Origin of the sequence: Paraburkholderia sp. RL17-373-BIF-A, assembly GCF_046030175.1 — a bacterium.
Classification (GTDB): Bacteria; Pseudomonadota; Gammaproteobacteria; order Burkholderiales; family Burkholderiaceae; genus Paraburkholderia.
Map to the genome: position 1 here is coordinate 1 of NZ_JARESO010000010.1, position 112,649 is coordinate 112,649.

General features: G+C 62.4%; 106 protein-coding genes (1 of these 106 running past the window's edge). 62 read left to right on the forward strand and 44 right to left on the reverse strand.

Annotated features, from left to right (window positions below):
- Positions 1-112: 112 nt before the first annotated feature.
- Entirely contained in the window at positions 113-406 is a 294-nt protein-coding gene (locus P0D80_RS14405) for an acylphosphatase (RefSeq protein ID WP_408177571.1), read from the reverse strand.
- A 165-nt stretch (positions 407-571) separates the two neighbouring features.
- On the opposite strand from P0D80_RS14405, the gene hpnA reads away from it, so the two are divergent.
- Positions 572-1,582 (forward strand): hopanoid-associated sugar epimerase, encoded by a 1,011-nt coding sequence (hpnA, locus tag P0D80_RS14410; protein WP_408284698.1) that lies wholly within the window; start codon positions 572-574, stop codon positions 1,580-1,582.
- Between the two features lie 137 nt (positions 1,583-1,719).
- Complete coding sequence (locus tag P0D80_RS14415; protein ID WP_408177572.1) at positions 1,720-2,256, forward strand: hypothetical protein; 537 nt, start codon at positions 1,720-1,722, stop codon at positions 2,254-2,256.
- A gap of 61 nt (positions 2,257-2,317) precedes the next feature.
- On the opposite strand, the gene P0D80_RS14420 is transcribed toward P0D80_RS14415, so the two are convergent.
- Positions 2,318-3,490: a glycosyltransferase gene (locus P0D80_RS14420; protein WP_408284700.1), complete on the reverse strand. Its 1,173-nt coding sequence runs from the start codon at positions 3,488-3,490 to the stop codon at positions 2,318-2,320.
- Complete coding sequence (hpnC, locus tag P0D80_RS14425; protein ID WP_408284703.1) at positions 3,490-4,356, reverse strand: squalene synthase HpnC; 867 nt, start codon at positions 4,354-4,356, stop codon at positions 3,490-3,492. Before hpnC ends, P0D80_RS14420 begins: the two co-directional genes overlap by 1 nt.
- A 345-nt stretch (positions 4,357-4,701) precedes the next feature.
- Here hpnC and ispH point away from each other — a divergent pair, with 345 nt between their 5' ends.
- Both ispH and hpnH read left to right on the forward strand, forming a co-directional pair.
- Positions 4,702-5,646, forward strand: a complete 945-nt coding sequence (gene ispH / locus P0D80_RS14430; protein WP_408284705.1) for a 4-hydroxy-3-methylbut-2-enyl diphosphate reductase — start codon at positions 4,702-4,704, stop codon at positions 5,644-5,646.
- A gap of 10 nt (positions 5,647-5,656) precedes the next feature.
- Positions 5,657-6,811, forward strand: a complete 1,155-nt coding sequence (hpnH, locus tag P0D80_RS14435) for an adenosyl-hopene transferase HpnH (RefSeq protein ID WP_132383353.1) — start codon at positions 5,657-5,659, stop codon at positions 6,809-6,811.
- Between the two features lie 121 nt (positions 6,812-6,932).
- On the opposite strand, the gene P0D80_RS14440 is transcribed toward hpnH, so the two are convergent.
- Positions 6,933-7,538: an MlaC/ttg2D family ABC transporter substrate-binding protein gene (locus P0D80_RS14440; protein ID WP_132383355.1), complete on the reverse strand. Its 606-nt coding sequence runs from the start codon at positions 7,536-7,538 to the stop codon at positions 6,933-6,935.
- 213 nt (positions 7,539-7,751) lie between these two features.
- Here P0D80_RS14440 and hpnN point away from each other — a divergent pair, with 213 nt between their 5' ends.
- Positions 7,752-10,367 (forward strand): hopanoid transporter HpnN, encoded by a 2,616-nt coding sequence (hpnN, locus tag P0D80_RS14445; protein ID WP_408284708.1) that lies wholly within the window; start codon positions 7,752-7,754, stop codon positions 10,365-10,367.
- 2 nt (positions 10,368-10,369) lie between these two features.
- Positions 10,370-11,398 carry an MlaA family lipoprotein gene (locus tag P0D80_RS14450; protein ID WP_408284710.1) on the forward strand — a complete coding sequence of 343 codons (1,029 nt, stop codon included), beginning with the start codon at positions 10,370-10,372 and terminating at the stop codon, positions 11,396-11,398.
- Positions 11,399-11,528: 130 nt separating this feature from the next.
- Here P0D80_RS14450 and P0D80_RS14455 read toward each other — a convergent pair whose 3' ends face one another.
- From P0D80_RS14455 to P0D80_RS14490, 8 genes are all read right to left on the reverse strand, one after another.
- Positions 11,529-12,008, reverse strand: a complete 480-nt coding sequence (locus P0D80_RS14455; RefSeq protein ID WP_408284713.1) for an acyl-CoA thioesterase — start codon at positions 12,006-12,008, stop codon at positions 11,529-11,531.
- A gap of 144 nt (positions 12,009-12,152) precedes the next feature.
- Positions 12,153-12,884, reverse strand: coding sequence for a phosphorylase (locus P0D80_RS14460; RefSeq protein ID WP_408177578.1), 732 nt, complete (start codon positions 12,882-12,884; stop codon positions 12,153-12,155).
- Positions 12,885-12,887: 3 nt separating this feature from the next.
- Positions 12,888-14,918, reverse strand: coding sequence for a squalene--hopene cyclase (shc, locus tag P0D80_RS14465; RefSeq protein WP_408284717.1), 2,031 nt, complete (start codon positions 14,916-14,918; stop codon positions 12,888-12,890).
- Positions 14,915-16,183 (reverse strand): hydroxysqualene dehydroxylase HpnE, encoded by a 1,269-nt coding sequence (gene hpnE, locus P0D80_RS14470; protein WP_408284719.1) that lies wholly within the window; start codon positions 16,181-16,183, stop codon positions 14,915-14,917. The genes shc and hpnE overlap by 4 nt, the downstream gene beginning before the upstream one ends.
- Before the next feature lie 4 nt (positions 16,184-16,187).
- Positions 16,188-17,036, reverse strand: coding sequence for a presqualene diphosphate synthase HpnD (hpnD, locus tag P0D80_RS14475; RefSeq protein ID WP_132383369.1), 849 nt, complete (start codon positions 17,034-17,036; stop codon positions 16,188-16,190).
- 274 nt (positions 17,037-17,310) lie between these two features.
- Entirely contained in the window at positions 17,311-18,249 is a 939-nt protein-coding gene (locus P0D80_RS14480; protein ID WP_132383371.1) for a sensor domain-containing diguanylate cyclase, read from the reverse strand.
- Positions 18,246-18,869 carry a chemotaxis protein CheC gene (locus P0D80_RS14485; RefSeq protein WP_132383373.1) on the reverse strand — a complete coding sequence of 208 codons (624 nt, stop codon included), beginning with the start codon at positions 18,867-18,869 and terminating at the stop codon, positions 18,246-18,248. The genes P0D80_RS14480 and P0D80_RS14485 overlap by 4 nt, the downstream gene beginning before the upstream one ends.
- On the reverse strand, positions 18,862-19,230 hold the full coding sequence (locus tag P0D80_RS14490) for a response regulator (RefSeq protein WP_132383375.1): 369 nt from the start codon (positions 19,228-19,230) through the stop codon (positions 18,862-18,864). The genes P0D80_RS14485 and P0D80_RS14490 overlap by 8 nt, the downstream gene beginning before the upstream one ends.
- 713 nt (positions 19,231-19,943) lie before the next feature.
- Here P0D80_RS14490 and P0D80_RS14495 point away from each other — a divergent pair.
- A complete protein-coding gene (locus tag P0D80_RS14495; RefSeq protein WP_408284723.1) occupies positions 19,944-22,229 on the forward strand; it encodes a hybrid sensor histidine kinase/response regulator family protein in 2,286 nt (761 codons plus the stop codon).
- A 226-nt stretch (positions 22,230-22,455) separates the two neighbouring features.
- A complete protein-coding gene (locus P0D80_RS14500) occupies positions 22,456-23,460 on the forward strand; it encodes a hypothetical protein (protein ID WP_408284726.1) in 1,005 nt (334 codons plus the stop codon).
- An 86-nt stretch (positions 23,461-23,546) separates the two neighbouring features.
- Here P0D80_RS14500 and P0D80_RS14505 read toward each other — a convergent pair whose 3' ends face one another.
- On the reverse strand, positions 23,547-24,101 hold the full coding sequence (locus P0D80_RS14505; RefSeq protein ID WP_408177583.1) for an NADPH-dependent FMN reductase: 555 nt from the start codon (positions 24,099-24,101) through the stop codon (positions 23,547-23,549).
- 362 nt (positions 24,102-24,463) lie between these two features.
- Between P0D80_RS14505 and P0D80_RS14510 the strand changes: the two genes are divergently transcribed.
- Complete coding sequence (locus P0D80_RS14510; protein ID WP_408177584.1) at positions 24,464-24,670, forward strand: hypothetical protein; 207 nt, start codon at positions 24,464-24,466, stop codon at positions 24,668-24,670.
- A 164-nt stretch (positions 24,671-24,834) separates the two neighbouring features.
- Here the strand turns inward: P0D80_RS14510 and P0D80_RS14515 are convergent, their stop codons facing one another.
- The 3 genes from P0D80_RS14515 to P0D80_RS14525 form a co-directional block, all read right to left on the reverse strand.
- Positions 24,835-25,104 (reverse strand): DUF6723 family protein, encoded by a 270-nt coding sequence (locus P0D80_RS14515; RefSeq protein WP_243658573.1) that lies wholly within the window; start codon positions 25,102-25,104, stop codon positions 24,835-24,837.
- Between the two features lie 11 nt (positions 25,105-25,115).
- Entirely contained in the window at positions 25,116-25,400 is a 285-nt protein-coding gene (locus P0D80_RS14520) for a hypothetical protein (protein WP_132383386.1), read from the reverse strand.
- A gap of 573 nt (positions 25,401-25,973) precedes the next feature.
- Positions 25,974-26,105 (reverse strand): hypothetical protein, encoded by a 132-nt coding sequence (locus P0D80_RS14525; protein ID WP_279388651.1) that lies wholly within the window; start codon positions 26,103-26,105, stop codon positions 25,974-25,976.
- 446 nt (positions 26,106-26,551) lie between these two features.
- On the opposite strand from P0D80_RS14525, the gene P0D80_RS14530 reads away from it, so the two are divergent.
- Together P0D80_RS14530 and P0D80_RS14535 are read left to right on the forward strand one after the other, a co-directional pair.
- On the forward strand, positions 26,552-27,160 hold the full coding sequence (locus P0D80_RS14530; protein ID WP_408284730.1) for an RNA polymerase factor sigma-70: 609 nt from the start codon (positions 26,552-26,554) through the stop codon (positions 27,158-27,160).
- Positions 27,147-27,350 (forward strand): zf-HC2 domain-containing protein, encoded by a 204-nt coding sequence (locus P0D80_RS14535; protein WP_132383388.1) that lies wholly within the window; start codon positions 27,147-27,149, stop codon positions 27,348-27,350. The genes P0D80_RS14530 and P0D80_RS14535 overlap by 14 nt, the downstream gene beginning before the upstream one ends.
- Positions 27,351-27,405: 55 nt before the next feature.
- Here the strand turns inward: P0D80_RS14535 and P0D80_RS14540 are convergent, their stop codons facing one another.
- The gene (locus P0D80_RS14540; protein WP_408284734.1) at positions 27,406-27,696 is read right to left on the reverse strand and encodes a DUF1272 domain-containing protein; all 291 of its coding nucleotides are present in this window, start codon (positions 27,694-27,696) and stop codon (positions 27,406-27,408) included.
- A 134-nt stretch (positions 27,697-27,830) separates the two neighbouring features.
- On the reverse strand, positions 27,831-29,207 hold the full coding sequence (locus tag P0D80_RS14545; RefSeq protein WP_132383392.1) for a GntT/GntP/DsdX family permease: 1,377 nt from the start codon (positions 29,205-29,207) through the stop codon (positions 27,831-27,833).
- 229 nt (positions 29,208-29,436) lie between these two features.
- Between P0D80_RS14545 and P0D80_RS14550 the strand changes: the two genes are divergently transcribed.
- Positions 29,437-30,423 carry a sulfonate ABC transporter substrate-binding protein gene (locus tag P0D80_RS14550; RefSeq protein ID WP_408284738.1) on the forward strand — a complete coding sequence of 329 codons (987 nt, stop codon included), beginning with the start codon at positions 29,437-29,439 and terminating at the stop codon, positions 30,421-30,423.
- A 41-nt stretch (positions 30,424-30,464) separates the two neighbouring features.
- Here the strand turns inward: P0D80_RS14550 and arsC are convergent, their stop codons facing one another.
- Positions 30,465-30,824, reverse strand: a complete 360-nt coding sequence (gene arsC, locus P0D80_RS14555) for an arsenate reductase (glutaredoxin) (RefSeq protein ID WP_408177588.1) — start codon at positions 30,822-30,824, stop codon at positions 30,465-30,467.
- Between the two features lie 1,044 nt (positions 30,825-31,868).
- On the opposite strand from arsC, the gene parA reads away from it, so the two are divergent.
- Both parA and P0D80_RS14565 read left to right on the forward strand, forming a co-directional pair.
- Entirely contained in the window at positions 31,869-32,531 is a 663-nt protein-coding gene (parA, locus tag P0D80_RS14560; RefSeq protein ID WP_012428795.1) for a ParA family partition ATPase, read from the forward strand.
- Between the two features lie 25 nt (positions 32,532-32,556).
- On the forward strand, positions 32,557-33,615 hold the full coding sequence (locus tag P0D80_RS14565; protein WP_408284742.1) for a ParB/RepB/Spo0J family partition protein: 1,059 nt from the start codon (positions 32,557-32,559) through the stop codon (positions 33,613-33,615).
- A 62-nt stretch (positions 33,616-33,677) separates the two neighbouring features.
- On the opposite strand, the gene P0D80_RS14570 is transcribed toward P0D80_RS14565, so the two are convergent.
- Entirely contained in the window at positions 33,678-35,027 is a 1,350-nt protein-coding gene (locus P0D80_RS14570) for a replication initiation protein (protein ID WP_040124205.1), read from the reverse strand.
- Between the two features lie 968 nt (positions 35,028-35,995).
- Positions 35,996-36,508, reverse strand: coding sequence for a hypothetical protein (locus P0D80_RS14575; RefSeq protein WP_408177590.1), 513 nt, complete (start codon positions 36,506-36,508; stop codon positions 35,996-35,998).
- Between the two features lie 614 nt (positions 36,509-37,122).
- On the opposite strand from P0D80_RS14575, the gene P0D80_RS14580 reads away from it, so the two are divergent.
- The gene (locus P0D80_RS14580) at positions 37,123-38,328 is read left to right on the forward strand and encodes a DNA-binding protein (RefSeq protein WP_408284746.1); all 1,206 of its coding nucleotides are present in this window, start codon (positions 37,123-37,125) and stop codon (positions 38,326-38,328) included.
- 71 nt (positions 38,329-38,399) lie between these two features.
- Here the strand turns inward: P0D80_RS14580 and P0D80_RS14585 are convergent, their stop codons facing one another.
- The 3 genes from P0D80_RS14585 to P0D80_RS14595 form a co-directional block, all read right to left on the reverse strand.
- Positions 38,400-39,482: a tyrosine-type recombinase/integrase gene (locus P0D80_RS14585; protein ID WP_408284749.1), complete on the reverse strand. Its 1,083-nt coding sequence runs from the start codon at positions 39,480-39,482 to the stop codon at positions 38,400-38,402.
- Between the two features lie 62 nt (positions 39,483-39,544).
- Positions 39,545-39,943: a DUF2471 family protein gene (locus P0D80_RS14590; protein WP_132383406.1), complete on the reverse strand. Its 399-nt coding sequence runs from the start codon at positions 39,941-39,943 to the stop codon at positions 39,545-39,547.
- 105 nt (positions 39,944-40,048) lie between these two features.
- The gene (locus tag P0D80_RS14595; protein ID WP_408177594.1) at positions 40,049-40,687 is read right to left on the reverse strand and encodes a helix-turn-helix domain-containing protein; all 639 of its coding nucleotides are present in this window, start codon (positions 40,685-40,687) and stop codon (positions 40,049-40,051) included.
- Positions 40,688-40,836: 149 nt separating this feature from the next.
- On the opposite strand from P0D80_RS14595, the gene P0D80_RS14600 reads away from it, so the two are divergent.
- Both P0D80_RS14600 and tdh read left to right on the forward strand, forming a co-directional pair.
- A complete protein-coding gene (locus P0D80_RS14600) occupies positions 40,837-42,036 on the forward strand; it encodes a glycine C-acetyltransferase (protein WP_132383410.1) in 1,200 nt (399 codons plus the stop codon).
- A 13-nt stretch (positions 42,037-42,049) separates the two neighbouring features.
- Positions 42,050-43,081: an L-threonine 3-dehydrogenase gene (tdh, locus tag P0D80_RS14605; protein ID WP_132383412.1), complete on the forward strand. Its 1,032-nt coding sequence runs from the start codon at positions 42,050-42,052 to the stop codon at positions 43,079-43,081.
- 81 nt (positions 43,082-43,162) lie between these two features.
- On the opposite strand, the gene P0D80_RS14610 is transcribed toward tdh, so the two are convergent.
- The gene (locus tag P0D80_RS14610; protein WP_132383414.1) at positions 43,163-43,813 is read right to left on the reverse strand and encodes a YceI family protein; all 651 of its coding nucleotides are present in this window, start codon (positions 43,811-43,813) and stop codon (positions 43,163-43,165) included.
- Between the two features lie 108 nt (positions 43,814-43,921).
- Here P0D80_RS14610 and P0D80_RS14615 point away from each other — a divergent pair, with 108 nt between their 5' ends.
- From P0D80_RS14615 to P0D80_RS14625, 3 genes are all read left to right on the forward strand, one after another.
- Complete coding sequence (locus P0D80_RS14615) at positions 43,922-44,587, forward strand: TetR/AcrR family transcriptional regulator (protein ID WP_408177597.1); 666 nt, start codon at positions 43,922-43,924, stop codon at positions 44,585-44,587.
- A gap of 13 nt (positions 44,588-44,600) precedes the next feature.
- A complete protein-coding gene (locus tag P0D80_RS14620) occupies positions 44,601-45,080 on the forward strand; it encodes a nuclear transport factor 2 family protein (protein ID WP_132383417.1) in 480 nt (159 codons plus the stop codon).
- Between the two features lie 213 nt (positions 45,081-45,293).
- The gene (locus P0D80_RS14625) at positions 45,294-45,812 is read left to right on the forward strand and encodes a hypothetical protein (protein WP_132383419.1); all 519 of its coding nucleotides are present in this window, start codon (positions 45,294-45,296) and stop codon (positions 45,810-45,812) included.
- A 64-nt stretch (positions 45,813-45,876) separates the two neighbouring features.
- Here P0D80_RS14625 and P0D80_RS14630 read toward each other — a convergent pair whose 3' ends face one another.
- On the reverse strand, positions 45,877-46,233 hold the full coding sequence (locus P0D80_RS14630; RefSeq protein ID WP_132383420.1) for a superinfection immunity protein: 357 nt from the start codon (positions 46,231-46,233) through the stop codon (positions 45,877-45,879).
- A 43-nt stretch (positions 46,234-46,276) separates the two neighbouring features.
- Complete coding sequence (locus P0D80_RS14635; protein WP_132383422.1) at positions 46,277-46,552, reverse strand: hypothetical protein; 276 nt, start codon at positions 46,550-46,552, stop codon at positions 46,277-46,279.
- Positions 46,553-46,894: 342 nt separating this feature from the next.
- On the opposite strand from P0D80_RS14635, the gene P0D80_RS14640 reads away from it, so the two are divergent.
- The 4 genes from P0D80_RS14640 to P0D80_RS14655 all read left to right on the forward strand — a co-directional run bounded on the left by P0D80_RS14640 (position 46,895) and on the right by P0D80_RS14655 (position 48,754).
- Entirely contained in the window at positions 46,895-47,146 is a 252-nt protein-coding gene (locus tag P0D80_RS14640; RefSeq protein ID WP_132383423.1) for a hypothetical protein, read from the forward strand.
- A 553-nt stretch (positions 47,147-47,699) separates the two neighbouring features.
- The gene (locus P0D80_RS14645) at positions 47,700-47,852 is read left to right on the forward strand and encodes a hypothetical protein (protein WP_408284758.1); all 153 of its coding nucleotides are present in this window, start codon (positions 47,700-47,702) and stop codon (positions 47,850-47,852) included.
- A 63-nt stretch (positions 47,853-47,915) separates the two neighbouring features.
- On the forward strand, positions 47,916-48,062 hold the full coding sequence (locus P0D80_RS14650; RefSeq protein ID WP_408284761.1) for a hypothetical protein: 147 nt from the start codon (positions 47,916-47,918) through the stop codon (positions 48,060-48,062).
- Positions 48,059-48,754 (forward strand): DNA alkylation repair protein, encoded by a 696-nt coding sequence (locus P0D80_RS14655; RefSeq protein ID WP_408284764.1) that lies wholly within the window; start codon positions 48,059-48,061, stop codon positions 48,752-48,754. Before P0D80_RS14650 ends, P0D80_RS14655 begins: the two co-directional genes overlap by 4 nt.
- A gap of 34 nt (positions 48,755-48,788) precedes the next feature.
- Here P0D80_RS14655 and P0D80_RS14660 read toward each other — a convergent pair whose 3' ends face one another.
- A complete protein-coding gene (locus tag P0D80_RS14660; RefSeq protein ID WP_408285059.1) occupies positions 48,789-50,561 on the reverse strand; it encodes a phospholipase D-like domain-containing protein in 1,773 nt (590 codons plus the stop codon).
- Between the two features lie 280 nt (positions 50,562-50,841).
- Here P0D80_RS14660 and P0D80_RS14665 point away from each other — a divergent pair, with 280 nt between their 5' ends.
- The 6 genes from P0D80_RS14665 (at position 50,842) to P0D80_RS14690 (ending at position 57,562) form a co-directional block, all read left to right on the forward strand.
- The gene (locus P0D80_RS14665; protein WP_408284767.1) at positions 50,842-53,232 is read left to right on the forward strand and encodes a HAMP domain-containing protein; all 2,391 of its coding nucleotides are present in this window, start codon (positions 50,842-50,844) and stop codon (positions 53,230-53,232) included.
- Positions 53,233-53,277: 45 nt separating this feature from the next.
- On the forward strand, positions 53,278-54,012 hold the full coding sequence (locus P0D80_RS14670; protein ID WP_408284770.1) for a methyl-accepting chemotaxis protein: 735 nt from the start codon (positions 53,278-53,280) through the stop codon (positions 54,010-54,012).
- Complete coding sequence (locus P0D80_RS14675) at positions 54,009-54,551, forward strand: hypothetical protein (protein ID WP_408284773.1); 543 nt, start codon at positions 54,009-54,011, stop codon at positions 54,549-54,551. Before P0D80_RS14670 ends, P0D80_RS14675 begins: the two co-directional genes overlap by 4 nt.
- 37 nt (positions 54,552-54,588) lie before the next feature.
- On the forward strand, positions 54,589-55,560 hold the full coding sequence (locus tag P0D80_RS14680; RefSeq protein WP_408284776.1) for a chemotaxis protein CheX: 972 nt from the start codon (positions 54,589-54,591) through the stop codon (positions 55,558-55,560).
- A 20-nt stretch (positions 55,561-55,580) separates the two neighbouring features.
- Entirely contained in the window at positions 55,581-55,946 is a 366-nt protein-coding gene (locus P0D80_RS14685) for a response regulator (RefSeq protein ID WP_007178665.1), read from the forward strand.
- 869 nt (positions 55,947-56,815) lie between these two features.
- Positions 56,816-57,562: a winged helix-turn-helix domain-containing protein gene (locus P0D80_RS14690; protein ID WP_132383435.1), complete on the forward strand. Its 747-nt coding sequence runs from the start codon at positions 56,816-56,818 to the stop codon at positions 57,560-57,562.
- Between the two features lie 67 nt (positions 57,563-57,629).
- Here the strand turns inward: P0D80_RS14690 and P0D80_RS14695 are convergent, their stop codons facing one another.
- Together P0D80_RS14695 and P0D80_RS14700 are read right to left on the reverse strand one after the other, a co-directional pair.
- Positions 57,630-58,388 carry an SDR family oxidoreductase gene (locus P0D80_RS14695; protein WP_408284780.1) on the reverse strand — a complete coding sequence of 253 codons (759 nt, stop codon included), beginning with the start codon at positions 58,386-58,388 and terminating at the stop codon, positions 57,630-57,632.
- A 98-nt stretch (positions 58,389-58,486) separates the two neighbouring features.
- Positions 58,487-59,446: a GlxA family transcriptional regulator gene (locus P0D80_RS14700; RefSeq protein WP_408284784.1), complete on the reverse strand. Its 960-nt coding sequence runs from the start codon at positions 59,444-59,446 to the stop codon at positions 58,487-58,489.
- A gap of 104 nt (positions 59,447-59,550) precedes the next feature.
- On the opposite strand from P0D80_RS14700, the gene P0D80_RS14705 reads away from it, so the two are divergent.
- The 4 genes from P0D80_RS14705 to P0D80_RS14720 all read left to right on the forward strand — a co-directional run bounded on the left by P0D80_RS14705 (position 59,551) and on the right by P0D80_RS14720 (position 64,133).
- Complete coding sequence (locus P0D80_RS14705; protein ID WP_132383440.1) at positions 59,551-60,486, forward strand: LysR family transcriptional regulator; 936 nt, start codon at positions 59,551-59,553, stop codon at positions 60,484-60,486.
- A 111-nt stretch (positions 60,487-60,597) separates the two neighbouring features.
- Complete coding sequence (locus tag P0D80_RS14710) at positions 60,598-61,791, forward strand: CaiB/BaiF CoA transferase family protein (RefSeq protein ID WP_132383442.1); 1,194 nt, start codon at positions 60,598-60,600, stop codon at positions 61,789-61,791.
- Positions 61,788-62,741 (forward strand): hydroxymethylglutaryl-CoA lyase, encoded by a 954-nt coding sequence (locus P0D80_RS14715; RefSeq protein ID WP_408177611.1) that lies wholly within the window; start codon positions 61,788-61,790, stop codon positions 62,739-62,741. Before P0D80_RS14710 ends, P0D80_RS14715 begins: the two co-directional genes overlap by 4 nt.
- A gap of 60 nt (positions 62,742-62,801) precedes the next feature.
- Positions 62,802-64,133: an MFS transporter gene (locus P0D80_RS14720; RefSeq protein ID WP_132383445.1), complete on the forward strand. Its 1,332-nt coding sequence runs from the start codon at positions 62,802-62,804 to the stop codon at positions 64,131-64,133.
- Positions 64,134-64,154: 21 nt separating this feature from the next.
- Here P0D80_RS14720 and P0D80_RS14725 read toward each other — a convergent pair whose 3' ends face one another.
- On the reverse strand, positions 64,155-65,741 hold the full coding sequence (locus P0D80_RS14725; RefSeq protein ID WP_408284789.1) for a Na+/H+ antiporter: 1,587 nt from the start codon (positions 65,739-65,741) through the stop codon (positions 64,155-64,157).
- On the opposite strand from P0D80_RS14725, the gene P0D80_RS14730 reads away from it, so the two are divergent.
- The 7 genes from P0D80_RS14730 (at position 65,728) to P0D80_RS14760 (ending at position 70,907) form a co-directional block, all read left to right on the forward strand.
- Positions 65,728-66,117, forward strand: a complete 390-nt coding sequence (locus P0D80_RS14730) for a hypothetical protein (protein WP_408177613.1) — start codon at positions 65,728-65,730, stop codon at positions 66,115-66,117. The two genes, P0D80_RS14725 and P0D80_RS14730, sit on opposite strands and share 14 nt — an antisense overlap.
- 113 nt (positions 66,118-66,230) lie before the next feature.
- Positions 66,231-66,515, forward strand: coding sequence for a hypothetical protein (locus P0D80_RS14735; RefSeq protein WP_408177614.1), 285 nt, complete (start codon positions 66,231-66,233; stop codon positions 66,513-66,515).
- A 79-nt stretch (positions 66,516-66,594) separates the two neighbouring features.
- The gene (locus tag P0D80_RS14740; protein ID WP_408177615.1) at positions 66,595-66,867 is read left to right on the forward strand and encodes a hypothetical protein; all 273 of its coding nucleotides are present in this window, start codon (positions 66,595-66,597) and stop codon (positions 66,865-66,867) included.
- 378 nt (positions 66,868-67,245) lie between these two features.
- The gene (locus tag P0D80_RS14745) at positions 67,246-69,663 is read left to right on the forward strand and encodes a DUF6531 domain-containing protein (protein ID WP_408177616.1); all 2,418 of its coding nucleotides are present in this window, start codon (positions 67,246-67,248) and stop codon (positions 69,661-69,663) included.
- A 62-nt stretch (positions 69,664-69,725) separates the two neighbouring features.
- Positions 69,726-69,938 (forward strand): hypothetical protein, encoded by a 213-nt coding sequence (locus P0D80_RS14750; protein WP_408177617.1) that lies wholly within the window; start codon positions 69,726-69,728, stop codon positions 69,936-69,938.
- Positions 69,939-70,258: 320 nt separating this feature from the next.
- Positions 70,259-70,537: a type II toxin-antitoxin system RelE/ParE family toxin gene (locus tag P0D80_RS14755; protein WP_408177618.1), complete on the forward strand. Its 279-nt coding sequence runs from the start codon at positions 70,259-70,261 to the stop codon at positions 70,535-70,537.
- A gap of 61 nt (positions 70,538-70,598) precedes the next feature.
- Positions 70,599-70,907, forward strand: coding sequence for a HigA family addiction module antitoxin (locus P0D80_RS14760; RefSeq protein WP_408177690.1), 309 nt, complete (start codon positions 70,599-70,601; stop codon positions 70,905-70,907).
- A 901-nt stretch (positions 70,908-71,808) separates the two neighbouring features.
- Here P0D80_RS14760 and P0D80_RS14765 read toward each other — a convergent pair.
- Positions 71,809-72,534, reverse strand: coding sequence for a GntR family transcriptional regulator (locus P0D80_RS14765; protein ID WP_408284796.1), 726 nt, complete (start codon positions 72,532-72,534; stop codon positions 71,809-71,811).
- Positions 72,535-72,696: 162 nt separating this feature from the next.
- Between P0D80_RS14765 and P0D80_RS14770 the strand changes: the two genes are divergently transcribed.
- From P0D80_RS14770 to P0D80_RS14785, 4 genes are all read left to right on the forward strand, one after another.
- A complete protein-coding gene (locus P0D80_RS14770; protein WP_132383450.1) occupies positions 72,697-73,917 on the forward strand; it encodes a pyridoxal-phosphate-dependent aminotransferase family protein in 1,221 nt (406 codons plus the stop codon).
- A 172-nt stretch (positions 73,918-74,089) separates the two neighbouring features.
- The gene (locus P0D80_RS14775) at positions 74,090-75,376 is read left to right on the forward strand and encodes an MFS transporter (protein ID WP_408177621.1); all 1,287 of its coding nucleotides are present in this window, start codon (positions 74,090-74,092) and stop codon (positions 75,374-75,376) included.
- Positions 75,377-75,419: 43 nt separating this feature from the next.
- Positions 75,420-76,169: a 2-keto-4-pentenoate hydratase gene (locus P0D80_RS14780; RefSeq protein WP_408284801.1), complete on the forward strand. Its 750-nt coding sequence runs from the start codon at positions 75,420-75,422 to the stop codon at positions 76,167-76,169.
- A gap of 32 nt (positions 76,170-76,201) precedes the next feature.
- A complete protein-coding gene (locus P0D80_RS14785; RefSeq protein WP_408284804.1) occupies positions 76,202-79,222 on the forward strand; it encodes an FAD-binding and (Fe-S)-binding domain-containing protein in 3,021 nt (1,006 codons plus the stop codon).
- A 40-nt stretch (positions 79,223-79,262) separates the two neighbouring features.
- On the opposite strand, the gene P0D80_RS14790 is transcribed toward P0D80_RS14785, so the two are convergent.
- Complete coding sequence (locus tag P0D80_RS14790) at positions 79,263-80,180, reverse strand: helix-turn-helix domain-containing protein (RefSeq protein ID WP_494478661.1); 918 nt, start codon at positions 80,178-80,180, stop codon at positions 79,263-79,265.
- A gap of 158 nt (positions 80,181-80,338) precedes the next feature.
- On the opposite strand from P0D80_RS14790, the gene P0D80_RS14795 reads away from it, so the two are divergent.
- The 5 genes from P0D80_RS14795 to P0D80_RS14815 all read left to right on the forward strand — a co-directional run bounded on the left by P0D80_RS14795 (position 80,339) and on the right by P0D80_RS14815 (position 85,380).
- Positions 80,339-81,238: a DMT family transporter gene (locus P0D80_RS14795; RefSeq protein WP_408284813.1), complete on the forward strand. Its 900-nt coding sequence runs from the start codon at positions 80,339-80,341 to the stop codon at positions 81,236-81,238.
- A gap of 664 nt (positions 81,239-81,902) precedes the next feature.
- On the forward strand, positions 81,903-82,619 hold the full coding sequence (locus tag P0D80_RS14800) for an ABC transporter permease (RefSeq protein ID WP_408284816.1): 717 nt from the start codon (positions 81,903-81,905) through the stop codon (positions 82,617-82,619).
- Positions 82,616-83,512, forward strand: coding sequence for a glycine betaine ABC transporter substrate-binding protein (locus P0D80_RS14805; RefSeq protein ID WP_408177627.1), 897 nt, complete (start codon positions 82,616-82,618; stop codon positions 83,510-83,512). Before P0D80_RS14800 ends, P0D80_RS14805 begins: the two co-directional genes overlap by 4 nt.
- 15 nt (positions 83,513-83,527) lie before the next feature.
- Entirely contained in the window at positions 83,528-84,181 is a 654-nt protein-coding gene (locus tag P0D80_RS14810) for an ABC transporter permease (RefSeq protein ID WP_408177628.1), read from the forward strand.
- The gene (locus P0D80_RS14815; RefSeq protein WP_132383468.1) at positions 84,178-85,380 is read left to right on the forward strand and encodes an osmoprotectant ABC transporter ATP-binding protein OsmV; all 1,203 of its coding nucleotides are present in this window, start codon (positions 84,178-84,180) and stop codon (positions 85,378-85,380) included. The genes P0D80_RS14810 and P0D80_RS14815 overlap by 4 nt, the downstream gene beginning before the upstream one ends.
- A gap of 11 nt (positions 85,381-85,391) precedes the next feature.
- On the opposite strand, the gene P0D80_RS14820 is transcribed toward P0D80_RS14815, so the two are convergent.
- On the reverse strand, positions 85,392-86,384 hold the full coding sequence (locus tag P0D80_RS14820; protein WP_408284821.1) for a LysR family transcriptional regulator: 993 nt from the start codon (positions 86,382-86,384) through the stop codon (positions 85,392-85,394).
- Positions 86,381-87,805 (reverse strand): MFS transporter, encoded by a 1,425-nt coding sequence (locus tag P0D80_RS14825; RefSeq protein WP_408284824.1) that lies wholly within the window; start codon positions 87,803-87,805, stop codon positions 86,381-86,383. Before P0D80_RS14825 ends, P0D80_RS14820 begins: the two co-directional genes overlap by 4 nt.
- A gap of 65 nt (positions 87,806-87,870) precedes the next feature.
- Between P0D80_RS14825 and P0D80_RS14830 the strand changes: the two genes are divergently transcribed.
- The 4 genes from P0D80_RS14830 to P0D80_RS14845 all read left to right on the forward strand — a co-directional run bounded on the left by P0D80_RS14830 (position 87,871) and on the right by P0D80_RS14845 (position 92,111).
- Positions 87,871-88,557: a helix-turn-helix transcriptional regulator gene (locus P0D80_RS14830; protein ID WP_408284827.1), complete on the forward strand. Its 687-nt coding sequence runs from the start codon at positions 87,871-87,873 to the stop codon at positions 88,555-88,557.
- Positions 88,558-88,768: 211 nt separating this feature from the next.
- The gene (locus P0D80_RS14835; protein WP_408284830.1) at positions 88,769-90,952 is read left to right on the forward strand and encodes an NHL repeat-containing protein; all 2,184 of its coding nucleotides are present in this window, start codon (positions 88,769-88,771) and stop codon (positions 90,950-90,952) included.
- A gap of 110 nt (positions 90,953-91,062) precedes the next feature.
- Positions 91,063-91,320, forward strand: a complete 258-nt coding sequence (locus P0D80_RS14840; RefSeq protein ID WP_132383474.1) for a hypothetical protein — start codon at positions 91,063-91,065, stop codon at positions 91,318-91,320.
- 191 nt (positions 91,321-91,511) lie between these two features.
- Positions 91,512-92,111 carry a LysE family translocator gene (locus P0D80_RS14845; RefSeq protein WP_408177633.1) on the forward strand — a complete coding sequence of 200 codons (600 nt, stop codon included), beginning with the start codon at positions 91,512-91,514 and terminating at the stop codon, positions 92,109-92,111.
- A gap of 20 nt (positions 92,112-92,131) precedes the next feature.
- On the opposite strand, the gene P0D80_RS14850 is transcribed toward P0D80_RS14845, so the two are convergent.
- The 7 genes from P0D80_RS14850 to P0D80_RS14880 form a co-directional block, all read right to left on the reverse strand.
- Positions 92,132-93,367 (reverse strand): winged helix-turn-helix domain-containing protein, encoded by a 1,236-nt coding sequence (locus P0D80_RS14850; protein WP_408284834.1) that lies wholly within the window; start codon positions 93,365-93,367, stop codon positions 92,132-92,134.
- Between the two features lie 97 nt (positions 93,368-93,464).
- A complete protein-coding gene (locus P0D80_RS14855; RefSeq protein WP_132383480.1) occupies positions 93,465-93,743 on the reverse strand; it encodes a hypothetical protein in 279 nt (92 codons plus the stop codon).
- A gap of 141 nt (positions 93,744-93,884) precedes the next feature.
- A complete protein-coding gene (locus P0D80_RS14860) occupies positions 93,885-95,615 on the reverse strand; it encodes an FAD-dependent oxidoreductase (RefSeq protein WP_408177635.1) in 1,731 nt (576 codons plus the stop codon).
- A 90-nt stretch (positions 95,616-95,705) separates the two neighbouring features.
- On the reverse strand, positions 95,706-96,698 hold the full coding sequence (locus P0D80_RS14865; protein ID WP_408177636.1) for a DedA family protein/thiosulfate sulfurtransferase GlpE: 993 nt from the start codon (positions 96,696-96,698) through the stop codon (positions 95,706-95,708).
- 341 nt (positions 96,699-97,039) lie between these two features.
- Positions 97,040-97,291, reverse strand: coding sequence for a hypothetical protein (locus P0D80_RS14870; protein ID WP_007178686.1), 252 nt, complete (start codon positions 97,289-97,291; stop codon positions 97,040-97,042).
- Between the two features lie 319 nt (positions 97,292-97,610).
- The gene (locus P0D80_RS14875; protein WP_408177637.1) at positions 97,611-98,183 is read right to left on the reverse strand and encodes a DinB family protein; all 573 of its coding nucleotides are present in this window, start codon (positions 98,181-98,183) and stop codon (positions 97,611-97,613) included.
- A gap of 402 nt (positions 98,184-98,585) precedes the next feature.
- Positions 98,586-100,286 (reverse strand): methyl-accepting chemotaxis protein, encoded by a 1,701-nt coding sequence (locus P0D80_RS14880; protein WP_408284839.1) that lies wholly within the window; start codon positions 100,284-100,286, stop codon positions 98,586-98,588.
- Between the two features lie 299 nt (positions 100,287-100,585).
- Between P0D80_RS14880 and P0D80_RS14885 the strand changes: the two genes are divergently transcribed.
- Positions 100,586-104,107, forward strand: a complete 3,522-nt coding sequence (locus P0D80_RS14885; RefSeq protein ID WP_408284842.1) for an ATP-binding protein — start codon at positions 100,586-100,588, stop codon at positions 104,105-104,107.
- A 22-nt stretch (positions 104,108-104,129) separates the two neighbouring features.
- On the opposite strand, the gene P0D80_RS14890 is transcribed toward P0D80_RS14885, so the two are convergent.
- Together P0D80_RS14890 and P0D80_RS14895 are read right to left on the reverse strand one after the other, a co-directional pair.
- Positions 104,130-104,531, reverse strand: a complete 402-nt coding sequence (locus P0D80_RS14890; RefSeq protein ID WP_408177640.1) for a RidA family protein — start codon at positions 104,529-104,531, stop codon at positions 104,130-104,132.
- Positions 104,532-104,633: 102 nt separating this feature from the next.
- Positions 104,634-106,034: a GntP family permease gene (locus P0D80_RS14895; protein ID WP_408177641.1), complete on the reverse strand. Its 1,401-nt coding sequence runs from the start codon at positions 106,032-106,034 to the stop codon at positions 104,634-104,636.
- Between the two features lie 312 nt (positions 106,035-106,346).
- Here P0D80_RS14895 and P0D80_RS14900 point away from each other — a divergent pair, with 312 nt between their 5' ends.
- From P0D80_RS14900 to P0D80_RS14930, 7 genes are all read left to right on the forward strand, one after another.
- Positions 106,347-107,825, forward strand: a complete 1,479-nt coding sequence (locus tag P0D80_RS14900; RefSeq protein ID WP_408284847.1) for a sigma-54 interaction domain-containing protein — start codon at positions 106,347-106,349, stop codon at positions 107,823-107,825.
- Between the two features lie 86 nt (positions 107,826-107,911).
- A complete protein-coding gene (locus P0D80_RS14905; RefSeq protein WP_132383498.1) occupies positions 107,912-108,172 on the forward strand; it encodes a hypothetical protein in 261 nt (86 codons plus the stop codon).
- A 519-nt stretch (positions 108,173-108,691) separates the two neighbouring features.
- Entirely contained in the window at positions 108,692-108,895 is a 204-nt protein-coding gene (locus P0D80_RS14910; RefSeq protein ID WP_408219583.1) for a hypothetical protein, read from the forward strand.
- Positions 108,896-109,143: 248 nt separating this feature from the next.
- Positions 109,144-110,343, forward strand: a complete 1,200-nt coding sequence (locus tag P0D80_RS14915) for a serine hydrolase domain-containing protein (RefSeq protein ID WP_408177644.1) — start codon at positions 109,144-109,146, stop codon at positions 110,341-110,343.
- A gap of 135 nt (positions 110,344-110,478) precedes the next feature.
- The gene (locus tag P0D80_RS14920; protein WP_408284850.1) at positions 110,479-110,769 is read left to right on the forward strand and encodes an H-NS histone family protein; all 291 of its coding nucleotides are present in this window, start codon (positions 110,479-110,481) and stop codon (positions 110,767-110,769) included.
- Positions 110,770-111,373: 604 nt separating this feature from the next.
- Positions 111,374-111,898 carry a formaldehyde-activating enzyme gene (gene fae, locus P0D80_RS14925; RefSeq protein WP_132383506.1) on the forward strand — a complete coding sequence of 175 codons (525 nt, stop codon included), beginning with the start codon at positions 111,374-111,376 and terminating at the stop codon, positions 111,896-111,898.
- Between the two features lie 82 nt (positions 111,899-111,980).
- Positions 111,981-112,649, forward strand: partial view of an aldo/keto reductase gene (locus P0D80_RS14930; RefSeq protein WP_408284852.1) — the 5' portion only. Its footprint extends 369 nt past the window's final position; 669 of the gene's 1,038 nt are visible here — the first part of the coding sequence; the start codon lies at positions 111,981-111,983; its stop codon lies beyond the right edge, outside the window.

The window sequence follows — 112,649 nt, forward strand, 5'->3', positions numbered from 1 at the left end:
TGAGGGGGCGGCTGACTCACCCCGGCCCACCAAAACAGGGCGGCGCGCAATCGTGCATGATGGCGCGCCGCCTTTTGATTTTGCGTGTCTTGCGTGTTCTACGTGCGGCCGCTCAGTGCTGTTCGAAACGCTCGTAGCGCTTTTCGGTGGCGCGCTCTTCGCCGGTCACCTCGGTCACGCGCGCCGCCGGCGGCCCGTGACGCAGCCACGAGAGCATCCGGTCGACCTGGTTGGCCGAGCCCTGCAACATGGCTTCGACGGAACCGTCGTCGAGATTCGCCACCCATCCCTTGATACCGAGCGAGTGAGCCTGCCGCACGGTCGCGTGGCGAAAGCCGACGCCTTGCACGGTGCCGCGCACGCGCACGTAATACGTTTCGATCCGCTGGTCCAGATCCGGGGCCATGCCGTCCTCTCTTCGCAAACTTTCAAGCCGGCATTCTAGTCGTGTCGCGGCGAGCTTGCTCGGCAAAGCGCGCGTTCAACCGCGTCTCGTTGAAACGACCCGCACGACACACGGCGCGCGCGCCACGTACAATCCGTCGACTGTCATGCAGGGAATGGAAACAGAATGACCGAACAGAATCGCGATCTCGTGCTCGTCACCGGCGCTTCCGGCTTCGTCGGCTCGTCGGTGGCGCGCATCGCGCAACAGAAAGGTTTCAAGGTGCGTGTGCTGGTGCGCGCCACCAGTCCGCGTCAGAACGTCGAGTCGCTGGACGCGGAGATTGTGATCGGCGATATGCGCGACGAAGCGTCGATGCGCAACGCGCTGCGCGGCGTGCGCTATCTGCTGCACGTGGCCGCCGACTATCGCCTGTGGGCGCCGGACCCGAGCGAGATCGAGCGCTCGAACCTCGAAGGCACCGAGGCGACCATGCGCGCGGCGCTGAAGGAAGGCGTCGAGCGCATCGTCTACACGAGCAGTGTGGCCACGCTGAAAGTGACCAGTTCCGGCCAGTCGGCCGATGAAACCTCGCCGCTCAAAGCCGATCAGGCGATCGGCGTGTACAAGCGCAGCAAGGTGCTGGCCGAACGCGCGGTGGAGCGGATGGTCGCCGAAGACGGCCTGCCGGCGGTGATCGTCAATCCGTCCACGCCGATCGGACCGCGCGACGTCAAGCCGACGCCGACGGGACGCATCATCGTGGAAGCGGCGCTCGGCAAGATTCCGGCGTTCGTCGACACGGGCCTGAATCTCGTGCATGTGGACGACGTTGCGGCCGGCCATTTCCTCGCGCTCGAACGCGGCAAGATCGGCGAGCGCTATATTCTTGGCGGCGAAAATCTGCCGCTTCAACAGATGCTCGCGGATATCGCGGCGCTGACCGGCCGCAAGGCGCCGACGCTGAGCTTGCCGCGCTGGCCGCTCTACCCGCTCGCCATGGGTGCCGAAGCGGTCGCCAAGATCACGAAACGCGAACCGTTCGTCACCGTCGACGGGTTGAAAATGTCGAAGAACAAGATGTATTTCACGTCGGCGAAAGCGGAACGTGAGCTTGGCTATCGCGCCCGGCCCTATCGCCAGGGCTTGAGCGACGCGCTCGACTGGTTCCGGAAAGCGGGCTATCTGAAGCCGTAATGTCTGCGTGAATAAGCGGCTCGCACCGGGCGATCCGGTGCAGCCGCAAGCATTTTGTTACAACGTCACTGTGTTAGCGACAGGTAAAAGCCTACGCGCAGCAGTTAAAATCGTGGGTCTTACCAGAGAAACCTCGCATGAATCTTCACGAACAGCTCGGCGCACTCGAATTGGGCGTCGATCAGCTCATTCAGGCTGTCGTGGCCCCGCAGGCCGAAAACATCCCCGAGACACCCGTAGAGCACGCTGCGCCGCAAGCGCCGGCGCAGCAGGCCGCGTCCGAATCCAATGCGGAAGCAACTGAGACCGAGGCGGCCGTCGTCGAAGACGAGGCGGCGGCTCCGAAGCTTCAGCCCACGCTCGAAATCAATCGCCCCGCGCAGAACGAGATCACCATGACGATCGGCGGCCAGACGGTCGCGCTGCGCGCGGAGCAGATCGGCCAATTGATCGAAGAGTTGTCGAACGCCCGCGCGTCGATGACGCCGGAACCGCCGCCGGGCATTCCGCCGGGCTGGCGCTTCGTGTCCACGAAAAATCCGGTCATGGCGGTGCAGAAGCAGTCGAACGGCGATCGTTTGCTGGTCATGCGCCACACCGGCCACGGCTGGGTACCGTTCACGTTCTCGCCCGACATGGTGATCCAGCTCTACATGATGCTCACCAAAGGCTGATGTGAAAAAGCGGCGCCGAGAGCGCCGCTTTTCTATTCCGCTGCGATTGCTGACCGCTGCTTCAGCGTTCCTGCACCGGCGCCTGAACCCGCGCCTTCCATTGCCCGCCTTTGCCGCGCCAGTAGCGCACCGCCGACGCAAACGTCGCGCCGACATAGAACAACGCGACCAGCGGCAGAAACGGTGCCCACAGTGGTGAGCGGCGATAATAGCTCAGCATCGGCGCATAAGCGCAGCACATGGCCGCCCACGCGAGCCACGCCGGCCAGCCCGTCGGACCGAGCACCAGTGCGGCCACCGGCGGCATCAGGTAAATGATCGCCATGCCGGCCAGCGTACCCGCCAGCAGCAGCGGCGAGTAATGCAACTGCGTGAAGGCGGTACGCGCGATCATGTTCCAGATCTCACGCCAGCTATCGTACGGACGCAGTGACACGCTGCGCGCCGCCACATCCAGCCGGATCGGATGACGCCCCGTGCCGCGATGCTTGATGCGCGCGGCGAGACTGCAGTCGTCGATCAACTCGGCGCGGATCGACTCGATGCCGCCCGCTTCTTCCAGCGCGCTACGGCGCACGAGCATGCAGCCGCCCGCGGCCGCCGCCGTACGATTGCGCGGGTTGTTGACCCACGAGAACGGGTACAGCTTGGCAAAGAAGAAGACGAAGGCCGGAATCAGCGCCTTTTCCCAGAACGAATCGCAGCGCAAACGCACCATCAGCGAGACGAGATCGCGCTGTTCCGCATCCGCACGCGCGACGAGTTGTGCGACCGCGTCGGCGGGATGGCCTATGTCGGCGTCGGTCAACAGAAGGAAGTCCGCGGACAAGCCGAGCGTGCGCACGGCCTCGATACCTTGCGACTGCGCCCACACCTTGCCGGACCAGCCCGGCGGCAGTGGCTTCGCGCTCAGCACGGTCAGACGGTCCGGGCATTGCAGCTGCAACGCGGCCGCGCGAGCGGCGTCGGCGGTGCCGTCGGTGCTGTGGTCGTCGACGACGATCACATGGAATTCGCCTTCGTAGTCCTGCTCAAGCAGCGTGGTGACCGCCTCGGCGATCACATCGACTTCATTGCGGGCCGGTACCACGGCCGCCACCGCCGGCCACGTTGCGCGCGGCTCGATGGTCAGCGGCGCAGCGGGGCGCGCGCGCCAGAAACCGCCGCGCGCAAACAGCAACACACACCAGATCAGCAAGGAGAGACACGAAAGAAGAAACAGAACCACCGCCATTAAGCATTACCCTCGATTGAACGCGCTTGCACGCCGACGCGCCGCGACAGCCACATCACCACGGTGCGGGCCGCGACGACGCACCAGTCAAACGTATTGAGCACCGGCCGCTCGTGAAACACGTCGTAGCCCGCCTTCTCGATCCGTTCGAGAAAGCGCAGGCCGCCGTGAACGGCGCCACACAACTCGAGGCCCAGCCGCCCTGGAATTCGCAACGCGAGCGGCGCGCCGCGCACCAGCGTCTCACGGACGAAGGACACTTCGTGCGCCATGAGCGCCCGCCAGTCTTCGTCGGCGACACCGTTGGCGATGTGCACCTCGGTCACGTTGAAGCGCCGCATATCGGCGCGCGGCAGGTACACGCGGTCCTTTTTCCAATCGGCGGAGACGTCCAGCCAGAAGCTGATCAACTGCGACGCCGTGCAAATCGCGTCGGCGTCGGCGAGATTCTCCGGCGTGGCCGCGCCGATCAGATGCAGCATCAGATGCCCGAGCGGGTTGGCCGAGTGGCGGCAGTAGTCGAGCAGCGCGGCGCGGTCGGCGTAACGACTGGTGTCGATGTCCTGGCCGCACGCGTGGAGCAGATCGTAGAACGGCGCGAGCGGCAGTTTATACTGTGCGACCACGCCGGCGAGCTTGCCGAACAGCAGCGGATGGACCGGGGCCGCGCGCCGCTCCGCCACCGCGTCGAGGCCGGCACGGAAGTCGGCGAGACGGGCGTGCCGCTCGGTTGCGCTCCAGTCGCCTTCGTCGGCAATGTCGCCGGCGGTGCGGACAACCTGGTAGATAATGCCGATCGGCGCGCGCAGCGCCTTTGGCAGCAACACGCTCGCGACCGGAAAGTTTTCGTATTGATCGACGTCCATCCAGCGAGCCTCGAAACCCTTTTGTAAGGCGGGCGCCCACGCGCCGCAGGACTACGTAGTTTAAGGGTTCCGTCAAACCGTTGCAGCGTGCAATCATTGCCACATCCGCATTGCCGCAACCAGCCGCTCAGGGCGCCGGGCATCGATCCGCTGCTGCGGCGTCTGCCCAACACCCACCGGGCGCCGCCGAAGCAAAGCCGGCCTGATAGCGTTAGAATGCGCGTTTGGTTTTGCTGTACCGGCACGTCGCCGGGGCTCAAGACGTCAACTAATTAGATGGTCGCGGCGATAAAGTCATATTTACCGACTTCTTCGAAACCCGCGTCAGTCGGAGTTCGCCAACTTATGCGAGTCATCCTTGCTCAACCCCGCGGCTTTTGTGCGGGTGTTGTTCGCGCAATCGAGATCGTCGATCGCGCGTTACAGCAACACGGCGCACCCGTGTATGTCCGCCACGAGATTGTTCACAATCGCCACGTGGTCGACAATTTGCGCCAGAAGGGCGCGCGCTTCGTCGAGGAACTCGATGAAGTGCCGCAGGGCGCCGTGGCGATTTTCAGCGCTCATGGTGTCGCTCAAACCGTGGAGCGTGACGCGCAAGCGCGGGGTCTCGACGTGCTCGACGCGACCTGCCCGCTGGTCACCAAGGTGCACGTGCAGGGTCGCCAATACGTCAGCGCCGGCCGCACGCTGATTCTGATCGGCCACGCCGGGCATCCGGAAGTGGAAGGCACGATCGGCCAGATTCCAGGCAAGGTGCTGCTGGTGCAGAGCGAGGCCGAGGTCGCGCATCTGGACCTGCCGCTCGACACGCCGCTCGCTTATGTCACGCAGACCACGCTGTCGGTGGACGACACTCGCGGCATTATCGACGCCCTGCTGCGCCGCTTCACCGACATCGTCGGTCCGGATACGCGCGACATCTGCTACGCCACGCAGAACCGCCAGGCAGCGGTGCGCGAGTTGAGCAAACAGGTCGACGTGCTGCTGGTGGTGGGCGCAACCAATAGTTCGAACTCGAACCGGCTGCGCGAAATCGGCAGCGAAAGCGGCGTGGCGAGTTATCTCGTCGCCGACGGTTCGGAAGTGAAGCCGGAATGGTTTGCGAGCGTGCAAACGGTCGGCATCACGGCCGGTGCTTCGGCGCCGGAAGAGATGGTCAAAAACGTAATCGATGCGCTGAGCGCATTGGGGCCTGTCGATGTCACGACGATGGCGGGCCGTGAAGAAAAAGTCGAATTCAAGTTGCCATCGAAGCTGATGCAACCACTCGCTGCACGCGAAGTTTAAGGAGGACGTCTTGTCTATTCCGCTGCTACAGAAAGTCCGGGTCGGCGCATACATCATGCGTCAGCATCTGTCCGGGAACAAACGCTACCCGCTCGCCCTGATGCTGGAGCCGCTGTTCCGCTGCAATCTCGCCTGCAATGGCTGCGGCAAGATCGACTATCCGGATCCCATCTTGAATCAGCGTCTGTCGCTGGAAGAATGCCTCGGCGCTGTCGACGAATGCGGCGCGCCGGTGGTGTCGATCGCAGGCGGCGAGCCGTTGCTGCATAAGGAAATGCCGCAGATCGTGAAGGGCATCATCGCGCGCAAGAAGTTCGTGTACCTGTGCACGAACGCGCTGCTGATGGAAAAGAAGATGGACGACTACGAGCCGAATCCTTACTTCGTCTGGTCGGTTCACCTCGACGGCGATCAGCAGGCGCACGATCACTCGGTGTCGCAGGAAGGTGTGTACGACAAGGCTGTCGCCGCCATCAAGGAAGCGAAGCGCCGCGGTTTCCGCGTGAACATCAACTGCACGCTGTTCAACGACGCCGTGCCGGAACGCGTCGCCGCGTTCTTCGACACGCTGGGCCCGATGGGCGTGGACGGCATCACCGTCTCGCCGGGTTATGCGTATGAGCGCGCGCCGGATCAGCAGCACTTCCTGAACCGCGACAAGACCAAGCACCTGTTCCGCGAGATTTTCAAGCGCGGCAACAATGGCAAGAACTGGTCGTTCAGCCAGTCGGGCATGTTCCTCGACTTCCTGGCCGGCAATCAGACATACGAGTGCACGCCGTGGGGCAACCCGGCGCGTACCGTGTTCGGCTGGCAAAAGCCGTGCTATCTGGTCGGCGAAGGTTACGTGAAGACCTTCAAGGAACTGATGGAAACCACGCAGTGGGAAAAATACGGCACGGGTAACTACGAGAAGTGTGCCGACTGCATGGTGCACTGCGGCTTCGAAGCGACCGCCGTGATGGATACGGTGGCGCATCCGCTGAAGGCGCTGAAGGTCAGCCTGCGCGGTCCGAAGACGTCGGGCGCGTTCACCAAGGACATTCCTTTGGATAAGCAGCGTCCGGCCGAGTATGTCTTCTCCCGCCACGTCGAGATCAAGCTGGAAGAGATCAAGGTGTCCGGCAAGGGCAAGAAAGTGCAGACGGCGACGGCGGCACACTGAGCGGTCGATGGGGCGGTCTAGCACCGCCCCTGGTCGTGAATACAAAAAAGCGCGGTGGCCAGCAAGCCACCGCGCTTTTTTTATACCTCAGGCCTCACGCACGACGTCAGGCCATCAACCGTCACCCCGCGCTGCGCGCATTGTGAGCGGTCAAAAACTTGATCAACCCGTCGATGCCGCCTTTGGAAATCTGATCGGCAAATTGCGTCTGATACACCTGGATCAGCCAGGCGCCCATCATGTTGATGTCGTAGACCTTCCAGCCGGCGGCACCCTTGGTCATGCGATAGTCGATCGCATCATCGCCGCCGTTGCTCAACACGTGCGACTGCACGACAACGTCTTTGGCGCCGGCCGGAACGTTGACCGGCAAGAACTTGAATTTCACGTCCTGATCACGCAGTTGCGACAGCGAGGCCGCATAAGTGCGCGTGAGCAGCAGCGTAAACTGCTCGTACAGCTGCTTTTGCTGGTCGGGTGTCGCGGTAGCCCAAGCCTTGCCGACCGCGATCCGCGTGGTTCGCTGGAAGTCCGTGGCCGGCAGGAAGCGTGACTCGACCAGTTGGGTGATCTTCGCCATGTCGCCGCCGCGCGCCTGCGGGTCAGCCTTCATCGCGGCCACCGTGCCCTCGACAGCACTTTTTACAACCGCGTCGGGCGCGCTTTGCGCATATGCCGCGGTGGATACCACGGCCGCAGCCAGAAAAGCAGACAGATAACGTTTCATACGCTCGACAGAACCTGAAAGAAGTAAGCGCCGCCGGGCTTGCAAGCACGCAGCGAACGCAGGATAGACCAGTATACCGAGATTGCGTTCCCGCCCCGAAGAGCGTCTGCGGGAGCCGCACTTGCTACCGAACCGGAGACTGAGCCCTCCGGCTCTGTATACTTGTGCACTTTCGTCAAAAACAACAACCGTGATAAGGCCACGTTCGCCTACATGCTGAAGTCATCTATTGTCCGTCTTGTCGCCTATTCAGTGCGTCATCCGATGAGGATCGTCGCGCTGTCGCTCGTGCTCGCCGTTTTGAGCGGTTTCTACGTTGTCTATAACTTCAAGATCAACACGGACATCAGCCGTCTCGTCGAGACGGACAAGCAATGGTCGTCGCTCGAAAATGCCATGGACCAGGCGTTCCCGGATCGCGGTCAAACCGTGCTGGTGGTCGTCGAAGCGCGCGCGCCGGAATTCGCCGACGCCGCCGCGCAAGCCCTGACCACGGCGCTCAAGGCCGATCCGAAGGAGTTCGTAGCGGTTTCGCAGCCGGCCGGCGGTCCGTTCTTCGAACACAACGGCCTGCTGTTCCCGTCGACTGACGAAGTCATGTCGACCACCTCGCAGCTCGTCCAGTCGCGCCCGCTCGTCAACGCCCTCGCACACGATCCCAGCCTGACCGGCCTTGCCGGTACGCTGACCACGAGTCTGTTGCTGCCGCTTCAGCTTGGTCAGGTGAAGCTCGGCGACATGAGCCATCTGCTATCGCAAAGCGCGGCTACGCTCGACCGCGTGCTGGCCGGCCAGCCGGCCGCCTTCTCGTGGCGTGCGCTGGTCGACAAGAGCGCGGCCACCGAGCCGGCGCGCGCCTTCGTCATCGTGCAGCCGGTCGTGAACTACGACGCGCTGGAGCCGGGCGCGACGGCCTCGAAGTCGATCCGCGACACCGCCGCCGCACTGCACCTCGACTCGCGCTTCGGCGCCACCGTCCGTCTGACGGGCGAACAGCCGCTCGCCGACGAAGAGTTCGCGTCGGTCAAGGACGGCGCGGTGCTCAACGGCATCGGCACCTTCATCGTCGTGCTGATCATTTTGTGGCTGGCCCTGCGCTCGGGCCGCATGATCGCCGCCGTGTTCATCACGCTGTTCGTCGGACTCGCGATCACCGCGGCGCTCGGCCTGATGCTGGTCGGTGCGCTCAACATGATTTCGGTTGCCTTCATGGTGCTATTCGTCGGGCTCGGGGTCGATTTCGGCGTGCAGTTCGGCGTCAAGTATCGTGAGGAGCGCAATCGCGACAACCGTCTTTCCGCCGCGCTCATGCATACGTCGCACAGTATCGGCGTGCCGCTCACGCTCGCCGCGGTCGCCGTCGCGTTGAGCTTCTTCTCGTTCCTGCCGACGGCTTACCGCGGCGTGTCCGAGTTGGGCGAGATCGCGGGCGTCGGCATGTTCGTCGCGTACTTCACCAACATGACGCTGCTGCCGGCCCTGCTGAAGATCTTCCGGCCGCCCGGCGAAGCCGGTTCGCCAGGCTTCAAGCGGCTCGCGCCCGTCGACGATTTCCTGGACCACCATCGCAAGCCGGTGCTGATCGGCACGCTGATCGTCGTGATCGGCGCCACGCCCTTGCTCACGCATTTGCGCTTCGACTTCAACCCGCTGCATCTGAAGGATCCGCACACGGAGTCGATGGCGACGCTGCTGTCGCTGAAGGATTCGCCGGAAGCGGCGGTCAACAACGTCCATGTGCTGGCACCGTCGCTCGCCGACGCCGACCGCATGGCCGCGCGTCTGCGTACGTTGCCGGAAGTGGGCCGCGTCAATACGCTCGATACCTTCGTTCCCGCCGACCAGCAGCAAAAGCTGATGCTGATTGCGAGCGCCGCGCAGCAGCTGTTGCCCGCGCTGCAGCAACCACCCGCGCCACAAGCGACGGACGCGGTGCGCGTCGCCGCGCTCAAGCGCGCGTCGAACCAGCTCTCGCTCGCCGCCGACGATCACCCGGGCCCAGGCGCCGCCGAAGCCAAGCATCTGTCCGCCACATTGCAGAAGTTAGCCGCCGCCGATGCGGCCACGCGCGATCGCGCCGAAACCGCGATGTCCGACACGCTGCGCATTGCGCTGAAGCAGTTGGCCAACCTGCTGCAACCCACCGAGATCACCCGCGAGAATCTGCCCAAGGAAATCTCCAAAGGCTGGGTCTCGAAAGACGGCCGCGCCCTCGTCGACATCTCGCCGAAGGTGAAACCCGGCACCGATCCGAATGACGACGTCATGCTCGCGCACTTCGCCCACGCGGTGAAGAAGGCGGAGCCGGGCGCGATCGGCGGGCCGATTTCGATCCTGCATTCGGCCGACACTATCATCAAGGCGTTCCTGCAGGCCGCCGGCTACGCGCTCGTGTCGATTGCGATCCTGCTGTGGATCGCGCTGCGGCGCATCGGCGACATGCTGCGCACGCTGGTTCCGTTGCTGGTGTCGGCGCTCGTGACGCTCGAGTTGTGCGTGGTATTCGGCATGCCGCTGAACTTTGCGAATATCATCGCTTTGCCGCTAATGCTCGGCGTCGGCGTAGCGTTCAAGATCTACTTCGTGATGGCGTGGCGCCACGGTCAGACTGGCCTCCTGCAGTCGAGCCTGACGCACGCTGTGCTGTTCAGCGCGGCGACCACGGCGACGGCGTTCGGCAGCCTCTGGCTGTCGCACCATCCGGGGACGTCCAGTATGGGGCGCCTGCTGGCGCTCTCGTTGTTCTGCACACTGATCGGCGCAGTGGTGTTTCAACCCGTGTTGATGGGCAAGCCGCGCTCACGTCCCGCGAAGCAAAAAGGAATATAAGCATGAAGCTGCGTAACACCGCGCTGGCACTCGTCGCCATCGGTTTGATTTCTGGCTGCGCCACCGGCCCCGACCGTAAACCCGGCGACCCGCTCGAGCCGATGAACCGGGCCGTGTTCAATTTCAACGACGGATTGGACCGCTACGTCGCCGTTCCGGTGGCGAAGGGTTACCAGAAGGTGACGCCGCAACCGTTGCGCACCGCCGTGAGCAACTTCTTCTCGAATCTGGGCGATCTGACCAATGCCGCGAATGCGCTGCTGCAGTTGAAGATCACCGACGCGACCGAGGACTTCGTCCGTTTCGCGTTCAATTCGACCTTCGGTCTGGGTGGCCTGCTCGATTGGGCGACACCGGCCGGGCTGCCCAAGCATCATCAGGATTTCGGTCTGACGCTGGGTCACTGGGGCATTCCGTCGGGCCCGTATCTAGTCCTGCCGCTGTTCGGACCGAGCACAGTGCGTGACAGCATGGGGCTTATCGTCGACGTGAAGTTCAACCCGCTGAACTACATGGAGCCGGCGGTGCGCAATCCGCTGTACGTGCTGCAGTTCGTGAGCGTGCGCTCCGACCTGCTGGGTGCGTCGGACCTGCTGCAACAGGCTGCCTTGGACAAGTACTCGTTCGTGCGCGACGCCTACACGCAACAACGTCGTGCGCGTCTGCGCGGCACCAGCGACAACGCGGCGCCGCTGCCGAACTATGACGATCAGGGCGATTCCGGCGCCTCGTCGGCGCCCGCAGCGGGCGCGCCGGCAGCAGGCGCTCTGCCCAACTACGCGGATCCGGGCGACGCCGCGGAAGCCCCGAATGCGGCCTCTGGCGCCGCCACGGGCGCCCCGGCAGGCGTGCCCAACTACACCGATCCGGGTGAGACGCCCGCGAGCGGCGCAGCGGGCTCGACGCAGCCGGCCGCGCCGGCTGCGGCACCCAACGGCGCTTCAGGCACGGCCGCACCGACGCCGCCAGCGGCGCCTTCCGCAGCGCCGGCCGACAGCACCCAGCCGGCCTCAGCGCCGGTGACGCAATAAGTATCGGGATTCAGGCGGGGCGCCCAGAACGGGCGCCCCGTAAAGCCGAGCTAGACGCCGGCCAAGACAGGACAAGCTACAACTTCGGCGTGCAACGCGCCGCAGTCTGGGTTAGAGCCAATCAACCGGTTCAATGCAGGCTATCCACCTCGGCGCGCGGCGCAACCCGCTCTTCTTCGACCGCAACCGCGCCTTGCGACACCGGCCCCGAATCCTCGCGATACCGGGCAAACGCCTCATCCGCATAACGAATCCGCGTGCGCCCGTGAGACGCCGGCTCGCCGTTTTCGTCGAGATTGACGAACACCATCTTCTCCACGGTCAGGATGCTTTTGCGCGTGATCTTGTTGCGCACTTCACAGCGCAACGTGATCGAGGTGCGGCCGAAATGCGTGGCGGTCATGCCGAGTTCGATGATGTCGCCCTGCCGCGCCGAACTGACGAAATTGATCTCGGACATGAACTTGGTCACGACGCGCTGATTTTCGAGCTGGCAGATGGCGTAAATCGCGGCTTCTTCGTCGATCCAGCGCAGAAGGCTGCCACCGAACAGCGTGCCGTTGGGGTTCAGATCTTCGGGCTTGACCCACTTTCTGGTGTGGAAATTCATTCGGTACTCCGTGTTCGAGGCACCTGGGCCGCGCGCTTGGCAGCACGACCTAGGGTTAACACTGACATTGTACCAAATCTAAGGGTTTTCCCTAGTATTTCAATATCTGCTGATAAAAGGGACAGCGCCGTCGTGACGCGCGCTTCAGATGGTGGCCATGCGCAAGGCCCCGGCCTCGCCCATCGCACGCCGTGCCTGGACCAGCGAGAGGCGCGCCGCCCGAGCGTCGATGGCAACCTGGATCAGCGCGCCAAGTTGCGACGGCTGCCGGATCAATTCCCGCAGAATCGGCCCGAGCGCCGTGCTGCCGTCGTCGCGCAGGCTGGCGGTCGCCGCGGAAGGCAGCGTGCGCCACGCCGGATCCACGATCGCGCGGCACACGGCAAACGGAACCCCATGCGCGGCGGCCTTCGCGCCGGCAATGTGCGACTCCATATCCACCGCCAAAGCGCCGTTCGAGCGATGCAGCACGTCCTTGTCGCCCGCCGTCACCAGCGGCGCGGTGACGGCCGCCATGAGACCGCGCCGCAAACGCGCGGAGAGCGGCCCGGCCGCCAGCGCGGCCGCGAGCCTGTCGGACCATGGCCGATCGGTCTGGAGGCGCCCAAATGGCCCGTCGACGGCATCCGCAACGATCAGCGAGCCCGGCTGCAGATCCGGCGCCAAACCGCCCGCCGTGCCGAAACTGATGATGCCCGAACAGCCTCGTGCCACTGCCGCGCTCAACGCGCGCTCCAGCAGATCGGCGCGCGCCGCGTAGACGACCTCGACGCCTTCGCCACGGGCGATGCGCGCCTCGAACGCCATGCCCGTCACCACGATCACCGGCAAGGGACTGCGGCCGTCATCGGCTGACGGCGGGGTGGATAGCGGCATCCGTTACATCCCGACCGCGACGCGCGTGAGGCCGTTGCGCTTCAGATGGCGGAAGCGCGCCAGCGCCCACAACGGGAAGAACTTGCGATAGCCGTGATAACGCAGATAGAACACGCGCGGGAAGCCCGTCGCGGTGAAACGTGTTTCGTCCCACAGGCCGTGCTCGCGCTGTTCACGCTGCAAATACGCGACGCCGCGCGCGACCGCTTCGTGATTGACCTCGCCGGCCGCCATCAGGCCCATGAGAGCCCACGCGGTTTGCGAAGCCGTGCTCGGCGCGCGCTCATAGCGGCGGTAGTCGAGCTTGTAGCTCTCGCCGCCCTCGCCCCAGCCGCCGTCTTCGTTCTGGATCGACAGGAGCCACTGCGCCGCGCGCTTCATGCGCGGGTCGTCGTGCGGCATGCCGGCGGCGTTCAGCGAACACAGCGCAGTCCACGTGCCGTAGATGTAGTTCAGGCCCCAGCGGCCGTACCAGCTGCCGTCCGATTCCTGGTCCTTCAGCATGTAGTCGAACGCGCGCTGCGCCGGCTCGCTGTTCTGCGGCAGTTCGCCGAGTTGCGCGAGCATCGACAGACAGCGGCCCGAGACGTCCGCGGTTGGCGGATCGAGCAAGGCGCCGTGATCCGAGAACGGAATGTTGTTCAAGTAGTACTGCGTGTTTTCCGGCTCGAACGCGCCCCAGCCGCCGTCGCTGCTCTGCATGCCGACCACCCACTCGCGCGCTCGCGCAATCGCTTCGCGATCGACATCCGATTGCGTAATCGTCCCCGAGCGCTGCATCGCCATCACGACCACCGCCGTATCGTCGACGTCCGGGTAGTGCGCGTTGTTGTACTGGAACGCCCAACCGCCCGGCCGCACATTCGGACGGCGCGAAATCCAGTCGCCGCGCACATCGAGAATCTGCAGCGGACGCAGCCACGCGAGTCCGCGTTCGGCGGCCTGTTCGGCATGCGCCTCACCGGTTTCGAGCAGCGCGTGCGCCGCGAGCGAGGTGTCCCAGACCGGCGACAGACACGGCTGGCAATATGCTTCGTCATCCTTGATAACGAGCAGCTTTTCGATCGACTGGCGAGCAATCGCGCGATTCGGATGATCGGCCGGATAGCCGAGCACGTCGTACATCATCACCGAATTCGCCATGGCCGGGAAAATCGCGCCGAGGCCATCTTCGCCATTGAGCCGTTCATCGACGAAAGCCACCGCCTCGCGCACGGCGCGCTCGCGCGTGGCCTTCGGGAACAGGCCGTCGACGGCGCGCAGCAGCATGTCCACGCCACTGAAAAACCGGAACCAGCCGGCATGCTGATGCGGCGCCCGATCGCGCGGACCGGTGTTGACCGGCGCACCGCGGAACAGCTCGTCGATCCGCACACGGCGCGGGTTGCGCGCCACCGGCCGCTTCGCATTGAGCACGAGGAGCGGCACGATCACGGTACGCGCCCAGTACGACACCTTCGACAGATGGAACGGGAACCACATGGGCAACAGCATGATCTCGACGGGCATCATCGGCACCGCGCGCCAGGACACCACACCGAACAGCGCGAGCAGAATCCGCGTGAAGACGTTCACGGTTTCGGCGCCGCCGTTGGCGAGAATCGCCTCGCGCGCGCGGACCATATGCTCGGCGTCAGCCGGGTCGCCGATCATCTTCAGTGCGAAATACGCCTTCACGCTGGCGCTGATGTCGAGCGCGCCGTCGGTGAACAGCGGCCAGCCGCCGTCGGGCAACTGGATGCGGCGCAGATACCGCGCGATCTTCTGTTCGAGTTCCACGTTCGGCGTTTCGCCGAGGTAGTGGACCAGCAGCACGTATTCTGCGGGAATCGTCGCGTCGGCTTCGAGTTCGTAGACCCAGTGGCCGTCCGCCTTCTGCGCGGCAAGAATCGCATCGGTCGCGCGCGTGATCGCGGCGTCGAGCGATGCCGTGGGCACATCGTCCTCAACAGCCGGCGCGGACGCGCCCGGCGCTGCGTCGGCGAAATCGGACAGCACGGCGTCCAGCGGCTGGGCTTGAGATAAATCGTTCATCGGCGTTCCATCGGTTCATTCAGCAACGTATCCGCGGCCTTCTGGCCGGAGCGGATCGCGCCTTCAATCGTCGCGGGCAGGCCGGTAGCCGTCCAGTCGCCCGCGAGCATCAAGTTATTCCAGCGAGTGCGCGTGCCGGGCCGCCGCGTTTCCTGATCCGGCAGCGCGGCGAAGGTCGCACGTTTTTCCACGACGACTTGCCAGGCCGGCATCGGCGCGACCGGCAAGCTCGCCGCCTGAGCCACTTCGGCCCAGACGGTGGCCGCGAGTGCTTCATGCGGCGTGTCGAGCAACCGCTCAGCGCCGTTCACCGTCACCGACAAGCGGCCTTCGAAGGCGAACAGCCACTCGGCCGTGCCGTTGAGCAGCCCGGTGACCTGCGGCAAACCAAACGGCGGCTCGACCGCGAAATGCACGTTGACGGTCGCCGCGAAGCGCGTCGGTGCGCGCAAACCTTGCACGAGCGTTTGCGCGATTTCCGGCGATACCGCGAGAATCACGGCCTGATTCGCGTCGAGCGCGATGCTTTCGGCGGCGAAATTCAGCGCTTGCACGCGGCGGTTGTCAGCGGCAAAGACGATTCCGTCGAGGCGCGAACCCAGCCGGATCGCCGCGCCGCCGTGCTGCAACAGCCGCAGCGCCGGATCGACGAACGCGCTGCCCAGCCCGTTGCGCGCCACCAGCGGCCGGCACGCAAGGCCGCCGGCAAGCAGCGCCTCGCGCACCATGGCGCCCGTCAGTTCCGCCGACGCTTCACGCGGCTCGATGTTCAGCATGGCGTGAAACAGCGGCCGCAGCAGACGGTCCCACAACGGTCCGTTGCAGCGCATGGTCTGCGCGACGCTACGCCCGGGTTTGGCGAACAGCAGCGGCGCGAGCGCCAGATAGTCGCCTGGCCCGGTGTTCGGCACGCGCGCGTTCGGGTCGAAGATCCACCACGGCAGGCGTCCCGGCGACAGACGCACGGTCCAGCGTGCCCGCGTGGCCAGATCCACGAACGGATATTCGGGCTGGGCCGGGCCGACCAGTTCGTCGGCGGCGCCGATCGCCCGCGCGTAGTTGAGCGTCGCGGCATTGCCCGACAGCACCATGTGATTGCCGGTGTCGAGCGTCGCGCCGAGCTTGGAGTCGTAGTACGAACGGCAACGGCCGCCCGCCTGGGCAGCCGCTTCATGCAGCACGACGTGCGCGCCGCGCCGCTGCAACTGCACTGCGGCGGCCAGACCGGCAAGGCCCGCGCCGACCACATGTACGAGCTTTTGCATCAGCTCAGAAGAGCGCGTAACGCGCGACGATCCACAGCATGCGGAGCTTTGGCTTGCTGACCTTCGTGCGCGGAATGTCGAAGCCGCGCTCCAGCGTCCGTTCGAGCAGCACGCGATACACGCCCGACATGATGCGCGGCGCCCGCACCTGGTTGCGCGGCTCGCGGTCCATGATCGCGTCGGAGGCGGCGAAGTGTTCCTTGGCCCGCTCGGCGAGCGTGGCGCACACGCGCGGCAGCGACGGGTCGTCGGCGATCTGCGTGGGGCTCGTCACCGCAATGCCTTCGCGCGCCAGCAATTCGTGCGGCAGATAGCAGCGGTTGATGCCGGCGTCTTCGTCGATATCGCGCAGGATGTTGGTGAGCTGCAGCGCGCGGCCCAGATGGTGCGCGAGCAAACGGCCGGGCTCTTCCTGCATCCCGAATATCCTCACCGATAGGCGGCCCGCCGCGCTGGCGACACGGTCGCAATAGAGGTCGAGCGTCTCTTCATCGGGAGCGCAGATGTCGGCGGCGGCGTCCATCGCCATGCCGTCGATCATCGCGTGAAAATCGTCGCGTTGCAGATGAAACGTGTGAATGTGCCGCGTCAACGCGCGCAGCGAAGCGCGCGGCGCGCCGGCGTAGCACGCGTCGATATCGGCACGCCAGCGTTCGAGCGCGGCGGCGCGTTCGGCGGGCGGCAGGTCGCTGTCGGCGATATCGTCGACAGCGCGGCAGAAAGCGTAGACCTGATACATCGCGTCGCGCTGCGCCGCCGGCAGGATGCGCATTGCGAGATAGAACGAGCTGCCGGATGTGGCGGCAGCGGCGTCGATTTCTGTATCGTCCACGACAAGATTGGAAACAGCCAAGACGATCTCCGCTGGAGGCGCCCGCTGAAAGGCGTTCAAGAAGTTTTATGCCTGCCCGCAGGGCCGGCGGCACGCGCGCGGGGACACGCGCGAAACACCCGGCTGGGAGGCCGGAAACGGCGAAAAGTATATCAACGTTTGTGAGATGCCGCAGTTTCGTCCGCGGATAAGGGGCCGGAAGGAAGCCTGAAGCGGGTCAGACAGTGCGCTTCACGCCATCCACTGTGGCTTGTACGGCGCCTCTGGCGAGGCGCAACGCCGCTGTGGGGCGGCGTTAGACGAACCCGACCGAGCGGTTGCGTCCTTGCCGCTTCGCGCTATACAGCGCGGCGTCGGCTTCGTTGATGAGCACGTCATACGAAGGCACGCCGACCCGCGCCGACGCGCCGCCGACGCTCGCCGTCACCGGCACGCTCGTACCCTGCACTTCGACCGGCGTGTCGGCGATCGTGCAGCGGATCTTTTCCGCGACGCGCATCGCGTCGTCGAGCGGCGTGCAAGGCAGCAGCAACGCGAATTCCTCGCCGCCGAACCGCCCGAAGGTATCCTGCGCCCGCACCACCTCGGCGACGCGCTGCGCCATCACGCGCAGCACCGTGTCGCCGACACCGTGGCCGAACTGGTCGTTGATTTTCTTGAAGTGATCGAGATCGAACAGCAGCACCGACATATCGCCACCGTAGCGCTGCCAGCGCGTGTATTCGTCGCGCAGGCGCGCTTCGAAGAAGCGGCGGTTAGCAATGCCGGTCAGGCCGTCGCGATCGGCATATTCCTGCAGCTTCGCGACCGCCTCTTCGCGTTCGCGCTGCACGATGCTCACGTGCGTGACGTCGGAAATGGTCACGCACACGGCCACCACTTCGCGCTCGCGCATGAGCGGCATGAAGGTGCAGTCCTGCTGCATGAAATCGACGCCGCCGGTAATCGGCCGGTCGTGATCGAACTTGAAGAGATACGGGCGCTGTTCCCACGAGCTGAATGCAAAACTGCCGAGCTGAAACACGCTTTCGATCTTGCGTGCCAGCCACACGCGCGGCAGTTCGGGAAAATGCGTGAAGAGCGACTTGCCGACCACCTGGTCCGGCGTCAGTCCGCTGTGATCCTGCATGAAGCGGTTCCACATGAGCACGTTCATGTCGCGATCCAGCACAAAAATGCCGAAACCGACACGTTCGACCACCAGATCGCTCAACGAGTCCACGGGCACATTCATAGGCTCGACAGCAGCGCGTCGAGCGCGCCGTTCATGTGGCGAATCGATTCTTCGGCCATCAGCATCACGAGGTGCGCGCGGAAGCTCTGGTCCTCGAGCGCGAAATTCACTTCGACCAGCAAGGCCACTTCCCATTGCAGCACGCCGGGCTGGAAAACCTCGTCGAGCGTCATGGCTTCGCCGAGCAAACCCGGCGCGGAGAAGATCGGCGTGCGGCCGAGCTGGTCGAGAATGCACGACACGCAGGCGCCGGTCAGCACGTTGGCCACATCGAACACCAGCTCTGTCTGGCTCACCGCTTCGTAGGACGAGCGCGAGTACGGGTCGCTGACGAGCGCACACAGTTGCTCGATGCTGTCGCTGCGGCAGATCACCAGCGCCTCGCCCTTGATATCGGAGCGAAAGCCCTGGCGCACCGCGCTCACCGTGTCCTCGATCCCGGTCATCTCCCGCAGCGCCTGCGCCGCCTCGCTGACCGCCACCACCTTCACGCGCGGCACCGACAATTCGATGAACGCATCGAGCAGCCGCGCCAGACGTGTCGCGGCTTGGCCCATCGCCAGATTGGCGACCTCTTGCAGCGCGTCGCGCTGATCTTCGTTGAGGACTGGCTCAGACATACAACCCGTACTCCTTGAGGATGGGTAGTACCGCCTCGGGCGTCACAGGCTTGGCGATGAACGCCACAGCGCCGAGCGCGCGCACGCGCGACTGGGCCATCGGCTGAACATCGGCGGAGACGACGATGACGAAGGTGTTCAGATCCTCGTGCTGCAACGCTTCCAGCACCTGATAGCCGGTCATGTCCGGCATGGTCAGGTCGAGGAACATCACCGACGCTTTGCCTTCGCGATACAGAGCGAGCGCTTCGCGCCCGTTCGATGCGTAAGACACGTCGACCTCCCAGTCCGGCGGCAATGCCTTGGTGAGCACTTTGCGGGCAAGCAATGAATCATCGGCGATCACAATGGGCAAAGGCATGGGCGGGTCGGAAAGCGGAATTAGCTCATTCGCGTTAACGGCGGATCGAGGCGGATTCTTTAGCGCGAAGTCTGTCGACCAGCGTCAAAGTCGGCTGAAGCTTGCTGAAATACGGATTGCAGGCGAGCGGGGAGCGCGCGCGGCGAGGCGCGTTGGACGGAACCGGTGGGAACGCCTGAAAGCGTACGCGCACGGTGGACGACGGCTATGACCGGCATGTTCGAAGCCTACCCCGTAGATGAATCTGCGCGGCTTCGTGGATCGGGCTGGTCCCTTGCCGCGCACGTGATTCCGCGAACGCCTTCCGCCACGCGTGGTACGCATGGCCTGGCTGGGTGCCCTCGCGGCAGATGCGTCCGAACATGGCGGACGCATTTTTATCATGGCGCTGATTCTCGAAGTAAAACGGCGGAAAGGCAACTCGCCAATTTCACTTTCATTAAAGAGATTTTCCCATTAAATACTATTTTTGAAAATCTTTTGGTAGATTTGGAAGGGATTCTTTTACTTCCATCCTTTTGTGTACGTTTGCGCTTCTCGATTCGTCGCTGTTTTAAAAAGCAGACAATTGAGTCGTCAGTCGATGGGCGGTCCGACAGCCGCCCGAGGCGGTCCGTTTGCCGCGGGTAACTTCTACCGCCGCTCCGTGTCTATGCTTCTCGTATGATGCTGACTCCCGGCCTCTGTCCCGAACGACCTTCGCATTACCGACAATGACACCAGACCGGTTCGAACCGCCGCCCGCGAGCCGCCTTGCCACTCACCGGCAGGACGAGGCATTGTTCCCCGCCGTGCCGGAACAGAATTTTCAGGTGCGGCGCATCACGTTGATCGCGCTGCTGATCGCTGCGATCGTCCTGCCTTGCGTGTATGTCGCGGCCATGGCGCTCAGCGATCTGCGCACACGCGAGGCCGACGCCACCGACATGACGCTACGCACGGTGCGGATCGCGGAAGAGCACGCGCTGAAAGTGTTCGACATGAACGAGACGCTGGATGCGCGCATCGTCGATCTGACCGAGGGTCTGGACGACGACGGCATTCGCGAGCGCGAAGCCGCCATTCACGAGAAGCTGCGCGTCATGGGCGGCGGCTATCCGCAAGTGGCCGCCGTGTCGATTTTCGGGCGCGACGGCGCCTTGCTCGCCAGCAGCCGCTACCTGCCGTCGCCGGTCATCTCGGTCGGCGAGCGCGAGGATTTCACCGGCATTCGCGACGGCAAGGATCTGGAGCATGTGTCGAAAGTCATGACGGGACACGTGGCCGGCGAACAGGTGTTCAACATGGGCGTCGAACGGCCCGCCGCCGACGGCTCGTTCGCCGGCGTGGTCTCCGTTGCGCTGCGGCCGAGCTATTTCGACGCGTTCTACCGCGAACTGCTCGGCGGCAACAACAGCGGCACGCCGATGACCATGAGCCTCGTGCGCACGGACGGCTCGATCCTCGCGCACTATCCACGCACGCCGCGCGAGCCCACTGCCATGGCGCCGCAAACGCCGTTCGCCGAGGCGCTCGCGCAGGGACGGCGGGCCGGCGTGGTGCGCATGCATTCGAATGTCGACGGCGAAGATCTGATTCTCGCGTTCCGCCACGTCGGTTCGTATCCCGTCTACGTGGTGTGCGGCTATCGGGCCTCGGCGATCTGGGCGGCGTGGTACCGGCATCTCGGCGTGCTGATCCTGTCGATGTTCACGCCGTCCATCGCGCTGTGGTGCGTGATCTGGTTGTCGCTGCGCCGCCTGGGCGCCGAACAGGAGGCGTGGGAGCGCTGGCAGGCCGAAGCGTCCATGCGCCGCTCGATCGAATCGGCGTATCGCCAGTCGCGCAAGATGGAAGCGCTGGGCACGCTGGTCGGCAGCGTCGCGCACGATTTCAACAACCTGCTGATGATCCTCTCGGCCAACGTGCAGATTGCGCGGCGGCGCGGCGTGACGGGTCTGGACCGCGAGTTGTCGGCAATGGAGCGGGCGCTCAAGAACGGCCAGTCGCTCACGCGGCAATTGCTCGGCGTGGCGCGCAAACAGCCGCTGCGCAACGAGACGCTGTCGCTCGAACGCTGGCTGCCGGCCTGCCGCGAATTGCTGCGCGCCTCGCTCGGCGCGAAGGTGTCGCTGGTGATCGATATCGGCGTCGAGATCTGGCCGATGCGCGTCGACGTCGCGGAACTGGAGCTGGCGCTCATCAACGTCGCGGTGAACGCGCGCGACGCCATGCCGAACGGCGGGCGCTTCACGGTACGCGCCACCAATATCCAGTTCCGGCACGAAGACGGCTTTCCGCTGACGGGCGACTTCGTGCAACTGTCGCTCGAAGATACCGGCGTGGGCATGGCGCCCGACGTGCTCGCGCGCGCCTTCGAACCGCTGTTCACCACCAAGCCGAAAGGCATGGGCACGGGCCTCGGCTTGCCGCAGGTTTTCGCATTCTGCGAGCGTTCCGGCGGCCTCGCCGCGATCGACAGCGCGGTCGGCGCGGGCACTTCCGTGCGTCTCTATCTGCCACGCGCCACGGCTGAGCCGGAGATCGACGGACCGCCCGAAACCGGCGCCGAGGAGAACGGCGCGCCGCCGGGCTTGCGCATTCTGCTGGTCGAAGACAACGAGGAAGTGGCAGCCGGCACCGAAGCCCTGCTGCAGATGATGGGCCATCAGGTCACGTGCGTCTTCAACGCCGACACCGCGCTGCGCCTGTTCGACGACGCCCACGCGCGGCAAGCGCGCACCGGCGAACCGCTGCCGTTCGATCTGGTGCTGTCCGACATCCATATGCCCGGCACCATGAACGGCATCGATCTGGCCGAGGCGGTGCTCGCATTCAAGACCAAACTGCCGGTCATTCTCGTCACCGGCTACGCGGAAGAACTCGACCGGGCCCGCCACGTGGATGTGCGTGTGCTCTCCAAGCCTTTCGATATCGGTTTGCTGGAAGAACTCCTGCAAGCGATCCAGCACGATCTGACGCAGACGGGCGCCGACCCGGCGGCGCATCCGGCGGAGTAAGGCCCGCCTTGGCGGGCGTGGAACCAAATCTGACATTTACCGGTGGTTGTAAAAGCGCGGCGGCGGCATGCCGCGCTTTTTTGCGCCGCCGCCGCGCGCAGGTCGGCGCCGGCGGGCGCGCAGGCCCGTCGCACGGCCCGGCATGATCGTTGCGGCGTCAAAATAAGCAACGAGAGCGGCGCGTTGGCGCGTCGTCCGTCCTGCCTAAATACGTCGGGAGACAGCCATGCGACACACCGTGATTGGTTTATTCGACACCTTTGCTCAAGCGGAAGCCGCGCGCGACACGCTCGTCCAGACCGGTTTTGGACGCGAGACGATCGAATTGCAGGCGAATCCGGAACCGTCGGTCGGTTCCGCAACCGACGAAGTCGCCAGTTCGGGCGTGCTGGCAAATATCGAGCGTTTCCTGTCGAGCCTGTTTGCAAGCGGTCCACGTGCGCCGGAAACAGCGCGCTACGCCGAGGCCGTACGGCGCGGCGCGGTGCTCGTGTGCGTCAACGCGGCGAGCGAAGCCCACGCGGACCTCGCTCGCAATACCTTGACGAGATTGGGCGCGACCGATATCGGCGAACGCTCGCCCGATTGGGACGCGCCTGTGGAAGACTCCGGGCGCGAGCATTCCGTCCTCGATGAACTCGGCATCGGCGCTATGACGCCCCGTACGTCGAGCGTATCGACGCCAAGCGCGGCCGCGACTACGCGGCCTGCCACGATGGCTGATCCAGGGTACACCGTGCCGCCCGGCAGCACCGACGCCGAGCCGTTCGTGCCGCCGCCGCTCAGCGAGCGCCCGCGGACGGATCCGGTCAACGAACCGGTCACGGATCCGCTGGTCGGCGACGTAGGCCGTAGCGCGATCGCTGCGGGCTCGGTACCGGGTTCGGGCGCGATCATGCGGCCGTCCGAAGTCGTCCCCGAAGCGAGCCAGCCGACCGCCGGTTTAGGCGGCCAAATGCCGAACGAATATCTCGAGTACGAGGAAGACTTCCGCGCACACTACGACGAGCAGTACGCCTCCGAAAACGCCCGTTACGAAGACTATGTGCCGGCCTACCGCTATGGCGCGGAGATCGGTAAGGACATGCGTTATCGCGACCAGCCTTGGGACGACGTCGAACCGGAAGCACGACGTCATTGGGAAAGCACCTCGCCGGACAGCACCTGGGAGCGCTTCAAGCTGGCCGTGCGTCATGGCTGGGAGCGGGTGACGGGACATCATCACGTCTGAGCCTGAGCAATTCGTGGCGGCATGCCGTGGAGGTCACGGCAATGCCGCCGCGTTCAGTCTCGTCTGACGCGCTCGCGCCTTTCGCTTCAAGCAGCGGTCTGGTGCTTAACCCACGCGACGTAGCGGTCGACGAAAGTCTGCAGAAATTTGCGTGTACTGTCGCTCAGGATCTCGCCTTTTTCGTTGATGACCGCCGCATCGTGCTTGATGAACACCTCGGGTTGGCCGAGCGTCGGCACATCGAGATACGCCAGCACATTGCGCAGATGCTGTTGCGCCAACGCCGTGCCGGTCGCGCCAAGCGACGTGCCGATCACGGCGCCGGGTTTGCCGGCCCATGAATTGGTGCCCCACGGGCGCGAGCCCCAGTCGAGCGCGTTTTTCAGCACGCCGGGCATGGACCGGTTGTATTCGGGGGTGACGAACAGCAGGCCGTCCGCGGCTTCAATGCGCTGCTTCAAGTGCTTGCCGGCTTCGGGATAGTCGGCGTCGTAGTCCTGGCTGTAAAGCGGCAGCGAGCCGATGTCGATGAATTCGAAGGTGAAGTCGGACGGCGCCAGTGAAATCACGGCTTGCGCCAACTGCCGGTTGAACGACTCGCGGCGCAAGCTGCCGACGACGACTGCAATGTGATGGGCCATGATTCGCTTCCTTGTTGTGAGGCGCTCGAGGCGCAAAGGGTACGAACTGTCCATCATAGGCAATAGCTGCGCGGGCGGCGGCGACGGGCGGCAAAATACTGCCCCGCGACTATTGGGGCAGGTACGGCAGCGGTGCGCGGTGGATAACTCTGCATCCCACAAAGTTATCCACAGATTCACTGAATAACCTTGTGGATAACTGGTACTTTTGCCTTGTCAATCAAGCATGCTTTCGGTCTAGGACGTTTTGAGGCAAACAAGCGTTTGTTGCCTGTCCTGCTCAGCCGGAAATCCGCGCGACGGGCATGAATGACCGATGACGCGCGCCGCGTGAGCCAGTCTACTTGATGGAGGATCGAGCCATGAGTCCGAATTACGCAGGTAAATCCCACGACGAAGCAGTGGCTGCTCGCAAGAAGGAAAAGCAGCGGGCACAGGAACAGCCCGGCGGCGAGATGGCCGTCGACGGTACGGAAGCGGACGCCGTGCATAGCAGCGGCGAGTTGTCCGAACGCGGCAAGGAAGTGTGGCGCCGCGGTAGCGGCATGGATGGCGGCGGGAAGATTTAGCCGGCGGTAGCGCGGCGTGCCTGTTGGCCTGTTGTCTTGCGCCGTCGCGCAGCGCTTGGCGTTTGACGCTTCGCGGTCGCGACTTTTTTTGCCGAGCTATGAAGGCGAGGTGTCGTGCTCGGCTGCCTTATGTCACGAGTTGGTCTCGCTGCGTGTTCAGCGTGTCACTCCGGCACGGCAATGTCGCCATCTACCAATTGCCAGCCGTAGGTCTCGGCAAACAACTGGGCCGCATCGGCGTCTTCGAAAAAGGGCATGTCGGCGTGCCCCTGGAACGGGTAGATCACCCGCTCGTCGCTCAAGCGGATCACTTTCAGTGTCGGCACCGTGCCGCTAGAGGTACGGCGCGACGACGCCATCACCTGATAGTTCGCACGGCCCGTAAGTGCCGGAAGATTCGCGCCTTGCGAGCGCCTGGAAGCTTGACTTGCCATTGGCGCGCGCATCAGAGCCCAGCGATCGACTGGCCTGCAACCATGCCGTCGATGACCTGCTCCGCGTAGGTGGCTGAAGCAATGCGCGCGTCGCCGGCCGCGCCGAACGGTGAACGGCTCGGCACGCGAAACACGCGGCTGCTGGTCATCGTGTCGTCGGTGCCGCGCCGGCAGATTCGCACGGCGGCATCGAAGCCCGAATCGTAGTGGCGAACGCCATCGAGACCGCTCGGTTGGTGCGGATACACCAACGGATAGATCTCTAGACCCCGGTAACTTCTGATCGTATTGCCCATGATGCTCGTCTCCGATGAAGGCTTTCGTGGAACGTGGCGTCGTTGTCGGGCGCAATGCCGGCCGGACCGCGGCGTACCAGCGAAACGTGATGTTGATCGACGATGTGCGTACAGAGCGGCCGCTTCAATCAAGCCGGGCCGACGACATCGCAGAGATGCGTAGGAGGAAGGGACCCTGTTCGGTGCAGGGCGCTGTGATGCGAGGCGTTTGCGTCAGAGACTGCGCGCGATGTGCAGGAGAACTGCAAGCTGTTGACCCACTGTAACACGTTAGTAGGGTGAGCATTGAACGCATTTGTGTGCCGGGCGCGAGTGTTGCTTCGGAGTGCCGGGTATTGTTTTCCGCTGCTGTGATGCGCGGCGTCTCCTGGACCGAGTCTCTATGGATTTTTTTGGCCGATGGCGTTCGCCGCGTTGATTCGGGCGTGTAGCGGTGTTGCCCGGAAGATCTCATGCCAGCATCAGGCAGTCAGTCTAATTCTCTGCTTCAAAAGCAAAAGGGCGCCCACATCGGCGCCCTTCTTTTTGTCTTCGAAAGACTTTCTCGTCGACGGGTCCGTGCCCGTCAGCCGATCAGTTGCCGAAGAATACGTTGCAATACGACGCCGGGCCGTTGCACTGCGACGGAGCGGCAGCCTGGGCTGCGCCGGAAGCGGCGGCAAACAGGGCGACGGAAGCGATCAGGGCGGAAAGAATGCGTTTCATGGTGCTGCTCCTCAGCGTTTGGTTCGCGATCTGGTGCGATCGATGGACTGAAGAATATCGACTGAGGGTCCGCCGACAAACAGCGAAGTCAATAAGACTTTTTTTCAAATATTGAAATAATCCGATGAGCCGTCTGGTGCAGTTTCGGGTGCCAATTGGCGGTGGGTATTGCTTGCCCGGCGCTACGCCGCCAGCATCACTCCCGAGCGATTTCACTTTCCGCAATAATCTATTGTCATTGTCATAACGGCCTGCACGGCGCGACTAAGCTCGTCTGGTCATCGCTCATGGTCGGGCCTATGTTCAATACCGATTCGATTGCGCAGGCGCTCGCGGGAGAATGGCGCACGCGCTCAGCCACAGTGCGAGGAAAATCACCCGCTCATGAATCACTACGATCCGAGAAAAAACGCGCGGCAGGCAGGATCGCGCCAACGAGGCAGTCCATGGCGCAAGTAGGCGGCCCGGCGCTCGACGATCCCGTTTATCTGACGCAATTGCGACGCGACCTGGTGCGTTTCGCCCGTCTGCAATTGCGCGACGCCGCCGCTGCGGAAGATGCCGTTCAGGAAGCGCTCGCCGCGGCATGGACGCAAGCCGATCGATTCGCCGCACAGTCGGAACACAAGACATGGGTGTTCGGCATCCTGCGGCACAAACTCGTCGACACCCTGCGTGCCCGGCGACGCACGATCAACCTGTCGGCGCTCGAATCCGAACTCGACGGTGAAGCCTTGCTCGATCGCGAGTTGTTCAAGGACAACGGCCATTGGTCGCGCGAAACGAAGCCGCGTCCCTGGCCGACGCCGGAAACCGCGCTGCGTCAGCAGCAGTTCTGGGCCCTGTTCGAGATGTGCCTCGAACACTTGCCGGAGCACATCGGACGCGTGTTCATGATGCGCGAATTCCTCGATCTCGACACCGAGGCGATTTGCGCCGAATTGCAGATGACCGCCAATCATTGCAGCGTGCTGATCTACCGCGCGCGGCTGCGCTTGCGCACTTGCCTGAGCGAGAAGGGCCTATCCAGCGAGGATGCGAATGGGGAAATGTAAGCACATCACGCGCTTGTTGTCCGACGCGCTCGACCGTTCGTTGACGACCGGCGAATGGGTCGCGATCCGGCTGCATCTGCCGACCTGCAGCGGCTGCCGCAACTATCGCAAACAGATCCGTCTGCTGCGCGTGGCGGCGCATACGGTCAGCGGAATCGCGACGCCGGGCGCGTTGAACAGCGACGATTGAAGCGCGCTGTGCGTCGTGCTTGGATGGCACGGCATGCGTGGGCGCGCCGCTTGGTCTAGCGCTCGCCGGGCGGCGTGTTCTGGTAGCGCTCGAAGAAACGCGCATGCGACGCTTCGTCGATCGAAACGGGATGCGGTGTGGCGCCGGCCGGATGTTTCTCGAGCTGCGCGCGCGTGCGAACCGGCCGATGCTGGAAATTGCCGCCGCAGTTCGGACACACGTTGCGCAGCGTAGTGAGCGCACACACTTCGCAGAAGGTGCACTCGTACGCGCAGATCATAGCATCGGATGCGTTCGGCGGCAGTGACTTGCCGCATCCTTCGCAGGACGGTCTCAGTTCAAGCATGGTGGCTCCGCGTTTTCAGGGAAGCGAGCTGCGGGACCGCTGCTCGCCTGCCAGGCAGTGTAAGTGGCGTCGGCCGCCCGGAATGGACAGCCGCGCATCAATTCCTGCCAACGCAGCGAGAGCCTGGTGCGCGGTCACGTCAGCACGGTCCACAACACGAGCGTGAGCGCGAGGCCGACGACGGACACGATCGTCTGCAACACCGACCAGACCAGCACCGTCTGTTTCAGTTGCAGGCCGAAATACTCGCGGACCATCCAGAAGCCCGCATCGTTCACGTGGCAGAAAAAGACCGAACCCGCGCCGATGGCGAGCGCCATCAGCGAATTGTGCGTCGTGCTGAGACCGGCGACGACCGGCGCGACGATGCCGGCCGTCGTGGTGGTGGCAACCGTCGCCGAGCCCGTCGCCTGGCGCAGCGCGACGGCGATCAGCCACGCCAGCAGAATCAGCGGCATGTGCGCGCCGACCGCGATCTTGCCGATGGTCGAGCTGATGCCCGCCACCACGAGCGCCTGCTTGAGACCGCCGCCGGCGCCGATGGTCAGCAGCAGCGCGGCGATGGGCGGCAAGCTCTTGCGCAGAATGCCGCCGACGCGCTCGCGCGCCATGCCTCGCGACCAACCCAGCGCCACCACGGCGAACAGCACGGTGAGGCCGAGCGCGACCAGCGGCTCACCCAGGAAATTCAAGGTGTTGAACAGGAACGTTTCGGGCTGAAGCAGCAGCTTGGCGACGGTGCGCCCTAGCATCAACACGACGGGCAGCAGGATCGTGATGAGCGAGATCGCGAAACTCGGCGGCTCGCCAGTGTCTTCCTTGGCGCTGAAGAGCTTGCCCATTTCCTCCGGTTCGACCACGTGCATCCGCTTGGACAACCAGATGCCGTACAGCGGACCCGCGAGAATCACCGCGGGAATCGCGACGATCAGACCGAGACCGAGCGTGAGGCCGAGATCGGCGTGCAATGCGCTCACCGCGATCAGCGGACCCGGGTGCGGCGGCAGGAGTGCGTGCAGCGTGGTCATGCCGGCCAGCGCAGGAATCGCAATGCGCAGGATCGGCTGCTGCGAACGGCGCGCCATCACGAAGATGATCGGCACCATCATCACGAGGCCGACTTCGAAGAAGAGCGGCAAGCCGATGATCAGCGCGACGACTGCCATCATCCACGGCAGCGTGCGAGGCGTGGAGTGTTTAAGGATGGTCGAGACGAGCCGGTCGGCGGCGCCGGATTCGGCCATGAGCGCACCGAGCATGGCGCCGAGCGCAATGATGATGCCGACGTCGCCGAGCAGCGCGCCGGCGCCTTTACTGAATGCGCTGGCGACAGCCTCGAGCGGTAGGCCTGCGGCGAAACCCGCGGCGAACGTGCCGACCAGAATCGACAGGAACGGCGCGAGTTTCAGCACGCTGATGAAAACGATGATCAGTGCGAGCCCGAGCACGCACGACAGAATGAGTTGGGTGTCGTGGGATGACCACGGCGCGAGTGTTGTCGTCAGATGCACGGTGTTCCTTTTTTTGTCGAATGACGCAGCCGCGGCCGGGCGCGGATGACGAATTGTAGCGGCCGCTTCAGATTCGACGCAGTTACGCGGGCAGATTTGAAGGCCGCAGTGCTTCGTTCCGTCCGCGTGATTTGCTTATGCGAATTTATCGGTTCGTCCAGGCTTGCAGACGAATTATCGTCGGAGCCAATCGGTCCGTTTTGCGTCCGTCTTTTTTACGAGCCCTGTTATGTCACGTCATCCGCTGCTCACGCGCCGCGCGTTCATTGCCGGCGTGAGCGCAACGCTCGCTGCCGCCACGCTGCCCGTCATTTCCGCGTCCGCTTTTGCCGCCGAGGCGCACGCCAAGGAATTCCGCATCGGTTATCAGAAAGCCGCCAATACGCTCGTGTTGCTGAAGGCGCACGGTACGCTCGAAAAACGGCTCGCGCCGCTGGGCATCACCGTCAAATGGACCGAGTTTCCTGCGGGGCCGCAGTTGCTGGAAGGACTGAATGTCGGCGCCATCGACTTCGGCTATGTCGGCGAGGCGCCGCCCGTGTTCGCGCAGGCCGCTGGCGCGAACTTCGTCTACGTCGCCTATGAGGTCCCGACGCCGCATGCCGAAGGCATCCTCGTGCATCAGGATGCGCCGATCAAAACGCTGGCCGATCTGAAGGGCAAGAAAATCGCCTTCAACAAAGGCTCGGATGTTCACTGGTTTCTGGTCGCCGCGCTGCAGAAAAGCGGCGTGAAGTACAGCGAGATTCAGCCGGTCTATCTGGCGCCCGCCGATGCGCGCGCCGCCTTCGAACGCGGCGCGATCGATGCGTGGGCGATCTGGGATCCGTTCCTCGAAGCGGCGAAGCGGCAGTCGAATGCGCGCTTGCTCGCGGATGCCGACCGCATTGTGAGCCATCACCAGTTCTTCCTGAGCGCGCGACAGTTCGCGCAACAGAACGCCGATGTGCTCGCGATCACGATGGACGAAGTGGGCAAAGAAGGCGCGTGGGTGCGGGAGCATTACAGCGAGGCTGCCGCGCAACTCGCGCCGATTCAGGGGCTCGACGCCGGCGTGATCGAAGCGGGCTTGCGGCACTATGCGCACGTGTATAAACCTGTCGATGCGAATGTGCTTGCGGAACAGCAACGTATCGCTGATACCTTCAGCGAGCTGCGCATCATCCCGACGAAGATCGTTACCAAGGATGCGGCGTTGCCTGGTAGCAAGGTCTAGTCTGCAGGCGTAGCTTCGATTTGCTGGCCTTGCTACGCCATTCAGGCGAACAGTGCGGCAACGTTTTCCGGCGGGCGGCCGATTACCGCTCGCCCGTTTCGCACGACGATCGGCCGTTGCAGAAGGATAGGATGTTTCTCCAATGCTTCGTATAACTGAGAGTCGGTCAAGGGGGTGTCGGCGAGTTGCAGTTCCTTGTATTCGGCTTCGTTGTCACGAATCATCTCGCGAACTGTGCAGCCTAGTTGTGCGTTCAGTCGCTTGAGTTGTTCGACCGTGAGCGGATGCTTCAGGTATTCGACGATTTCTGTCGCTTCGTTTGCGCTGTTGTAGGTGGTGGTGATTAGCTCGCATGCGGCGCGCGATTTTGAGCAACGGGGGTTGTGGTAGATGGTGATCATGGGTTTTGGGGTGGTGTGGGTGGTTGCGGGATGCTTGTGCATGGCGCACGTTGGATGGGATTTTAGCGGGTGGGGAGATGGCGGAGCGAGGCGGTGCTGTAGAGATTTTTGAATTGGCGAGGTCGCGAGATAAGCAGGCTAGTGGATGTGGATTCGGAGAGGAAAGGCGAGACATGACCGTAATCGCGTGACGTGCGTGATGGTCACGTTCGGCTAGGCTTTCGCGTGAAGAGGTATTTTTCTGTTCGCTTCACTTCCGAGTTAATTGCGTCTGCGAAATGGTATCGGGCGCGGCAGGCCATGCTAGGTCTTTGTGGATTACCTCCCCTGCGGCGCGTGAATGCGATTTGGCGAGTTTCCGAACGCCATACGATCCATGAACTCCCGGCTAGTTCGACTTGCGGCGTAGTGGCTCGGCTAAAAGGAGCTAAGTGGTGAACGGCGCCCCCCTGTTTGTAATTGCTCAATTTCGCAGTTTATGCGCATAAACTGTCCTACCGACTTTTCGCAATAGTCGGATTTCTCATGCGGCGCAGCCTCCAATCTACGCATGCTGTGCACAAGCGTCCTCCGTGCTCGTGGGTTTAGCTGGTGCCTACGCTACTCGGCTCTCGTGTAGCTCATTGCACCGATCATCGTGTCAACGCATTGAACTGCGGGCCGGCTCTCTCTCGCAAATCACGGTTACGGCAGAGCCCGCTGCCGGGCTTTATGCGCATAAATCTTGCGGCCAGTTCCGGCGACCTATCACGGGTTCATCGGCAGCGCATGTCACGTTGCCGACAACGCTCGCGTTGATGAAGACAGCGATCCGGACACGGCGCGAGCGCAATCGAATTGGTGCCATGCAGGCCAAACCGGTCAGCCGGCACATCGCCCCAGCACCCTCTCTCAACCTCAACAGCGCCTCCATCACCGCGCCTCCATCCTTTATGCGCATAAACCTATCCGAACGGCTAATCCTTCTCGTGTTTACACAAAAACGATTGAAATACAAATTCATCCAGGTAAAATCCATTTGCGTCTAAAAAGAGGAGGTGAAGATTGGCAGCTGAAATCATCGCGGTAACTCAGCAGAAGGGCGGGGTCGGGAAGAGCACAATCGCGATGCACCTCGGCGCTGCATTTCATGAGAAAGGCAAACGCGTCCTCGTCGTAGACGCAGATGGTCAAAACACGCTGATCCACTGGGCCAGTGCATCATCAGACGGCGACACCGGTATCCCCTTTCCAGTCGTCAACCTCTCCGAAGCAGGCAGCCAGATCCATCGCGAGATCAAGAAGTTCGTGTCTGACTACGACATCATCGTCGTCGACTGCCCGCCGTCTATCACCGAGAAAGTGTCCGGCGTCGTCCTTCTCGCTGCGAGCGTCGCGGTGATCCCGACATCGTCATCGCCCGCCGACTACTGGTCGAGTATCGGACTGGTGAAGCTTGTCCAGCAGGCTCAGGTCATGAACGAAGACCTGCGTGCGGTCTTCCTGCTCAATAAGACCGAAGAGAAACGGATGCTGACGCGCGAACTGAAGCGTGCGTTGGAAGAGCTCGGGTTCCCGCTGCTCAAAACACAGATCCCGACTCGCGAGGCCTACAAGCAGGCTATGGCGTTAGGGCAAACAGTGCTTCAGATGAATGATCGCGGCGCCAAGCTGGCCGCCATCGAAGTACGGGCATGCGCGAATGAGATCGCCGCCTTGCTCCCGTGAAATTTATGCGCATAAAGGACCCTGAATGAAACCCTCCCAATTCGCCAAAGGCTTTCAAGCGCGTCCTGATTCGACCAGCAGCGAAAAGCGAACTGCGCTCGATCGCCTGAACGCTATCGACGGACTGGTCAAGAATGACCCGAAGAATAGCGAGGCGGCGGGGCGTACCCTCGCGCCCGTCATGACATCGCAGAGCGTTGCCGAAGTCGACGCTGTTGACACAGCCAATGAATCGGCGGCCTACCGCACCTGGCGCAACGAGCACGGCTACCGGCCAGGCCAGGTCATCGAGCTTGCGCTTAAGACGATCAAGCCGAGCCCGTTCAATCCGCGGCACTTCTATCTGAAGTCGTCGATTGCCGAGCTCGCTGTCAATCTGGCAAAGCAGGGGCAGCAGCAGGCGATTCACGTCATCCCGGATTACGACAATCCCGGCACCTACTACGTCAGCGATGGCGGTCGACGCGTGCGGGCCCTGAAAGAAGCGAATAAGGAAACGGTCAAGGCGATCGTCATCGATCTGCCGATCGGTATCCAGAGCTACAAGCTCGGTTACGACCTCAACGTCCAGCGCGATTCGCAGACGGTGTTCGACAACGCGGTCGTATGGAAACGCTTTCTCGACGACCGCCATTTCCAGAGTCAGAAGGAACTCGCCGAACACCTCGGGCTAGACGAGTCGACCGTTGCAGTCGCCTTGTCGATTGCCAAATTGCCTGAGGTCGTCATGCACGAGATGGTCGCGCGACCAGACCGCTTCGGCTCGAACATGGCGTATCAGGTGGGGCGTTATCACACTGCCCGCGGCGCCGATGCAACGCTGCGTCTGATCAACAAGATCCTCTCGGACGATCTGAGTACGCGGCAAGTCGCAGACATCGTCAAGGGGAGGGCGAGCGCTCAGGAAAGCACCAAACCAGCGGGCCGGCAACGCTATGCGCAACGTCTGGAAATCAAACTCGACGGTGTGTCGGTCGGCGATCTCAAATCGTACGGGGATGATCGAATCGAACTGCGTCTGAAGGGGCTCACGCGTGAAAAGCGCGACGACATCCTTCGCCAGATTGAAAAGATGTTGAAGTAAGAAAGATTGGTACAGAGATGGGGCACGCGGCAGCCAAGAGCCGCGCCCCGCTCGCTAGATGATTACGCCGCGCGCGATTGGCTAAGCGTGAAGGCTAGCAGGTCACCGTCAGTAGGCTCGCCCCAAGTCTTGCGAGCCAGCCAATCGAAGAATGCCGTTTCGACAATCTTCGAATCCAGCCCGCGGCGGCGCCAGTCGTCGCGCATGTGCGTGCCGAGTCCCGGCAATTCATCTTCTTCAAACGACTGCCGCGCGATCTCCCGCTCGGACTCACCTTGTTCGTCGTACAACTCGCGCGCTTCCTTGCGGCGATACGCCGAGTACTCGCCGAGCAGACGCGCCTTGAGGTCGTCGGCCGGCGCAGCAACCGCAGCCTTGCCGCCACCACTCGACGGCAACGCTTCGACCGGCGGCGCGTAACCTTTCTTCAATGCGTCCTTGAACAACGCGGGCGCACTGCGCACCGGCGGCAACGACGTGCTGCGCATGCGTTGCTCGGTCATCTGCAGCGCGGCGCGAATGCGATTTTCTTCGCTGTCGGCGTAGAGCGTTTGCGCTTCTTTCAGCGGGATGCCGATCTTCACCATCCGGTCGACCAGCGTACTGTCGAACACGTTCGGATGTTCGTCGAGCGCGAGCATCGGCTGCTTGCGTTCGGTCACGCGAAACTGGATCTCGGCGACCCGGCGTCCTTCCCGGTGCTCGATCAGTTCGACGAAGATGTTCGTAACGGCGTTGACCTCGGCGATGGCCGGGCGCAAGTAATCACGTTTGAAGTATTTGTACTCGCGCTTCGCTTCATCGCCCGCTTCCGTGTCCGGCGTGCCGGAGAGGATAGGGCGCCACCACTCCCACGTCTCGCGCATCGTCAGATGGCTCGGGTTGGTCAGGTAGCGCACGCAAATCTCGTACAGCGCGAGACCCGCGCTACTGCGCAACTGGCTCTGGAACTGGAGACTCAAGCGGGCATACTGAACCGGATCGAGCAGTTTCTTCTTGATCTTCGGTGCGAACGAGAATTCCACCCAGACACGGCGGGTGGTGGGGTCTTCGAGAATTTCCGCGTCGGCAATCAGCGTGGAAATACCCCATTTCCGCCCCGGCTTCTGACTGGACGTGCCGGTGCTCCATTCGACCTGCACCGACACCATGCGCCGCAAGTGCTCCTTGACGAGCGCGGTGTCGTTGGAATCAAACGCGGAGTTCGCGACGATATCGGACAGCAAGGCCCGATACGTGTCGCCGGATTCGTCCGCTTGCTGAGCCACGGCGAGGAGCACGTTGAACAGTTTGCGGGTAAGGAGCGTGATTTTGCCGCTTTTAGGCTGAATCGCGATCGCCTCGACGGCTTTGCGCAATTCGGCCGAGCTCGGGCTGACTACGTCGGTCTTCTTCGCGCGCTTCGTGGCCATGCGTCTGGTCGAGGAGGGATTTGGCGAGAGCATACCGGCTGCGGTGATACGCGTCTATAGCGTGCATCTCACCGTTGCGGGTGAAGCGAGTTTACGAGGCGCGACTCACCTCGAGCAACTCCCGAAAACCCTCACCTCAGCCGTTTCGCGCCAGGTTCGGGCCATCCTTGCAGGTCGCGGGCCTGGCAAATTCGGACCATTTCCGCGGCGGGCGCGAACCGGCGCCATCTGATCCCGAATCTTCTCACCTCAAAAAATTTCGAGAATTTTGACGGGGCGCCCGCCGACCCGGTGCACTTGCGGTCGACCAAGTCGGTGAACAAGCTTCGAGCAATATTTGGCCAGCAGGGGAGGGCTGCGCCGGCGCAAAGCGTGCCACGCTGACAAGCCAAACGGTCGAATCGACGCCACCTTAACAAGCAACGCCTCCGCATGCGTGCTCCGCTGTGCGAAGAGCGCGCCGAGCACCGCTACAAGCCTGTCGCCGGCTTTCTTGACCCGCCCTGCACGCAGCTCTGCCCCATGCATTCACGCGACGCAGCAGCCCCACGCGGGATCTCTCCGCAGGCGTCGCAAGCTTTCCAACCGTGCACCCGGCCCAGATCGGCACCGCCTGAGCTTCGTGCATTGATGCCACTGCCACTTGTGCAACCGTTATAGGCAGTGGTCGACCAAGACGTCCTGACTCGATGGGTTCGAATCAACACTCTCGAAGCCCCCGAAAAAGCTCACCTTAATGCTAGCGGCATGCTTGGAACGACGCGGCCTTCAGGCATGTTGAACTCCCAAAGCACGGAAAAACGGTCCCGAAAAACCTCACCATAGGGCTATCTGAGGGTCCCCAAACCACCTAAAAAAGAGCCCCCGAAAAACCTCACCTTTGCGAAAGCAATCGAAAATACTCAATGATTTCATAATCTTATAGATTTCAGTTTAGCCGCGTCATCTGCGAACGCTCCCGTAAAACCTCACCTCAAAGCCGATTTCGGTGAATTCCCGCATTTTTGATCGCGGCCGTCGCAGTCCTGAAAAATCTCACCTTTCGATTTCAGCGACCGTAAAACGCAAACGACTTCGGCAGCGTCAGTAGGGCTTTTCCGGGCGATGGAAGCCATTTTGGTCCTGTATTTCCTCACCTTAACGATCGCCGAGCACCCAAACGACTCCTGAAAAACCTCACCTTTGATCCAAACCAGGTGCATTTCACGGACGGCGCGTGCCACAAAACCCGACCTCCCGAATTTCCTCACCGTTGGCAGGCAGCGATCGGCCAACTCATCGCCGTCGACTTTGGATTCAGCCCGAAAAGCAGCCTCGCTCCCGAAAACTCTCACCTTAGGCACCGGAATGCACAGAAATAAGGCAAAAATGCCACCCCTTCCCCGTAAAATCTCACCTTCGGTTCGCGTTTTCTCCCGACTTGACTCACCAATGGGGTTAACGAGTTCAAAATAAGGCCGAAATTGGGCGGACGAATCCATCCCGAAAGCGCTCACCTTCGCCTTGGTCGACTCTCGAACAGACTTTCGAGCGCCGCCGGGCGATCCACATCATTCAGGTCCTGCAAAACCTCACCTTTGGTCACACCGCACTTTTGGGGTGGCTCCTGAACCCGCTCACGTTCTGTCCCGGACCCGCTCACCGAGGCCCCCGAACCTCATCACTCGACATTCCCGCAAGACCTCACCACCTCTCCCGCAAAGCTTCACCTTACCGGGCTGGAACCCTTGCCAGATAAGGCTTTGCCATGGCGTTAACGTTTTTAACATGGGTTCAAAGGTGTTTACTTTTATTACTCTCTAGTATTTCCCCGCGTGTCCTTCGGACAAAGCCTTCCAACCAAAGTAGCCATGATGAAGCGCTCGTGAAACAGTGCACGATCGCTGTAAAATCTTTAAAAGCTCTTTCTTTACAAGACCTTATTGGCTATTCTTCGTTTTGTTTCACGGAAAAAATCAGCTAGCGCAAATCCGCCGACTCACTTCTAGCAACAAAACACGCCTTTTCTCGAATCCATGTCCCAGCCCAACAAATGCGTAGCAAACAGTACGTAAATTGTTATGATTCATCCAATTCGAGCGACATCGAGGTATACATGAATCTGGATCAGGAACGGCAATCCATTCGAAACGAGCTTGAAGCTCTGCGAGCCAACGGGGCACGGCGACAAGAACTTTCGCTGCACGCATGCAAGCGACTGTTTTTTGATCTGGGAATCCGGCCCTCCATGGCCACCGTTCGTGATCTGACCCAGACCGGCAGCGCGAGCGACATTCCTAAGGACATCGACCACTTCTGGGAGCGCATCCGAAGTGTGTCGCGCGTGAAAGTTGGCACCGGCGCTATTCCGAAAGCACTCGAAGACCGTGCCGGCGAATTGCTGGGCGTACTTTTCGAAGAAGCCGTCGCTCATGCACGCACAACGCTCGACGACGAGCGCGAGGAAATTCGCGCGCAGATCACCGCCGCCGACCAGCGCGCTCGAGAAGCGGAAATTCGTCAGCAAGCATCGGAAGACGCGATCAAGCGCAGCGAATTGCGAGCGGAGGCCGCCTGGGAACGTGTTCGCGCGCTCGAAGCCGAGTTGTCGAGCACAACCACACACGGAAATGCTCACCAGGAGGGTTTACAGGCAACGGTGCGCCGACTCGATCACGAAAATGAAGCGCTTCGTCAACGGCTCGACACCGAACTCGCGACCAATGCAACGTTGCGGGACCGAATCGACGCATTGCACGTCGAATTGCGCCAAAGCACTGAACACTATGCGCAGCAGATCAAGGACGCCGTCGCCGAAGCCGAGCGGCGCGTCAAACCGATGCTGGTCGAGCTCGACTCCTTGCGCAGCATGGCGGGCACTTATCAGTCCGGGGTGCGCGACGCGAGCCGCAAAGAGTTTGAGTTTATTCAGCAAATCGCCGCGGCCAAGGCGCGCGGCGACCGGCTCGACGCTCAGCTGCGCGAGCAATCCGACGAAGTAGACGCGCTCACGAAAGAGGTCGCCGTCCTGCGCGGTCAGCAAGGTATCGATCCGGCGATCGCGAGTCTGCTCTGCTCGCTGGTCGAAGCTGGCCGGCTGACGGGTGACGAATTAAGGGCGATCGGCACTGCGGCGGATGGCCATGTCGCCCTGCCGCTGCGGTGCCCAAAATGTGAGGAAGGTGAGCCGGAACTATCGCAGGTGGATCACCGCTTTGAACTGCAATGTCCGGAGTGCGATCACTCGTCGGGTCTCGGCAAATCAAGGCTGGAGGCGGTTAGCCGGTTTCTGTCGAGCGACCCGATTGCGGCGTCGGCGTGACGCTTGACGCGGTGCAATAGCGGACAAATTGCCAAAGGTGAGGAAATTCGGGACTCGAAAGGTGAGGAGTTTCAGGACTCGGCGTCTCCCCTTTTCCTTGTCAAACGCCCGTCACGCCTAGGTGCTGGCAGCGGCGGAACGGCCGGATCCGGCACCTCTGCGGCAGGAGAATCCTGCTGATCCATCCAGTTTTGCCACGCGCGATACAGACGGTTCGCCGACACCGCCTGCACAAACCCCAGCCACTGCCCGACCAGTTCCGCCTCGACCCCGCTCTCGAACAGATCGGCCGCAAAAGTGTTGCGCAATGTTTGCGGACTGGCTCGCGACGCTCGCGACTCGGCGATCCCGGCTCCGTCGATCAAGGCGTCGACCGCGCGCAGCATGGTGGCTTTATGCATCGGACGTCCGGAAGGCGATGCGGGAAAAACCAGATTACCCGCCAATTCCGACAGACGCCGTTCGGCGAGCCACGCGTCGAGAATCGCGGCGGCGAAAGGTGCGAGCCGAGTGCGCCGCGTCAGCATCGGATTGGCCGACTCGATTGTTACCCAAGGTGATCCCACATTCACGCAACTAACCGTAAGGGAAGCAGCCTCGCCCGTTTTCAATCCGCCGCCTAAAAACACGGCGATCAAAGCGCGGTCGCGCCGCTCCCGCCAACGTTGCGCCGCAGACAAATCCGGCAACGGCGAAAACAGATGCGCGATCAATGCGGTTCGTTCGGCGTGGTTGAGGAAGCCGGTGGGCTCGTTATCGCGCGCGTTTCGCCACGCTGCTTCGCCATCCTGAGCAATGAAGCGCGCCGGATTGGTCGAAGCGGATTCGATCTCGCGCACATGATCGAGCACTCGCTCGATCAGCCGTAAATACCGTACACGTTGAGTCTTTTTGACGTCGAGTCCGGCGACGAATTCGGCAATCGTGTGAGCTTCGACCGTGACCAGACTCTTTTGACGTGCGCTCAGCCAATCGAGAAAAAGCCCCCACTGCGCCTGGTAGACTTCAGCGGAAGAACGGCGGAAATGTTGTTTGGCTAGCCATGCGTCGAACGCGATTTGCGGGTCGCGGCGCCAGTCTTCACGTTGCTGATCGAAGAGATCCGTGGACGGCGCTGGACGCGGGACCGGGTCGGTCAGGTGAGGAGGTGACATGGGTTATTCTTCCGTTAGTTGCACCCATTCTAGGTGGCAACGGATGGAAATGCAGCCCGGATTCAGTCGCCCCAAGCGCGCGCATGTTTCAAAGGGGCGTTCTCCGACGACGGCTGCGCAGCCCGCCGTGCCGCTTCTTCATAAGCACTGACCGCGAACGCGAACACCGCCGGCAGTGCCGTGGACGTGCCGAAGTCCACCGCCTCGTCCGTTTCCGGATACGGCAAATCGGACGGTCGTTGAAAAAGACCCAGCATCACCGCGTCGTGCCGGCTGGCGAAGCCCAGGTCAGCCAGCGCTTCGGCTTCGATGGCATGCAGCAAACGCCAGGTGAGCGGCACCTGTTGCACGATGTAGCGCGCAGCAATATTGCGGACGATGTGTTCGAGATCACGCGCTGCGGTTTGATAGCGCAGCGCGGCCAGAGCGTGGTCGGTCGAGTCGGTTGTCAGCTTGTTCATGATCGGCTCCAGTCGATACCCTGTACTGTACAAATATACAGTGTCGGATGCAACCTCGGGCGAAGTCCCGATTCCGCCAACAACTAGCCACGGTGCGCCGGAAGATCAGCCGTGAATCACCACCAGCAGCGCCTTCGCCTCGCCCTTGCCGGCGTTGCGGATCGCGTGCGGCTCGTCGGCGACATAACGCGCGGTGTCCGCCGCCTTGAGCCGTTTCGTCGTGCCGGCCGCCTCGATTTCGATCGATCCTTGCAGCACGGTCAGATGCTCGCGCGTGCCGGGTTCGTGCGCGTTCGACACCAGCGCCCCACTTGGCTGCAGCGTCAATTCGTACCACTCGAACTTGCCGGCCAGTTCGATTGGCCCCCACACTCGCAATTGATACTTGGCGTCGTGCCCGCTCAAAGTGGGAATCTCGTGCGGCCCGGAGACAGCGATCGCTTCCGGCGTCTTTTGTGGCGCGAAGAGCGAATCGAGGCTGACGCCGAGCGCATTGGTCAGCCGCCAGGCGACCGCAATGGTCGGATTGGCCTTGTCGCGCTCGATCTCCGAGAGCATCGATTTCGACACGCCGGCCGCACGCGACAGATCGTCGAGCGTCATGCGCCGTTCGGCGCGCAAACGCTGAATCTGTTCGCCGACGCGCGGCGGCGCCGCGACTGCCGGGACCGAAGTTGCGCCTGGGATGGGCGCCGCGTTGGCCGCGGCGCGGCGGATACCCGAACTTGCCATTTCCTGACCCATCGTTTAGAGTTGTTCGACATACCGGATTTTAGTTCGGAAAAACGAAAAAATCCGATAAAACTGACAGCCGACTATAACAGGCCGCCTCGTGGTCGCACATGCCGAACACGCTGACACGGGCGCTACCACCCTTTTCAGGAGTCTGGTTCATGCGTGACCTTTACCTCGCCCATCTGCGCGGCACCCTCGAGCAGATTCGCGCTGACGGCTTTTACAAGAACGAGCGCGTGATCGCCAGCCCGCAATCGGCCGACATTCGTCTGGCTAACGGCACGGACGTGCTGAACTTCTGCGCCAACAACTACCTCGGCCTCGCCGGCGACGCACGCCTGATCGAGGCCGCCAAGCAAGGTCTCGACAACGACGGCTTCGGCATGGCGTCCGTGCGCTTCATCTGCGGCACGCAAACCGTGCACAAGGATCTGGAACACGCGCTCGCCGCGTTTCTGCAGACCGACGATTGCATCCTCTACTCCAGCTGCTTCGATGCAAACGGCGGCCTGTTCGAAACGCTGCTCGACGAAAACGACGCGATCATCAGCGACGAACTGAACCACGCGAGCATCATCGACGGCGTGCGGCTGTCGAAGGCGAAGCGCTTTCGCTACAAGAACAACGACCTCGCCGACCTCGAAGCGAAACTGATCGAAGCGGAGGCCGCCGGCGCGCGCTTCAAACTGATCGCGACCGACGGCGTGTTCTCCATGGACGGCATCATCGCCGACCTCGCCGGCATCTGCGATCTGGCCGACCGTTACGGCGCGCTCGTGATGGTCGACGACTCGCACGCCGTGGGTTTTGTCGGCGAACACGGGCGCGGCACGCCGGAACATTGTGGCGTGCTGTCGCGCATCGACATCATCACCGGCACGCTGGGTAAGGCGCTCGGCGGCGCATCGGGCGGTTACGTGGCCGCGCGCAAGGAGATCGTGGAGTTGCTGCGTCAGCGCTCGCGTCCCTATCTGTTCTCGAACACGCTGACGCCGAGCATCGCCGCCGCTTCGCTGAAAGTACTCGAACTGCTGGCGAGCGAAGAAGGCGCGCAATTGCGCGCGCGCGTGCGCGAAAACGGCGCGCACTTCCGCAGCAAGATGAGTGCGCTCGGTTTCACGCTCGTGCCCGGCGAACATCCGATCATTCCTGTCATGCTCGGCGACGCGCAGCTCGCTTCGAAAATGGCCGATGCGCTCCTGAAGGAAGGCGTGTACGTGATCGGCTTCTCGTTCCCGGTCGTGCCGAAAGGCCGCGCACGCATTCGCACGCAGATGAGCGCCGCGCACACGCCCGAACAGATCGACCGCGCGGTGGATGCATTCGCGCGCGTCGGCCGTGAACTCGGTGTCATCTAATACGGAGGCGCACATGAAAGCATTGGCAAAACTCGAACGCGCTCCCGGCCTCACGCTCACGGACGTCAAGAAACCCGAAGTCGGCCACAACGACGTGATGATCCGCATCACGCGCACCGCGATTTGCGGCACCGATATTCACATCTGGAAGTGGGACGACTGGGCGCAAAAAACGATTCCCGTGCCGATGCATGTCGGCCACGAATACGTGGGCGAAATCGTCGAAATGGGCCAGGAAGTGCGCGGCTTTGCGATCGGCGATCGCGTGTCGGGCGAAGGACATATCACCTGTGGCTTCTGCCGCAATTGTCGCGCGGGCCGCCGGCATTTGTGCCGCAATACGGTGGGCGTCGGCGTGAATCGTGAAGGCGCGTTTGCCGAGTATCTGGTGATTCCGGCATTCAACGCATTCAAGATTCCGCCCGAGATTTCCGACGACCTCGCCGCGATTTTCGATCCGTTCGGCAACGCCACGCACACCGCGCTGTCGTTCAATCTGGTCGGCGAAGACGTGTTGATTACCGGCGCCGGACCCATCGGCATCATGGCGGTGGCGATCGCCAAACACGTGGGCGCGCGCAATGTCGTGATCACCGACGTCAACGACTATCGCCTCGAACTCGCGCGCAAGATGGGCGCGACGCGTGCGGTCAACGTCTCGCGCGAATCGCTGCGCGACGTGATGGCGGACCTGCACATGACCGAAGGTTTCGACGTCGGGCTGGAAATGTCCGGTGTGCCGAGCGCCTTCACCGGCATGCTCGAAGCGATGAACCACGGCGGCAAGATCGCGCTGCTCGGCATTCCGCCCGCGCAGACCGCGATCGACTGGACTCAGGTCATCTTCAAAGGCCTTGAAATCAAGGGCATTTACGGACGCGAGATGTTCGAGACCTGGTACAAGATGGTCGCGATGCTGCAAAGCGGCCTGGATCTCTCGCCGATCCTCACGCACCATTTCAAGGTCGACGACTATCAGGAAGCGTTCGCCACGATGCTCTCCGGCGAAAGCGGCAAGGTGATTCTCGACTGGACGGCCGCATGAGTTAACACGCGCCGACGCGCGACCACGCTTGCAGTCTCAGCGTGCAGCAAAAAAACGCTTGGACCAACGCCCGCACCGCGCTCACCCGCCTGCGGGCGTTTTAACGAACTCGGCCTGAATGCGCACATGAATATCGTCGCCGACGGCCGGATACCACGTCGCCAGGCCGAACTTCGCGCGACTGAAATGCCCCTCGGCAGAAAAACCGAGCGTGTCTTTCTTCGTGAGCGGATCGGGGGCAAAACCATTGAAGGTGACGTCGAGCGTGACCGGTTGTGTGACGCCATGAATCGTCAGATCGCCGGTCAACGTGCCGCGCGATTCGCCCGTGCGCTCAAAACGCGTGCTGACGAAGCGAATCTCCGGATAGCGCTCCACGTCGAGCATGTTGGCGCTCTTCACCATTTTGTCGAGCAAAGGCACATTCGTATCGATGCTCGCGGCGTCGATCGTCACCGACGTCGTGCTCTTGTCCAGACCGCCTTCGTTCCAGTCGAGTTCGCCCTTCTTGCGATCGAAGCGCGCCGTGAAGCGCGAATACTTGAAATGATCGATGTCGAAGGTAATGCTGCAATGATCCGGATCGATTTCGTAGCGGCCGGGCGGCACGCGTGTTTCGTTCTGGCTGACCGTATGCGTGAGCACTTGCACGGGCGTGCAGGCCACCGCCGTCAGTAGTGTTGCGCTGAGCAGGGCGCGCATGAAGGTGGCGCGGAGAGTCAGTGTACTCATGAAGTTCGTTCCCGTTGACCGATCGTGCTCAAGATAACAGTTCGCGCACCCAACCTGCAAAAACGCAAAAGACTTGACGAGGGAGAATGATCGTTCTACCCTTCGTCCATGGCTACCGAAACTCACACTGAATCAGTCGCACCCGGCAGCGCGCGCGAGCGGCTGCTGGACGCGGCTGAAGCGTTGATCTACGCCGGCGGCATTCACGCAACCGGCGTGGACGCGATCGTCAAGCAGTCCGGCGCGGCGCGCAAAAGCTTTTACACGCATTTCGAATCGAAAGATGCGCTCGTGGCCGCCGCGCTCGACCGGCGCGACGAACGCTGGATGAACTGGTTTATCGCGGGCACGCAACGGCATGGCAAGACGGCGCGCAAACGCCTGCTCGGCATGTTCGAGGTGCTGCGCGAATGGTTTGCATCGGAGGATTTTCACGGTTGCGCATTTCTGAACGCATCCGGTGAAATTGCCTCCGCGGACGACCCGATCCGGATCGTCGCGCGCCATCACAAGGAACGCCTGCTGGCGTTCGTGCAAACCGAATGTGATGCATTCGCGGCGGAGTCGGACATCGACGCCCGTCGCACGGCGCGCTTGTCGCGTCAATGGCTGATCTTGCTCGACGGCGCCATTGCCGTGGCACTGGTGAGCGGCGAGCCCGATGCCGCCCTCGACGCGCAAGCTGCAGCCCAAGTCCTGCTCGACGCGGAGTGCGCGGGCGAGCCAGGCATCCCGCCAAGCAAACGACCGCCATCCCGGCGAACCGCAACCTGACTGAGGAATTACCATGGCCGACTCGATTGAAACCCGCCCGCCGCTGCCGCCCTTCACACGCGAAACCGCAATCCAGAAAGTGCGCGCCGCGGAAGACGGCTGGAATACCCGCGACCCCGAGCGCGTGTCGCTCGCCTACACGGTGGATAGCGTGTGGCGCAACCGCGCCGAGTTCACGCATGGTCGCGCGGAGATCGTCGGCTTGTTGCGCCGCAAATGGGCGAGAGAACTCGACTACCGTTTGATCAAGGAACTGTGGGCATTTACGGATAACCGCATCGCCGTGCGCTTTGCCTATGAATGGCACGACGATTCGAACAACTGGTTCCGCTCGTACGGCAACGAGAACTGGGAATTCGACGAGCACGGACTGATGGCGCATCGTCACGCCAGCATCAACGATATGCCGATTCGCGAAGCGGACCGTCTTTACCACTGGCCGCTCGGCCGCCGCCCCGACGACCATCCCAGTCTGTCCGATCTCGGTCTCTGACCTGGCGCGGGTGAACGCGCGATGCGCGTTCACCGCTCTGCCATCGGTTCTCCGTTACTGTTATGTCTGCGCGTCCGGGCACGTGTTGTGCCCACGCGTCCGAGCGTGTCCTCAACATCGCCTGTGCGGCTTGAGGTACAGTGCGCGACGGACGGCATGCAAGCATACCCGGAACATAGATGACGCCGGCGCTCGACCGGTGGCGGAGAGGACATGCATTTTCGGCAGATCAACAAGAATATCCGACGTACCGCAGTGGCGCTCGTTGCCAGCCTCGCCGCTGCGTCGGCCGCCCATGCGGGCAATTGGTGCGAGGGCGGCGTATGGGTCGACGCCATGCTGGGTTCGTATCACATCAACCCTGATCCAAACACGCATTTCGAGCAGTTCAATCCGGGTCTCGGCGTCGAATGCTGGCTCAATAACCAATGGGCGTTGACTGCCGGTGGCTTTCGCAACTCGCTGCGCCGGCCTTCCTACTATGGCGGCGGGGTGTGGGCGCCGGAGTTCGCGCACTGGGGCATCGTGCGGATCGCGGCGATCGGCGGGATCATCTCGGGCTATAACTACGGCAACTGGGGCTTGGGCCACGACCATACGATCGGGCCGGTGGTCGCGCCGATCGTCATGGTCGAATACAAGCGTGTGGGCGCGAACTTCATCGTGATTCCGCCGATCCCTTCCGATAATCTTCCGTTCACCATTGGGTTTCAATTGAAGGTGAAGTTCTAAGCAAACTATCGATATCCAGATAGCTTGCAATCATCCGAAGGCACCGGGCAACCAGCAGCCCGAATTACATTTTCTGTCGATTACTGCTTGCAGCAATACGTGCAACTATCGGCACCAAACGAGGGTTGAACGCCGGGATCGAGCTACCACGACATTCTGCTCGAGCGACGATTGCATCAATGGTGACCCGTGCGACTGCGCGGTGTGCTCGCTTCGCGAAGTGCTTCAGGCGCCGATCGCTCACAGGATGCCGCGCCCAGATCAGCGCTGCAAACCAACCGATCACCGTCCATCCGAGCAAGACGTTCACCATGGTCACCGCAAAGGCGTCTTTGCGTTCTCTGGCGTCCGCAATCATTGCGGGCGCCAGATACAGCATCAGCGCACCCAGAACCACCGCACCTTCGATAATCTTCAACATTTCAACACCTCGCTACAGCCTCGGTACGCGCACGACTTTCAGATTAGTGACCGGAGTACAAGCGACCAAGAGACTGGTCAGGTTGACGGCTGCCGGATTCCGAAGACGACCCAACTACGCCACCGTACGAATCATTGACCGAACCGACCGCATTGCTGCGTTCGACTGCGACCGTTTGTGCGCTCTGGCCGCGCTGCGACGCCGGGGCGCCAACCGACGGGCGATACGAAGGTGCCGGACCATACCCACTGGCAAATGCGGGAGCAGCGAAAGCGGTAGTAGCTGCGACGAGCAAGGCTGCAAGAAGTTTGCTTTTCATGATGAATCTCCAATGCGATTTTTTAGAAGCACCGCGAGTCGAGTGAGACCCGCGCCGTTGACAAGTTGTACTTTAGACGGCGCCTATCTTTTTTCTATGCCAATAGCGTGAAATCACAGTTGCTGCAAACCAAACAATGAAGCGGAGTGCGGCCCATGGCGGGTTTCCGGGCATCACCGTGCTGAGAAAGGCCGATTACGAACAGCCTGCGGATGACCAAAAATTTGCGTTCAGGTCGAACCAAAGGGCGAAAACATGGATTCGCCCGCGGTGCTAGCATCGTTGACGGACAAGTTGTGACAACCGCGCAGTGCAGGCCCGACCTGCGAGTGGAGATCCGAAATGTCATCACGTATCGACAAGTCTTCGCTGGTGTTCGACAGCATCGAAAACGATGAGCACAACCGATGCGTGGACCTGTTCCTACGTTCGGACGGCACATACGGATTCGAAGAATTTCGTCGCGATGTCGAAGACGGCGGAGCCTGGACGCCGGTCCAATACTATTCGGGCGCTGTGTTTCCTTCGAAGGAGGAAGCGCTCGGCGCGGCAATCAAAGCAGTCGTCTGGCTTGCCGATAGGGTGGCTCGTTGAGGTGAGCCGTTCCAGGATGGTGAGGAATTCCAGGAGATAGCGCCGCACCGATAAATGGTGAGGAATTCCAGGAGATGACGCGCATCACGATCAACGGTGAAGCTTTCCAGGAGACAGACAGGTCAAACTTGCCGAGAGGTGAGCCGTCCCAGGAGCCGAACAGCACCTTAACCACAAACAAGAGACGCAAGGTGAGCCGTTCCAGGAGATCGCCCGGCAAAGGTGAGCGATTCCAGGAGGTGAGTCAACGCCGCGCTGAATCCGCACCTGAGATAAGGTGAGGATTTCCAGGGAGTTCTATTCGTAGCGCCAACGGTGAAGCATCGAGCGCTCAAACACCTCACCTTGAAGCGTATCGGCGTAGCGCCGATGCTGCCCATCTGCTTACATCCTCTTCCATATGCAAACAAAGCGTGAACGCGCCAGCTTGCCCGCGCAACGCTGCCGAGGTGTTCTCACATCGCGCGCGACAGCCCGACGCGATCACTTCGCTCGCCTTCAGATACGACACGCCGAGTATCGCGGAGACATGCGACGCAGCTAGTGCGCCGTCATGTTCGGCCTGCGTTGCGAGAAGCAGAGCGCGCTGCGCGTGACTCATGTCGATCTGGCCACGCTCAAAGGTGAGGGAATTCGGGAGCAGAAGTCCGAGTTCTTATCGAGCGCGTTTCCGCATGAATTTGACATCGATTTCCTGGGAAACTAGCATTCGCTCAACGCATTTTCGATGCTTCCATCGAATAAACGTCCAACCCTGCTGGAGATCACCATGCGCGCCAAGCTCGACGAAGCTAGCCGTCGCGTTGACGAAGACCGCGCGCAGTGCCCGGTGCGCGCGCTCGGTGAGGCCGGCATCGAATCGTACTTCACCGATTACCGGCGCGGCGAAGTTCACGTCGAGCGCTTTCCTCAATGACGCCCAACGCCTTCGCCAAGGAAATCAAGGCGGCGCTCGCCCCGCACGCCGACACAGACCGCGCGCTCGCCATGCGCGCCTATATGCGTCACCAGTTCGACTTCATCGGTGTGCCGACGCCGCTGCGGCGGCAAGCGGTAACGCCGGTTTTCAAGCGGCTGCCGGTGGAGAACGCCGATCTCTTGCTGGCGTGCGCCAATCGCTTATGGACGATGCCGGCGCGCGAATACCAGTACGTCGCGACAGATCTGCTGGCGCGCAACTGGAAGACGCTTGCAACCACCGACATCGCGCATTTGCTGGCCATCGCGCAGCATGCTTCGTGGTGGGATTCGATCGATCCGCTCGCGGCCGTGGTCGGCGACGTGCTGAAAGCGGCGCGAATCGGGACGCCGCAGGCGCAGGCGGTAATGGATGCCGCGCTTCAGCACGAATCGCTGTGGGTGCGACGTATCGCGATGATTCATCAACTCGGCTGGCGCGGGCATACCGACGAAGATCGCCTCTTCGGCTACGCGCGTTCGCTGGCCGCGGAAAATGACTTCTTTATCCGTAAGGCGATCGGCTGGGCGTTGCGCGACTACGCGCGGCACGCGCCCGACGTGGTGAGCGGTTTTCTATCGGCCTCGCGAGACCTTATCTCGCCGCTCACCTTGCGCGAGGCGTCGAAGCATCTTCCGCCGATTCGCTGACGCTTCGATCGCTTAACGTTCGCCCGCGTGCGGTCTAATCACCGCCGTGCGCGAGCGCAACACGCGCTTTGTCTTCCGGACTGTCCGCAACGAAATACTTCTTCGCCCACGAGCCATTCGGCGCCAGTATCAAACGCTCATGCGTGCCGTCGTTTTTTTGCCGTATTGCCAACGCACGCGCCCGATAGTGCTCGTAGAGCCGCAGAAATTCCGCGAGATACGTGCCGGCGATGCGGCGGTCGCGAATCTCCAGCAGGTTCTCGTCGTTGAAATGTTCCGAGTTGTTGCTCATATTCGCCGAGCCCGTGTAGACAATCGGATTGGCGCCCTCTGCGTCGATCACCAGGAACTTGTGGTGAATGATGACCGGCGCGTAGCTCGGCGCGTGTTCGCCTGGAAAAAGGCGCAACTCGGGTTCGAAGCCTGCCGGCACGGTTGCCGGTGAAAAATACTCCGCGTCGATCACGTCGTGCTTGTCCCGGCCGCGGTGATATAGCTCCATGTTGGCGAGCGCGGTCGTCGAGACGATCTGCCCGTTTTTCTCCGCCTCCTCTGCTGCCTCCGCCGACTTCGGGCTGATGTGGTTGACGAGGCCGAACATCATCCGGCCTTTGTCGCCAGCCGCGAAACAGGCATCGCGCAGTGGCGCGTCGGTCGGCATGAAGAGGCAGAACACCACGGAGTGCTTCGCCTTGTTGATCGCTTCGACGATCGTGTCGATCTGCAAACGCGAGTCCTTCGCTTCCGGCGAAAAACAGACCCGCACTTTCGCGCTGCCGATCTGAATCGACTCGGACCAACCCGGCGTGAGCTTCGCCGTCGCCGCAATGCTCGGATTGCCGGCGAGCGCCTTGGCGCGTTCGCTGTACAGCGTGGCCAGTTCCGGCGAATCGAACAGATGGAGCACGTTCGCCTGCTCGGTGATGCCTTCGGTGGTGAAGTTGGCCGAGCCCGTCAGTACGCGCGCCGGTGACGCCTCGCCATTGCCGTTGTCCACCACGATGAACTTGTCGTGCATGATGTGCGTCTTGTCGCGCGGCGCGAACGTGGCGACATCGGCGAGCTCGTCGACAGCGGGTTGATTCGGCGACGGTGCCGGTGGCTTGCCCTTCTGCGACACCTTGTGCGAGTCGTAAACAATGGCAAGCGATGCTTTGCCCTGCTTCTTGCCGAAAGCCTCGAAGGCAGGAATCGCCCAGAGCGGATCGGTCAGGTGGTACACCGCCGATGCCGCGCGATGCGCGTGATCGAGCGTCAGCGCGAACACTTCCTGCAAGTCGTTTGCTAGCCAGGTGCGCAGGCGCAATGCCTGTTCCGCCGAAGGCGCTGCGTTCGGCGCGAGATGCAGCGCCTTGACTTTACGCGCGAACGCCTGCGAACTGACCACGGCGCGGTTGAACCACGAGCCGATGTTCGCCTCCATATGCGCGGGCAAAGTCAGCTTGCATTCGCCTTTTTGCGCGTCGAGCAATTGCGGCGCTTCCGGCGTGCCGATCACCGGATAGACGAGATAGGTGAACGACTTTTCCCGATCCGCCTCATCGATTCGCGCATCCCACCACATGAATTTCTGAATGGGCGCCTCATTCGTCGGCGCGTCTTTCTGCGTATCCGGCACCACGCCTTTGAACGTCAACCGGTTGGGGAGCCAACTGCTGGCTTCGCGTTCATGTCCATCGGCGGCGAGAAAACCCGGCGTCCGTTTGATGGCGAAACCGAGGAAGTCTTCGCGCTTGCCGCCTTCGGGCCAATCGAAAGCGAGTAGGACGAGTGTCGGGGACAGATAGCTGCGCACGCTTACATTCATCATTTGGTTCCATGATGTCGAATGGAGCTTCAGTCTGGATGCGCAGTTTGTTGAAATGGTGACAAGACGCGAAATCAAAAAAAGGTATTGATTAACGGCGTTTTATTCGGAAACTTTAGCAATATATTTAACGCGTTGAATGCGCTCTAAAAGTCTGCGGTCATCGCTTAGTAACATGCGTGCGCAATACTCCGCAGCGCTGCAAGTCAGACCAAATTTCGCATAAAACGCGCTGCTCCCAACGAGGGCTGACGCGAAGGCCAGACCCCGGGGGGTTCACATGACTATTCGTCATCGCATCACGCTATTGGTTGTTTTGATGTTCGTCGCCTTATCGGCGATCGGCGGCTACGCCGTCTACCAGACGCGCGGCAGCGCCGCCGAGGTGCGCAAGGTCACGGAAGGCGTCGTGCCCAGCGCGCTCGCTTCCGCCGACCTCGTGTCGCAAGTCAAGGATGTGCAGCTCGCCACCATGACGCTGGTCTACGCGCCCGACGCCAACATGGTTGCCCAGGCGCAGGACGACCTGACGAAGAAGCGGGCCTCGCTGCAACAGGCGCTCGCCTTGCAAGCGAAAGATGCCGCGAGCCACGCCCAGAAGGGTCTCGTCTCGCAGGCCAACGACAGCCTCGAAAACTATTTCTCCGCGATCGCCGAGACGGCCAAAATGAAGGCCGACGGTAAGAACGAACTCGCGCAGGCGTATCTGTTCGCTAATGTCGCGCAGTATCGCGACGAACTCGAAGGGATCGTCGAGACCTTGCGCGTCGAGAAGAATCGCGAGAAAGACGAGGCGATCAGCACGCTGAACACCACGCTCTCGACCACGACCACGGCAATCGCCGTTGTCACGGGCATCGCGATCATTCTGCTGACCTCCATCGGCTCGCTGCTCTACCGTCAGATCACGCGCCCGCTCAGCCGCATGCAAGCGATGATGAGCGAGATCGCCTCGAACCAGGACTTTACGCGGCGTGTGCCGGTGGGCCGCCTGGATGAGATCGGCCATTCGATCGTCGCCTTCAACGGCATGATCGAGAAAATTCAGGAAAGCTCGGCGCAACTCAAGCAGAAAACCGCCGACATTCAGGCGATGTTGCAGAACATGCAGCAAGGCATTCTGACCGTGATCGACGGCGCGGTGATTCACACGGAGTATTCGGCGTATCTGGAAGACATCTTCGAAACGAAGGATATCGCCGGGCGCGGTTTGATGGATCTGGTGTTCGCGGATACCGATCTCGGTTCGGACGCGCTCTCGCAAGTAGATGCAGCCGCGCATGCGTGTCTTGGCGAAGACTGCATCAACTTCGTGTTCAATCAGCATCTGCTGGTCGGCGAGATTTCCAAACGCATGCCTGACGGCCGCGTGAAGATTCTCGACTTGAGCTGGTCGGCGATTACCGATGAAAACGACGTGATTGTGCGCCTGATGCTCTGCGTGCGTGACGTGACCGAATTGCGCAAGCTCGCGGCGGAAGCCAGCGAACAACGCCGCCGCCTCGACATGATCGGTGAAATTCTCGCGGTCAGCGAGGAGAAGTTCCACCACTTCATCGAAAGCTCGGCGGGCTTCATCAGCGAGAACGAGCGGATCATCCGCAAGCATTCGGAGGCGGATCACGCGGCGATTGCCGAACTGTTCCGCAACATGCACACCATCAAGGGCAATGCGCGGACCTACAACCTGCAGCATCTGACCAACGTCGTGCACGAAACCGAGCAGAGCTATCACGAGCTGCGCCAACCGGACGCGGATCGTTCGTGGGATCAGGAGCATTTGATGCGCGAACTGACGCGCGTGCGCGAAGCTATCGACAGCTACGCGAAGATCAACGAACAGAGCCTTGGCCGCAAGAACAAGAACCAGACGAATGACGCCGGCAACTCCGGCCACTACGTGATGGTTGCGAAGGAACATATCCAGCACACGCTGAGCATGCTGGACCAGACCAACGCCGGCGAACTGCATGAGCTTCAGTCGATGCGTGATGCGCTGCGCCGCACGCTGAGCGCGCTGGGCAGCGAAAGTGTGCGCGACGCGCTCTCCGGCGTGCTGGACTCGCTGCCGTCGCTCGCGAGCGAATTGGGCAAGCCCGCGCCGACCGTGCGTATCGACGACAACGGCTACCGTCTGCGTGGTCAGGTCGGCGGCACGCTGAACAACGTATTCATGCATCTGTTGCGCAATTCGATGGACCACGGCATTGAAACCGCCGAGGCGCGCAGCGCCCACGGCAAAGCGCCAGCCGGCACGATCGCTGTCGAAGTCGGCGTGGACAATGGCGCGCTGCAGATCACGCTCAGCGACGACGGCCGCGGCCTCGCGCTCGAACGCATTCGCGGCATCGCGATGGAGCGCGGCTGGATCGGCCGCGACGACACGCTGAGCGACGAAGCCATCGCCGATTTCATTTTCCGGCCAGGCTTCTCGACCGCGGAAACGGTCACGGAGTTGTCGGGCCGCGGTGTCGGTATGGACGCCGTGCGCGACTTCCTCAAGCGCGCGAACGGCAGCATCGAACTGCGCTTCACCGACGATCACAAGGGCGCGGCGTTCCGTCAGTTCCAGACGATCGTCTGTCTACCGGACAGCCTCGCCGTCGATACGCTCGGCTTGGAAGCGCGTGGCGAAGCCGGCGCACTGCAACTCGACGCGATGGCGGATTGAGCGCCGCATCGGCGTACGTCGCGACGGAATTCGAAGGGAACGGTTGTGATTCAACAGTATGTATTGGCGATGGCTGCAGGCAGCGCGGTGACCGCGCTGCTGGCATTTGCCGCGCACAAGCTGCACAGCGCGAAGCTGACGGCACGGCTTCGCGCTGAAGCGCAAGCCAGCATCTCCAGGCTCGAGGCTGAGCGGGCCGATCATGGCGCAGCCATTCGCGCGCGAGAGCAGGCCGAGCAGGAACTCCTCGCTTTGACCACGCAGTTGCGCGAGGACTTGATGCAGCAATCGGCAAGCGCCGACGAACTGCGCGCCTCATTGAAAGCGGCCGCCGAGGACAAAGATCAACTGGCGCATCAGGCACGGCAGATTGCCGGCGAAGCCGAGCGTCTGAAGAGTCTCGGTGCGACGTTCGAGCGCTGGCACGAACAGATGATTTCGCTGATGACGCAAAACCACGACATGCACGCGAAGAATCAGGAGCTGTCGTCGATTGTGCGGCACGTGGTGATCGTGTCGCTGAACGCGTCGATCGAAGCTGCACGCGCGGGGCCTGCCGGACGCGGCTTCGCGGTGGTGGCGAGCGAAGTGCGCGCGCTCGCCGCGCGTTCCGAGGAATTGTCGAAGAGCTATCGCGACAGTTTGCACCGCAACGACCTGACCACGACGTCCACGTTTCAGGACATTCAGGCGGGCGGCAAGATGATCGCGGCATCGCTCGCGAGCGTCGAGTCGCTGGCCCATCAGTTTCATTCGAAGCTGCACGAGGTGGCGGTGTGATCTCGGCCCACGCCAAGGACAGCTTCGACCGCATTTTCCGCAAGGCCGCGCAGGCGCGTTTGCCGCTGGATTCAGGCGAGCTGTGCGAGATCGCGCCGATAGCGGACGCCAGCGTCGGCGTATCCAAAGATACACAAGTGGTCGTGCTGACCATTTCGTCGATCGTATTCAGACTGCTGCTAATTCTTCATTTCGACGAAGACGACACCACACGCGGCTACTACCTGAAAGACACGGCGGACGAGCGGCCCTTCCAGGAAGTCTTTCTGGAAATCTGCAACCTGTGTTGCGGGGCGATGAATCAGGAATTGCTGCGCTACTTCCCCGACCTCGGCATGTCGACGCCTTATGTGCTGAACGCGCGTTGCCTGCCGCATCTGCATGAATTGAAGCCGGCTCTGTTGTCGTCGTATGCGATCACGCTCGACGGCAGCGTGCGGCTTGCCGCGACGGTGTGCGTGTGCGCGCATGCGCCGCTCGACTTCGTCGCCGATACGAGCGTTGTCGAAGAAACCAGCGGCGAGCTGGAGTTGTTCTGACCGTGAAATGGATAGCCGCTGTGAGCAGGAACGCGACATGAACATGAACAAGCCGGTCAGCAAAGTGCTGGTGCTGGACGACTGCCCGGCGCACAAAGAGGCGCTGAAGCGCTTTTGCGACGAGAACAATCTGGTCGGCGTGAAAGTCGGCAAGAACCGCTTGCAGTCGGTGCTGCGCTCGAATATCGATCTGGGCGCGGTGCTGTTCGCCGAGAGTTACGGCGGCTCGCCGGAAGCGAGCGCCGAGATCGCGATCAGGATCAACGCGGTGCACCCCGAGTTGCCGATCATCATGCGCCGGGATAACGACCCAGGCATGGACGGCTTGCCGGAGAGCCTGCGGCGCGTGGTCTGCGCCGCGTACGTCGCGCACGATATGGCGCCGCTGCGCCAGGTGATCGACGACTACATCTTCAGCCTGGATTATCCGAACGCACTAGTGCGCGGCATCGCCGACATGACGCAGGCCATTCTCGGCGACGTGTTCAAGGACCTGACCATCACGTGCGACACGCCGTATATCGTGCGCGACCGCATCATCTTCGGCGAGGTGTTCAGCCTGATTCCGCTGGAAAGCGCCTGGTGCCGCGGCTACATGATGATGCAGGCCGAAGAGACGCCGATCCTCGAACTGCTCGATCGTTATCAGATGATCGACAACGCGCGGCATGGCGAAGCGGATTTCCGCGACCTGAACAGCGTGCTCGGCGAAGTGACGAATCTGATCTGGGGTTCCTTCAAAAACCGCTATGTCGGCGATGCGGACGCGTGGGCGCGCAGCCAGGTGCAGGTGCCGCTGCTGGTGAATCACAAGCACAAGTACATCTCGTTCGGCAGCGGCAATCCGCAACTGTGCTTCACGTACTGGCTGAAGGATCCGCAGTCGAGCCGTGCGGTCAAGTTGCATCAACGTTTTGTGTTCAGCCTGAGCTGGTCGCCGGAAGACTTCAAGGAAGTCACGGACGACGTCGGCGCAATGGTCGAGGCAGGCGAACTGGATCTGTTCTGAGTGTTGTCATAGGAAAAAACATGTCGAAAATTCTGGTGGTGGATGACTCGAGCACGGTGCGCGACGAAGTGGCCGGCTTTCTGAAGAAGAACGGTCTGGACGTCGACACAGCTGTGGACGGCAAGGACGGCCTCGCCAAGCTGAAGGCCAGTCCTGGTATCAAGCTGGTGATCAGCGACGTCAACATGCCGAATATGGACGGTCTGACGATGGTCGAGAAGATTCGCGGCGAGCTCGCCAACAAGACCGTCAACGTCATCATGCTCACAACCGAGAGCAGCCCGGCAATGAAGGAGCGCGGCAAGGCGGCCGGCGTGAAAGGCTGGATCGTCAAGCCGTTCAAGGGCGACGCGGTGCTGGAAACGTTCCGCAAACTGGCGAGCTAAGCGCTTGTTCGCTGCAAGCGAGCGCAAAGGTGAGGTTTTTCGGGAGCTTCGCGCAGGCCGGTGTTTGAGTCTGTTTCGCAGTCGCGGCGACTGTCGAAATACGGGAAAAACGCTAGTAAACCGGCTGGCGCAGTGATCGAGGCGATGCTTCCGGATGCCTCCGCTTGATCAAAGGTGAGACTATTCGGGACCATCCGGGTATTCGCACAAGACTCGCCACAAAGCCTGGTTTATTGCGGCATGCGCTGACCATGCCGCTTTTTCTGCTCATAAAGCCTCATTGAGCCTCGGATCGAAAACGGTGAGCGGCAAATTCTATCGGCACTCACCACGGTGCTTCGTTTCAGCACGATGGTGTCGCTGGCCAGCATACTTCGATCACAACACCCATCCCCGCGCGAATCGCGCATCTCCATTACGTGCAAAGCCCTGCACGTACACGGCTGCTTACCTGGGTATGCAAATTACTCCATCGGCTTTAAAGGTGAGAGTTTGCGGGAGTGGCCTGTTCTGGAGCAGTCGAACCACGCCCAGCATGCCTTTGCGGCCTGCCCCCAAGCTCGAAAGGTGAGGGTTTTCGGGAGCAATTCGACGCCTGCCTCGTCTCGAACCCCAAGCGCTCCGTGTCAAAGGTGAGGTTTTTCGGGAGCTGGCCCGCGAATGGTACGGTGCGCCACACGCGCGGACTCATATCACGTTTCGCGTTGAAAGAGTTGGGAAGAAATTGGCAACCTAGGGGGCTGTTCCGCGTTTTGAGAACAGCCGCATGCGGGGAAGATGGCGACGCGGACGACAGGGTGCGCGGATCGGCTATATCCGCATGCCAGATGCCTGTCTCTGAAAAACGATCGTCTCCTGGAATCAGTTGGATGAGTCAGCATATTCTTTTCGTGGGTGCCGACGCCGGCTTGACTGCCGTGGTGGGCGAATCATTGCGCGGTCAGGGCTGCGGCGTGTCAGCACGTCCGCCTGCTGCCGGGCTCAAGCATGTGGTCGAGATGGAGCGGCCTTCGTTGCTGGTGCTCGACATCTCGGCGCCGCACGGCGACGGCCTCGCCGTGTTGCGTGACTTGCGCATGAGCGGCAACGACGTGCCCGTGATTCTGCTATCGGCAAGCAGCAAAGCGATTGATCGCGTGATCGGTCTCGAACTCGGCGCCGACGACTTCATGAGCAAGCCCGCCGACCCGGCCGAACTGCTTGCGCGCATTCGCGTGTTGCTGCGACGGCGCGGCTCGCTCGCGCCCGGCGCGCCGGAGACCCGGCCGCCGTATCGCTTCGGCCGCTGCGAGCTGAACTTCTCCGCGCGCGAATTGCGCCGCGACAACGAGCACTTCGCGTTGCGCAGTTCGGAGTTCGCGTTGCTCAAGATCTTCGTCAATCACGCGATGACCGTGCTCACGCGCGTGCAACTCAACGAGAAACTGCGCGGCAATAGCGTGTTGCATCAAGGGCGCAGCCTGGACGTGTCGATCTGGCGGCTGCGTCGGCTGATCGAAATCGATCCCTCGGAGCCGCGCTATGTGCAAACGGTGTGGGGACGCGGCTATGTGTTCGTGCCGCACGGCGAACTCGGTGCGGCCGAGCGCGATGTGATGGTCGCGCCCGGCGTGTAAATCGGCGGGGAGTCAGGCGAAAGGTGAGGGTTTTCGGGAGCGCTCGATGCGCCCCGTTATCAACGCATTAAGCCGGCTTCGCGATCTCGCGAATGTCCGCGAGCGGCGTTTGGCCGAATGCATCGCTCAATGCGTAATCGAGCAACTGGGTGGCGCATTGTTCGGGCGTCGACAGTTGGCCGTTGCGCTTGAGGTCTTCGAATCTTTCGCGCATGGGGAACTGTTCGACGCCGCTGCCGCGAATCTCCGCCTGCATATTCGTATCGATCACACCGGGCGCCAGACTGCAGATACGCAACGCACGGTTGGCGTCGAGTGTAACGGCGCGCGCGTGATGATCGAGCGCGGCCTTCGTCGCGCAGTAGATGCTCCAGCCGGGATACGCATTGCGCGCCGCGCCGCTGGAAATGTGCACGATGCGCCGGTCGGTTGCGTCGACGGCGGCCGCGGCGAGCGCGCTGGCCAGCATCAACGGCGTGGCGACGTTGAGGCTCACGGCGGTCGCGATGGATGTCGCGTCTTGTCCTTCAATCGGGCCGATGGGCTGCACCATCCCCGCGTTGTTGATCAACAGAACCGTTTGCGCGCCGCTGACGAAGCCACGCAGCGCATCGCTCGCGATCCATTGCGCGACGCGTGCGGTGTCGGCCAGTTCCAGTTCGATTTCTTCGAGCAGCGTCGGGAAGCGCGCTTTGAGCGCGGCATGACGCGAGCGGGACAAGCCCAGCACCGCGATCCCACGAGCCAGAAGTTGTTCGGCGAGCGCCTCGCCCAGACCGCGCGTGTGGCCGGTGACGATCGCACGGATCGGGGAAGAAGTGGTCATGTCGGTCCTTGAGATCGTTGGCTTGGAAAGGCCGCTATTTTCTCACGCGACATTTTTCCGCGTGCGGCGGCCCTCACTGCGAGCGCGTGCGCTTCACTTCAAGCCGAGCGAAAGCGCTCGCGATACTGCATCGGCGTCGCGCCGATTCGCTTGGCGAAGACAATGCGCATGCGGTCCGCCGTGCCGAAGCCGCAGTCGTACGCAATCGCCTTGAGCGCCGCGCCGCTGCTTTCGAGCAGCTTGCGCGCCGCATCCACGCGGGCGCGCTCGACGAATTCATGCGGCGTCACGCCGGTCTCCTGCACGAACACGCGCGCGAAGTTGCGTGCGCTCATGCCCGCGACGTCCGCCAGTTGCTTCACCGTGAAGCTCTCGCGAATCCGTTCCATGACGTGCGCCTGGACTTTGGCGACTGGCGAGGTGTCGTCGGCGGGCGCGGTCAGGTAGGGGCTGAATTGCGACTGGCCGCCTTGCCGCTGCGCGAACACCACCAGACGTTTGGCGACGGCAAGCGCCGTGTGCGGACCGTGATCCTCGGCGACTAAAGCGAGCGAAAGATCGATGCCTGCAGTCACGCCGGCCGATGTGACGAGTTGCCCATCGCGCAGATAGATGCGGTCGAAGTCGACGCGCGCCTTTGGAAATTGTGCCGCCAGTTGCGCTGCGTGCTGCCAATGCGTCGTGACGTTGCGGTCGTCGAGCAGGCCCGCGTGACCGAGCGCGAACGCGCCGGTGCAGATCGAACCGTAGCGGCCGCACTGGGGAGCGACGTTCGCCAGCCAGTCCAGCAGGGGCGCATCAGGCGTGGTGTCCGGCAGCTCGGGGCCGCCCGCGACCAACGCAAGATCGAACGGACCGCGTGCCTTGTCGAAGGTAGCGTCGGCGACCAGCATCATGCCGTTGGATGCTCGCAGCGGTGCGGCTTGGGCGCTGAGCAACCTCACCTCGTAGGCATCCGCGGGCGCGATGAAGCGGTTGGCTTCGGAAAACACGTCGACGGGACCGGCGACGTCGAGCGCCTGCACGCCGGGAAAGATCGCGATCGCGACGGTGGGCATCGGAAGACTTCCTTTGACGAGGGACGGGATCCGCGAGGCACGGCACCTATTTTCTGCATCTGGCGTCAGAATAGGCGGATCGCACAACAACGCGGCGTCTCGCCATGGTAATCAAAAACCTTCTCCGAAGGCTCGACCTCACCACGCTGCAACTCTTCCTCGCGGTTTACGAAGAAGGCACCCTCACGCGTGCCGCCGAGCGCGAGGCGATCGCCGTCTCCGCCGCGAGCAAGCGTCTGCTCGAACTCGAACAGGCGGTCGGCGCCACGCTGTTCCAGCGCAACGCGCGCGGCATGACGCTCACGCCGGCAGGCGAAACGCTGCTGCATCACGCGCGCCGCGTGATGCGCGACATCGAGAATATCGGCATCGAACTGGCCGGTCATGCGAGCGGCGTGCGCGGCTATGTGCGCATGATGGCGAACCTGTCGGCGATCGTCGAATTCCTGCCGGAAGATTTGCGCGCGTTCCAGTTGCAGCATGAGCGCGTCAAGCTCGATCTGGAAGAGCGGCCGAGCGGCGGCGTGGTCGAAGCCGTCGACGACAGCCTCGTCGACGTCGGCATCTGTTCCGGCGACGCCGACACGCGCGACCTGCACGTCGAACACTACCGGCGCGATTCACTGGTCCTCGTGATGCGCGACGATCATCCGTTGGCGGCGCGCGAAAGCGTCGCCTTCGTCGAAACGCTGGACGGCGATCACGTTGGCCTGCACGCCGCGAGTTCCATCAATGCCCGCACGCATCTCGCCGCGCGTCAGGCGGGCAAGCCGCTGCGGCTGCGCATCCACGTGCCCGGCTTCGACGCGGTCTGCCGGATGGTGCAGGCCGGCATGGGCGTCGGCGTGTTGCCGCTGAAGGTGTATCAACTCATGGGCCGTCCGCTGGGTCTCGTCGGCGCACCGCTCGAAGACGACTGGTCGGAACGCAGCCTCGTGCTGGTGGTGCGCGACGTCGACGCATTGTCGCCGGTGAGCCGCCTGCTGTTCGACCATCTACGCTCGATCGAAGCCTCGGAAGCCCCGCCCACCACTGCTTGACGAAGAGCGTTCGCCGTTCGCGAACGGTCGTTGGCGAATTGCGGTTGGACGCCGCAGCCGCGCCGCTCATAAGCTGTCTCTCAACACGAAACCAGCTTCGGAGACAGCATTATGGGTGGACCCCTTCAGGGTATCCGCGTCATCGAGATCGGAACCCTCATCGCCGCGCCGTTTGCCGCGCGCCTCATGGCCGAGTTCGGCGCCGACGTCATCAAGATCGAAGCGCCCGAGACCGGCGATCCCCTTCGCAAATGGCGCAAGCTGCATGAGGGCACCTCGCTCTGGTGGTATCTGCAGTCGCGCAACAAGAAGTCCATCTGCGTGAATCTGAAGTCGGCGGACGGTGTCGAGATCGTCAAACGGCTCGCGGCCGACGCCGATGTCGTGATCGAAAACCTTCGCCCCGGCGCGCTGGAAAAGCTCGGCCTCGGCTGGGACGTGCTGCACGCAATCAATCCGAAACTGACGATGGTCCGCATCTCTGGCTACGGCCAGAGCGGCCCATACCGCGATCGGCCGGGCTTCGGCGCGATCGGCGAAGCGATGGGCGGCATCCGTTACACGACCGGTGATGTGGACGGCGCGCCGGCGCGCGTCGGCGTGAGTCTCGGCGATTCGCTCGCGTCGCTGCATGGCGTGATCGGCGCGTTGATGTCGCTGCTGCGCGTGAAGACGGGGCAGGGCGAAGGCCAGGTGGTCGATGTCTCGCTGGTCGAGAGCGTGTTCAACCTGATGGAAAGCCTCGTGCCCGAATACGATCTGCTCGGCCACGTGCGTGAGCGCAGCGGCGGCGCGCTGCCGGGCATCGCGCCGTCGAACACGTATCGCACCGAAGACGAAGGCTTCGTCGTGATCGCCGGCAACAGCGATCCGATTTTCAAACGCCTGATGCAGGTGATCGGCCGTCCCGATCTCGCCGACGATCCCGCCTTGGCGCGTAACGACGGCCGCGTTCAACACTGCGCAATGCTCGATCAGGCGATCACCGAATGGACCTCGCACCACTCCACCGACGACGTGCTGGCGGCGCTCGAACGCGCTGAAGTGCCGTCTGGGCGCATCTATTCGGTGGCCGACATCGTCGCCGATCCGCACTACCAGGCGCGCGACATGTTATTGCAGGCGCAACTGCCGGGCGGCGCGTCGGTGAAGATGCCGGGCATCGTGCCGAAGCTCTCGGACACGCCTGGCGAAGTGCGCTGGCAAGGGCCGACGCTCGGCGAGCATACCGGCAGCGTGCTCAGCGAACTCGGATTCGCCAACGAAGATATCGAGCGGCTCCGCCGCGAAGGAGCCGTGCAATGAATCGCGTTTTGAACACCCCGCACTACGACAAACTGATCGTGCAGGAAGTGGCGCCGCGCGACGGCTTGCAGATCGAACCCACCTGGGTCGACACGCCGGACAAGATCGCGCTGATCAACGCGCTATCCACTGCGGGCTTCACGCGCATCGAGGCCGGCTCGTTCGTTTCACCGAAAGCGATTCCCGCGCTGCGTGACGGCGAGGCCGTGTTCCAGCAGATCGAGCGGCAACCGGGCGTGATTTACGTCGCGCTGATTCCGAATCTGAAGGGCGCCGAACGCGCGCTGGCTTCGCGAGCGGATGAACTGAACCTGGTGATGTCCGCGAGTCAGACGCACAACCGCGCCAACATGCGGATGAGCTGCGAGTCGTCGCTGGTGGCGTTCGGCGATATCGTGCAGCACGTGAAGGGCTCGGGCGTGCCGTTGAACGCGTCGGTGGCGACCACGTTCGGCTGTCCGTTCGAAGGCAAGATCGACGAAGACCGCGTGATCAGCATTGTCGATACGTATCGCGAGATGGGGATCGAGGGCATCACGCTCGCCGACACGACCGGCATGGCGAACCCGCGGCAGGTGACGCGACTGGTCACGCGCGTGCTCGAACGACTGCCGGCCGCCGCACTCACGCTGCACTTTCACAACACGCGCGGGCTGGGTCTTGCGAATGTGCTGGCGGCATACGAAGCCGGCGCGCGCCGCTTCGACGCCGCGTTGGGCGGCCTCGGCGGCTGCCCGTTCGCACCGGGCGCGTCCGGCAACATCTGCACAGAAGACCTCGTGAACATGTGCGACGAAATGGGCATTCCCACCGGGATCGATCTGGAAAAGCTGATCGCGCTGTCGCGCAGCTTGCCCGCGTTGCTCGGCCACGACGTGCCGGGGCAACTGGCAAAGGCGGGTCGTAACTGCGACCTGCACCCCGTACCCGAATACGTTCTACAAATCTAACCCTCCCCTAATCGATTAAACGACCGGACGGCTTCGCCGAATCCGGCATTGGAGACGAACATGAGTGACCTGGGCGCAGTCGCAACCGGCAACCGCGAGCACAGCGCGAACGATGCTTCGGCCATCATCCGCAAAGTGGCGTGGCGGTTGATGCCGCTGATCATGATCTGCTATCTGTTTGCATTTTTTGACCGCATCAACATCAGCTTCGCGAAGTTCCAGTTGCAGAGCGACCTCGGCTTGTCCGATACCGCATACGGTCTCGGTGCGAGCCTGTTCGTGATCGGTTACGTGCTGTTCGAAGTCCCGAGCAATCTGTTTCTGTACAAGGTCGGCGCGCGGCGCTGGATCGCGCGGATCATGATCTCGTGGGGACTGGCGACGGCCGCAATGGTGTTCGTCAACAACGAGTGGCAGTTCTACGGGTTGCGTTTCGTGATCGGCGCAATGGAAGCGGGCTTCGCGCCGGGCGTGCTGTACTACCTGACGCTGTGGTTTCCGCCGAGCTATCGCGGGCGTATCACGTCGATGCTGTTTCTCGCGTCCGCGTTTTCCGGCCTGGTCGGCGCGCCGCTCGCGGGGCTCGTGATCGGACACATGAACGGCGTGCTGGGCATGCCTGGCTGGCACTGGCTGTTTCTGCTCGGCGGGTTGCCGTGCATCGTGCTCGGCTATCTGGTGCTGAAGCTGCTGAAGGATCGTATCGAAGACGCGGGTTGGCTGTCGCCGGCAGAAAAGTCCTTTCTGTCCGGGCAGATTGCGCAGCAGAGCCGTCATCCGGACACCGGGCATTCGTTGATGGGTGCCATCAGAACGCCGGGCTTTCTCACGCTTGGGCTGGTGTATTTCCTGATTCAGGTGGCGTCGTACGGCTTGAATTTCTGGGCGCCGCATCTGATCCACGTGGCGGGCACGAACAACCCGACGGTGATCGGTTTGTTGACGGCGGTGCCTTATATTGCCGGCGCAATCTGCATGGTAGTGGTCGGGCGCTTGTCCGATGCGAGCGGCGAACGGCGCAAGTTCGTGTTCGGCTTGCTGGTGATGTCGGCGATCGGCTTCTTTGCAGCGGGGTTCTTCGACAAGCAGACGGCGTTGCTGGTCGTCGCGCTGGCTGTGATGGGCGCGGGCGTGGTCGCTTCGATTCCGGCGTTCTGGGCGTTGCCGCCGAAGCTCGTCACGGGCGCCGGCGCCGCCGGTGGGATCGCCTTGATCAATACGCTCGGGCAGCTCGGCGGCATTGTGAGCCCGATCATGGTGGGGCGCGTGCGAGACCTGACCGGTAGTACGACGCCGGCCTTGTACGTGATCGGCGCGATGAGCCTGGTGTGCGCGCTGATCGTGTTGTACGGATTGCCTGACTCATTGCGACGCAAGGAAGCCGCGCGGTAAAGGCTGACCTGACGCGATCGGTCAGCCCCTGCCATGCAACGCGGCGATTTCCTGCAGGTCCAGATCGTGTTCGAGAACGGTCAGCAGTTCATCGTGAAGCAAGCCCGTTCGATGCAGCTGCAATAGCTCGACGCGTGCCGCCGAAACGGCGGCCAGCACCACGTCGTAGTGCGCGGCGCGTTCTTTCGCAGGAAAGGTGGCTTCGTCCTGATGGGCCTCGGTAATGCGCGCACGATAGCTGTACTGTTCCAGCAAGCGTGGATGAATCACGCTGCCATCCGCCCCATGCACGAGCGGCTGAATGGCGGCGAGCTGCGCGGCTTCGAGCCGTGCCCACGCCTGCGGCTCGGTCAGATGCTGTTCGTTTCGTTCTGCTGCGTGGTCCGGATTAATCCAGCGAATCAGCGCTCCGATCGTCGTGCCTTGACCGAGCACCGTCACCAGAATCACGGCAAATGAGGCGACCAGGATCAGATCGCGGCCGGGCATCTCCTCAGGCAAGGAGAGCGCGATAGCCAGCGTGACCACGCCTCGCATGCCGGCCCAGCTCGTGACGGTGGCCGAGCGCCAGTCGGGTGTGCCGCCCGTGCGGCGCGCCAATTTGCACACCAGCGCCTTCAACCATTCCACCGCGAAGACCCACACGAATCGCGACAGCACGACCACCGCGAGCACCGCGCCGACGGCGGGGGCGAACGCGGCCAACACGTCGCCGACGCCGCCTAGCCGCACGATCACGCCGCGCAGCGACAGTCCGATCAGAATGAACACCAGCGCTTCCATCAGGAAGATCACGACCTGCCAGAAGGCCGTGCCGCGCATGCGTACCGCCGCCGAAAAGACTTCGTGCTGATGCCAGCCGAGCACCATCCCGCAACTCACGGTCGCGATCACGCCCGACACATCCAGCGTGTCGCCGACGATATAGCTGGCCCACGCGGACAGGGTCGACGCGGTGATGATGAGGTATGCGTCGTCGAGATAACGCAGAAGCTTGACGAGCACGAAACCGATCGCCACGCCCACCGCTATGCCGCCCAGTGCGAGCACGGCGAAGCGTCCGATCGCATGCTGCGCGCTGAAGGTGCCGGTTAGCGCGGCTGCGACGGCGAAGCGGAACAGCACGAGGCCGGCGGCGTCGTTGAGGAGGCTCTCGCCTTCGAGCAGCACCATCAGGCGGCGCGGCAGCGCGACGCGTTCGAGCACCGCCTTCGCGGCGACGGCGTCGGGCGGCGAGACGATCGCACCCAGGGCGAAGCACGCGCCCCACGGCAGAGCGGGCACGACCCAATGCACGACCAGACCGACCGTGAGCGTGGTGAACGCGACGGCGCCGATCGCGAGCAGCAGGATGCCGCCAAGATTGCCCTTGAACTCGTCCCACACGGAGAAGTACGCGCCGTCCATGAGGAGCGGCGGCAGGAACACGATCAGGACCAGTTCGGGATCGAGATTGAAGCGTGGCAGTCCGGGCACGAAGGCCATTGCGGCGCCGCCGACCAGCAGCGCGGCGGCTGGCGGCAGACGCAGCCGCTTGGCAAGTAGTTCGAGACCGATGATCGCGACGAGCGACAGCAGGACGACTTTGAAGCCCATGACGGACGACATGTTCGGCCTCGGCAAATGGCTGGGGAACTACTTTTTATCACACCGCGGATGGGGTGCCTTTGGAGACTTTCATGAACGTGCAGAAACTGATGGCGATGGGAATCGCCCTGGGGCGACAGGACGCCCGCTACCGAAAGCGATGACGAAACGCCTGTCCCCCCAGCAGCTCAGACAGCTCGTGAACCTGATCGTGCTGCTGCGCCAGCAGCGCCAGTTCAACCGGTCAGGTCAGGTGCCCGTGACGCCGGAGCTGCAGCAGCAGGCGAAAACGCTGGCCGCGTTCGGTGGAGCTGCCCGCAGCCACGCAGCTTACTCGGTAGCCGCTAGTTTCGGCGGCCTAAGCCTGTATCGAACACCCTTTCCGCTGTGCGAATGATAAAGGACGATGTAGAGATAACCGTCGGTCATCATTTTCACTGAATCTTCGTCCTGGTCGCACATGCCAATCCATTGCGCACCGGGCTCGAAGGGTAGGATCAGGAGGCAATCATGAACCAGTGGACTTCGGGGTGCGGTCGTATCGTGCTGTCCATGTCGCTGGAGCAGGCTTGCGGTGCGTACCATCCTGGGCGCTGCGATGACGAAGTGCGCGCACTGTCAGAAGTTGACGAGGTCAGTCGCCAGCTCACGGCGCTCGACCCGGCGCTTGTACGTGAGGAACTGAAGCAGTACGGCGCCTGGGACGAGGCCGAACTTGCCGACCATGAGCAGAATCTCCAGCGCCTGCTATGGCTGGCAGCGGGCAGCGTGACCGAGGGAGATCCTGATGCATAACTGTCATCCATTCCGTCGCGCCGTGCGCAGGCACGGTCGCCGCAAGGACGACACCGACCGGTGTCTGAAGGAGAGAGCCATGTACACGATGACGCTACGCGAGCAGGCGGACGTGCTCGCACGTATTTCGGCTACCGCGCCGCATGACACGGCGCGCAGTGCTGCCATCACGGCCGTGCGCGAGGACCGTGCAACCGCATTGCAGGTGCTGGAAATTCACCATTGCCTGCAACGCTGGGCCGAACTCGGCAAGGGCATTGCCCGCGACGAGGCACGGCGTGCGCTCGCCCAGGTGGAGGGCGACACGCCGGGAGTGCGGTGGTACGAGACGGGAGGTGGAAGCAGGGGATAGCACAACAAGTGACTTGCAGACGCGAAGTGCATGAGTTTATCGGGACAACACATCGCACTACTATTCGAATGCGGCACTTCCCCAGTGTCGTAACTCTCGACACAGGGGCGTCCTTAGTTGCGCTTCGTTTGGGGTGGCCACCACGGCACCCCGTTTTTTTGGGAGGTCCTGTCGCTTGATCTCCGCAAGCGATCTCCCTTGGTCCACCTGTTTCCTTTTCTCATTCATGTTCCGATGGATCCTGACAGGGGCACGTGTAGTTTCCCAAGCATTTCGTCAGCGCCGATAAAGCGATGTTTGTGCCGGCACAAAAAGGCCGCAATTTTAGGAGTTGTCGGATATGTGCACGCTCCGATCTCATGAAGAGTTGTGACGCTCTTGGCCAAACGAAAAAAACGAAGGAGAAAAATGAAACCATGGAAATTCACTAGTAGCGTGTCGGGCGGGATCGTTCGCCTGATTGTTGCAACCGGGCTGCTGATGTCTGTTGCTCACGCTAACGCGGCGACAGAGGACGAATGCTTTAGTCTGTACAGAAAGTCATTGGGGGTCCCGGGTACGCCGATGTGCACGCTGCAGGTGCCGGGCACTATGCCGGCGACGAACGGACCGGAGGATCCCCACAACGCAATGTATTACTACAATTGCGGGACTGCTTCCTATGTATCGGACTACTGCGGAGGCGCTGGTGGCGGTACGCCTGACGATAGCTGCCCGGTGGCGGACCCGGTGTTTCCGGCAAATGGGATTGTCACGCTCTCTGAAACTGACTTTGCAAGCGGCGACACCTTGCCATTTGTGTTTAGCCGTAGCTATGTTTCGAAGCCGTTCGACAAAGCGCAGACAGCGATGGGTGGGTTCTGGATCAGTAACTGGCAGCGAAGGCTTGACCTGAGCGCAGTCAATGCGAGCACGCCGAAAATCACAGCGTTTCGAGGTAACGGACAGCCCCTGATATTCAGATCGATTGGCGGAGCGTGGGCCGTACCTGGAACTTCAGGCCTTTCCCTGTCAAAAGCTGGCGACGGATACTTCTACCTGAAAGACGAACGGCTTGGTACGACGGAAACATACGCCGACAGCACGGGCCTGTTTCACTCGGAGACAAACCGCACGGGTATGTACCGTGAGGTTGGGTACGTTGGGCAACGGCTTGATTCAATTGCGCAGTGGCCCGTCGATCGGATTGGGCAGCCGGCATCGCGGCTGACACTTAGCCTGACATACGACAGTAATGGTCGCATCCTGAGCGTGGTGCCCCCTTCGGGCAATGCCACGCACTATGCGTACGACGCGAACGGTAATCTAGCTTCGGCAACCGCTCCAATTGGAAACGTTCGTCAGTATCTATATGAGGATGCTCGCTTCCCCAATGCGTTGACAGGGATAAAGGACGAATCCGGTTCACGGATTGCAACATGGGCCTACGATTCCAGCGGACGTGCGATCTCCGTCACCCATCCCGACACGACACATAATGTGTCGCTAAGTTACGGCTCCGGCACGACTACCCTCAGCGACATGTCCGGCAGCAGCACGTACTCCTTTAATACTGGAGACACTTCGCGCCCTGGCTCAATTGCCACGCCTGGCGGCACGGTATCACGCACGTGGGATACGTCAGGAAACTTGAAGCAAAGAGTCACCCCAGATGGGAATACGCAGTACACGTGGGACGGCGCCAACCGGCCGACGAAAGCAATTGCGACAGTCGCGGGCAACAAGACAGTATCGACGATTGAGTACAGTGACAGCAATTCATTGCGCCCATACCTGGTCTCTACACCGGGCAAAATCCGGGCGTTTGTATACGACACAGTCGGCAACGTTACGGGCTACGCAGAGAGGGAAACGACCGATCTTACCGGCGAACAGGGGATGCAGGCGATTGGGACGGGCAACCAGATGACAGTCGGTGCGCGCTACGACCAGGCTGCCCGTCTTCTGTCCGCCACCGTTGTCAAGAATGGCACGAAGACTGAAGATTGGACCTACACGTATGACGCGCGTGGCAATATCGCGACGACGCAGGATGCCGTATCGGGTTGGACAATGCGAACCCTCGGTCGTGATGCCGAGAACCGCGCGACACAGATTGCGGGTAACAGTGGCCAGGCAGGCATCGCTTACGACGAGCGTGGTCGCGTAAAGTCTTTTCAGTATAACGAACCGGCAAGTTCGGTAAATGGCGGACTCGCCCGTGTACTGGCAGTCGATTACCAGTACGCTGCGAATGGCACGGTTTCGTCACATTCAGCGAAGGTCTCAACTAACGGCGCGTGGTGGCAGCCAATCAGCGACGCTGAGCTAGGAGTGTGGCTAACCAACTGGGAAGTGGGGAATGATCCGGTTGCACCGTCCGCAAGCCTCACGGGACTGCAGTCAGATACTCAGGCATTCGTACCAGACATCTGCGTCGAGTGCTACATGCGTTGGAAAGCTACGCTGACGGGGAAACTTTTCGGAAGGGAATTGAGCGCTGCACTTCCAACATGGGGTGAGACAACGGAACTGATGCTGAGCGATCAGGCGCAGGTCCCTTATCCCGTGCTCGTGCCGGATTTGACCAGTTCGGCGAAGCGGTCGACGCTTTATAGCGCGCTTTTCGGAAGCGGGGGTGGGGGCGGTGGGATGGTGAAGTGTGGCGGCCGTGAGGATCACGAGTCACAATGTCATGACAAGTACGAGGCGGACCTGGATTTTTGTATTCTGGTGGCCAAACCTAGGGGCATCCGAGCATATGCGCTGTGTAAACAGAATTCCTTTGACAGGTATCAACAATGCAGGGGGTATTAATGGTTAGTCATCCGCCGTATACCGTGGTTCTAACGTACACCGATGAACCGAGACAATTGATAATGCAAGCCGTGGATTCGGCCCTGATGGCTCCGCTCGTTGCGGGAAAGATGGCCGTGCCGTTTTTTCTTGACGAAGAGGAATTCGGGTTTGACGACGAATTGGCACGACAGCTTGGAGTTGCAATGCTTAATCTGATTGCAGCAGGCCGACCAGACGTCAAAAAGCATCTGAATCTGACGCAACATCCAATCGATGAGCCGCCAGAAGACTGATTGGTCATAGGTCCCGTGACTTGACCGAACGACGTTCAGTCATCGCAACGGTATGTTCTGGCGGTTGCGGTGATGACAACAACTGCGTGTGAAGTTTGTTGCAGCGGGAGGGGCCGCCTTGGCGTCGCCCGCTGGCTCGCGATTTAAACTCTTGTCGATCCTTGAAGGGAGCAGGCCAGCGTGCTGGGGCGCGCACGTACGGATAGCGAAGTACGGTGGTGTGCGCTTATTTGTAAAGTGTTAATTTACAGTTTATAGTGTTGTTCAGATCGGGGTTGTAACTGTCGCGACGGGTTGGCGTGGCGTTGAAGCTATGACAAATGATCAAATCTTTCAAGCACAAGGGTGTGGAGCGCTTTTTCTCGACCGGTACCAAAGCGGGTATCCAGGCGTGGCACGCATCGAAGCTGGGTCGTTTACTGACTGCACTGAACAGGGCGAAATCGCCGGACGATATGAACCAACCCGGCTGGGGGTTGCACGAACTAGAGGGAAAACGAAAAGCGTGCTGGTCTGCTCAGGTCAATGGTAACTGGAGACTGACATTCGAGTTTGACGGCGAGGACGCAATCCTTGTCGATTACGAAGATTACCATTAGCAATTTCCATACTCCGGCGCTGAAGCATGGCGTCGATCGGGTTCGCATAGTGAAGAAAGCTATGACTGGTATGTTTAATCCGCCGCATCCTGCGGCAATTCTGCGCGAGGACGTTCTGCCCGCGCTGAATCTGAGTGTCACTGAGGCGGCGAGCCAGCTTGGTGTGTCGCGGGTTATGCTTTCGCGGCTTCTGAATGAGCATGCAGCGATCACCCCTGAAATGGCGCTGCGCATTGAGCAATGGCTTGGTGTGGAGCGTGGAGGGCGAGCTGATCTGTGGCTGGGGATGCAGCTTGACTACGATCTGTGGCAGGCGCGCAAGCACGCGCCCAAGGCGGTCAGGCGCGCACCGGCAGAAGCGACGGCCTGAGCCCGCGGAAATCATGGGGTGTGATTCATGACCTTGAGTTTCCGGCCAGGCATGAGCGCCTGTGCCTTCATCGTGGACGGCTTTACCACTATCTGAAAGAGCATGAAGGGGAGGAACCTGCGGAGCTGGTTCTTCACCCTGAACATAAGCGCGCGTTGAGCGACGAGCTGGGGTATGGCGTGCTGGCGTCACGTACGGCACGTGCAGCTTCAATAACATACCTGTGCTAGGGGTAGATACCTGCTGCCGCGTACTCTGGCTGGTCACAACCGACAGCCAGCGCTGGGACCTGTAGCCCCTATCACCATTCACCGCGGGGAACGCGCGTATCGTTACCCACACCGCGTGCACCGCAGCATCGGCAGTTCCACCTGTTCGAACTTTAAACAAGGCAAGCGCCTTGTAAGTCCCCGCGAGGGACCGCTGTTAGCTTGAATCTCAAACGAGACACATGTCTAATATGTAGGGCAGTCCCCCGGTGGGGGGCGAAGGTTTCCCCGCACCGCAGCGTATGGGGAAACGTGGGGGAATGGATGTTTGAGGGTGCGCGGGGGACGGAATTTTCCCCGTGCCCCGCCCGCAAAGCCTTATGCGGCGGGCTGTTTATCACATGGTGTGATTTGTCCACAGCTTTGCGAACATTTGTGGGGATAACTGGCAGTTCGCGTCGAACCGCATGTCGACGGAACGCGTTTCCAGCGGATCCGCCCGCAAAGTGCCGACCGGTGCTCACGCATGAACCGCAGGTCGATACCTCCATCGCATCAACCACTTGGCTGGGATGTAAGAAGGTTGTGCACAGGCTTGCCAACATTTTAGGTGGACAAGTTTTGCCTTCGGCGCGGACATGCAGACCACGCCGACGCCGAAAGCAAATGTCACTTAGATCCCTTAACTCAACTCAAGTCTTCAACGGCGACGCAGCCACCGCTTCCCGCGACTGCACCTGCAAAACCGCATCGCGCTTATCAAGCAGATGCTGCCGAAGAATCGCACTCAGCTTCTTACCATCCCGCGCTTCAAGTGCCTTCAGCATCTCGTCGTGATCATGAATCGCGCTATCCCACTTCGGAATCTGGAAATTCGACCGAAACCTGAGCGCCTGCAAGCGCCGATTCACCGCGACATAAGTCTGCCGCAGAGCCGAGTTCCTGGCCGCCTCATTGATCTTGTCGTGAATCGCCTGATTGCGGCTGTAGTACCCGGCCAGATCGTTCTGCGTACGGCACGCGAGCATCGCGTAATGCAGCGCCTTGATCTCGGCGAGTTCAGCAGCCGTCATCCGCTCGGCCGCCAGTTCGCCGGAAAAAGCTTCGAGACCACTCATCAATTCGAAGGTCTCGCGCAATTCGGCCTCCGACATCTTCGACACCGACGCGCCACGATTCGGCGAAATCTCGATCAACCCTTCCGCGGCCAACACCTTCAGCGCCTCGCGCAGCGGCGTGCGTGAAATACCGAGCGTTTCGCACAACTCGCGCTCGTTCAATTTCTTGCCCGGCTCGAGCACGCCTTCGACGATGAAGCGCCGAATGTGCTCCACCACCGTGTCGTGCAAGCGCTGCCGCTCGACCTTCGGCATCAGCGGGGAAGTGGCGACGCCGGCCTCGAAACCCGAATTTTGCATACAAAAGCCCTCAACATCTCATTAGCTCGGATTTTATAGGAAGCTGAAAGATTAGTTAATAGCGCGGGTAAACACCGGTGCCAGTGGGCAATTTTCGCCTTGGGATCGTCAGGGTTCGTCTGATATAGTTTTTTGAATGCAAAATTCAATCGGAGGAGCCCAATGCTCAAGCTAGACTTTCACCCCGCTGGCCGTCACTTTTTGCAGATTCCGGGTCCGAGCCCGGTGCCCGACCGTATCCTCCGGGCAATGAGCTACCCGACCATCGACCACCGCGGTCCGGAGTTCGGCGAACTCGGTCTGAAGGTGCTCGACGGCATCAAGAAAATCTTCAAGACGCAGCAACCCGTGGTGATTTACCCGGCCTCGGGCACGGGCGCCTGGGAAGCGGCGCTCTCGAACACGTTGAGCCCCGGCGACCACGTGCTGATGTTCGAAACCGGCCACTTCGCCACGCTGTGGAAAAAGATGGCGGAAAGCCTCGGTCTCAAGCCGGAGTTTCTCGGCCTGCCGGGTATTGAAGGCTGGCGTCGCGGCGTGCAGCCGCAAATGATCGAGGAGCGTCTGCGCGCCGACACGCAGCACGCGATCAAGGCGGTGTGCGTGGTGCACAACGAAACGTCCACGGGCGTGACCTCCGATATCGCCGCCGTGCGTCGCGCAATCGACGCAGCGGGTCATCCGGCCTTGCTGCTGGTCGACACGATCTCAGGCCTCGCGTGCGCCGACTATCGTCACGACGAATGGGGCGTCGACGTCACCGTCTCGGGCTCGCAAAAAGGTTTGATGCTGCCGCCTGGCATCAGCTTCAACGCGATCTCGCCGAAAGCCGTGGCCGCCAGCAAGCAGGCAAAACTGCCGCGTAGCTTCTGGGACTGGACTGACATCGTCGAGATGAACAAGACCGGTTACTGGCCGTACACGCCGAACACGAACCTGCTTTACGGACTCAATGAAGCGCTCGAGATGATTCTCGGCGAAGGGCTCGACAACGTGTTCGCCCGTCACGAACGTCTCGCCGAAGCGACCCGTCGCGCGGTGCGTGCGTGGGGCCTGGAGATTCAGTGCGCCGATCCGTCGGTGTACAGCCCGGTGCTCACGGGCGTGATGATGCCCGACGGCATTGATGCCGATGCGGTGCGCAAGCTCATCTACGAACGCTTCGACATGTCGCTTGGCACGGGCCTCGGCAAGATGAAAGGCCGCATGTTCCGCATCGGCCATCTCGGCGACTGCAACGACCTGATGCTGCTGGCCACGCTGGCCGGCTGCGAAATGGGTCTGCGGCTCGCGGGCGTGCCGCTCAAGGAAAGCGGCATGCCTGCCGCTATGGAATGGTTGAGCCAGCCGACCCAAGCCTCGGGCCTGAAAGCCGCGGCCTGAGGACACGAGGCGCAACCAACGGCTCGCAAAAAAGGGACTTCCCTGACGAAGGAAGCCGCGCACAGAACGCGGCCCGAACTAATGCGATGGTCCCGCGGCGCAAGCCGCTGCCGGGCAACGACGCAGCGCGCCATATCAGGCCCGCCGTCGACACATGCAATGGAGAGAGACGATGAAGCGGTTTCGTGTGACCAGTGCGACCAGTATCGTTCTAGTGATGCTATGCATCATGTACTTCATCACCTACCTCGACCGCGTCAACGTCAGCACGGCGGCGGCGGGTTTCGGCAAGGAATTCCATCTCTCGCATACGGAAGTGGGCCTGGTGTTTTCGGCCTTCGCGTACCCGTATCTGATCTTCCAGATCATCGGCGGGTGGGTCAGTGATCGCTTCGGCGCCAAACGCACGTTGATATTTTGCGGCGCCATCTGGGGCGTCGCGACTCTGCTGACGGGTTTTGCGGGCGGCCTGGTTTCGCTGCTGGCCGCGCGCGTGCTGCTCGGCTTCGGCGAGGGCGCGACGTTTCCCGCCGCTACTTCCGCGATGGCGCGCTGGGTCGCCAAGGAAAAACGCGGCTTCGCGCAGGGCATCACGCATGCGGCCTCGCGGATCGGCAATGCGGTGGCGCCCGGCCTGATCGTGCTCGTCATGGCGACCTGGGGCTGGCGCGAGTCGTTCTATATCTGCGGCGTGTTCAGCTTGTTGTGGGTCGCCGTGTGGGCGATCACCTTCACCGAACATCCGAAAGATCATCCGCGTATCACGAACGACGAGCTCACCGCGCTTCCCGCGCCGAAGCCGAAAGTCGCCGGCGTGCCGTGGGGCAAACTGTTTCGCCGCATGTGGCCGGTCACGATCGTGTACTTCTGCTACGGCTGGACGTTGTGGCTGTTCCTGAGCTGGATTCCGCAATACTTCCTGCACAGCTATCACCTGCAACTTCAGAAGTCGGCGATCTTCGCTTCGGTGGTGTTCTTCGCCGGCGTGATCGGCGACACGCTCGGCGGCATCGTGACCGATTCGATCTTCACGCGCACCGGCAGCCTGAAACGCGCACGTAGCTGGATGGTGTCGGTCTGCATGTTCTTCTGCCTGCTCTCGCTGATTCCGCTGATGTTCACGCACAGCCTGTATCTGTCGATGGCGTGTCTCGCGTCCGGCTTCTTCTTTGCCGAAATGACGATCGGTCCGATGTGGGCGATTCCGATGGACATCGCACCGGAATACTCGGGCACCGCAAGCGGCATGATGAACACCGGCTCGGCACTGGCGGCGATCATCTCGCCGGTGGTCGGCGGTTTCCTGATCGACTACTTCGGTAGCTGGGAATTGCCGTTCGTCGGCAGCATGCTGTTGATGGCGATCGGCGTGGTGCTCGCGTTCCGCATGCAGCCGGAAAGCAAGTTCGCGCTCAACGCAGCCGATAAAACGCATGTTCCTACCGGCATGGGCGTTTGAGCGCGCTACACCGTTCCATCTTTCCGCCTCACGACACGACACTATGACGACAGCACTCAGCCGGCTTCTCGCCGATGCACGCCGCAATCGCGCCACGCTCGACACGTTGCCGCCGGAGCACACACCCGCCGACGCCGCCGCGGCTTATGCGATCCAGCATGAAATCCTAGACGCATGCGGCGCGCGGATCGCCGGCTGGAAGATCGGCGCGAAGTCCGAAAGCGGTCCGATCCAGGGCGCGCCGTTGCCCGACCTCGACTTGCATGCCGACGGTGCGCGTTTGCCGCGCGAAGTCTTCGCGCCGTTGGGCCTTGAACTGGAAATCGCGTTTCGCTTCGGACGGCGTTTCGATGCTTCCACCACGCCGTATAGCGAGGCTGAAGTGCTGGCGAGCATCGGTTCGATCGGCGCGACCATCGAAATCGTGGCGAGCCGCTACGCCGAATGGCCCGCTGTCGACAAGCTCGCTCAACTCGCGGATTTGCAGAACCACGGCGCGCTGATCGTGGGCGAATTCACGCCGTATCGCGAGGATTTTCCGTTCGTGGCGCCGTCGCTGCATTTCAATTTCGACGGAAACGATGTGGTTAAAGCCACGCCCGCCAATCCGGCCGGCGATCCGCGACGCCTGCTGACGTGGCTCGTCAATCACGCCACATCGCGCGGCATTGCGGTGACGCCGGAGATGGTCGTCACAGCCGGCTCCTACACCGGCATGTTCTTTCCGCAGACGGCGGGCACGGCGAGCGGGCGCATTGAAGGACTCGCGCCGGTCAGCCTCACGCTGTACTAGCCGCTTCCCTGTTTTTGCCATAGGCCGACGATATGACGAACCCCACTTCCGCTTTACTCGTCAAGCCGATCCATCTGGTTCCATCCGCCGCGCGCCTGACAAGTCCGCTCGCGCAGCATCTGCGCAAATCACTGCGCGGTGACGTGCTGTTCGATACGGCGAGCCGCGGCCGTTACGCGACCGACGCGTCGATCTACCAGATCACGCCGATCGGCGTGGTGGTGCCGCGCGACCAGGACGATCTGCGCATTGCACTGGAAATCGCGCGCAGCGAGAAAGTGCCGCTGCTCGCGCGCGGCGCGGGCACGAGCCAATGCGGCCAGACGGTCGGCGAAGCACTGGTGATCGACACGAGCAAGTGGTTGAACAACATCGTCGCCTTCGATGCCGAAGCGCGCACGGTGACGGTCGAACCGGGCGTCGTGCTGGATCATCTGAACGCGTGGCTCAAACCGCACGGTCTCTGGTTTCCGGTGGACGTTTCGACAGCCGCTCAATGCACGATCGGCGGCATGGCCGGCAATAATTCGTGCGGCTCGCGCTCGATCGAATACGGCAACATGGTGCACAACGTCGACGCGATCGACGCGATTCTCGCCGACGGCAGCGAAGCGCGTTTCGCCTCGTTACGCGAGGCGCCGCAAGGCGCGCGCTTGCAGCAGATACTCGCGGACGTGAAGCAGATCGCCGAACGCGAGCGCGACGAGATCGTGGCGCGCGTGCCGAAGGTTCTGCGCCGCGTGGCGGGCTACAACATCGACGTGTTCGATTGCCAGAACCCGCGCGCATATACCGACGACGGCGTCGCGAATCTCGCGCATCTGCTGGTCGGCTCGGAAGGCACGCTTGCGTTCAGCCGGCAATTGACGCTCAGGCTCGCGCCACTGCCCGCGTATAAAACGCTCGGCGTGGTCAACTTCCCGACCTTCTGGCAGTCGATGGAGCTGACGCAGCACATCGTCAAGTTGAAGCCAGTTGCGGTGGAGCTGGTCGATCGCACGATGATCGATCTCGCGATGAGCAATCCGGCGTTTCGTCCGGTGATCGGCAAGGCGCTGGTCGGTGAGCCACAAGCGATTCTGCTGGTGGAGTTCGCGGGCGAGGACCGCGACGCGCAACTCGCGTCGCTCAAGCAACTCACGGAACTGATGGCCGACCTCGGCTTGCCCGACTCGGTCGTCGAGATGCCGGACGTGAACGAACAGAAAGCGCTTTGGGAAGTGCGCAAGGCCGGGCTCAATATCATGATGAGCATGAAGGGCGACGGCAAACCGGTGTCCTTCATTGAAGATTGTGCGGTGCCGCTCGAACATCTGGCCGAATACACGAGCCGCCTGACCGAAGTGTTCCATCGAAACGGCACGGAAGGCACGTGGTATGCGCATGCGAGCGTCGGCACACTGCACGTGCGGCCGATTCTCGACATGCGGCGCGACGGCGCGCTGAAGATGCGCGCGATCGCCGAGGAAGCCGCTGCACTCGTGCGCGAATACAAGGGCGCCTATTCGGGCGAACACGGCGACGGACTGTGCCGCGGCGAATGGGTCGCGTGGCAATATGGCCCGCGCCTGAATCAGGCGTTCAGTGAGATCAAGGCGCTGTTTGATCCTGACAACCGCTTCAATCCCGACAAAATCGTGCGTCCGCCGAAGATGGACGACGCGCACAATTTCCGCTTCGCACCGGGCTACAAGGAACATCGCATCGACACGGCACTCGACTGGTCTGCATGGAATGTCGAACGCGATCCGCTGACAGGACAGGAGACCTTGCCGGGCAGTGGCAACGATCTGTCCGGCGGTCTCGCGAAGGCCGTCGAGATGTGCAATAACAACGGCCACTGCCGCAAGTTCGACGCGGGCACCATGTGCCCGAGCTACCGCGTGACGAAGGATGAACAGCACGTCACACGCGGACGCGCGAATACATTGCGCCTCGCGATTTCCGGTCAACTCGGCGAAGCGGGTCTCGCGAGCGACGACGTGAAGGAGACGCTCGATCTGTGCGTCTCCTGCAAGGGCTGCAAGCGCGATTGCCCGACAGGCGTCGATATGGCGAAGTTCAAGATCGAGGCGCGGGCGGCGCGCGTCAAGCGTCACGGACTGCGTCTGCGTGACAAGCTGGTGGCTTTTATGCCGCGCTATGCGTCGACAGCGAGCCGCATGCCGGGCTTGATGGCGCTCGCCGATAACGTGCCGGTGCTGTCCGCGTGGTTCAAGCGGTCCGTGGGCTTCGCGCCCGAGCGGAGCTTGCCGCGCTTCAAGAAGTCGTTCCTGGTTGATGCGGTGGCGGGCAGGGCGACACAAGGTGCCGCGCTGAAAGAGGTGCTGCTGTTCGTCGACACGTTCAACAACAACATGGAGCCGGAAAACGCGCGCGCTGCGCAGCGGGTGCTGGAGGCAGCGGGTTACACAGTGCACTTCAATACGCGCCAGGGTGAGCGGCCCGTGTGCTGCGGCCGCACGTTCCTCGCGGCGGGTCTCGTCGATGAAGCGAAGCAGGAAGCGCGGCGCATGCTCGATCTGTTCAAGCCATTCGTGGAGCGCGGCGTGCCGATCGTCGGGTTGGAGCCGTCGTGCTTGCTGTCGTTGCGCGATGAGTTCCTGCACTACGGCTTTGGCGATGAAGCGCAGCGGCTGGCGAAGCAGGCGCTCCTATTCGAAGAGTTTCTGGTGCGCGAGGAAAAGGCCGGACGTTTGCAGCTCGCATTGAAGCCGTTGGCCAAACAACAGGCGTTGGTGCATGGCCATTGCCATCAAAAGGCCTTCGACGCCTTCACGCCCGTGCAAACCGTATTGAAATGGATTCCTGAATTGAAGGTATCCACGGTGGAGTCGTCGTGCTGCGGGATGGCGGGCAGTTTCGGCTATGAGGCCGAGCATTACGCGACGTCGCGGGCGATGGCGGAACTGTCGCTGCTGCCGGCGGTGCGCAAGATGGATGGCAACACGCTCATGGTCGCGGACGGCACGAGTTGCCGGCATCAGATTCACGACGGCGCCGGCGTCGACGCGATCCATGTGGCGCGCGTGCTGGCGATGGCGTTGCAGTAAATGCAGTAGCAGCAGTAGCGCAGAACGCGCCGGCTCGCGCTCAGGCGGCGATAGCCTGCCGATACGCGGTCGGCGCCACGCCGACGCTCTCGCGGAAACGGTGGCTGAAATGGCTGGCGTTGGCATAGCCGCATTGCTCGGCGACCTGCGCGAGCGGGAGCGCCGTGGAGCGCAATAGCGTGCGGGCGCGTTCGAGCCGCTGCTGCGCGATCCACGCGGCGGGCGGCAGTCCGAACGAGGTGCGGAACATGCGCGCAAGATGAAATTCCGACAATGCCGCTACGCCGGCCAGCTCGCCGAGTGTGAGCGTCTGCGAAAGATGGCTTTCGATATAGTCGTGCAGCCGCCTGCGAGTCGCGACCGACAAACCCCCTTTGAGCGACACATCCGTGCGGCGCACGCCTTGCGCGCGCAACAGCAGACTCAGCACTTGATGCGCGGTCTCATTGGTGCGCAGCAAACCGTCGGGATCCTGCCAGTCTTCGTTCGCAAGCGATTGACACAACGTGGCGATGCGGGCGTCTTCGAAATACGTGCGATCGGCGAGCGTCAGTTCGCGCGGCTCGAGGTCGAGTTCCTGAACCGCACGCTGCGTGAAGTGCTCCGGAAGGAAGTACAGGTGCATGAAATGCATGTGGCCGCGCACCCACCAGCGTGATTCGTGGTCGCCGGGCAGCGCACAGAGCCGCGACGGCGCGCCGTAATGCCCCGGCATTTTCTGACGCTCGGTGCGATAGCCGCCGTCCAGATAACACGACAACGTGTGATGGCCGGGCCGATCGTAGACGGTCTCGGCTTCTTCCGTGTCGCGAGTCCAGACGGCGATGGCCAGCCGGTCGCCGAGCCACGCAAAGCGGTTTAGATTCGCGTTGGCGCTGCTCAGCGTGTGACACACCGACTGAAGGCCGAACGGCGATTCGGTGGGATGGGTCACAGGGGCGTGCGGTCTGGCGTTCACGAAGCGGGCGAAATACTTGTCATGACTGAATAAACGTCAGTATACGGCCGCCCACGCGCGGCGGCTTGCCACTCCGAAAAAGTGCGCAATCCTGGACAAGCGCGGCCGGTCTGGCTGCGGCATAGTGGGCTTCCGTATTTGCTGCCGCAGGCCTGACCATGAATTTGTCCCTCTATGCCGCCACCGTTTTGATTTGGGGCACCACGTGGATCGCGATCAAATGGCAACTGGGGGCGGTGCCGCCGCCGGTGTCCATAGCCTGGCGCTTCTGGATTGCTGCGCTGGTGCTGTTCGCGTTGCTGCGCATCATGCGTCGGCCGATCTGGCCGCCGCGCGCCGCATGGCGATTCCTGGTCGCGCAAGGATTGGCGCTCTTCTGCCTGAACTTTCTGTGCTTCTATTACGCGGAACAGGTGGTGCCGAGCGGCCTGGTGGCGGTGGTGTTTTCGACCGCGCCGCTGCTGAATTCGATCAACGGCCGCCTCTTCATGGGCCGGCCGTTGCAACCCACGGCGATTGCCGGTGCGGCGCTGGGGCTCGTCGGTATCGTGTGTCTGTTCGTGCAGCAGATGACGGGACACCTCGGCGATCACGCCGCGTGGTTCGGGCTTGGGATCGCGTTTCTTGGAACCCTGTGCTTTTCGGCCGGCAACCTGTTGTCGAGCCGCATGCAATCGATGGGTCTGCACCCGTTCGCCACGAATAGCTGGGCGATGCTGATCGGCGCCGGCGTCTTGACGTTGGGAAGCGTAGTGGCCGGTTTCTCGTTCGCCGTCGAGCCGTCCGCGCGTTATCTCGGCGCGCTCGCTTATCTCGCGATTTTCGGCTCGGTGATCGGCTTCACGGCTTATCTGATGCTGGTCGGGCGCATCGGACCCGAGCGGGCTGCTTACTGCACGGTATTGTTTCCGATCGTGGCGCTGGCGGTGTCGACGGTGTTCGAAGGCTATCAGTGGTCCGCGCTGGCCGTGGTCGGACTGTTGCTGGTGGTGGCCGGCAATCTGGTGGCGTTCGATCTCACGCGGCGTATCTTCGTGCGGCGAGTGCGGACTTCCTGAGGGACGTTTTCCCGGCGAGGCGGCGCGCTAATCGGCCGCCGTGCCGAGAGTGCTGGAGAGTCACCGTTTGCCAACGCGTCTCTTTATCAACGGTGATGATTCAGATTGGCAGGGCCGCACCTGCGGGCGATTGAGGTGAGTATTTTCGGGAGCCTGGAAGGCGGTTGAGAAAAGCTCCGGTGAGCTTTTCCGGGAGTGCGGAAATCAAGCAAAATCAAAGCTGGCACCCTCCCCATCACCTCCGCATTAACCACATGGGTAGACGAACCCACCCATCACCCGTATAATCCCAGCACCCTAACCGCGAAATCGCAGCTAGATAGGCCCAGTTAGAAGGGGTTCGATGCAAACTAGTAGCACTTTGCATCCGCTCTGACGCCGGTTGAAAACCCGGCATTCAAGAGGCGCCTCAAACCCCGTCGGACAAGCAGCCCAGCGCTGCTGCCCAATATCATCGATGGATCTGGCACCAGTTTTGCTGACTGGTCCGCCACCGAAGGCGAAATCACACCGCCTTCGCGCCGGGCAAAAACAAACCCCCCGGCACCACTCGGTTCAACTCGCGGCATCTGCCGCGTCCCGAACTTCCCATTCGCAGCGTCATCGTGACGCCTGTGCGGCGCGGCTATTTCCGCGCGCCGCTCGAACAAGGAGGCGCATCTTCATGATTCAACGTCCTGCCAGACTGATCGGCAGTCTTGTAGCCATCGGTGTCGTCGTCGCGTTGCTGTGCCGCGCGGTCGACCCCAGCGCGCTGCATCAGTACGCGCCCGATCTCGTCTACTACACCAAACGGCACCTGCTGCTCGTCGGGTACTCCATGGCGCTCGCGCTGCTGGTCGGCATTCCCGCCGGCGTATTGCTGAGCCGCCCGTCGCTCGCGCGTCACGCCGAACGCTTCATGCAGATCTTCAACATCGGCAACACGATTCCCTCGCTGGCCGTGCTGGCGATCGCGCTCGGCATCTTCGGCATCGGCGATATTCCGGCGCTCGTCGCGCTGTTTCTCGCGTCGTTGCTGCCCATCACGCGCAATGCCTACGAAGGCATGAAGAACGTCTCGCCCGCGCTGCGCGAAGCGGCTCGCGGTCTCGGCATGACGGGCTGGCAGTCGTTGTTGCGCGTGGAGTTGCCTAATGCCATGCCGATTATCATCGGCGGCGTGCGCACGGCGCTCGCGATCAACGTGGGCAGCGCGCCGCTCGCCTATCTGATCGGCGCGGACAGTCTCGGCACGCTGATTTTTCCGGGCATCTATCTGAACAACCAGCAGCAGCTTTTGCTCGGCGCGGCGGCCACCGCGATCCTCGCGCTCGTGCTGGACGGCATCGTCTCGGGCGGCAGCCGCTACCTGCTCGCGCGACGCGGGGTGACGGCATGACGAATCTGTTCAAACGCAGCCGCTGGCTCGCCGCCGGCGCATTGCTCTTCACGAGTCTTCAAGCGAGCGCGGCGACGCTCGTACTCGGCGGCAAAAATTTCACCGAGCAATACGTTCTTACCGAGATCACGTCGCAATACCTGCACGCGAAGGGCTACACGATCGACGCCCGCACCGGCCTCGGCAGCACGCTGTTGCGCAGCGCGCAGGAGAATGGCCAGGTCGATATCACGTGGGAATACACGGGCACCGCCGCGATCGTCTACAACAAGATCACTGAAAAGCTCGATCCGAAGACGATGTACGAACGCGTGAAAGCGCTCGATGCGAAACGTGGCCTCGTGTGGCTCGATTGCTCGCCGCTGAACAACACGTACGCACTCGGTCTGCCGCAACAAGTGGCGCAGCAAACCGGCATCCGCACGATTTCGCAACTCGCCGCGAAGATGGCGGCGGAGCCGAAAAAGAAACACGTGTTTGCGATGGATGCGGAGTTCGCCAATCGCCCGGACGGCCTGAAGCCGCTCGAAGCCGCGTACGGCATGCAGTTCAGCCGCGCGGAAACGCGGCAGATGGATCCGGGCCTCGTCTACACGGCGCTGCATAACAACCAGGTGCCGATCGGGTTGATCTACACGACGGACGGCCGCGTGAAGGGCTTCAACATCGTGCCGCTCGAAGACGACCGCCACTACTTCCCCGCATACAACGCCACGCCGGTGGTGCGCAAGACGACGCTCGACCAGAACCCGCAACTCGCGCCGCAATTGAACGCGTTGTCCGACGCGCTGAACAACGACACGATGCTGGAAATGAACAAGCAGGTCGACATCGACGGCAAGCCGGTGCGCGAAGTCGCGGCGGAATTCCTGCGCACGCACAAGCTGCCCTGAGCGGAGATCTTCTTTATGACTGTATTCGACTATCTATCGGCCAACTGGCCTGAATTGCTGCAACTCACCGCGCAACACGTGTGGCTGGTGGGAATCGCGGTGGGTTGCGCGATTGCCGTCGGCGTACCCTTGGGTATCCTTATCAATCGGCACGAGTGGCTCGCCGCGCCGCTGCTGAGCATTGCAACGGTGGTGCTGACCTTGCCGTCCATCGCACTGTTCGGCTTGATGATTCCGGTGTTCTCGCGCTTCGGCCAAGGCATCGGCGCAGTGCCGGCGATCACCGCCGTGTTCCTCTATTCGCTGCTGCCGATCATGCGCAACACCTACCTCGCGCTGCGCAATGTCGACGCCGGCATCAAGGAAGCGGGCATCGGTATCGGCATGACGGTGTGGCAACGGCTGCGGCTCGTCGATTTGCCGCTCGCCGTGCCGGTGATTCTCGGCGGCGTGCGCACGGCCGTGGTGATGAACATCGGCGTGATGACGATCGCCGCGGTGATCGGCGCGGGCGGTCTCGGCACGCTGATCATCCGCGCGATCGGCCAGAGCAACATGATGAAACTGTTGGTGGGCGCCGTGCTCGTGAGCTTGCTCGCGATCGTCGCCGACCTGCTGCTGCAAGCGCTGCAACGCTTGCTGACCCCGAAGGGAGTACAAAAGACATGATCGAACTCGACAAACTGACCAAGACGTTTACGCAGAAGGACGGCCAGCAGGTGAAGGCAGTCGACTCGGTGAGCCTGACTGTCGGCGAAGGCGAAATCTGCGTGTTTCTCGGCCCGTCGGGCTGCGGCAAGACCACCACGTTGAAGATGATCAACCGTCTGATCGCGCCGACTTCGGGCCGCGTGCTGATCAACGGCGAGGACACTTCAGGTCTGAACGAAGTCGAATTGCGCCGTCACATCGGCTATGTGATCCAGCAGATCGGCCTGTTTCCGAACATGACGATCGAGGAGAACATCACGGTCGTGCCGCGCCTGCTCGGCTGGGACAAGAAGCGTTGCCGCGAACGGGCCACGGAGTTGATGTCGATGGTCGCGCTCGATCCGAAGCAGTATCTGAAGCGCTATCCGCGTGAACTTTCGGGCGGCCAGCAACAGCGTATCGGCGTGATTCGCGCATTGGCCGCCGATCCGCCGGTGCTGCTGATGGACGAGCCGTTCGGCGCGGTCGACCCGATCAATCGCGAGTCGATTCAGAACGAGTTCTTCCAGATGCAGCGTCAGCTGAACAAGACGGTGATCATGGTGAGCCATGACATCGACGAGGCGATCAAGCTTGGCGACCGCGTCGCCGTATTCCGCCGGGGTCAACTGGTGCAATACGATCATCCGGATACGCTGCTGGCGCATCCGCGCGACGAGTTCGTCGGCGCGTTCGTCGGTCAGGACAGCACGTTGAAACGCCTCTTGCTAGTGAAGGCCGGCGACGCCGCCACCCAGCCGGAAACCGCGCATGCCGACATGCCGGTCGCGCGCGCATTCCAGATGATGGACGACAGCGACAGCCGCTATCTGACCATCGTCGATGGCAAGCAGCAAGCGCTCGGCTATGTGACGCGCCGCTCGGCGCGCGCGGGCCAGGGTGTGTGCGGCGATCATCTGACTGCATTCAAGGCGACGGTCAGCGCGGACGAGCATCTGCGCATCGTGCTGTCGAAGATGTACCAGTTCAATTCGTCATGGATGCCGGTGCTGGATGGCGACGGCCGTTATGTCGGCGAAGTCACGCAGGATTCGATTGCGGACTATCTGAGCTCGGGCCGCTCACGTCGGCAGACGGGTCAGCCGGCGATCGTGTCGCCTGCTGTCGCCGCGGCGGAAGCGGCGGCCGCGCAAGCTGCAGCCGCTGAGCACGTGTGATATTGGGGTAGTCAACAAAACGGCGTGAGCGCGGCGTCGCGAGTCGAATCGAGCACCGGCCACGGCGATGAATCGGCCGGCGGCGCGGTGGCCGTTCTCACCATGCCGGGCGCGCTTTCGAATATCTCGACGAGCCAGTCGACGAAAGCGCGCACGCGTGGCGAAATCTGGCGGCTCTTCACATACGTCACCGAAACGGGCACCGGCGCGGGCCTGCACTTCGGCAACACTTCGAACAACTTTCCCGACGCAAGGTACGGCGCGGCAACCGCGCGCCCAGGCTGAATCAAGCCGAGGCCTTCGAGTCCGCAGGCGAGGTAAGTGTGTTCGTCGTTCACCTGGATGAAGCTGTCCAGCTTCACCTTGCTCGCTCGCGCCGCCACGCTGAAGTCGAAGTCCATGCGGCGGCCGGTTTGCGTCGACAGCCAGTGCACGGCGACGTGATCCGAGAGATCGTCGAGATGGCGCGGCTCGCCGAATCGTGCGAGATACACAGGGCTCGCGCAGGTCACGCGTTCGATCGAACCGAGCCGGCGCGCGAGCAGGCGTGAGTCCGGTAACTCGCCTAACTCGATGTTGCAATCCACGCTCTCCCCGACCAGATCGAGCGAGCGATGATGCACGCCGAGCGCCAGTTCCACATGCGGATGCTGCGCATGAAACGAGGCCAATGCAGGTACCACGATCGACGCCGCAATCATGCCCGGCATGGCCACGCGCAAGCGGCCGCGCAAATTTTCAGGCTGGTTGAAAAGACCCGATTCGACTTCTTCGATCGCCGCGAGAATCTGCGCGCAGCGTTCGTAATAAGCGGCGCCTTCGGCGGTCAGCGTGACTTTGCGCGTCGTGCGCACCAACAGTTGCACACCGAGCAGCGACTCGAGCGCCTGCACGGTGGTCGTCGCGGTGGCACGCGGCACTTCGAGCGATTCCGCGGCGCGCGTGAAGCTGCTCGTATCGACGATGCGTACGAAAATCCGCATGGCCTGCACGCGATCTATCACGATGCTTCTCCGGTTGAGCGCGGCTGCTGGCGTATCAATCCCGCCGCGAGCAGCGGCGCAATCGCAAAGATCGCGAACAGCCATGCGGCGGTCTGTTGCGCGCCGCGCTGCGCGGGCAGCGTGGTGAGACCCGCGCCGTTCGCGACGAGGCCGGCGAGCGCCGATCCGAGCGCCATCGCGAAGAGTTGAATGGTGGTGATAGAGAGCGATGCGAGGTTCTCCTCGCCGGATTGCGCGGCGGTGAACACACGTGTCAGCAGATGCGGCCAGCCGATTCCGACACCCAGTCCAACGCTGACGAGCGCCGCGCACAGTGCCAGCGTTCCGCCTGCGCTGTCGAACAGGTCGGCTTGCGGCATCAGCCACGCGAGCGCGGCGAGACCGAGCGCTTCGACGATCGGACCCGCGCGGCTCAAGCGTTGCGCGGCCACGGCGGAACGTCCGGCGCTGAACACCGATCCGCACGACCAGCCGGCCGCCATCAACGCGGTCAGATAGCCGGCCGCGAGCGGCGAGCGGCCATGAATCGTCTGCAAGAAATACGGCACGAAGATTTCACTGGTCACGCCGATGCCGAGCAGGCTCATGCACGCATAAATACCGCCGATGCGCGTGCGAATCGAATACGACCCGCTCGGCAATAAGCGCGTACGCGTGCTGTCGCGTTCGAGTCTCGCAAGCAGCCAGACGAAGCCGAGGCCAACTGCGACGCCGATGGCGTTCCACACAATGTTCTCGCTCAAGGCGGCAAGCGAAATCACCAGAACAGATGCGCTGAGCAGCACGACCTTGAGCAACGGAACGGGCGCCGCCGCGCCGGTCGCGTGCTTGCCGTCCACCTCGCGATGCACGATCACGGCGAGCAGCAAGATGGCCGGCAGCAAGACCCAGAACGCGAGCCGCCAGTCGCCGAGTTCCGCGAAGACGCCGCCGAGCGCGGGCCCGCACAACGTGGCGACGCCCCACATGCCCGACACCAGTCCCATCGCGCGAGGCCACAGGCGCTCTTCGAACACGACGCGAATCAGCGCATAGCTGAGTGCGAGCAGTATGCCGCCGCCGAGACCTTGCAGCGTGCGCCCGGCCAGCATCCACGGCATGGACGGTGCGCTCGCGCAGACGACAGTGCCCAATGCGAATACGGCGAGCGCGCTGAAGTACGCGGCGCGCGCGCCGAGCACCGCAAGCAGACGCACCGACAACACCGAACCCAGAATCGACGCGACCACGAATAGCGTGGTGTTCCACGCATACATTTCCAGTCCGCCGATCTCGTGCACGACCGAGGGCAGGATCGTCGTCGCGACATAGACGTTGGTAGCATGCAGCGCGACGCCGCCAGCCAGCCCCAACGCCCGCCAGCCGTTGCTGCCACTGAGAAGATCGCTCCATGCGGGCGCATTCGATTGCAGATTTTTCATGTCGTGGACAGCCGTGCAAGGCTGGCTTATTATCCAAGTATTGGCTTGGATAATAATGGCACTCAATGAGATATGCAAACGAAAGCTTGGAAAATTCACCGGGCGTCGCGTCCGCTGCGACGATAGCCGCGCCGGTGGATCGCATCCTGAATCTGTTGAAGGTGCAGGGGCCGTTGTCGACGGCGTCGATCGCGAGTGAACTCGGCATCACCGTCGAGGCGGCGCGCCAGCAGATCCAGAAACTGCTGAGCGGCGGATTGATAGAAGGACGTCAGGCTTCGCAAGCGGGACCTGGGCGGCCGAGTCAAAGCTGGGCTTTGACGGAAGCGGGCAACGCGCGTTTTCCCGACACACATCCGCAATTGACGGTGCAACTGCTCGGGTCGATACGTCAGCTATTTGGCGAAGCGGGACTCGACAAGTTGATCGACCAGCGCGCCGTGGAAACGCGCGCGAACTATCTGGCGGCGCTCAAGCCGGTCAAAGGCCTCAAGGCACGGCTCGCGAAGCTGGCGGAGATTCGCAGCGCCGAGGGTTACATGGCGGAGTTGCACAAAGACGGACGCGACTGGCTGCTGCTAGAAAACCATTGCCCGATTTGCGCGGCGGCGCGAACTTGCCAGGGATTTTGCCGCACGGAGTTGCAGCTCTTCGCGGAGATTGTCGGCGAAGACGGTTCGATTGAACGCGAGGAGCATGTGCTGGCAGGCGCGCGTCGGTGCGCTTATCGCATCCGCGTAAATAGCAAATAGCACCGCATTTGTGCGCAGGCTTATGCGCTTCGGATTGTTTGGACAATTCAACATTTAATGCGAATTTTTTATCAATATATTTCCGATTTTTCTATGCGAGGATAAAACGCCAAGATTTACGCGTGCGCGATTGCGCTTCGTCCGCACGCCTGCGGATGCGCGCCGGACACGCCAGCTGTGCGCGCTTCGCACCTTGCAAGGAAATACCGTCGTGACATTGTTCTCTCGCCTAGGCGTGGCCGTTGTTATCTTACACAGTCTTATCCCGCTGAATGCGTCCGCGCAATCGCAACTCAATTACACCACTTCATGGATCGGTAATAGCTTTGGTTTCGGCGACGGCAAATGGATGCAGCAGGATATCCAGGCCATCAGCGTCGGCGCCGACGGCACCGTTTACACCAACGCGCCGTGGGACGAAAGCGGCAGTGAAATCGCCGCCTACCGCGCGGGCGACAAGATCGCCGTCGCCGGTTCGACGCATGGCTGGGGCGCGGCCGGTGGCGACGCGGTCGCGGTCAATCACACGTACCTGTATGCGGCGATGTCGATCGGCAACGAGAGCAACGCCCTGGTCGGCGCGGACTATCCGGCAGCCAACCTGACCTGGTACGGCATCACGCGCCGCACGCTCGCCAATCTGGCGACTGGCGCGCCGTTCAGCGGCGGTATTGGCAATAGCGCCAATGCGACGAAGAACAGTTTTCTGCCGCTCGATACGGTAGCGACCGGCAACGACGCGAGCATTCGCGGCATGGCCGCCACCGACAGCGAACTGTATGTGGCCGACACCTACGCCAACCGGATCGTCGTGTTCGACGCGAATTCGATGCAGCGCTTGCGCTCGTGGAACGTGACATCGCCGGGGCGCGTTGCGGTGGATACCGATTCGACGCTGTGGGTGATGAGCGGTGTCTCTTCTGGAAGCCTAACGATTCAGCACTATGCAGCTAACGGCACCGCGCTTGCCGGTACATTGACGCTACCGGCGGGCGCGGTGCCGGCTGATATCGCGGTCACGCCGGCGGGTCAAATCCTCGTCGCGGACAACGGTCCGTCGCAACAGATTCTTGTCTTCAACAAAGACGCTAACGGTCAACCGCAAGCCGCCGCGGCGATCGGCACGCGCAACGGCATCTTTCACGCGGTCAAGGGCGTGCCCGGCAATTGGCGTTTCAACGGCATGACGGGCATCGGCGTCGATCCCGCGGGCAATCTGTACGTCGCGCAGAACGGCGAAGGGCCGCGACCGGTCGGATCGGCATCGGTTGGACAAGGCGCGGTGCTCGAAAGCTATGTGTACAGTTCGCACGCCCTCAATTGGCGCTTGTACGGCCTCACGTTCGTCGATAGCGCCGCGTTCGATCCCGCCACGCCCAATTCGGTCTACACAGGCTCGAAGCGCTTCACGCTCGATTACAGCCAACCTGTCGGCCACGAATGGTCGTACGCGGGTTTCACGCTCGATCGTTTCGACTATCCGGACGACCCCACTTTTCACGAGCCGCGCGGCGTGCGTGGCGAGCCGATGGTGCGTCGAATCAACGGCCAGCCGTTTCTCTACACGCTCGATCCGGGCGCGCATTATCTGAACGTGTATCGCTTCGATGCCGCGCACGGTGAAATGGCGATTCCGTCGGGCCTGCTCGCGCAAAATCCGCTGCCGGGCACATGGCCCGCGGCGCAGCCCACGTATGGCGAATGGCTATGGCGCGACAGCAATGGCAACGGCAGCGTCGACGCCAGCGAGATCAGCAGCAATCCGTCCACCGGCAGCACCGTCGGCAACGGCTTCTGGTGGGTCGACACGCCGGGCAATGTCTGGCTCGCCACGCCGTTGAGCGGCATCCGCGAAATGCCGCTGCAAGGCCTCGATTCCGCGGGCAATCCGATCTACACGTACGCCAGCTCGAAGATGTTCGCGATGCCGCAGCCATTCACGCGGATAGCGCGGATCGTTTATATCGCGGCGACCGACACCATGTACATCTCCGGCTTCACCAGCGCGATTCCATGGGATGCGACGCATTGGAAAGAGGCCGGCCCGGTGCTCGCGCGCTATGACAATTGGAGTTCCGGCACGCCGACGCAGCAGTACACGATTTCGCTGCCCTGGAACACACAAAGCAATCCGCAAACGACGACCGTGGGCGTCGCGGTGGCGGGCAATTACATCTTCGTGGCCGAGCTGTACACGCAGAAGGTGGATGTGTACGACGCGCGCACCGGCCAGGCCGTCGGCTATATGACGCCGGGCGCGAGCGTCGGCAACACGAGCGGCTGGGTGGACGTGTATCTTGGCATCAGCGCGGCGCAACGCGACAATGGCGAGTACGTCGTCCTGCTCGAAGACGACGCCCGCGCAAAAATTCTGATGTATCGATGGACGCCTTAACGCGGATCGCGTTCGCCCCGTTCACGAATGGACGGCAACGCACGATCGGTATATAACAACATGAAAGGATGGCTTGTTCACCGCTGCATCAACAGGAGCGAAGTTTCATCATGACGCAAGACGTAACGCCTAAGCCACCCACGGGCGACCGGCCCGATCTGGAAAACCTCGACGCAGCGCTCAGTCACGTGGATCAGCAGGTATCGTCGGGCAGCATTGCATCCGGCGCCGCGAAGGGCATCCTGTATAGCCTGATCGAAACGCTCGGCACGTTTGTCGGCGATCCCGATCTGCCGGAGCATGCACGTTCGGGTTACGAAGGGCTGCTGGAAGCCGCTCGCGAGCTGCGCGCGAGGCTGGATCACTAAAGGCGATGGCGCGTTGCCGGTCGGCGGCGCGATTCGCATCGGCATGCATGCCGATGTCGAACGGCCGTTGCTCCTGTTTGGTGTGACGGCATAACGCGGCTGCGATTCATCATCGCATTCGGCCGCTGCATTTCGGCGCCGCCGCTGTCTATGATAAAAAGGCGCACTGTCTCCAACATTGCGCCTTTTTTATGCTCTCTGCGTCTGCTATCGCGCTGCTGGCCGTCGGCATTGTCGTCGTGCTGATCACGCCCGGCCCCACCAATACACTGCTTGCCGCGGCCGGCTTGCGCCAGGGTGTGCGGCGCTCACTGCCGCTGATCGCCGCCGAACTAGGCGGCTATCTCGTCTCGATCTCCGTGTGGGGGCATTTCCTCGTCCAGGCGGCGCATGCGCTGCCCTGGCTGCCCTCGGTGTTGCGCGTGGCGGCCGGCTTGTACATCGCCTATCTCGCCGTCGACATGTGGCGCGCGGCAGTCGCCTTGCCCGACTCGGCGCAGCGGGCGAGCGGCATGCGCACGTTGTTCGTGGCGACGCTGCTCAATCCAAAAGGCTTGCTGTTCGCCGGCACGATCTTTCCGGCTGTCGCTTTCGCGCACCTGCCGGCCTACGCCTTTTCGATGCTGATGTTCGCGTGCCTGCTGGTGCCGATCGCGCTCGCGTGGATCGCGTTCGGTGCGGCGCTCGGCAGCGGCAGGCTCACCTGGCTCAATCCGGTGAAGATGCAGCGCGGCGCTTCGATTGTGCTCGGTGTGTTTTCCTTGTCGCTTGCGTGGGCAGCGCTGCATTAACTGCGGCACTGATCCGGCGTTCAGGCGGCCACGCTGTCGCCCAAGGCGTCGTCGACCATTAACGCGTCGAGCCATTCCGGCGGCGCGGACGTGATTTGTAGTTGCGGCGTGCCGTGCCAATCCGCGCAGCGTTGCAACGCGCGGCGCAGATCGCCGGCGAGACGGGCGCTCAGACGCACGCCCGGTTCGATGTGCAGCGACTTCAGTTCGAACACGCCTTGGGTCCGGTGCGCTTTCGCATCCACGCGGCCGACCAGACGCCCACGGCTCAGCAGCGGCAACACGAAGTAACCATATTTGCGCTTCGCCGCTGGCGTATAGCATTCGATCGCGTAGTCGAAATCGAACAGCGCCGCCGCGCGCTTGCGATCCCACACCACCGGATCGAACGGCGACAACACGGTAGTGACCGTCGACGAGAGCTTGCCGCTCGCGGCATCGTCGAGTATCGCGGCGAAGTCTCGATGCACGAACGTGTCCTGCTTCCAGCCTTCCACCTGCACCGGAATCAGTTCGCCCTGGTCGGCGAGCGCATGCAGTTCGTCACGATACGGGCGTCGTGGCAGCCGGTAGTAGTCGGCGACCCAATCGGCGCGCGCGACACCGAGCGCACGGCAGGTGCGGCGTAACACGGCTTCGGTCACGGTGTGCGCGGGCGGCAGATCGCGCGCGTCGTCCCAATCCGGCAGCACGCGCTCGGTCAGATCGTAGACGCGGTGAAAATTGCGCCGCTCGGCCACCATCAATTGACCGATCGCGAACAGCACTTCCAGATGGCGTTTCTCCGGCTTCCAGTCCCACCAGCCGTTGCTCTTACCCGCCTCGCGGGCAAAATCCGCGGAGCGCACGGGACCACTCGCGCGAATGTGCGCGAGCAGCTTCTCAATGTCCTTGCGATATTTCTTGTGCCACTCGGCCGCGTATTTCCAGCCCATGCCGCTCGGATCGAGCATGCGATGGCGCAGCAGGCCGTAATCTTCGATCGGCACGAAACAGGCTTCATGTGACCAGTACTCGAACAGCTTGCCTTCGGCGAGATGCTCGTCGAGCCATTGCTGCGGATAGGCGCCGAGCCGGCTGAACAGCACGAGATAGGGGCTGCGCGCGACGACGTGAATCGTGTCGATCTGCAATTGCGCCATGCGGCGGATCGTGTCGAGCACGTCGGCCTTGACGGCTTTGCGGCGCGGCGGCATCAGCAAACCTTGCGCGGCCAGATGCAGGGTACGGGCGGCGGAAAGCGAAAGAGTCTTCACGCGGGCGTCGATCAGTGAGTGACTGCGATGGGGGCGGACACAAGGCCCAGCCTGGATTAGCAGCCGCTACTGTAGCGTGAAGCGCCCAAACTTGCCTTTACCACCCGCGGCCGTGATGCCGATCCCAGCCGCGATGACGGCCATGATCGTGGTGCCAGTGGCGGTGGCCGCCGCGATAGTAGTCGTCCCGGTAGCCGTAACCGTAGACCGGTTGGGGCGCATACACGACGGGCGGTGGCGCATACACCGGCGGCGCTGCGTACACCGGGCCTGGTGTGTTGACGAACACGCCGACGTCCACCCGCGCCGAGGCGGCAGTCGATGCGCAGGCGGCGGCAAGGCCGAAGGCGGCGAAAACGATCGCGCGTTGGAACATGCTTGTCTCCTGTCGAATGGCTGACGACAATATTACGAGACAGAAAGGCAAGCAGGTGCAACCAGTTGAAGGCGTGTGTAACAGCAGGTTACCCGCCGGCGGTTGCAAGGCCGGCGGGCATTTTCAGACCATCGAAATCATTCAGGCGCCCAGCGGGACCGCTTCTCCCGCCGATACCGCAAGCAATTGATGGATCTGCGCGACCACGGCGGCGCCTTCGCCGACGGCCGCCGCGACCCGTTTGGTCGAGCCGGCGCGGGCGTCGCCGATCGCGTACACGCCCTCGACCGTGGTCGCGAGATCGCAGGCCGAGGCGCCGTCGGCACTCGTGCCGGTCAGCACGAAGCCTTTCTCGTCGAGTTCCACGCCGCAGGTACGCAGCCAGTCGGTATTCGGGTCCGCACCGGTGAAAAGGAACAGATGGCGCGTGTCGAAATGATCGGTGCCGTCGGGCAACGGTTTTTTCAGGGCGACCGACGACAAACCGCTTTCGTCCGCATCCAGCCGGCCGATCTCCGAGTTCGGATGCACGAACACATTCGGCAGCGAGCGGATCCGGTCGATCAGATAGCGCGACATGGTGGCCTCAAAACCGCTGCGCCGGATCAGGACGTGGACCTTGGCCGCATGCGTCGCCAGATAGACGATCGCCTGGCCGGCCGAATTGCCACCGCCCACCAGTACGACTTCCTGGCGTTTGCACAGCTTGGCTTCGACCGGCGACGCCCAGTAGTAGACGCCACGTCCCTCGAAACGGTCGAGCCCTTCGAGCGCCGGGCGCCGGTAGACCGCACCGCTCGCGATCACAATGGCGCGCGCCGTGATATGCCCGCCGCACTTCAGTTCCAGCCGATGCGGCCGCTCCGCGCAATGCAGCGCCTTCACGTTGACCGGAATCGCGACGTGCGCGCCGAATTTCTGCGCCTGCACGAACGCGCGGCCCGCCAGCGCCTGACCGGAGATGCCGGTCGGAAAGCCGAGGTAGTTCTCGATCCGCGAACTCGCGCCGGCCTGGCCGCCTGGCGCGCGGCTGTCGAGCACGATCACCGACAGGCCTTCGGAGGCCGCGTACACCGCGGTGGCGAGCCCAGCCGGTCCGGCGCCGACAATCGCGACGTCGTACACATGCGCATCGTCGAGATCGGGCAGCAAGCCGAGGCACGTGGCGAGTTCCGGCATGCTCGGGTGACGCAGCACCGAGCCGTCCGGGCAGATCACCAGCGGCATGTCCTCTTTCTGTGCGGCGAATTGCTCGATCAGACGCAACGCGTCTTCGTCGCGTTCGTCGATCACGGAATGCGGATGGCCGTTGCGCGACAGGAAGCCTTGCAGCATGACGAGCCGGGCGTCGCTGCTGTTGCCGATCAGGATCGGCCCGCCCGCGCCCTTTTCGATCAGCGACACGCGCCGCAGGATCAGCGCGCGCATGATGCGCTCGCCGAGTTCCGCTTCGGCGACGATCAGCGCGCGCAGCCGCTCCGGCGGAATCAGCAAGGCTTCCACCGAACCGAGCGCCATGCCGTTGACCAGCGCGGGTCGTCCCGACAATTGACCGACTTCGGCAAGGAAATGCCCGGCGCCATGTTCGTTGATCAGCACTTCGCGTCCGATGCCGTCGCGTTGATAGACCTTCACGCGCCCTTCGAGCACCACGAACATGCCGGGACCGGTGAGACCGGTCTCGAACAACAGCTCACCGGCTTTCCAGTGGCCAATCTCGCCGAACTTGCGCAGACGACCGATTTCCGCGCAGGTGAGTGCGGGGAACATCTGATGCATGCGCGTCGAGAGTGACGAAAACGGCGCGTCGGCGACGACGTCCTGCTGTTGCCCTACTGTTTGTTGCACTTCAGCTTCTTGAGTCGAAAGCATTGAACCGCTCCTTCGGTGTTCATTGATGGATCGAACGAGAGGCGAAGCGGCGCGGCGCCCGAAGGCGCGAATCCAGGTGCGCTGCTTGCGCTATACGGCCTTCGGCGCGACGTCGTCGACCGCCACGTCGGGCGGCGGCGTGTTGGGCAGCGAGTCCACCGGCTTGCCCGAGTCGCGCCAGGCTTCCATGCCGCCGCGCAGCGGCAGCACATCGGAGAAGCCGGCTTCGTTCAATTGCTTGGCCATCCATGCCGCGGAAATCTCATTCGGGCAGGAACAGTAGATCACCAACTTCTGATCGTGCGGATAGGTCGCGACGATCTCGTCGAGCTGCCGCTCGTCGGCGAATTGCGAGCCCGGAATGATGAACGGATCGAGCTTGCGCTTCTCATGCGAACGGATGTCGAACAGCACCGGCGTTTTGCCGGCCTTCACGAGCGAGGCCAGTTCGTCGACTTCGATGCGCGCGGACGCGAGCTTCGAAATCAGCTGGCGCCGGCGCACCCAGCGATACGCGGCATACGCCAGCAGCAGGCCGACGGCGACCAGCGCGGCCGTTCGGCCAAGGCGTCCGGCCATGGCGAACAGCATGTCGATCTGCCTCGCGAACAGCGCGCCGATGATCAGGCCGGTGCCGGACCACAATGCGGCGCCGATGCTGTCGTAGGTGAGGAACGTGCGGTAGCGCGTGCCCATGGCGCCCGCCATTGGGATCGATACGATCGACAGTCCCGGCACGAACTTGGCCACGGCCAGCACGCGCACGCCCCAGCGACCGAAAAAGCGTTCGGTCTTTTTTACGCAGGTGTCACGCGAGAGCGACAGGCGGCAAATCGTTTTCAGCGTATTGCCGCCGTACATACGGCCAGCGAAATACCACGCGCTGTCGCCGATCAGCGTGGCGAATATCGACAGGATGAGCACCGGCGCCAACTGCGTGCCCACGGAACCGGGATGCATGGCCGCCATCGCCCCGAACAGCACGAGCGACGGCATCGCCGGAACCGGCAGCCCGATCGAGGCGGCGAGCACGTTCACGAAGACGAGCGCCGGCCCATATTGCTCGACGAGATCATGTAGCATCGGCTTACATCCGCAGCCCTTTCGGGCGCGGCGCAGGTAGGAAATGCAAAGGAGAATGCAAGGATTATGGACGCATTTTCAAGACGTGCAAACGCCCTGAAAAGAAGCCCTTTACTTGGGTGTGGAATGCGCAATCTCAAGCACACTCAACCACTTGAAAGATGGATTAGCAGCGTGACTTGAACAAAACAAGAAAGGTGTGAATGTCGCGCGGTGTTGCTAAAGCGGAAATAATGCCCGATGGACGTCCGTAGACGCCCGCTCAGCAAGCAATTAGAGAACGGTGATGCTAAAGCGTCACGCGGCATTCACACTGAAAGTGCAATGCCGCGTGACGGATTTCATTGACGATGATTGTGCTGTTCGCCGGGCAATTCGGCGCCGTGCGCGCGAATCGCGGCAATCAGTTCGGCTGGCGTGATTTCGTAGCGCACTTCGCGGTGAATGCCTGGCTTGCGCTCATCGACTTCGATCAAAAGAATGCCTTTGCCGTCTTCTGTCGATTCGAGGCGCAGCGAGCGAAGTTCGCGCGCCGTTGCGTCGTCGTATTCGGTGAGCAGGGCCATTGACCCGGAAGACCCGGTAGTGCGCATCGAAGTTGTCCTCGTTCCGTTGTTGATCGAACCATTGTACGGGCAGGATGGTGCGGCGTCTGTCTCGCCACCGTCACGCTTCACGTGGTTGCCGCCGTAGTTGCGTGCGTGCCGCACGCCGCCAAGCGCGTTGACTGGCGCGGCCCGCCGGGCAGCGCGTGTCGTGACGTCCCGCCGTGACAACCAGTTTAACGCGACTCTCGGCAACGACGGATGCATTTTTCGTGCCCCGTGACGGTGCGATTCTTCTCCATGACTGTCACGCTGTTGACGCGCGCTCCAGTTAGGGGAAATGGGCCGGGCGCGGCGTACGTCGCGGCTAGCGCATCTTGTCCAGATCGCTGAGTTCGGCAACGCGCAGCGGTGCGTCGGCGGCGAGGAAAAACTCGTCGAGCTGCGGCGGGGCGGCCGCTGTGCCGCTCAACATCGCGTGAACTTGCCCGCGATGATGGATCTGATGGACGAACACATGCGGCAGCACGCTGCCGATCTGCTCGCGTTGCACCCCGACCGGCGGACCGCGGTCGATCTGGACTTCGCGTTGCAGATCATCGTCGGTAAGCGATTCGCAGAAGGCGAGCAGTTGCTGATCGCTCCGCACTTGTGCATCCCACAGGTCGGCTGCGCGCGGATAGGGCAATTCGTTATCGAAAATGGTGAGGCCTGCGCCGCCGCCGATCAGCGCATCGAAGTAGTAACGGTCCACCAGAAGGATGTGATTCAACGTGAGCTGTAACGATGGGAAGAAGCTCACCCTGCGCTCGGCGAACGCTTCGTCGGTCAAGGTGAGGCAGGCGCGGTAGAGGCGCAGGTTCGACCAGGCGTTGTTGCGCGCCATGGCGGTGAGGTGGGAAGACAGCGGATTGACGCGTGGCGAGTCGGAAGGGGTCACGTCGGCCTCCGGTAGCGGGAATCGGCATGAGGGTGCGCTTGCGCGTCGCCGTGATCGCACGCGTGGCACGAGAATGGAAACGCTGCCGGTCTAGCGTAGCATCGCTTCGCGCGAGGCAATCGACGTGTGGCGCGTTCGTGAAGACGCGCTCCCGTATTCCCTCACCGTTCGCCTTATCTGCCACGCGGGCGGCAACGGATGATCGAGGACAAAACCTCAACAATCCTCAACAGCGCAAGCACCGAATCCAGTCCACAAAAAAATAGGCCCGTCCACGGAGAGGGCGGGCCGCTAAACGCCGTTGTTACTCGGGTCAGCCTGCCCTTGCAAACAACTGGGCGCTGACGCTGCCATCGTGCTGCGTCAATACTGGACTGTCGAGGTGGGGGTAACGCCGATCTATCAGATCAATTCGGCTTCTTCCTGCTCGACATCGTGTGCGGTGACTGGCGCACGGTGTCGGTTGATCTCGGGCGCCGACGTTTGCGCTGCATCAGCGGTGAACGCCCGACGCTTCGTGCCGGCGGCGCGTTGCGCCGGCGCTGCGTCGGCGACGGTGAACAGACGCACCGCTTCATCCAGCACGTCCGCCTGTTCCGCCAGACGCTGCGCGGTGGCCGCCGCCTGCTCGACGAGCGCTGCGTTCTGCTGCGTGGCGCCGTCCAGATGCGAGACCGCCTGATTGACCTGGCGAATGCCTTCCGCCTGTTCGCTGCTCGCATTCGCCACGTCGACGATGATCGACGACACGCGCCCCACCGCCTCGTCGATCACGCGCATCTGCGACGTTGTCCGCGCAACTAGTTCGGTGCCGGCCGCGACTTCGGTGGCACTCGCTTCGACCACTGACTTGATTTCCTTCGACGACGCCGCGCAGCGTTGCGCCAGCATGCGCACTTCGCTCGCGACGACCGCGAACGAGCGGCCTGCTTCGCCCGCGCGCGCCGCTTCGACCGCGGCATTCAGCGCGAGGATGTTGGTCTGGAAGGCGATCCCGTCGATCACGCCGGTAATGTCGGCGATACGTCGCGATGCCGCTGTGATGCCCGCCATGGTCTGCTCGACCTGGCCGGCGATCTTGCCGCCGACCGTTGCCGCCGCCTGGGCGTCTTTTGCCAGATCGAGCGCGCGCACGGTGGCGTCGGCATTGGCTTGCACGGTGGTGGTCAGTTCTTCCATGGTGGCGGCGGTTTCTTCAAGCGACGCCGCTTGCAACTCAGTGCGTCTCGCGAGATCGACATTGCCGCTGGAAATTTCGCGCGCGTTGTCGAGCATGCCGGTGATCTGCGCGCGCACGTCGTAGACGATCGCCGCGAGATTTGCCTTCAACTGATTCAGCGCTTGCAGCACGTCGCCGAGGTCGTCGTGGCGCGCGATCTGCAGATCGGCGGTCAGATCGCCGGCGGCGAGACGCGTGGCGAATCCCGACATGTCGCGAATCGGCGCGGCGAGTTGGCGCGTCAGCACCTGCCATGACGCAATGCTGACTGCCGTGGTGACGCCCAACGCCATCCAGAACGGCACAGGCGGTGCGCCTTGCCACGCGACGAGGCCCGTCAGCAGAAGCGCCAGCGGCGTGATCGCGTAGCCGATTGCCGCACGCGTCGCAACAGGAAGGCGCATGAGCGCCTGCAAACGCCCCAGCACGCCGGTGCGCACCACCACGCCGCGGCGCAACTGCACGCCGCGCGACTCGCCGGTGCGCATGCGCGCGTACAGCGCTTCGGCGGTGCGCACCGCATTGCGTTCCGGTTTCACGCGCACGCTCAAATAGCCGACGACCGCGCCTTTCTCCACCACCGGCGTGACATTGGCATGCACCCAGTAGTGATCGCCGTTTTTGCGGCGGTTCTTCACGAGCGCGGTCCAGGGACGGCCGTCGCGGATCGTCGCCCACATGTCGGCGAAGGCTTCGCGCGGCATGTCCGGATGGCGGATCAGGTTGTGCGGCTGGCCGATCAGTTCGTCGCGCGTAAAGCCCGACACGGCGATGAAGGCCGGATTGCAGTACTGGATGCGGCCGGTCAGATCGGTCGCGGATACAAGCATGTGTGACGACGGGAATTCGTACTCCTGCCCGGTGACAGGCTGGTTATTGCGCATGGCTTTCCTTGCTGGTGCTAGCCCGCGCGTGGGCGCGGCGCTTACATGGTTGCAAGGAATATCGGCAATTAACCCCGCGGTCTTGAGGGTTTCCCAGTAAACCACTCAGGTTTAGGCCGGCCTAAGCCGTTAATACAGGGTTGATTGACGCATCGTGGATGGCCGCGTGAAACAGCGCCGGATGCGTCGCGTGATACGTTCAAAAGGTCTACACTGCGCCCGTATAAGGACTGCAGACGCATCTCGTCCCTCGATTTCGCAGCGGTCTGCCTGCGCGAATCTGCCACTCACGCGAGCTGATGCAGAAGATCCTCGACCGTACTCAGGAGTCATTGGCGCAGGCTTTCGCCACGCTCGCGCAGAGCGCGAAACGCCAGCAGCGCCTGTATCTGGCGACGATCGGTTCGCTGATGCTGATCGTGCTGATTTTCGCGCTGGTGCTGGCGGTAGCGGCCGGGCTCACGCACCTCGAATACCGCCGCACCCTCGAGTCGCAAAATGCCGCCGAGGTTTCCCTGCTCCTGCATCAGGAGGAGTCGTTCCTGCGGCGCGCTGAATTGACGCTCGATTATTACTACGGCGGCGCCGCGGCGCGGAGCGCGCCGGATGCGACACAGCAGGCGATCCTCAAGAGCGGCGTCGCGCGCGGCAAGGTAGACCGGGTGGATGCAGAATTCGACCTGGTGGTCGGCGAAACCACGCGCAACGCGTGGGGCCCGCAACTGGGCGAAAAACTCGGGCGCCTCTACGAATCGGCGCAATCGACGCTCGTGACCCAGCAGGCTTTTGAACTGCAGCAACGGGCGACGCTGATCGGCTTGAACGAAGACTTTGCTGTGATCCTGCCTTCGCTGGCGCAACCGCTCGTGGGCCAAGCTGGCAGCGCCGATCAGGCCGTCACGTCGACGCCGCAACCGGCGATCGTGAGCTTGCTGCGCGAGACGCTCGAACGGCACCTCGAGGCGCAAACCGGCAAGCGCGTGCCGGGGAAAGGCGAGCGCGTCTGGCTGGGACCGTACCGCGATCCGCTGCAGAACCGTCCGGTGATTTCCGCGGTGAGCGCCTACTATCACGGCGACACGCCCACCACGCTGATCAGCGCGAACATTCCGCTGGACGTGCTCGTATCGCGTATCGCGCCCGCCGACAGCGAGGGCGTGATCCTGCTGATGACGGCGGATCGCCGCATCGCCGTGTCGTCGACGCCGCTCGACATGCCAATCGCCAACCTGCTGCGGCAGGCGGTGGCTGCAACGCCAAGCCACGTCTTTCACTACAGCCCCGAGGGCACAATCTTTCACGAGCCGCTGGGGCCGGGCTTCGGCTTCCTGGTCGGCTACATACCGTGGAGTGCGCTGATCGTCGCACTTGGCTGGCAACTGGCGGTAATTGGCTGCCTGGCGGCGCTCACCCTGCTGGCGATTGCACTGATGGCACGCTATTTCGGGCTGCGGTTGTTACGTAATTCGTTTGCGGAAACGTCACGCGCGCTGGAGAGCGAAACGCTCAACCACATTCTCGTCAGTGCGACGCCGGTTGGGTTGTGCATCGTTCGACAGAGTGACTATTCAATCCTGACCGCCAACGCGCTTGCGGCCGAATTGCTCGGTATCGAGGCCGACGGCAGCCGGCTTCCGCCGCATGTCGTCGGCGAGTTTCTGGCTCAGGCGCCGGATCAGACGTCGGCCACGGCGATTGCGCGGGTGGCTGCATTCGTCGCGCCCGCGCACCCGGCGCATCAGCATCAGTTTCCGCAGCAGTCGCAAACGGAGCCGCAAACCGCATCGCCATCAGACAAAGGCGGCGGCGCGCCCTCGCGGTTTCTGCAATTCATATACGCGCCCGTGCGTTACGCTGGCGAGAACGTGCTGTTCTGCGCGATTCTCGACGTCACCGCCCAGACCATGCTCGAGCAGCAATTGCGGCATGCACAGCAGACATCCGAGGCGCTGATGCGCGCGCGTACGAATCTCTTCGCCGCGCTGAGTCACGAAATTCGTACACCGTTGAACGCGCTGCTCGGCAATGTCGAACTATTCGCCCGCACGCCCGGCCTCGAGGCGCATTCGCAACGGTTTGCGACATTGCGTGTTGCAGCAGATGCTCTGCGCCGCGTCGTCAACGACATTCTCGACTTTTCGAAGATCGATGCCGGCGTGATGTGGCTGGTCAGAAAACCGTTTCGTCTCATCGACGAATTCGAAAGCATCGCCCTTTCCTACGCGTCGATGGACGGCGACAGCTCGATCCGTTTCTATGCGTTCCTCTCACCGACCCTCGATCAGACCTTGATCGGCGATCGAATGCGCATCGCGCAGATCGTCAACAACCTGCTTAGCAATGCGTTCAAGTTCACCTCGACCGGCAAGATCACGTTGCATGCCGAAGTGATAGACGATTCACCGGATTGCGCGATTTTGACCTGCCAGGTTTCGGATTCGGGCGCTGGCATGAACGAGGAAACGCTGGCGCGGCTTTTCAAACCGTTCGCACAAGGCGAACTGGGTGCATCGCGCGGTGCCGGCGGCACGGGCCTCGGTCTCGCGATCTGCAGACGCTTATGCGAGGTGATGGGCGGCCAGATTGCTGCGGACAGCGTGCCTGGTGTGGGCAGCGCATTTCGTGTATCGATCCCGCTCGCGAAAGCGCCCGTCGATTCGCTCGCGCCGGCGACGGTCCCCGAGCAACGCGGGACGGTGCTCGTCTTGTCCATGGAACGGGAAACAAGCGAGTTGCTGGACCGCTGGCTTCAGCACGCTGGTTGGATGGGACATCTGGTAACCTCGCTGGCCGCCGCGCAACTGTGGCTACGCATGAATGCTCCCCCCGATCTGTTGCTCGCCTCCGGCGAATACGATCTCGAGGTGATTGCCGCGCTGCGTACGTTGCAGCCGGTCGGCGCCGTGTGGATCACGCGTGGCGGCCCGCATTATCCCGAGCCGCGCGGCGACGGCGTGTTCGAAGTGAGTGAATTCAGCTGGACGGCGATTCTGTCGGCGATCGAACTGGCGCGCGGGGGCACATCCGCGGCGCCGACTCCTGCGCCCGCAATGGCCGATTCGGTGGGAATCCATCCGACGCTGCGAGGTCTCCCAGTCCTCGTCGCGGAAGACAATCCCTTGATCCAGAATCTAGTTGCCGAACAACTGGTCGAATTGGGGTGCGTGCCCACTATCGCCCCCGACGGCAAGCACGCGCTGAGGTTATTCGAACAGACAGGTTTCGAGGTGGTGCTAACCGACATCCACATGCCGGAGATGGATGGTTACGAACTGCTGGACGCGCTGCGCAAGCTGCGTGCGACCGTGCAGGTGCTCGCCTTCAGCGCCGTGGCCGAACATGAGGGGGCGCACAACTGGCGCGAGCGCGGCTTTAGCGGATATGTCGCCAAGCCGGCAACGTTGAGCGAGTTGCAAGCGGCGTTGCTGGAGGTGGCACCGGCTTCGACACCACCGCAGGTGGCTCCGGAGAACCTAGCGCCCGCCAGGGCGATGGCTCCCGCTCCCAACGCAGAGAGCACGCTCAGCGCGGACGACAAGGCGCGCTACTCGGCGATGCTCAAGGAGCACTTGCAAAAAGATCTGCCGAAGCTGCTCGCCATCGTCGAAGAGGAAGATGTGCAGGCGTTGGCCGGCTGGGCGCATAGCGCGAGCGGCGCGTTTGTCGTCGTGCAGGAGCCGCAGTTCGTCGACCAATGCCGGCGGTTGCAACGGCTATGCAATGACAGCGGACGCTGGACCACCGACATGGACGAACTCGCGATCTCGCTGCACGACGCTTTATTGGATCACTACGGACTCGACGAGGAGTCGGCGCATTGACCCGCCATTCTGTTTTGCGGGCTCAACCCGGTCGTTTGGCAATGAAGTCGATTTCGACCAGCGCGTCGCGCGCCAATCCGGTGACGCCGATACAGGTTCGCGCCGGCAGCGCATCGGCGGGGAAGTAGGCGCGGTAGATCTCGTTCATCGGCGCGTAATCGCGCTTGAACTCGGTCAGAAAGATGCGTGCGGCCACCACGTTTTGCAGGCCGAGGCCCAGCCCTTGGAGCACCAGCACGAGATTGTCCATCACGCGCTTGGTTTGGGCGACGACACCTTCGGGAAGCGGTGCGGCGTCGTCGGTTGGGGAGGTCGGCATCTGGCCGGTCAGGAAGACCCAGCCGTCGGCCTCGGCAGCATGCGAGAACGGGCCGACCGGCGTGGGTGCTGAGGGAATCATCCAGAAAGAAGGTGCTGAACTCATGGCAGGGTGTGCTGGGCAAGATCGGATGTCGGGATGACAAGGTAACCGATCAAAAGTCAGGATGCCGGCGCGATGCCGGCATCGTGCCCAGTTCCCGCCCGCTCAGACCAAACCAGTCGCGTAATAAACCGCGATCACAAAGAACACCGCCATCGTCTTGATGACGGTAACCGCGAAGATGTCGCGATACGACTGCCGATGCGTCAAGCCCGTGACCGCCAGCAGCGTGATCACCGCGCCGTTGTGCGGCAGCGTGTCCATACCGCCGCTCGCCATGGCGACGACCCGGTGCAGCACTTCCATCGGAATGTGCGCCGCTTCCGCGCCCTTGATGAACGTGTCGGACATGGCCGCGAGCGCGATGCTCATGCCGCCCGACGCCGAACCCGTGATACCCGCCAGTGAGCTCACCGACACGGCTGCATTGACGAGCGGATTGGGAATGCTCTTCAACGCGTCGCTGACCACCAGAAAGCCCGGCAACGCTGCGATCACACCGCCAAAACCATACTCCGACGCCGTATTCAACGAAGCCAGCAGCGCGCCCGCCACCGCGGCCTTGGTGCCGATCGCGAAGCGCTCGCGCACGCGGTTGAACGCCGTCACGACGACCATCACGATACCGAGGAGCAGTGCGCCTTCCACGGCCCAGATGGCGACCACGGCCTTGATCGTGGTCGTGACCGGCGCGTGGATGCCCGGCAGGATGTCCGGCGCCACGGTGTACGACGCGCCGTACCAGTTCGGAATCCAGCGGGTCAGCAGGAAGTTCGCGACGCCGACCAGAACCAGCGGCGCGACCGCCAGCAACGGATGCGGCAGTTGCTTCGATTCCACGCGATCCGGCTCGTTGACGAGTTCCGTGCCGTAACCTTCGCCGGTCGCCATCGCCGAGCGGCGGCGCCATTCCAGATACGTCAGGCCGACCACGATGATGAACAGCGAACCGATCACGCCGAGTGCGGGCGCGGCCCACGAAGTCGTCTTGAAGAAAGTGGTCGGGATGATGTTCTGGATCTGCGGCGTGCCGGGCAGCGAATCCATGGTGAACGAAAACGCGCCGAGCGCGATCGCGCCAGGCATCAGGCGTTTCGGAATATTGCTCTGGCGGTACAGCTCGGCCGCAAACGGATAGACGGCGAACACCACCACGAACAGCGAGACCCCGCCGTAGGTGAGCAGCGCGCACACCGCAACGATCACCGCATTGGCGCGCGAGCGGCCGATATAGCGGATCGCGGCGGCCACGATCGATTCCGAGAAGCCCGACAGTTCGATGACCTTACCGAACACGGCGCCCAACAGGAACACCGGGAAGTAGAGCTTCACGAAGCCGACCATCTTCTCCATGAAGATGCCGGTGAAAACCGGCGCGACGGCAGCCGGATCGGTCAGCAGAACGGCGCCGAGCGCGGCGATTGGCGCAAATAGAATGACGCTGTAGCCGCGATAAGCGGCAAACATCAGAAACGCCAGCGCGGCGAGGACGATGACAAAGGACATTGAGTCTCCAAAGCTTGGTTGTTCTACATGGTCGCCGTTCCGAGGGTGCGACGGCACGGCGCCGGGCAAACGCAGGTTCCGTGCCACGCATACGGCAACGGCCAGCCGCTTGATTTCGCGGACCGAAGGTCAAAACGTGATCGGGCCGATTGTACCCAAACGTCTCCAAAACGGGACGCAAATTGGCTGAAGTTAGACCAAAGCAAGGTTAAACCCTTATGTAACAAGCTTGCTGGCGATCTCTTCAATGAGATAAGCTTGTCTACGAAATGAGATAAGCATAATAAAACGATAGCCGGAGACAGCGACAGCATGATGAACGACTGGGCGGGCCTTCCCGCCACCTACGGCGACGTACTGCGCCGGGCGATGGATTCGCTCTTCCGCACATTCGAAAATTTCAGCGAAGGCACATTCATCGTGGATGCCGACGCGCGCGTGGTCTGGATCAACAAGCGCTATGCGGCGCGCTTCGGTTTTTCGGATCCGGAGCAGGCCATCGGCCGCGATTGCGAAGCGGTGATCCCGAACAGCTTGATGCGCGAGGTCGTCGTCACCGGCAAACCGATTCTGCTCGACATTCTGGAAACGGACCGCGAACCGCTCGTTGTGACGCGTTTGCCGCTCAAAGACGATGCGGGCGTCACGGTGGGCGCCGTGGGCTTCGCGCTCTTCGACGAACTGAAGGCGCTGACGCCGCTCTTTTCCCACTACTCGCGCGTGCAGGAAGAGTTGATCGCGACGCGCCAGTCGCTCGCGCAGGCGCGGCGGGCCAAATATACGTTCGGCAGTTTCGTCGGCACGAGCGCGGCCAGCCTCGAAGTGAAGCGCCAGGCGCGCCGCGCGGCGCAACTCGAGTCGCCGGTGCTGCTGCTCGGCGAAACCGGCACCGGCAAGGAGTTGCTTGCACATGCCATCCACGGCGGGTCGGCGCGCGCGAATCAGCCGCTCGTGACGGTCAACGTCGCGGCGATTCCCGACACCTTGCTCGAAGTCGAATTCTTCGGCGCCGCGCCCGGCGCCTACACCGGTGCGGACCGCAAGGGGCGCGTCGGCAAGTTCGAGCTCGCGAACGGCGGCACGCTGTTTCTCGACGAAATCGGCGATATGCCGCTGCCTTTGCAGGGCAAGCTGCTGCGCGTGTTGCAGGACAAGGAGTTCGAACCGTTGGGCTCGAACCGCATCGTGCGCGCCGACGTCCGGATCATCGCGGCGACGTCAGCCGATTTGCCCGCGCTGGTCGCGGCGGGGCGCTTTCGCGCGGACTTGTTCTATCGGCTGAACGTGCTGACGATCCATGCGCCGCCATTGCGCGAGCGAGCCTCCGATATCGAGGCGCTGGCTTACGCCATGCTCGAGGATCTGTCGACGCAGGCGCGTGGCGCCAGTCACTTCGAATTGCAGGATGACGCGCTGCGGCTGCTGTGTTCGTATAGCTGGCCTGGCAATGTGCGCGAATTGCGCAACACGCTGGAGCGCGCGGTGATGCTGTCCGACAGCGAGCGGATCGATGCGCGGGCGCTCGCGCCGTTTATCGGCTCGGCGCACGGCGGTGGACATCGTCCGACTGCGTCCTTGCCCGAGGCGCTTTCGCCGCTGCCCGCTGCGGGCGCGCAGGCTGGCGCGCCTGAACCGGCCTCGTGGAGCGAGGCGATGGCGGCCTTTGAGAAGCGTTTCCTGAGCGACGCTTTGCGCGCCAACGGCGGCCGTGTGATCGAGACGGCGAACCAGATCGGCATGGGCCGCGCGACGCTCTATAAGAAGATTGCGGCATACGGCATCGACGTGTGACAACGTTCGTCGATGGCGATTGACGCAGCGTAATTGACGCGTGGCACAATCGCGTGATCGAAAAACAAGACGTGATCGGGGTTTCAATGAAACGCAGTCTCTCCTTCTTCGCGCGCCGGGCCTGCGCCACGCTGGCGGCCGGCGTGATGGTCGCGTTGAGCGGTTGCAGCAGCAGCGCGCCGCTGTTTCTGCCGGACGGCCGCGCGACCACGCTGGTGCAGTGCCCCGCCGGTTCCGACTCCTGCTCGCAGCAGGCCAGCGCGGGTTGCGGCGGCGCATTCGATGTCGTGCGCCAGTCCACTGAAAATGGCACGCTCAACCTGATTTACGCCTGCCGGGCGAAATAACGGCTCGCCGGCGCGAAGACCGGCGCGACCAACGCCTCAAGCATTTTTCCTTCAGCCCGCGGTTCGACAACGAATGCGGGCGACTCGCTCGCCGCACCGATTTCAGCCGCGCGCGGCAAACTGGCTCACGCGAGGCTTCATGGTCGTCACGATAAGCGTATGGCCGTCATAAAGACCTGTATCTAATGCGGGTTCTCTCCGCATCTATGATGCGCAATGGGTAATTAATGCCACGCTTCACATTATTTTTCTTGTCGGCGGGCGCAATTAAAAACGCCGCAATTTTCACCGTTTAGCCAAGTCGGTGCGGCACCCAACGGAACGCGAAGTTTAGCCGCAGTACTCTCTTGCCAGTGGCTCAGGATTCAAGTGGCAAGCAGGTTTTGCCGGTTTGATCGCCAATGCGGGAAGTGCCGGGAAGGATTTTCCGTTCAGCCGAAAACCGGGAGTTTTTTGCGGCACGCTTTATGCTTCGATTTACGCATTGAAAATAGTTCAACGAGTAATCCGGGGAAAGCAATGAATCATCACCAACTCGAAAAAGATATTGAACATCTTGAACACGTAATCTCGCATATCTCCGCTGAAGACCGCATCCCGCTGTCTTATTGGCGAAACCGTATCGATTCCGTTTCCGGCGCGGCACTGGTGCCGTCGCAGGCGACCCGCGTCAAACGGCTCAACGCCGCGCTCTCGGCGCTGGAGCGACGGCAGAAAGCCTGAACGCCTGCGCAGTGGACGGCTGTGACGTACCCTTCGATCGGCTAACGTTTTCTGCAAAAATAAGGGAACGTAACGGCCACGCACCCTACGCGGCGTAGCGCGTTGTCTCGACACGGGGCAAGCCGCGTCTTTTGATGCGTACGCGCTAACGGCGTCCAGGCGGCGGATGTGCGCCGACCGCGGACGGAAGGCGCGCGTCAGGCAAGGGCGCGCAGGTCGCCACCTCCATCCACTGATTCAGGACAAACATGCAACCAGCAGGACTTTCCGCGTCTCGGCTGACGGCGCTGACCAATGCCATGCAAGGCTATGTGGAACGCGGCGAAGTGGCGGGCGTGGTGTCGATGGTCTGGCGGCGCGGCGAGATCGGTTATTTCGAGCCGCTCGGCTGGCGTGACGAAGCGGCGCAGTTGCCGATGGAGCGCGACACGCTGTTCCGCATTGCCTCCATGACCAAGCCGGTGACCAGCGCGGCGATCCTGATGCTGATCGAAGAAGATCGGCTCGCCCTCGACACGCCGATCTCACTCTGGTTGCCCGAACTGTCCGCGCCGCGCGTGCTGCGCGACCCCGCCGGCCCGCTCGACGAAACCGATCCCGCCAGAGCGTCGCTCACCGTGCTGGATCTGCTGACGCACCGCGCCGGCTTCGCCTATCACTTCACTGCAACCGGACCGCTGGCCGAAGCTTACGCCGACGCCTTCAACGGTTTCGAAGCGCGCATGGACGGCAACGCCTGGCTTGCCCGCATTGCGGGTTTGCCGCTGATGTTCCAGCCCGGCTCACGCTGGCACTACGGCATCGCGACCGATGTCCTCGGCGTGCTGATCGAACGTGTGAGCGGAATGTCGCTCGGCGAGTTTTTCCGGACGCGGATTTTCGAGCCGCTCGGCATGCGCGATACCGCTTTCTGGGTGCCTGACGCGCAACTCGCCCGGCTGGCCACGGCTTATGGCGTCGAACAGGGCACGCGGCGGCGTATCGTGGAGGACCATCCGTCGTCGAGTCGGTGGGCGAACCCGGATCGCTTTCAGAGCGGCGGCGGCGGGCTGGTTTCGACGGCGCAGGACTATCTGCAATTCGCGCAACTGCTGCTTGGCCGCGGACGGGTCGGCACGACGCGTTTGCTGTCGCACCGCTCGGTCGATCTGATGCGCTCGAATTTTCTGACGCGCGACCAACGTCGCGTGTCGGCCTTCGGTCATGCGCTGTGGGCAGGCCAGGGGTTCGGCCTCGGCGTGTCCATCGTCGACGATCCGGCGCAGCAGTTGCCGCTCGGCTATCGCTCGATGGGCTCGTTCGGCTGGCCGGGTGCGTATGGCACCAGCTGGTTCGCCGATCCGGTGGAAGACCTGATCGGTCTGATGCTGATTCAAAGGCGCTCCGTCGAACCGTTTTCAATGACAGTGGACTTCGAACGCCGCGTGTACGATGCAATTGACGATTGAGCGAACCGGCCGTGTCCTGGCCAGCGTCTTTTAAGCGTGTTATCCGCTCGCGGTGTCGGGCTTCTCTATCCGGCAATTTATTCGTCTGATAGTGTCCGCACTTCAGTTCTCGTCAAAATGATCGGAGTACCCGTCATGGCCTCGTACAAGCAGTTGACTGCCCAGCTCGAAAAACTCCACAAGGAAGTCGCGGCGGCGCGCGAGAAGGAAGTTGCCCAGGCGATCGCCGAGATCAAGCAGAAGGTGGCCGAGTACGACCTGACTGCTGAAGAACTGGGTTTCACGAACAAGGGCACCGCAGCCCGCAAAACGCCTTCGGTCGCCAAGTATCGCAACCCGAAAACCGGCGAGACCTGGAGCGGCCGCGGCCGTTCGCCCGCCTGGCTCGTAGGCAAGAATCGCGAGCGCTTTCTGATCGAAGGTTGAAGTGCTTCGGCGCATGACGTGCGCGTGAGTCATGCACCGGATTGTCTAAAGTGATGTCGCGGGCGATTTTTCTCGCACCGCTGAGCAGGTCCCGAAAACGCTCACCTTTCGCGTGAACCTGTCGCGTGAGTCGTGAGCTCGGCCACGTGGCCAACTCAAAGCCTGGTTGCTTCGGTGAGCCTGGTTTTATCGAATCACGCACCTTGCGGCAAGCTTGCCGCCGCAGGCCGCCGTGACTGACCCACTTTCTCCGAAACCCACGCCGGCCTTTGCTGGCGGGCGTTCCCAGGCTCTGCGAAGAATCGCTGCAGCCGACCCTTAAGTCTCTCTCAGTTGCGTCTAACGCATTCGACGCTGTGCAGACTTCCGCTGCGCAGGTGCGCGACTAACGGTCGGCACGCTCACCGTTTGCTGCGATTCGAGGACGCACATGCTGTGGTCCCGAAAACCCTCACCTTTGCGCTTCCCGATACGCGCAGGCTACTGCGCTCGGGACTAACCCGGAGTTGAGTTCCTCTCATACCCCGCATCAAAACTCATCGATACATGGTCGCGGATGCCGAACGTCACAATCGGTCATCCACTCAACCTCGACGGAAAGACCATGAGCGCATCGACGGACAAACAACTCTTTATCGGCGAAGGATTCGAAGGCCCCGGCGTCAATCTCGCGCACATCAACGTGCTGGTCGGGCCGCGCAACGGTCCCGCCGGGCAGGCCTTTGCTACCGCATTGGCGACGCCTTCGGCGGGCCACGCGCCGTTCGTCGTGATTGCGCGCCCGGGCGTGCCGACCAAGCCGCTCACGCTGTATGTGAACAAGGCGCAGATCGGCAGCGACTTCCACGGCAACGCGACGTGGGGCGCCTCGCAAGCCGGCATCGCGAAGGCGGTGGCCGAGTCGCTGGAGAACGGCACGCTGCCGCCCGAAGCGGAAAACGACTGGGTGGTGGTGTCGGCGAACTGGGTCAACCCGTCGACCGACAATCTCGACGCCGTCTTCGAGAACAACTACCGCGCATGCAAGAACGCAATCCTCGCGGCGATGAAGGGCCTGCCGCATCGCGATGAAGTCTTCGCCGCCGCGCGCGACGTATCGAACCCGTTCTACACACCGAAGCAACGTTAATGGCACGCAGCGCGGCCGGTGAGTGCTCATGCGCAACTAACCGTCCGCGCTGCCGGATGCGATCAGGAAGGAGACACGCACTATGGAATACATTCGCCTCGGCCAATCCGGTCTGAAGGTTTCGCGTCTGTGCCTCGGCACGATGAACATGGGCACGCCGCAATGGAAGCCGTGGATTTTCGACGAAGCGCAAAGCGAGCCGATTGTTCGTCATGCGCTCGAAGCAGGCGTCAACTTCATCGACCTCGCCGATTTCTATTCGACCGGCGTGGGCGAAGAAGTGGTCGGCCGAATTCTGAAGCGTCTCGCGCGACGCGAGGAAATGGTCGTGGCCACCAAGGTCGGTTATGACATGGGCGCGTATCAGAACGCCGGCGGCCATTCGCGCAAGCACATCATGGACGGCATCGACGGTTCGCTCAAGCGCCTCGGCATGGATTACGTCGACATCTACATGCTGCATTTTTTCGACGTGAATACGCCGGTCGAAGAAACCATGGGCGCGCTCAACGATATCGTGCGCGCCGGCAAGGCTCGCTATATCGGCGTCTCGACCATGTACACATGGCAGTTCGCCAAGATCATGCAGGTCTGCGAGCGCAACGGCTGGCACAAGCCGATCAATATGCAATTGCAGTTGAACCTGGCGTACCGCGAGGAAGAGCGCGAGATGATTCCGTATTGCCAGGATCAGGGCGTCGGCGTGTCCGTCTTCAGTCCGCTGGCGCGCGGGCTGCTCACGTGCGATCCG

What these genes read in the sequence shown, in the direction of transcription:
- P0D80_RS14755 (WP_408177618.1), top strand. Translation starts at nt 70,259, where the DNA reads ATGATCAAATCTTTCAAGCACAAGGGTGTGGAGCGCTTTTTCTCGACC.
- P0D80_RS14710 (WP_132383442.1), top strand. Translation starts at nt 60,598, where the DNA reads ATGGGTGGACCCCTTCAGGGTATCCGCGTCATCGAGATCGGAACCCTC.
- P0D80_RS14785 (WP_408284804.1), top strand. Translation starts at nt 76,202, where the DNA reads ATGACGAACCCCACTTCCGCTTTACTCGTCAAGCCGATCCATCTGGTT.
- P0D80_RS14540 (WP_408284734.1), bottom strand. Translation starts at nt 27,696, where the DNA reads ATGCTTGAACTGAGACCGTCCTGCGAAGGATGCGGCAAGTCACTGCCG.
- P0D80_RS14895 (WP_408177641.1), bottom strand. Translation starts at nt 106,034, where the DNA reads ATGTCCTTTGTCATCGTCCTCGCCGCGCTGGCGTTTCTGATGTTTGCC.
- P0D80_RS14625 (WP_132383419.1), top strand. Translation starts at nt 45,294, where the DNA reads ATGCATTTTCGGCAGATCAACAAGAATATCCGACGTACCGCAGTGGCG.
- P0D80_RS14450 (WP_408284710.1), top strand. Translation starts at nt 10,370, where the DNA reads ATGAAGCTGCGTAACACCGCGCTGGCACTCGTCGCCATCGGTTTGATT.
- P0D80_RS14480 (WP_132383371.1), bottom strand. Translation starts at nt 18,249, where the DNA reads ATGAATGTGCCCGTGGACTCGTTGAGCGATCTGGTGGTCGAACGTGTC.
- P0D80_RS14740 (WP_408177615.1), top strand. Translation starts at nt 66,595, where the DNA reads ATGTACACGATGACGCTACGCGAGCAGGCGGACGTGCTCGCACGTATT.
- P0D80_RS14490 (WP_132383375.1), bottom strand. Translation starts at nt 19,230, where the DNA reads ATGCCTTTGCCCATTGTGATCGCCGATGATTCATTGCTTGCCCGCAAA.
- P0D80_RS14615 (WP_408177597.1), top strand. Translation starts at nt 43,922, where the DNA reads ATGGCTACCGAAACTCACACTGAATCAGTCGCACCCGGCAGCGCGCGC.
- P0D80_RS14505 (WP_408177583.1), bottom strand. Translation starts at nt 24,101, where the DNA reads ATGGCCCATCACATTGCAGTCGTCGTCGGCAGCTTGCGCCGCGAGTCG.
- P0D80_RS14580 (WP_408284746.1), top strand. Translation starts at nt 37,123, where the DNA reads ATGAATCTGGATCAGGAACGGCAATCCATTCGAAACGAGCTTGAAGCT.
- hpnE (WP_408284719.1), bottom strand. Translation starts at nt 16,183, where the DNA reads ATGCAAAAGCTCGTACATGTGGTCGGCGCGGGCCTTGCCGGTCTGGCC.
- P0D80_RS14650 (WP_408284761.1), top strand. Translation starts at nt 47,916, where the DNA reads ATGCGCGCCAAGCTCGACGAAGCTAGCCGTCGCGTTGACGAAGACCGC.
- P0D80_RS14415 (WP_408177572.1), top strand. Translation starts at nt 1,720, where the DNA reads ATGAATCTTCACGAACAGCTCGGCGCACTCGAATTGGGCGTCGATCAG.
- P0D80_RS14905 (WP_132383498.1), top strand. Translation starts at nt 107,912, where the DNA reads ATGAAACGCAGTCTCTCCTTCTTCGCGCGCCGGGCCTGCGCCACGCTG.
- P0D80_RS14735 (WP_408177614.1), top strand. Translation starts at nt 66,231, where the DNA reads ATGAACCAGTGGACTTCGGGGTGCGGTCGTATCGTGCTGTCCATGTCG.
- P0D80_RS14720 (WP_132383445.1), top strand. Translation starts at nt 62,802, where the DNA reads ATGAGTGACCTGGGCGCAGTCGCAACCGGCAACCGCGAGCACAGCGCG.
- P0D80_RS14780 (WP_408284801.1), top strand. Translation starts at nt 75,420, where the DNA reads ATGACGACAGCACTCAGCCGGCTTCTCGCCGATGCACGCCGCAATCGC.
- P0D80_RS14910 (WP_408219583.1), top strand. Translation starts at nt 108,692, where the DNA reads ATGAATCATCACCAACTCGAAAAAGATATTGAACATCTTGAACACGTA.
- P0D80_RS14655 (WP_408284764.1), top strand. Translation starts at nt 48,059, where the DNA reads ATGACGCCCAACGCCTTCGCCAAGGAAATCAAGGCGGCGCTCGCCCCG.
- fae (WP_132383506.1), top strand. Translation starts at nt 111,374, where the DNA reads ATGAGCGCATCGACGGACAAACAACTCTTTATCGGCGAAGGATTCGAA.
- P0D80_RS14640 (WP_132383423.1), top strand. Translation starts at nt 46,895, where the DNA reads ATGTCATCACGTATCGACAAGTCTTCGCTGGTGTTCGACAGCATCGAA.
- P0D80_RS14885 (WP_408284842.1), top strand. Translation starts at nt 100,586, where the DNA reads ATGCAGAAGATCCTCGACCGTACTCAGGAGTCATTGGCGCAGGCTTTC.
- hpnN (WP_408284708.1), top strand. Translation starts at nt 7,752, where the DNA reads ATGCTGAAGTCATCTATTGTCCGTCTTGTCGCCTATTCAGTGCGTCAT.
- P0D80_RS14495 (WP_408284723.1), top strand. Translation starts at nt 19,944, where the DNA reads ATGACACCAGACCGGTTCGAACCGCCGCCCGCGAGCCGCCTTGCCACT.
- P0D80_RS14770 (WP_132383450.1), top strand. Translation starts at nt 72,697, where the DNA reads ATGCTCAAGCTAGACTTTCACCCCGCTGGCCGTCACTTTTTGCAGATT.
- P0D80_RS14575 (WP_408177590.1), bottom strand. Translation starts at nt 36,508, where the DNA reads ATGGATTCGTCCGCCCAATTTCGGCCTTATTTTGAACTCGTTAACCCC.
- hpnA (WP_408284698.1), top strand. Translation starts at nt 572, where the DNA reads ATGACCGAACAGAATCGCGATCTCGTGCTCGTCACCGGCGCTTCCGGC.
- P0D80_RS14915 (WP_408177644.1), top strand. Translation starts at nt 109,144, where the DNA reads ATGCAACCAGCAGGACTTTCCGCGTCTCGGCTGACGGCGCTGACCAAT.
- P0D80_RS14830 (WP_408284827.1), top strand. Translation starts at nt 87,871, where the DNA reads ATGAGATATGCAAACGAAAGCTTGGAAAATTCACCGGGCGTCGCGTCC.
- P0D80_RS14805 (WP_408177627.1), top strand. Translation starts at nt 82,616, where the DNA reads ATGACGAATCTGTTCAAACGCAGCCGCTGGCTCGCCGCCGGCGCATTG.
- P0D80_RS14525 (WP_279388651.1), bottom strand. Translation starts at nt 26,105, where the DNA reads ATGAAACGCATTCTTTCCGCCCTGATCGCTTCCGTCGCCCTGTTTGCC.
- P0D80_RS14680 (WP_408284776.1), top strand. Translation starts at nt 54,589, where the DNA reads ATGAACATGAACAAGCCGGTCAGCAAAGTGCTGGTGCTGGACGACTGC.
- P0D80_RS14660 (WP_408285059.1), bottom strand. Translation starts at nt 50,561, where the DNA reads ATGAATGTAAGCGTGCGCAGCTATCTGTCCCCGACACTCGTCCTACTC.
- P0D80_RS14630 (WP_132383420.1), bottom strand. Translation starts at nt 46,233, where the DNA reads ATGTTGAAGATTATCGAAGGTGCGGTGGTTCTGGGTGCGCTGATGCTG.
- P0D80_RS14825 (WP_408284824.1), bottom strand. Translation starts at nt 87,805, where the DNA reads ATGAAAAATCTGCAATCGAATGCGCCCGCATGGAGCGATCTTCTCAGT.
- P0D80_RS14500 (WP_408284726.1), top strand. Translation starts at nt 22,456, where the DNA reads ATGCGACACACCGTGATTGGTTTATTCGACACCTTTGCTCAAGCGGAA.
- P0D80_RS14750 (WP_408177617.1), top strand. Translation starts at nt 69,726, where the DNA reads ATGCAAGCCGTGGATTCGGCCCTGATGGCTCCGCTCGTTGCGGGAAAG.
- P0D80_RS14420 (WP_408284700.1), bottom strand. Translation starts at nt 3,490, where the DNA reads ATGGCGGTGGTTCTGTTTCTTCTTTCGTGTCTCTCCTTGCTGATCTGG.
- P0D80_RS14865 (WP_408177636.1), bottom strand. Translation starts at nt 96,698, where the DNA reads ATGCTACATGATCTCGTCGAGCAATATGGGCCGGCGCTCGTCTTCGTG.
- P0D80_RS14765 (WP_408284796.1), bottom strand. Translation starts at nt 72,534, where the DNA reads ATGCAAAATTCGGGTTTCGAGGCCGGCGTCGCCACTTCCCCGCTGATG.
- P0D80_RS14845 (WP_408177633.1), top strand. Translation starts at nt 91,512, where the DNA reads ATGCTCTCTGCGTCTGCTATCGCGCTGCTGGCCGTCGGCATTGTCGTC.
- P0D80_RS14715 (WP_408177611.1), top strand. Translation starts at nt 61,788, where the DNA reads ATGAATCGCGTTTTGAACACCCCGCACTACGACAAACTGATCGTGCAG.
- P0D80_RS14520 (WP_132383386.1), bottom strand. Translation starts at nt 25,400, where the DNA reads ATGGGCAATACGATCAGAAGTTACCGGGGTCTAGAGATCTATCCGTTG.
- P0D80_RS14690 (WP_132383435.1), top strand. Translation starts at nt 56,816, where the DNA reads ATGAGTCAGCATATTCTTTTCGTGGGTGCCGACGCCGGCTTGACTGCC.
- P0D80_RS14725 (WP_408284789.1), bottom strand. Translation starts at nt 65,741, where the DNA reads ATGTCGTCCGTCATGGGCTTCAAAGTCGTCCTGCTGTCGCTCGTCGCG.
- shc (WP_408284717.1), bottom strand. Translation starts at nt 14,918, where the DNA reads ATGAACGATTTATCTCAAGCCCAGCCGCTGGACGCCGTGCTGTCCGAT.
- arsC (WP_408177588.1), bottom strand. Translation starts at nt 30,824, where the DNA reads ATGATCACCATCTACCACAACCCCCGTTGCTCAAAATCGCGCGCCGCA.
- P0D80_RS14635 (WP_132383422.1), bottom strand. Translation starts at nt 46,552, where the DNA reads ATGAAAAGCAAACTTCTTGCAGCCTTGCTCGTCGCAGCTACTACCGCT.
- P0D80_RS14590 (WP_132383406.1), bottom strand. Translation starts at nt 39,943, where the DNA reads ATGAACAAGCTGACAACCGACTCGACCGACCACGCTCTGGCCGCGCTG.
- P0D80_RS14775 (WP_408177621.1), top strand. Translation starts at nt 74,090, where the DNA reads ATGAAGCGGTTTCGTGTGACCAGTGCGACCAGTATCGTTCTAGTGATG.
- hpnC (WP_408284703.1), bottom strand. Translation starts at nt 4,356, where the DNA reads ATGGACGTCGATCAATACGAAAACTTTCCGGTCGCGAGCGTGTTGCTG.
- P0D80_RS14810 (WP_408177628.1), top strand. Translation starts at nt 83,528, where the DNA reads ATGACTGTATTCGACTATCTATCGGCCAACTGGCCTGAATTGCTGCAA.
- ispH (WP_408284705.1), top strand. Translation starts at nt 4,702, where the DNA reads ATGCGAGTCATCCTTGCTCAACCCCGCGGCTTTTGTGCGGGTGTTGTT.
- P0D80_RS14595 (WP_408177594.1), bottom strand. Translation starts at nt 40,687, where the DNA reads ATGGGTCAGGAAATGGCAAGTTCGGGTATCCGCCGCGCCGCGGCCAAC.
- P0D80_RS14460 (WP_408177578.1), bottom strand. Translation starts at nt 12,884, where the DNA reads ATGCCGCTATCCACCCCGCCGTCAGCCGATGACGGCCGCAGTCCCTTG.
- P0D80_RS14645 (WP_408284758.1), top strand. Translation starts at nt 47,700, where the DNA reads ATGTTCGGCCTGCGTTGCGAGAAGCAGAGCGCGCTGCGCGTGACTCAT.
- P0D80_RS14685 (WP_007178665.1), top strand. Translation starts at nt 55,581, where the DNA reads ATGTCGAAAATTCTGGTGGTGGATGACTCGAGCACGGTGCGCGACGAA.
- P0D80_RS14440 (WP_132383355.1), bottom strand. Translation starts at nt 7,538, where the DNA reads ATGAAACGTTATCTGTCTGCTTTTCTGGCTGCGGCCGTGGTATCCACC.
- P0D80_RS14455 (WP_408284713.1), bottom strand. Translation starts at nt 12,008, where the DNA reads ATGAATTTCCACACCAGAAAGTGGGTCAAGCCCGAAGATCTGAACCCC.
- P0D80_RS14620 (WP_132383417.1), top strand. Translation starts at nt 44,601, where the DNA reads ATGGCCGACTCGATTGAAACCCGCCCGCCGCTGCCGCCCTTCACACGC.
- P0D80_RS14705 (WP_132383440.1), top strand. Translation starts at nt 59,551, where the DNA reads ATGGTAATCAAAAACCTTCTCCGAAGGCTCGACCTCACCACGCTGCAA.
- P0D80_RS14510 (WP_408177584.1), top strand. Translation starts at nt 24,464, where the DNA reads ATGAGTCCGAATTACGCAGGTAAATCCCACGACGAAGCAGTGGCTGCT.
- P0D80_RS14880 (WP_408284839.1), bottom strand. Translation starts at nt 100,286, where the DNA reads ATGCGCAATAACCAGCCTGTCACCGGGCAGGAGTACGAATTCCCGTCG.
- P0D80_RS14610 (WP_132383414.1), bottom strand. Translation starts at nt 43,813, where the DNA reads ATGAGTACACTGACTCTCCGCGCCACCTTCATGCGCGCCCTGCTCAGC.
- P0D80_RS14760 (WP_408177690.1), top strand. Translation starts at nt 70,599, where the DNA reads ATGACTGGTATGTTTAATCCGCCGCATCCTGCGGCAATTCTGCGCGAG.
- P0D80_RS14550 (WP_408284738.1), top strand. Translation starts at nt 29,437, where the DNA reads ATGTCACGTCATCCGCTGCTCACGCGCCGCGCGTTCATTGCCGGCGTG.
- P0D80_RS14800 (WP_408284816.1), top strand. Translation starts at nt 81,903, where the DNA reads ATGATTCAACGTCCTGCCAGACTGATCGGCAGTCTTGTAGCCATCGGT.
- P0D80_RS14815 (WP_132383468.1), top strand. Translation starts at nt 84,178, where the DNA reads ATGATCGAACTCGACAAACTGACCAAGACGTTTACGCAGAAGGACGGC.
- P0D80_RS14695 (WP_408284780.1), bottom strand. Translation starts at nt 58,388, where the DNA reads ATGACCACTTCTTCCCCGATCCGTGCGATCGTCACCGGCCACACGCGC.
- tdh (WP_132383412.1), top strand. Translation starts at nt 42,050, where the DNA reads ATGAAAGCATTGGCAAAACTCGAACGCGCTCCCGGCCTCACGCTCACG.
- P0D80_RS14565 (WP_408284742.1), top strand. Translation starts at nt 32,557, where the DNA reads ATGAAACCCTCCCAATTCGCCAAAGGCTTTCAAGCGCGTCCTGATTCG.
- P0D80_RS14515 (WP_243658573.1), bottom strand. Translation starts at nt 25,104, where the DNA reads ATGGCAAGTCAAGCTTCCAGGCGCTCGCAAGGCGCGAATCTTCCGGCA.
- P0D80_RS14920 (WP_408284850.1), top strand. Translation starts at nt 110,479, where the DNA reads ATGGCCTCGTACAAGCAGTTGACTGCCCAGCTCGAAAAACTCCACAAG.
- P0D80_RS14405 (WP_408177571.1), bottom strand. Translation starts at nt 406, where the DNA reads ATGGCCCCGGATCTGGACCAGCGGATCGAAACGTATTACGTGCGCGTG.
- P0D80_RS14860 (WP_408177635.1), bottom strand. Translation starts at nt 95,615, where the DNA reads ATGCTTTCGACTCAAGAAGCTGAAGTGCAACAAACAGTAGGGCAACAG.
- P0D80_RS14485 (WP_132383373.1), bottom strand. Translation starts at nt 18,869, where the DNA reads ATGTCTGAGCCAGTCCTCAACGAAGATCAGCGCGACGCGCTGCAAGAG.
- P0D80_RS14700 (WP_408284784.1), bottom strand. Translation starts at nt 59,446, where the DNA reads ATGCCCACCGTCGCGATCGCGATCTTTCCCGGCGTGCAGGCGCTCGAC.
- P0D80_RS14890 (WP_408177640.1), bottom strand. Translation starts at nt 104,531, where the DNA reads ATGAGTTCAGCACCTTCTTTCTGGATGATTCCCTCAGCACCCACGCCG.
- P0D80_RS14840 (WP_132383474.1), top strand. Translation starts at nt 91,063, where the DNA reads ATGACGCAAGACGTAACGCCTAAGCCACCCACGGGCGACCGGCCCGAT.
- P0D80_RS14600 (WP_132383410.1), top strand. Translation starts at nt 40,837, where the DNA reads ATGCGTGACCTTTACCTCGCCCATCTGCGCGGCACCCTCGAGCAGATT.
- P0D80_RS14855 (WP_132383480.1), bottom strand. Translation starts at nt 93,743, where the DNA reads ATGTTCCAACGCGCGATCGTTTTCGCCGCCTTCGGCCTTGCCGCCGCC.
- P0D80_RS14795 (WP_408284813.1), top strand. Translation starts at nt 80,339, where the DNA reads ATGAATTTGTCCCTCTATGCCGCCACCGTTTTGATTTGGGGCACCACG.
- P0D80_RS14870 (WP_007178686.1), bottom strand. Translation starts at nt 97,291, where the DNA reads ATGCGCACTACCGGGTCTTCCGGGTCAATGGCCCTGCTCACCGAATAC.
- P0D80_RS14900 (WP_408284847.1), top strand. Translation starts at nt 106,347, where the DNA reads ATGATGAACGACTGGGCGGGCCTTCCCGCCACCTACGGCGACGTACTG.
- P0D80_RS14530 (WP_408284730.1), top strand. Translation starts at nt 26,552, where the DNA reads ATGGCGCAAGTAGGCGGCCCGGCGCTCGACGATCCCGTTTATCTGACG.
- P0D80_RS14570 (WP_040124205.1), bottom strand. Translation starts at nt 35,027, where the DNA reads ATGGCCACGAAGCGCGCGAAGAAGACCGACGTAGTCAGCCCGAGCTCG.
- P0D80_RS14585 (WP_408284749.1), bottom strand. Translation starts at nt 39,482, where the DNA reads ATGTCACCTCCTCACCTGACCGACCCGGTCCCGCGTCCAGCGCCGTCC.
- P0D80_RS14665 (WP_408284767.1), top strand. Translation starts at nt 50,842, where the DNA reads ATGACTATTCGTCATCGCATCACGCTATTGGTTGTTTTGATGTTCGTC.
- P0D80_RS14535 (WP_132383388.1), top strand. Translation starts at nt 27,147, where the DNA reads ATGGGGAAATGTAAGCACATCACGCGCTTGTTGTCCGACGCGCTCGAC.
- P0D80_RS14730 (WP_408177613.1), top strand. Translation starts at nt 65,728, where the DNA reads ATGACGGACGACATGTTCGGCCTCGGCAAATGGCTGGGGAACTACTTT.